We start from the raw sequence: 115,343 nt of genomic DNA, 5'->3' as shown, positions 1-115,343 counted from the left end.
TATCTGCTTGTTTCGGTGTTACTTTCGTATCAACTATGTTTTGGAAAAATTTCTTTAAATATCATAATTTTTCTTATCGGCTCCAAGGTTTAGATGCCGGCGTCCTTATCGGTCAATTACTAGAAGTTGCAAAACAATTTGGCTATACATCTAGTATATATTTTCAATTTCTTGATAGGGCCACGAATCACTTACTCGGACTATCCGAGCAAGAAGAAAGTGTATATGCAGTCGTTCCGTTATCTAAACAGCCGACAGAAGAATGGTTTCATGAACATCCGATGTTAGATCAAAATATCTCATCTCACGAACTATGTAAAGAGCTTCCACCTTTACACCATGAACATATTGTTCGCTCACAAAACGTAACAACGTATCCTATGTTAACAAAAATGAACGAAGCATCGATGTTAGAAGAAACTATCTCCTTTCAAACGCTCGCTACAAAAACGGGATCTTCACACAATACACAAACAGTAGCTTTACCACGTGCAGAGCGGTTATCGTATGATTTCGCATCTATTTGTCGAAAGCGCCATTCTCCTGATATGGACTTTTTCTTACAAAAAATAAGTACAACGCAACTCGCTACTTTGCTTCAAGAAACGAGTCTCTCTTTACCTTATCAAAATGATTTAGACGGACGACATATAAAGCCAAACCAGCGCCTCTCTTTATATGGCTGCTTTTACAATGTAGATGGTATACAAAACGGAGCATATTCTTATAACAGTCATACTCATGCATTAGAAATGATTCGTCTTGGAGACCTTCGTTATTCTTTACAATCCTCTATGACAATGGATAATGTAAATCTCTTTCAAGTCCCACTCTGTCTACATGTAATCGGAACTAACGATTATGCAACAAGCGATTTAGGATATAGGGGTTACCGCATTCAACAAATGGAAGCTGGGATACTCGTCCAAAAACTTCTTTTAGCTGCAGCTGCTATGAATATGGGGGGACATCCCCTCTTAGGATTTGACAGTAAGTTATGTGACAAATTGTACGAAATTGATACAACGAGAAAGACATCTCTTATTCAAATTCCAATTGGTCCGTATCGGCCGCGCACTTGGCTTAAAGGATCTTTGCATAGTTAAAAATCCGTCCTTCGCTCAGTACACAGTACTAGCAAAGGACGGATTTTTTTAAAGGGATACAGATTATCTAAAGCGAATATACAAATTTAACTACTTTATATAGGGAGAGATCACGTTGAGTATACTGCAAAAATTAATTGACCAAGCGAAAAATCCGAAAGGTTCTATCGGTTCTTCCATGCTTTGTATTATGAACACTGTACATACACGATTAACAAATTGGGCTTTAGAAAAAATACATATACAAGACGATGCAACAATTCTAGACATTGGTTGCGGAGGCGGCCGAACGATACATACCCTTTCTTCTATAAACCCTTCTGGAAAAATATACGGCATTGATTATTCCAAACAAGCAGTAGAAAATTCAATAAGATCAAACAAAGAAGATGTGGAAAACAGAAAAGTAATGATTCAGCAAGCAAGTGTATCTTCTATGCCATTTCATGATAACAATTTTGATCTCATTACAGCCTTTCAAACACATTACTTTTGGCCTGATTTACAACATGATATAAAAGAAGCTTTTCGCGTTTTAAAGCTACATGGTTCCTTTATGATTGTAGCCGAAATCTTTAAAATGAATTATCATATGAAACAATATAAAACAACCAAAGAGTTAGTAACGCTTTTCAAAGAAACTGGATTTCAACATATACGGCATTACGAAGAAAAAGGATGCCTTTGCATAATAGGGAATAAATAATAGAAAAAAGCAGACCTTCTAAAATCTGCTTTTTCTCAGTTTGTTGGGAAACAGGAGCTAGGGGGCTCCTGTTTTTTGTCGTTTTTTGTTGGTTAGTCAATATCCTTTGTCGAATCGCTGATATATTGTGAGAAATAGTCGATATATTTGAAAAATCGCTGATATATTGCGAGAAATAGTCGATATATTTGAAAAATCGCTGATAAAGTGAAACTTTAATCAGTGGGGGGCTTCATCCCCCACTGATTATTAGTTGAACCAATCGGGCATTTACAGGCAGTTGATCTCCCACCTATCTTCTCTGCATTTCTCTGAATCTTGAGGTGGGGATCTTACTGCCCGTTAATGCGGGGTAAAATTTCATTCATCACTTTATACGCCCCCACCGTGTCAAATCATCATGTTTCTTTTTATCATTTTGTAGCATGTCCCTTTTTCCATTAAATCAATTTAAAAATACTTTTAATCTGTCTTGCAAACAACCAATTCTTCGCTCCGCAATTATCATTTAAACTATCTAACACGATCGCTTTCCCATTCTTAAATGCGAGATGTAACGTTGTATTTTTATCATTTGTTTTCAAGTCTATCTGAGTAATATCTTGGTATTTTAACTTTTCAACTTCAATATAATCTTCTTTCATTTGTCCAACCATAGCATGATCTTGGAAAAAGAAGAAAACTTCTGCCTTTTTCCCAAAGCAAAATACATGTTTTGTATAAATTAATGTGGAGTGGTCAATAGAAATACATAATTCTTTCATTTCTTGCACAACTTGCCCAAGATCCTCTTCATTTCTTGCATTCGATTCAGCAATCCACTCTTCTACGGTTTTCATATTTAGTGCCAATTTACTTCCTCCTGCATCATTCAATACTAGCTTACTTATCAAAAGTAAATATTATATCATACATTTTTCAATCTAGAGTGTAATGCGTTGAAATATAGGGAGACTTTAATCAGTGTGGGCTCCATCCCCCACTGATTATTTCTCCTTAACAACTTACCTTCTATGAATCGCCTCATTTTTATTCCGCTCGCCTTGCCGCTTGTTGAATAGGATCCCAAACACTGTTATATGGCGGCGCATAACTTAAATCAATGTCTTCTAAATCATGAATACTCATTTTATGAAATAATGCCATCGCTAGCGTATCAATTCGTTTATCTACACCTTCTTCTCCGATCACTTGTCCACCTAGTAATTGTTTTGTATCCGAACGATACAATAATTTTAAGTAGAGTGGTTTTGTATTTGGATAATAACCAGCTATATTTGTTGCGTCTATTTTCACGATTTTGTATGGGAGTTGTAATCCCTTCGCTTCTTTTTCATTTAAACCTGTTCTCGCTAGCGTAAGATCCATAAATTTAATAATTCCTGTACCAAGCGTTCCTTTAAAGGCTCTCCGTTTATCAATCATGTTTAACCCAGCAAGGCGCCCTTGTTTATTCGCCGTTGTCCCGAGCGGAATATGATCTTGTATTTCTTTTATCATATGATAATGCGTCGCACAATCTCCCGCTGCATAAATGTCTTTTACATTCGTTTGCATATACGCATTTACTTCAATTGCTCCTTTATTATTCTTACGGATTTCGGTTCCATTCAAAAACTCCGTATTTGGCTGTACACCAACTGAAACTAAGACAAGATCTGTTTTATACGTCCCGTTATCTGTTTCAACAAATTCAACTTTCTTATCCCCCTTAAATGCTTTTACATTTTCATTTGTTAAAATTTCAATATGATGTTTTGCTGCCTCTTCCTGTATATACACTGCCATATCCGCATCATAAATCGTACCGATATGATCATTTCTTTCAATCATTCGTACTCTTTTCCCAAGTTCTACAAATGTTTCAGCCATTTCAAGACCGATCGCTCCTCCGCCAATAATCGTTACATGCTCAACACCCTGTTCTTGTAGCGTCTTTACTATTCTCTGTGCGTCCGGAATCGTTTTCAAAAGATGAATCCCTGCTAACTCCTTCCCTTCCCAATTTGGCATCACAGGTCTAACTCCTGTGGCAATGAGCAAACGATCATATTGATATTGAAATGCTTTTTGCCCCTTCGTATGTATACCGTGTACGATTTTGTTTTCCGTATCAATTTTCGTTACTTCATGACTGGTTTTCGCATGAATACCATACTTATCACGAAATGTTTTCACATCTCTAGCGATTAGCTTTTCTGCAGAAGAGATTGCACCGCTAATAACATACGGAAGGCCACACTGCGCATATGAGTATATTTCACCTTTTTCTAACGTAACGACGTTTGCTTCTTTATCATTTCTAACAATTTGCATCGCAGCACTCATGCCCGCTGCATCTCCACCAATAATTACATAGTTCACTATATCACTCCTTTATTGAATCTCTATTGTTTACGTTCTCCAAATTCTCGGTAAATAAATCTTTTTCTACATCAGCTCCTTATACAAATTTTACTTTTTCTATCATATCTTTCGAGAGGACTCCCACCTCTAAACATATGTACAGGTGGTGAGGTGAATCGAAAAAAATATTTTATGTTCAAGTAAAATGATAGGAATGTATGTTCTTGTTTTGGTATACTATCCGTAACAAGAAGGTGAAAAAATGACAACGGAAAAGAAAAAAAATTGTAAAACGCTTCAAATTTGGATTAAAAAGGACATCGTATGTATTCTTATTTTCAAGAATCTTGCCAACATGCGAAGAATATGTACAACACGACAAACTTTTATATACGACAAGTGTATACAGGTTTGACACAAAATAAGGAGTTGCAACCTTTACAAAAAGAAGTTTTAGATACAATTGCTAAAAACATGTGGAAGATGAATGATACACAAATTCTTGCCTATCAAAAGAATGTGGAAAAAGAGAAAACAAAACCAAAAGAAAAACAAAAAGAAGTGAAATGTAAATTGTTTTCAGCACCAACTACAGAAAAACCGTATGTAGATTACTACTTTCTGGATGCATTATTTAAAGCGATGATTCAGAGTGATTATCGTGCTTTGCCTACACAATCTAGTTAATCCATCATGAAAAACGTATTCCAAAATTGGAAGTCTTTTTTTGCTAGTTTAAAAGATTATAAAAAGAATCCCCACAAATACACTAAAAAACCTAGCATTCCAAAGTATATTCGTTCTTCTGAAAAGGAAATCTTGTATACAAACCAAGATTGTGTCATTAAAAATGATACGTTTTTAAAGTTTCCAAAGACAAAATTACAATTGAATATTGGGAAATTAGGGTTTACTGAAGAGAAACTGAAACAAGTTCGTGTCATTCCAAAATACAATGCGTATGTAGTGGAATTCGTGTTAGATGTTCCTTCAAAACAACAAATTGTTGAAGAGAATGGTCGTTATATGAGTATTGATTTAGGTATTGATAACCTTGCAACCATTATAACAAACACAGGTATAAAGCCTGTACTTGTTAAGGGCAAACATGTCAAAAGCATAAATCAATATTACAACAAAATGAAGAGTTACTTTACAAGTGTCCTCAGGCAAGGTAAACAAACAAGGAAAGGACCTTTTACTTCAAAAAGAATAGAAAAACTTCATCAAAAGCGTTACCTGAAAATAAAAGACATCTTTCATAAAGTGAGTCATCATATTGTAAAACTGGCTCAAGAAGAGAGAGTTTGCCAAATCATTATTGGTCAAAACAAAAGTTGGAAACAAGAAACTGATATGGGAAAGAAAAATAACCAAACATTTTGCCATATCTCGCATCGTGTATTGATTCAAATGATTACATCCAAAGCAAATGCAGTTGGCATTCAAGTTATTGTAACCGAGGAATCGTACACGTCAAAAGCAAGTTTTCTAGATCATGACTTCATTCCAACGTATGGAACAAATGACCAACATGCAACATTTTCAGGAAAACGAATAAAACGTGGTATGTATCGTTCTGCGAAAGGCATCGAAATCAATGCAGACGTAAATGCTGCGGCGAATATTTTACGAAAAGTAGTCCCGAATGCATGGAAAAACGGGATAGAGGGGTTAGGCGTGAAACAGCTCGCTAGTGTGTTAACCCCGCTGACGTTAATCGTCCGTTAGGTCGAAATGTTAGAAACCTCCACTTCAAGCTTTGCTAAGTGGGGGAGTATTCATATACAATATGTAAAAAATAATAGATTGGACGAAACCGATGGAGCTAGCATACTCTCTTTTTCATATATTCATAACAAGTTTAATACAATTATTCTCTTTAATCGGTATTATGATTGTGATTGGTTTTATATTAGGGTACTTAGAATCCCTTACCCGCACATACTGGATGAGAGCTTTTGGTAGAAAAGGTTTCCTTTTATCAGCTTGGATTGGCGTACCTATTCATGAACTTGGCCATGCTGTTATGTGCATTTTGTTCCGCCATCAAATCACTGGGGTTCAATTGTTCCCAACTCATACAACCGATGGTTATTTAGGTTATGTAAGACATCAATATAATCAAAGAAGCATCTATCAAAGGATCGGAAACTTTTTCATTGGGATTGCTCCTATTTTTTCTGGAATGGCTACTTTACTATTTTTGATGTATTATTTCGTACCGCAATCGTATTCAGTATTTATACATGCTCTCGAAACAAATACTCAAACTGCTTCTATTAATATTGATATGGTGCAAAATATTTTGTTATCATCACTTCTCATATTAAAAAGTCTTTTTACGATTAGTAACTTATCTACACCTTCCTTTTGGATTTTTCTTTTTATCGCAATTTGCATCTCTGCACACATTGCCTTAAGTAAACCAGATATAGAAGGTTCGGTAGACGGTATCATTACTATATTTATCTTTTTATTCCTCTTCAATATAGTAGCAAGGCTGTTTCATTATGATAGTAATGTTCTAATCGGAAATATGGTGAAATATAATATGTATGTACTTACTTTCTCTAGTATCGCTATACTATTTTCATGTATCGCTGTATGTATCAGCTTTATTTTCTACAAAATGAAAACAGCTAGTTCGAGATGAACTAGCTGCTTTCATTAATCTTCCCCTTTATAATTACACTGTTCCACTGGAACACGAGCATGCCCCTCTTCGTCTGTACACCAAGACTGCGACTGAAACGCAAGGAAAATCCCAATCCATTGCTGCTTTTTCTCAAAATGAATGAGTAGGCCACCATCTTGCCATGTCCCATCATCTCCCTGCCACTTCTCCACATTCCCTTGATTCATATGAATATCATGTATCCCATTACCAGGTTTAAAGTGAAAATATCGATCAGGCACATTGTATTCCGGACCCCATCGTTCTCCAAATGCATAAATAATTGCCTTTTCTTCTATTGCTCGTTTTATATAATGTTCTATTTTTTCATTTAAATCATTATTCTCTCCTGACTTTTCAGGTGGTAGAGGAATCATCTGCTTTGAATCAAATAGATTTCCTCTTACATAATCTAAAGCAATTTTCGGTTCATTATTTTTAATTTCTGTAAATCCAAATGGTAATGTCGGTAAAATCGTAATCGCTTCCGATTTCATATTTTCACTTGCATAATACAGTACTTCTGATGGATAGCTCTGTGATTTCACATTAATTGCAATACGATAGTCTACTCCTGATTCACCTTGCAAATGAACTTGATAATGAGGTGTTTTCCCTTTTCCAATCATAGATTGTATTGCTGTACCTTTTAAGACGCCATAGTTTTTTAAAGGCATGGAATCATCTCCTCTTCATGAAATAGAAACACTTGTTCTTTTATAAATTATCCACTAATAAAGAAAAATCCTCCTAAAAGCAGAGGATTTTTCTTTGTTAGTGTAATATATACCACCCAGCAACTTCCACTACTACAAGCAACACTGCTCCTAAAATCATAAGCGTTGTCTTTTTCAATAGTTCGTTTTCACGAAATGGAATATTACATAAATAAGCGCCCAGTGTAATCCGTGATGGACAAGCGATCGTCGCTACAGATGAGGCTGTATTTTGAAGAGTTGTCACGTATTGCCACGGAAGCCCTACGTTTTGCGCTGTTTGCATTTGTAGTTTTATAAACATCGCATTTGACCCTGCGTTACTTCCCGTTAAAAAACCACCAATTCCGCCAATGAAAGGTGCTACAAAGACAAATAACGTTCCAAATGTATTTCCTGCTGCTTCCGCTAATAATGTGTGCATACCCGCACTTCCCATTAATTCTGAAATGGCAATAAACATTGTCGTTGTAATCGCAAATGGTATCCATTGTTTTATCGTTTGCGACAAAGATTGTTTTATGATGGCAGACGGAATTCGGAAGAAAATAATTGTAAATAAACAAGTAATACCAAGCCAAAATCCAGGTGAGTACAATAGTTCTAGTTTATATGAATAAGATGGTAGATCAAGAACAGCATACGATTGTAACATAGTATGTAACGGCGAAATTAAACGAGAAAGCAAGATACAAACAGTTAAAAATAAATAAGGACTTATAATTTTTATAATAGAAACTTCTCTCTCTACAGTGGCAGCATGTTCTGATAACAATCCCTTTCCTTGCTTCGCCGTTATTTTAATGATAAGAAAGCCAAATGTAATTGTTACAATAGAACTTAAAATTCCAGCTAATTCTACACTCACATACGCATTAGAAAAATAGATTGATACAGAAAATAAAAGAAAAAAGCCAAATGCTTCTTTCCATTTTTGTTTCACCGCTCGCCAACCACCAACTACATATAAGGAGAGAATAATAAAGTATGCAAAGATTGGGACGCTTAATAACGCCGTGCTAGAACCAAAGTTTACTAATGGCATATTAATAAGCTGTGAGCCAATAATTGTACCGGTTGCCATCGCTCCCCATGAACTCGCCAATAAACCGATAAAGGATAATAGAACTGCTTGAAATGGTTTATAACCAAGTGAGAGAAAAATAGGAGCAGCCACCATAAAACCGATTCCAAATCCACTTACCGATTCAATAAGAGGACAAATTCCAAAACACATCAGGAGCATTTGTAGCAATCGATCGTGTGTAACCTGTTCCATAAACCGTGCAACTTGATTAATGTATCCCATTTTGTTCATCAAGTGAAATAAAAAAATACCAAAAAACAAAACATAACCAACAATAAAACAAATGAGTCCACCCTTAATCGTCGCATGAACCACTTCACCGATTTGCAAGCGAAACATCGGTGTTAGTAAAACGATTCCACCGCATACAACATAGGAAATTAGCGATGCTTTTAACGATGTTTGCTTACATATAAATAAACAAATAAAAATCATCATAATCGGAAGAAGGGCTAACAATACATCCATATCATCATCTCATTTCTTATAAAATACAATTGTATCTATTGTATAACAGATAACAAGAATTTCAATTCGTTTTGCAACAGTTTTTTTATTATCCTTTATGACGTTAATTACCAAAAATATGCTACACTACTATAAAACACCATTTCAAAAGGAGTGCTAACAATGAACAAAAAACAATTTTGGCAATTGATTTCCGAAATGAATCAACAAAACGAAACGAGAGATTGGTTCATTGAACAATTAGCTGCAAAGTCCACAAGCGAAATTACAGACTATGAAATTCATTTCCAAACAGCATTATCTGAATCTTATACTTCTTCTCTATGGGCAGCCGCTTACATTATTTTAGGTGGATGCTCCGATGATTCATTTGATTACTTCAGAGGCTGGCTCATCGCATGTGGACAAGAGGTATTTGAAGCCGCTTTAAAAGATCCTGAGCATCTAGCAACCTTAATTCCTACTTATTATGAAGAGGAAGAAATAATTCCAGAATTTGAAGAAATGTTAAGTACCGGACTTGAAGCTTTTACCCTAAAAGAAACAGGGGATACAGATTGGAATGAGAAAATATGGGAAAAATTTTCATTATTACTCGATGAAAAAGGATATGAACCACTTAAGCAAGAAATCGAATTTGATTGGGAAGAAGATGATGAAGAAGGGTTAGCAGAACGTTTCCCACAACTTTGGAAGCGTTTTGGTGAGAACCCGTTAGGTTAATTGAAAAAAGAAAGATTTTTAGTTAAATGATATTATAAGTTTCGCACCATTGATTAAACTAAGCTTATCCATTCTAATTCTCCTAATTTAATAGATATAGAAACGATTCAATGGGAAGTCTGTTCTTCTTATATTCAAAGTCTTTATATTCTAATTTGGCGTTTATAAAATCCTCGTCATCCCCCATCGTTGTCATTATAAAAATGATATAATTCACATATTATCATTCCATTTCATACAAGTTAGGAGGTTTACATATGGGAAGAGAAGTACATTTTGATCATGATAGTATGACGCTAAAATTAAATGGCATCACAGGATTCTTTGCTTTAAAATTACAATTAAAAATCCCTTATCATACAATTAAAAGTGTATATGTTGACTATTTTGATGCCCCGCAGTGGATGCTCCGGATGCCAGGAACTTCAATTTCAGCACTTAACATTTTTGAAGGGAGCTTTAAATACGCCGATGAATGGTATTTTCTCTCTTATGAAAACCGAGTACCTCTTATTATGATCGAACTAGAAGGTCATGAAAAATACAAATATGTCTTTTTTGAAATGGATAATCCAACTAGCATAACAGCCGATATTCGGAAACATATACGAGATTTATAAGTAAACAGCTTTTCAGCAAGAAGAGGTTCCTTTACAGAGAACCTCTTCTTGTCGTTATTTGTCTGCTAGTCGATATCCTTTGTCGAATCGCTGATATATTTCAATTTGCGTTGATATATTATGAGAAACGGTCGATATATTTGAAAAATCGCTGATAAAATTTCATTGACTATTAGCTTATCCCCATAATTTCTTATTTCACCGCAGCAATCAGCCCACAAATTTCCTCATGTGCTTCCGCCTCTAATAATTCAATTACTTTACTACCAACAACAACGCCATCACACGCTGAAATCATCTCTTCTATATGCTCGCTTGTTGCGATACCAAATCCCGCAACGACCGGAAGATGAACATGCTCTTTCACCTTTTCTAAATAGCTATGAAGCTCTTGTCTAAACCCCTGTCTAACTCCTGTAACCCCCGCTACTGTTACTGCATAAACAAATCCTTGTGCCTCGCTCGTAATTTTCTCAATTCGCTCAACCGGACTCGTTATTGTAACGAGCGGAATGAGAGCGATATTCGCATCACGAAGAAGTGGCGCCATAATCTCTTGTTCTTCATATGGCAAATCTGGAACGATGATTCCATCAATACCAGATTCAAGGCATCTTCCTATAAATCGTTCTTTTCCAAATGCTAAAACCGGATTTAAATAGGTCATAAGCACAAATGGGATATTCACTTCTTTCCTTACTTCCGCTAATGCTTCAAAAATGCCTTCAAGCGTCGTTCCATTGTCTAACGCTCGTTTGCCGGCTCTTTGAATGGTAGGACCGTCGGCAACTGGATCTGAAAAAGGAATGCCAATTTCAATTACGCTTGCTCCTGCTCTATCGAAAAAACAAATTTGTTCTTTTAACTTCTCAAGTCCTCCGTCTCCGCCCATTACATAAGGGATAAATGCTTTTTTTCCATTTCGAAATGCCGCCGTAATTCTTTCTACACCCATTTGTTACACCTCTTCCATATAACGTTTTATACTTTCAACATCTTTATCACCGCGGCCCGATAAGCAAATGATAAGTCCTTCACCTTGCTTTATTGTAGGAGCGAGTTTCAGTGCATATGCTACAGCATGCGAGCTTTCTAATGCCGGGATAATTCCTTCTTTTTTCGTTAGTAATTGAAAAGCATGCAGTGCTTCTTCATCTGTAATGGAGTTGTAAGAAACGCGGCCAATATCTTTTAGCAAGCTATGTTCTGGCCCAACGCCTGGATAGTCTAGTCCTGCTGAAATAGAATGTGCTTCTTGAATTTGTCCCTCTTCATTTTGAAGGAGATACATCATAGAACCATGTAAGACGCCTACACTTCCTTTCGTTAATGTTGCGGCATGCTCCTTTGTATGAACCCCTTTTCCCGCTGCTTCTACGCCGTAAAGAGCAACTTCTTCATCGTGTACAAACGGATAAAACATACCCATTGCATTACTTCCGCCGCCGATGCAAGCGACAACAGCTTCTGGCAATTTTCCTTCTAGCGCTTCATATTGCTTCTTCGTTTCTTTCCCAATTACACTCTGAAAATCACGTACCATTTGCGGGAATGGATGCGGTCCAAGAACCGATCCCATCACGTAATGTGTATCATGTACATGTGCAACCCAGTAGCGAAGCGCTTCGTTTACCGCATCTTTTAACGTTCCACTCCCTGCTGCAACACTTTCTACTTTCGCTCCTAACAACTCCATACGAAAAACGTTTAACTTTTGACGTTTTATATCCTCTTCTCCCATAAAAATGACGCACTCTAAACCGAGTAAAGCACAGACGGTCGCTGTTGCAACTCCGTGTTGTCCAGCTCCTGTTTCAGCGACAACCTTCTTCTTACCCATCCTAACTGCAAGAAGCGCTTGCCCAATTGTATTGTTAATTTTATGAGCTCCTGTATGATTTAAATCTTCACGCTTTAAATAAATCTTTGCTCCCCCGCAATACTTTGTCAGGTTCTCTGCAAAATAAAGTGGTGTTTCCCTTCCAACGTATGTTTGTAAATAATGCTCTAATTCCTTCTGAAAGGCTTCATCTTGCATCGCTTCTTTATACGATTCTTCTAATTCTAAAACGGACTGCATGAGCGTTTCGGGAACGAAACGTCCCCCGTATATACCGTAGTGACCTGTTTCATCTGGATATGCATACTTCATCTAGAACACTCCTTCACTTTTCTAATAAATTGTTTCATTTTCTCGCTATCTTTCTTACCATCTGTTTCTATACCGCTGCTCACATCTACCATGTAAGGCTTCACCACTCTAATCGCTTCTGTAATATTTCCAAGATGTAATCCGCCGGCTAAAATGCTCTTTTCTCGTATTTCTGCCTGCAAATGCTTAAGTAACTTCCACGAAAATGTTTTACCATTGCCGCCATGAAACTGTTCTTTCGGACTATCAAATAAAATAAACTGAGCTTCATAGTCTATTGACCGTTTTATATCTGCAATCGAATTGACACCAACCGCCTTTATAGACGGAATATTCAATCTTTTGATCGACTGGTTATTCTCATCCCCATGTAGTTGGACGTGTGTTAAACGACAATACCGGGCAATTTCTTGGATTGTCTCTACTGATTCATTTACAAAAACACCAATTTTCATAACGTCAGCTGGTAATTCTGTAATGATCTGTTTTGCTTTTTCAGGTGTAATTTCCCGTTTACTTTTCGCAAATACAAATCCAATTGCATCTGCTCCATATTCGCACGCTTTCTTTGCTGTTTCTACATCAGTAATTCCACAAATCTTTACTTTCATGTCGTCACCTTCAATAATTGAAAGAAGTCCTGTGCAGAAGGTGCAGTCATAAGCGCTTCCCCAACGAGAATTCCTTTTGCACCAGCCTCTCGCACGCGTATAATATCTTCTTTCGTTTGAATTCCACTTTCACTAATCCAAAGCATATTTTCTTCGTTTAATCGTTTTCCTAGCTTTTCAGTTGTACGAATGTTCACTTCAAATGTTTTCAAATTACGGTTATTTATTCCGATGACATGCGGCCTTAACTCCAGCGCTATTTCTAATTCAGCTTCATTATGAACTTCCACAATCGCTTCTAGACCAAGTTCCTTTACGTATGCAAATAGCTCTTGTAATTTTTGCTTAGATAAAGCTGCAACAATGAGTAAAATAAGGTCGGCACCTGCCTCATACGCCCGGTCAATTTGAATCGTATCGATAATAAACTCTTTACATAGGAGCGGAATATTACTATGTGCTCTAGCTGTTTCTAAATCGTGAAAGGATCCTTTAAAAAATTGACCATCCGTTAAAACAGAAACCGCTCCTGCGCCGCACTCTTCATACGTCTTTACTTGTTTTGCGACATCTACATGTAAATTGATATCGCCTTTAGACGGAGAGGCTCGCTTCATCTCAGCAATGACGGTGAAATTTTGCAGTGTTTCTACAAGAGAGTGTACCTTCCGTTTTTGTTTCACTGGCTTATATGTTTCACGCAACACGTCTACTTCTTTCTTTTTCTCTTTAACAATCTTGTCTAAAATAGTTTTCATTTTAGTTCACCTTCTCCAATTTGTTATGACTTGCATGAATGAGCCCATTCAATTTTGTTAGTGCCTTTCCAGAGTCAATACTATGCGCCGCTAACTCAACCCCTTCTGCAATCGTCTCCACTTTTCCACTGGAAAAAAGAGCAAGCCCCGCATTTAGTAAGACCGTATCGCGGTATACACTCTTTTCTCCCGCTAGCACCCCTAGTGTAATACGCGCATTTTCTTTTGCATTCCCGCCTCTAATTTCTTCATTGCTCGCGCGAGAAAATCCATATTCTTCTGGTTTAATATTTTCTTCGATAATTTTGTTATCTTTTACAATCACAACATGATTTTCTCCTTGCAGAGATGCCTCATCTAAAAATCCACTTCCGTTTACAACGAGCGCTTGTTTTCTACCAAGCTTTCGCAATACTTCTGCTACTGGGCGCAGCATATCTCGTTTGTATATACCAACAAACTGCGTTTCTAACTCAATCGGATTCGTAAGTGGCCCAATCAAATTAAAAATTGTTGGTACGTTTAACTCTTTTCTTATTTTCATAATGCGCTTCATGGCTGGGTGCATTGCTGGTGCGAATAAAAAGGCAATTCCTACTTTCTCTAATAAATAATCAATCTCTTTTGGTGTACACGTAAGCTTTACACCGAGTTCTTCTAATAAATCGGCACTCCCTGTTTTACTAGAAACAGCGCGATTCCCATGTTTCGCCACCTTTACTCCAGCTCCGGCAAGTACGAAAGCTGACGTTGTACTAATGTTGAATGTTTGTGCACCATCCCCGCCCGTTCCGCAATTATCCATCGCTCCTTTTATATTACTTGAAAATGGCTGTGCCTTTTCCCGAAGAGCACGAACAAGGCCATATATTTCATCTGCTGTTTCTTTCTTTGCTTTTAGTAATACTAAAAATGCTGCTATCTCACTTTCTAATGTATCTTCATGTAACAATACAAGCCCTGCTTTATACATCTCTTGTTCTGTTAAATTTTGTCCATCTACTAATTTACGAAGATAATGATTCATATCATGTTCCCTTCTTTCGCATTGGATAAAAATGCACGTATTAATTTCCCGCCCTCTTCTGTCGCAATTGATTCTGGATGAAACTGCAATCCGAAAAGTGGATAATAATTGTGACAAACTGCCATAACTTCCCCATCATCCATCGCTGTTGCTAATACTTCAAAACACTTTGGGATCGAGTGCACTGCTGCGACGAGTGAATGATAACGCATTGCAGTAAATGGCTGCCTGGCATATGAAAATATCGATGTGCCATTATGTTTTATCTGTGACGTTTTTCCGTGTTTAATCTGTTTTGCTCCTACAATTTCTCCGCCAAATGCTGAAACAATCGCTTGATGTCCAAGACAAATACCAAGGATCGGAATTTGTTTATAGAAATGCCGAATTACCTCAGTGCAAATCCCTGCATCCTCTGGTTTTCCCGGTCCTGGCGAAAGAATAATTGCTTTTGGTTTCATTTCTTCGAGTTCTTGAATCGTCACTTTATCATTTCGCAATACAACAATCTCTTCTCCATATGCTCCTAACAATTGATACAAGTTATAAGTGAACGAATCATAGTTATCAATGAGTACAATCATTTCATTACCTCCAAAAGCGCTTTCGCCTTATTTAATGTCTCCTCATATTCAGCGCTTGGATCTGAATCATAAACAATTCCGGCTCCCGCCTGCACATATGCTTTCTCGTCTTTTACAACCATTGTACGAATTGCAAGCGCCATATCGAGGTTTCCAGAAAACGCTATATAACCTACTGCTCCTGCATATACGTTTCTTTTTTCCGCTTCTAATCTATTTATAATTTCCATCGCTCTAATTTTCGGAGCTCCGGATACAGTGCCTGCTGGCAAACAATACGCTAACGCCTCAAAACAGTCTGTATTTTGTCTCAATATTCCGTTAACTTCAGATACAATATGCATAACATGTGAGTATTTTTCAACTTTCATATACTTATCTAGTTCAACAGAACCAACTTCGCTCACCCGTCCGATATCATTTCTCCCTAAATCTACAAGCATCATATGTTCTGCACGCTCTTTTTCACTTGCTAACAACTCTTTTTCTATCGCTTCATCCTCACGCTTTGTTTTTCCGCGTGGTCTTGTTCCTGCAATCGGATTTGTCATCACCTTATCCCCTCGCACAGACAGTAAACTTTCTGGTGAAGAACCAAGTACGACATAATCTTGAAAATCAATGTAAAACATATACGGTGATGGATTTGCTATGCGAAGTTTACGGTATAGCACAAATGAATCACCTCGAAATTCACTTTGCAATCGCTGCGATAACACAACTTGAAAAATATCCCCCGCCCGAATGTATTCTTTTGCCTTCGCTACCATTTCGCAAAACTTCTCTTCTGTTACAGAAGAAGTAAAAGATAAAGAAGATTGTATTTCTGTTACTAGTTTCTCTTCTCCATGTAACACATGCCCCTTATATACTTGCAGTCTCTCATACACTTCTTCAAACGAGTTCGTATCATCTTCTCTACATACATATACAAACGATAATTTTTGACGTAAATGATCATATACAATAAACTCTCGGTACAGTAATACATGAACTTCTGGAAGATTTACCGGATCAAACAACTCTTCACCAATATCCTCATATTGCCGAATGACATCGTAACCAATATATCCAACTGCTCCTCCGCAAAATGGAAATGGGCTTTCAATGTCCGTTGGCGCAAGCGTCTTTTTTAATATTTGTAATACATTTCCTTCTACTTGCTCCTCTTTCCCATCTATCGTAATTTCTACTTTTTCACCACTACTTTTTATTTCTCCGTATGGATTACATCCTAAATAAGAATAACGTCCTTTATCTTGATGAAGTTGTGAGCTTTCAAATAAAAATTTTTTCTCACCTTTCATCCTCAGATACAAAACAATCGGCGTCACACTATCTCCTTCTTCTTCATCAATTACTAAAAATGTTTTTCCCTGTCTCTTCTCTATCATAAATTGTTCTTCTGTTATCACGACTTTCACCTCACTCTGAAAAATAAAAAAGTCCTCTGCATATCGGAATATGCAGAGGACGATAAATTTACCGCGGTACCACCTCGTTTGGATGCAAAAGCACCCCTCTTTATTCAGGTACAAATATATACCTTATCCTTGTAACGGCGGAACCCGGGTTGCCTACTTCTTTCGGTTCAGCATACCTCTCGTAAGCCCATTCCGCATATGGCACCGCACCGGGCTCCCACCTATCCCCGGCTCTCTGAAACGTCTCCAATATGCGTACTCTTCTTACTTAAGCGATTTTACTTATTCATTTTTATATAGATAGTTCAACAAACATTTATACACAAAAAGGGAGTACTCATCCTATAGAAAGGACGGGTACTCCCGTGGTGCCACCTTAATTCGTTACAAATGTAACGCACTTTGCCGTATCAAAAGTTAATACGGGTCTCTTGTATCGATGAGATCATGTCGCCAAAGCCTACTTCTTTCGGTTCGGTTTGGAAGCTCCGAAGGCCATTCCGTATTAATTCCATACTGATTCGCACCAACCATCAGCTCTCTGACATGTTCATAATACGTACTCTTCTTCATCAACGCTTGCATTTTTTAAGTTGAAATCATTATATGTCTTAACTTTTCTATAAGTCAATACTTTTTCAAAAAAAAAATATTTATCTCTTCATTCAATATTATATTGACAAAATGACCTATTTCTATGTAAATATAATAAATACTCTATTTAAATTAAGGTTTTTTGCCAGAAGATTATATATTCTAAAAATAAAATCACGTCAAAAAACGCTTACATTTCAGAAAATTCGTATTTATATATGGATTTTCTGAAATAATCATGATAGATTATAAAGGTGCAAAGTTCATCAAAAGACATTACAAAAGGAAGGGGAACTACATGAGTACGCAGATGTTAATTTTAACTTCTATCTCTATTTACATGCTCGGGATGTTAGTCATTGGCTATTTTGCCTATAAACAAACATCCAACTTAACAGATTATATGCTTGGCGGGCGTACACTAGGCCCCGCAGTAACAGCATTAAGTGCCGGAGCAGCCGATATGAGTGGCTGGCTGTTAATGGGATTACCCGGTGCAATGTTTAGCGTTGGATTAAGTAGTAGCTGGATTGCGATTGGCCTAACACTTGGCGCATACGCAAACTGGATCTATGTCGCTCCTCGCTTACGTACCTACTCAGAAATTGCAAACAATTCTATTACTATCCCAGAATTTTTAGAGCATCGTTTCCATGATGCATCTCATATGCTACGCCTTGTTTCTGGACTTGTTATTATGACCTTTTTCACATTTTATGTAGCTTCAGGATTCGTCTCAGGTGCTGTATTATTCGAAAATTCATTTGGACTAAATTATCATGTTGGATTACTTATTGTTGGAGGTGTTGTTGTAGCTTACACATTATTCGGCGGTTTCTTAGCTGTAAGCTGGACAGACTTCGTGCAAGGAATCATCATGGTAATTGCTCTTGTGCTTGTTCCAATCGTAACAATTATGCATGTAAACGGCCTTGGACCAGCATTTGATACAATTAAATCTATTGACCCAGCCCTATTGGATATTTTTAAAGGAACATCCGTATTAGGTATTATTTCATTATTCGCCTGGGGGCTTGGTTATGCTGGACAACCTCATATTATCGTGCGCTTTATGGCTATCTCATCTGTAAAAGACATTAAAAGCGCACGCCGAATTGGTATGGGCTGGATGATTTTTTCTGTAGCAGGAGCTATGTTTACCGGTCTTATCGGTATCGCTTACTATTCAAAAGCCGGATTAAAGCTCTCTGACCCAGAGACAATTTTCGTTGAACTAGGTAACATTTTATTCCATCCATTAATTACTGGATTTTTATTAGCAGCGATTTTAGCGGCGATTATGAGTACAATCTCTTCTCAGCTTCTTGTTACATCAAGTGCAGTAACGGAAGACATATATCGAACATTCTTTAAACGTTCTGCATCTGATAAAGAGCTTGTATTTGTTGGGCGTATGGCCGTTCTTGTTATTGCACTTATTGGGTGCGGGTTAGCATTTAAACAAAACGACACGATCTTAGCGCTTGTTGGCTACGCTTGGGCGGGCTTCGGTTCTTCATTTGGTCCGGTTGTTTTACTAAGCTTATACTGGAAACGTATGACAAAATGGGGCGCGCTAGCTGGAATGATTGCTGGGGCTGTAACTGTTATTACGTGGACACAATTTAAGTTTTTAAAAGACTTTTTATACGAAATGATCCCAGGATTTGCTGCAAGCTTACTTGCAATTATTATCATTAGTTTATTAACAAAAACTTCAAAAGAAGTTGAAAAGCAGTTTGAGGAGTTTGAGAAAACTGCATAATATTTTTAAATAAGGAACTTCCGCTTGTGTCATCAAAGCAGGAGTTCCTTTCTTTTACCCACTCTTCGACAACATTCTCCCTGAAATTAACAATTTCTTTATGTTTCGTTAAATTTACCATAACACTACTTCGTTATAGTAATGGTATCAACGTTTATACAGAAAGGAGATTCTACAATGACAGCATCACTCAAGCGCCACAATTCAAACAAACTGTCACATATAACAAATACTTCTTGTCCAAATATACAATCAACACCTCAAATTTCACTCACTCCTTCTGGTTTATCTGTAATTGGTGTACATATGAAAAAAAATAAATTAAAAATAAAAGTCGGACAAAGCGCTGAATTATCCGCTTTCGTTCTCCCAGTTCAAGCAACAAATCAAGAGCTTATATGGACAAATATGAATCCTAGCATCGCAGTAATGATTTCAAACAAAGACAAAATAATCATCACAGGAAAAAGTCCGGGGCGCGCTATTATTATTGTCACAACGAACGAAGGGCGATTTCGGGATTTATGTATTGTTCATGTTCATCCGTTTCTAACAAACCCGAAATAAACCCTTTGTTTAATCAAACAAAGGATTTATTTCACCTTGTGATTGAAAATAATCATGTGCCTGCTTTGCTAACATTTCCCGTTCTTCTGGCTTTTGAAGATACTCTACAATTGTTTCAGCAATCTTCTCATGAGGAACAAAAACGATTCCTGGCCACTCTGCTTCATCGTTAGGATTACTAGATTCAGAAATAATGAACTTATGATTTGCGACAGCATGAGAAATTCTCGGTGCTTCAAGAATACCAGTTAAATAATAATGAATGTTTAAAACGATTTTTGCTCTCGCTATAAGCTCATTTCTGACAACTCCCCATACATTACTTTTGAATTCAACATTTAAATCGGGTGCTAGTTGTCGTAACTGATCCAAAATCGCTTGCCGACGTTCATTCATAAAACCAATAAATAATACGTCAATATCTTCAGAAACAGGTGTGCTAAAAGCATCTGTTTTAATCTTTAAAGTTGGAGCGTAATTCATTTTGACACGCGTTAATTCTTTTCCCAAACCTTTCTGGTTTAACCACTCAATATTTTGAGAACTATAATCCCACACAACCCTATTTCTTAATATATTATGATAAACAACATTGTCATAAGGACTGCCATCATATAGCTGCTCCAAATTATAAATAATTGCATCTTCTGGAATTTCAGCGGGAATATGAGCATATGAATGTGCGCCAAAAATGACTGTATCCTTCGCATTGCTTAATGGCTTTTCTGATATAACTACCGTTTTCCCTTGCTGTTCTAATTTCCACTTTAAAGCTCTAGCGACATCGATAAAATTCCCATACGTATATGGCCATATATAAAGACAATAATCATATGTTCGATTTAGCTGCGCTTCAAATGCTCTCACATTACTTTGGTAAAGAGCTGCCTCTGGACGTTCAGCTAACAACTTATCAGCATACTTTTTCCCAACCTCATATAAGCCCGCATAGAACGCTGATACACATCGCTTCAGTTCAACAGCCTCTCTTTGGTCCGGAGAGAGCTCCGTCTCAAGAAGAAGACCTGTAATCAAAAAGGCCTTCAAATGATCTCGATCATAATAATATTCGAGTACAGGAAATAATTCATGAGGGGTATTACCATGCACGGAATTACCTAGTTCCACAGCCCATCTAATTAGCTCCATTTCCTTTCTCCTCTCCCTTCTGAACATAAATATGATTCCTTTTACTATTTATGAAATTTTCATTTTCATTATTCGGTTTTTCATATAATTCCTAGTAATATTCACTTCGTATTCCACAGTTTCCACTTTACCTTGAGAAATAAAAATAAGAGCGGAGAAAGGGAAATGCTACGAAATGATCAAAAGAAACATGGTAATCTGATGAGGTTGGTTCATATAAAGTAGTAAATGAAATTTTACCCCGCATTAACGGGCAGTAAGATTCCCACCTCAAGATTCAGAGAAATGCAAGGAAGATAGGTGGGAGTCGGGCTGCTCGTAAATGCCCGATTGGTTCAACGATTTTTCAAATATATCGATCGTTTCTCATCATATATCGGCGCAAATTTGAATATATCAGCGATTCGACAAAGGATTTCGACTAACCAACAAAAAACGACAAAAAAACAGGAGGTCCTCTAACTCCTGTTTCCCAATACTCTGAAGAGCGGTCCCTTGAGACCACCCTTATCACTCATTATACATTTTCTACTTCCATTTGCGGATGGATGCTTTTTAACAAAGAAACAAATTGCTGCTTATCTTTCGGCGAAACAAGAGCTGTTTCAAATTGTGAACCATATAAGATTTCCAGTCTATCAAAAGACAATGCCGGGGCAGCTAACGGATTGTTTGTTTTTGTAATTTTTCTTATCTCTTTAATTGAAATTCTTTTTTTCACCGGTCCATATGTAATAATAATTTGTTCATTCTCTACCTTATATCCCGTTGTAAACCAGCTCCAAATGAGCAGTATTGCAAAAGGAATCGTGAAGAATAGAATAAAATAATCCTTACCTACCAAAAAAGGAGCAAAACAAGCAGCAATCACTGCCAAATAAATTGGATATAACCACGCATCTTTTTTCGATGGAAAATACATATACAACCACCCCTATATCCATTATATACCAATCTATATTAAAAGACTTTTCAAACTAAAAAAAGCTGTTGGTATTTTTCCAAACAGCTTTCTAACTATCTATAAATACACTACAGCTCTTGCGTAAATGCTGCACTTTGTACTGGCTCTTTCTGCCTGCGTTTTTGTTGTTGCACCAAGAAAATGAATACACCTAACAATACGAGAATGCTTCCGATAATCTGCATTACATTCAGCTTCTCACCAAGCAAGAAAAATGCAAGTATCGATGCCCCAACAGGCTCTCCTAAAATACTCATTGAAATCGTTGTCGCATTCACATAATTTAATAGCCAATTATTAATCATATGTGAGGCCGTTGGTACAATCGCTAGCAAAATAAAAATCCACCAGTCCCATGTAGAATATCCTGTGAATGGCACATGCATGACGACGTTATATATAGCAATAAATATCCCCGCAAATGCAAATACGGTAAAGCTATAAATCCAGTGCGAAACTTTTTTTACAGTTGTTTGCCCAATAAATAAATAACCAACTACTGCAATTACACTTAAAAAGGATAAGATATCTCCAATTATCGCCTGCTTGCTTAAGCCTAGATCTCCCCATCCAATACACATGACACCTAATATTGCAATCCCCATTGTAGCAATCGCTGAATAAGTTGTTCTTTCTTTAAATAGAAAAAAACCGCCAACTAACGATACAATTGGTTGAAGTGCTAAAATAATCGTTGAACTTGCTACAGTTGTATACTTTAAAGACGCAAACCATAACAGAAAATGAAGTGCTAAAAAGAACCCTGATCCTATTAAAAACCACCAATCTCGCTTTTGAATGCGACGAAATTCCTCACGTTTTTTCCAAACAATTGGAAGCATAAAGAGTACAATAATCCATAATCGATACATGCTTAAAATCGACGATGGTGCCGAAGACATCTTTACGAAAACAGCCGCAAATGAAATAGCTATAATCGAAATAGCTAGCGGCAGTGCAATTGCTTTTTCTTGTTTCAAAGTTGTTTTCCCCCTCTCCCTGTAAAAATCCCCACTTTATTATATATATACTAAATCTAATCTTTCAACATATAAATAACAGCTATGAAACAACAAGAGGACCTCCTCTCATTTCCTCCTTTTATTTTCACACAGCACGGGGCGAAAATAGGATTTGACCGCTTCTATGCGCCAGCGGATTCTCTCACTCATAAAAAAAGAACATTTTTCTTCCACATATAAATACTAATTTTTTAGATTCTTCATATCATTATGGTAAAATATAAAATGAGACGCACAGTACATATACACTTACCTTTCCACTATCTGTGCTACCCTCATAAAGCAACAACAGCATATTTTTATTTAGGGGGATTACACATGACTCAAGCAATCGGGAGAATAGAAGAACTTTCATTTTACAGCACATCGCTTCAAGAAGAGATGACACTTCTCATCTATTTACCAGCAAATTACACACCACTGCACAAACATACCGTTGTTATTGCACAAGACGGAAGAGATTATTTTCAGCTTGGTAAAGCCCACCGCGTAATTGAACGTCTTCGTGAAAATGAAGAAATTGACCGTACCATTATTGTCGGTGTTCCATATAAAAATGTTCACGATCGGAAAGAAAAATACTTTCCAAACGATGTGAAAAATGCCGCATACATTCGTTTTCTTGCTCATGAACTTGTGCCATACATTGATGAAAATTATCCAACCTATCAAATGGGCAAAGGGCGCGTGTTAATTGGCGATTCTCTTGGAGGTACCGTATCTTTTATGACAGCAATGATGTATCCGCATACATTCGGAAAAGTCGTTATGCAGTCTCCATTTGTTGATGAAACGGTGATGACTCTTGCAACAGATTTTAAAGACACACAAACATTAGAAATATATCATGTCATTGGGACAGAAGAGACCGCTGTAAAAAGAACGGATGGACAAGTTTCTGATTTTGTAGAGCCCAACCGTAAGCTCCACGCATTACTTACAGAAAGAAACTTCATCACACATTACGAAGAGTTTGAAGGAAACCATACATGGAAATATTGGCAAAATGATTTACCAAAAGCATTTTCTTACATTCTATCAATGAAATAATAGCAAGCAGTATTCAGAATTATTTGATATAATAAAGAGAGAGATTTGTTTTCTCAAAATCTAACTAGACTTACAAAGGGAGGAATATAAAGATGAAATTAGGCATTGTAATTTTTCCATCAAAAATGATTCAAGATAAAGCAAACGGATTACGTAAACGTTATGATCCGCATTATGCACTGGTTCCACCACATATTACATTAAAGACACCCTTTGAAACGCCAGATGAGCAATTAGAAGCGATTGTTAGTGAATTACATACAATCGCAAGCAAAACAAATCCCTTCACCCTTCACGTTGGAAAGGTGAACTCGTTCGCACCCGTTAATAATGTTATTTATTTTAAAGTAGAAAAAACACCTGAACTCACATTTTTGAATGAAGAAATGCATAAAGGATTTTTTACGCAAGAACGCGAGTACGCATTTGTACCACATGTAACAATTGGTCAAAGTTTATCAGATGCAGAGCATGCTGATGTACTAGGGCGATTACGTATGAAAGACTTTTACTATGAGCAACCAATCGATCGTTTCCACCTTCTATATCAATTAGAAAATGAAACGTGGACAGTATATGAAACATTCCATCTTGGAAAGGAGAACAATTAATTTGCAAGCACAAATCGTACAAACAGATGAACAACTACGAGATGCATTCTCTGTACGTAAACAAGTATTTGTTGAAGAACAACATGTATCTGCTGAAGAAGAATACGATCAATTTGAAGAAGTAGCCACACATGTTGTCATTTATGATGAAGATGTACCTATTGGAGCGGGGCGATTACGTATCGTTGATGAAATTGGGAAAATGGAACGTATTTGCGTCCTCGCTTCTCATCGTAAAAAAGGTGTTGGCAAAATCATTATGAATTCGCTCGAAGCATATGCAAAGGAAAAGTCCTTACCAAAATTGAAACTTCATGCCCAAACACATGCGGAAGTCTTCTATAAAATGCTTGGATATGAAACTGTTTCTGATGTGTTTATGGAAGCTGATATTCCACATGTTGTGATGATAAAAGAATTTTAAACCGAATAGAAAAGCCTTAGCCTATCAGAGTATAGAGCCAAGGCTTTTCTATTGTAAAATTTCGGCATATAAGTCACAGTCCTATAAACATTTTCACATGGCATAAAGAACGCCTCTACCTATGAGTGGATGCTCTCTTCCACATTTCAATTTGTATTTATCAAAATTCTACATAGCACTCTCCTAGCATCTCTACAAACAAACATGTTCTCATCTCTTTTTTAACATTGCCTTTTTGCCATTCTTCCGCTAAAGTTAAAAGTTGATGCTATAGTTTTGAAGGTGAATGTATGACTCAAGAAAAATTTTCGCAACAATTATTAACAAAAGCTAGCGTTCCTCGGGCAACTCACCATATTCCAAAAACCTCTGTCAATTTAATTGTGGAGCAGGATCATGATGCAGCTTATTTTCGTGCCCTAGAACAGCAAGGTGTTTACTTAAATGAAAAACAATTAGAAGCAGTGCGAACGACCGAAGGCCCTGTTCTTACATTAGCCGGGGCTGGTAGCGGGAAAACCTCTGTTTTGACAACGCGCGTTGGTTATTTAATTCATGTAAAAAATGTTCATCCACGTAACATTTTACTCCTTACATTTACACAAAAAGCTGCTGAAGAAATTCGAAGCCGAATGGCAAATTTGCCTGGAATGAATCGCGCTGCAAGCCAATATGTCGTTGCGGGTACATTCCATTCGATCTTTTTGAAATTACTTCGCAGCCAAGGGTATAACCAACAAATTTTAGCAAATGAAAAACATAAGCAAATCATGATTAAGAAAATTTTAAAAGAATTGCGTTTAAAAGATGATTACGACGCAGAAACAATGCTCGCTATGATTTCACTCGAAAAGAATAAATTAAATCGTCCAAAAGATGTACAAGCAAAAACACCTGTAGAGCAAGAATTTCGTGAAGTATATGAACGATATGAAGAAGTCAAACAAAGATATGGATATATAGATTTTGATGACATCTTACTAGAAACTTTCTACATGCTTGAAAATAATGCACCTTTATTAACGCAATTGCAAAATAGATTCCATTACATTGAAGTCGACGAATTTCAAGATACGTCTTATGCACAATATGAAATTGTAAAACTGTTAGCTTCGCCGCGAAATAATTTATTTATCGCAGGCGACGATGACCAAGCCATCTACGGCTGGCGTGGCGCAAGCCATCAAATTATCTTATCGTTCCCAAAGGAATTTGAAGATACGACTATTATTACTTTAAATACAAATTACCGTTCTAATCCTTTTATCGTTGGACTTGGAAACGAAGTCATTAAAAGCAATGAAGAACGCTTTCAAAAAGAATTATATTCCGTTCATGAAGAAGGCATCCAACCATTTTATGCCCGCCCTGCCACTACTCTTGATGAAGCGAATCAAATTTTACAGCTCATTCAAGATAAAGTCGCAAATGGTGAACGGTCGTATAAAGACTTTTGCTTACTGTATCGTACCCATGCTGTTAGTCGTTCTTTACTCGATCAACTGACGATTCATAAAGTTCCGTTCGTCAAACATGGCGCGAGCCAATCGTTCTATGAGCATTCTTTAATTAAACCGGTCTTAGATCATCTGCGCCTAGCGTATGAACCATTTCGGATCGAATCACTCTCGAATATATTGCCAACGATGTATATTGGCCGTGATGAATGCATCTCATTTATTGAACGAGAACAGTGGAAATACGGTGAAGGAAGATTCCCTTCCCTTCTTCATTTTCTATTGCTCAATCCGAATTTAAAACCCTTTCAGGTCAAAAAAATAAATGACCGGATTGACTTCATTAAATTCATAAAGGAATTGGAACCAAAAAAAGCGTTAAAAGAAATTATTAAAGGAAAAGGGAAATATTTAGAATACCTACAAAGCAATGAACGTTCTTCCTTTACAATGCATAAAGACATACAAGAAGAAATGCTCGAAGAATTGATGGAATCTGCTACTCGCTTTACGAATATTCCTGCTTATTTAGACTTTATAAGCACCGCTATTCAGAGCCAAAAAGAAATGGAAGTATTAAAAACAATGCCAGGGAAAGACGCAGTATCCCTCATGTCGATTCATAATGCGAAAGGACTAGAATTTCCATGTGTCTTTTTACTTGGAGCAAGCGATGGTATACTCCCTCATTCTTCTTCTTTAAAAGATGCAAATGATCGCATAACCGATACTTCCGGAGCATTAGAAGAAGAAAGAAGGCTTATTTACGTTGCGATCACTCGCGCGAAAGAAGAGCTTTACATTTCCTCCCCTACATTTTTCAGAGGAAAAAAATTAGATATTTCACGATTTTTATCTTTATCAAACAATCCAATAAATAAAATTAAAAGCTGACTCTTATGTCAGCTTTTAATACGCTTTTCCACGGTTTATTTTCTTCCCTCCGCAGTTACAGTTTTTTTTCTTCACATATCCTTGTTGTTGTAATTGTTGCTGTTGCTGCTGTTGTTGTTCTTGATTGTTGTTTGATTGCTGTTGATATTGATTTTGTAAATAATGCCATTGTTCTAAGCTATATGCATAGTGTGGTGGATACTGTTCCATTGCAAACATCTCCCCTAGAATACAAAATATACTCACTTTACTATATGAACAACCTATTTATTCTGTTCCATTGTTTTTATTATTCAATCATGCGCCCTACTATCGTTTCAATAATTGCAGCTATACCAGCAACTGCTAATATAAGTAAGATTGGTTCAACAACAATTGGAACAAAGCGATGCCCAGCTAGTAAGATGATACTCATCCATATTCCCGTACACCAATAGCAACTTAACAATTCACCAATCCATTTCTGTAGTCCCTTCCCTCTCACTTTCGTATATGTAGAAACAGTCCCATCTGGTTCAGTAATCTCTAATTCCTCAATAAAAGGAGCTCGTATAAATGACGTAATTTTATCGTACACAATAAGGCGAGTTAGACGAAAAGTAGCTAATGCGAAAATAAAGAAGACAAGCCAACTTGTAAATAACATTTCCCTCAATCCCCCTTGGTATTTCCTTATCAACAGCCCATTTGAAAAAAACAAGTCTAAGAGAGTAACCGATTCAATGACTTTTCAATATCTTATTAATGTAAAGAAAAACTTAATAATAAGGAGTGACACTAATGAGTTGCGATGAAAAAAAACATCACGGTGTTTCGAACTGTGTAAGCGATGTTGTAAATTTCATTAATGAGCTACAAGACTGCGCGACAGGCTCATGCCCAACAGGATGTGAAGTCCCATTTCTTGGTGCACATCATGGTGCAAAAGTAGCAAATACACGTCCATTTGTTTTATTCACAAAAAACGGGGATCCTTTTTCAGCATTTTTTACTGGCACTAGCACAACATTTTGCCGTTCTTCCATTTTCCGCGTAGAAAGTGTTGAAAATTCCTGTGCTGTATTACGTGTGTTAGAAGTATTCTCTGGAGGAAGTCCTCTTCCGCCAGATCAAGATCCAGTTTGTACGTTTCTAGCTATTCCACAAGCAGAATTACGTTCTACAAGTTCTTGTATTACGGTTGATTTAGATTGCTTCTGCGCAATCCAATGCTTACGCGATGTATTTGTTTCTAATTAATAACTTGTAAACTCAAAAACTATTAGGTGGTAGATTATAATCTACCACCTTTTTCATTTTATAAACCGAGCATATGAATAGACACAATATTTTTTAGCTCCAGTTTAACGGTTCCAAAACTATTCGTTAGTGCAAACAACAATGAATCATTTTGATAAGACGTAATCGTCCCAATATAAGAATTTGTTTCCGTTTTAATTATGCATTTAACTTTTGGGATGTAATGAGGTCGATGTAACAAAAAATATATTTTTTCCTCATTATTCATCTTATGAAACGACTTGGCGTTCCATTTATTACGAATTCGTCCTGTCTGGTCTTTTTGTTTCTCCTGTTTTTTCTCTTTCTGCTCTTCTCCTTCTTTCTGTTCTTCCTCTTCTTCCTCTTCTTCCTCTTCCTCCTGTTCTTCCTGTTCCTCCTGTTCTTCCTGCTCTTCCTGCTCTTCCTGCTCTTCCTGCTCTTCCTGCTCTTCCTCTTCTTCCTGCTCTTCCTGTTCCTCCTGTTCTTCCTGCTCTTCCTCTTCTTCCTCTTCTTTCTGCTCCTTCTGCTCCTTCTGCTCCTTCTGCTCTTTCCGCTCCTTCTGCTCTTTCTGCTCTTTCTGCTCTTTCCGCTCTTTCTGCTCTTTCTGCTCTTTCTGCTCCTTCTGCTCTTTCTGCTCTTTCTGCTCCTTCTGCTCTTTCTGCTCTTTCTGCTCTTTCTGCTCTTTCTGCTCTTTCTGCTCTTTCTGCTCTTTCTGCTCTTTCTGCTCTTTCTGCTCTTTCTGCTCCTTCTGCTTTTTCTGCTCTTTCTGCTTTTTCCGCTTTTTTTGTTCTTTCTGATCTTCCTGCTTCTCCTGCTTTTCCTGTTCTTCTACTTCCACTTTTTCTTCCTGTTCCATTACCTCTTCCACTTTTTCTTCATTCAACAACTCTACATTTTTATCATTCTCTTTTTGTTCTACTTGCCTCTTGTTTTCAGAATTAAAAGGTTTCACAATGACAACTTGTTGCATTTGACGAGGGGTATTCGTTAAATCTAACTGACTAGTATATAGTAACGGCTCAACTTCTTTTCGCTTTTTATACTTCTTTGCCACAATTTGTTCCCTCCTTACTTCCGTAAATCAGCTACTATTACAGTTATATTCATAACAGCTACAGAACTTTCGTAGAAAATCTAATCATTTCATACCACATAGACATTTTGCTTATTTTATTGAAAATAGGAACTTGTCTAGAGCGTGCGCCTTGTCCTTTTCATTAAATAGAAGTAGAAACAGTAAAGGAGTGAAAAAATATGTTTAATGTCTGTAATGTAAATAACTGTCCTCCGTTTCCGGCTCAAGCGGTAAAAGCTTTTGGTTTCGCCTTTAACGCTTCATTCCCTCAATTTGCTACTTTAAACACACCTCTTGTATTACCAAGTAATAACCCGAATCCAGATTTACCATTCGTTCCTGTCTTAAATAATGTGGTTAGCACTGGTACTGGGCTTCGTGTACAACAAACAGGTGTTTATCAAATTAGCTATACATTAACGGTAAGCTTAGATAATGCCCCTTTCCCTCCAGAAGCTGCGCGTTTCTTCTTAACACTAGACGATCCAACAAACTTAATCCCTGGATCAGGAACTGCTGTACGCGCTGATATTATCGGTACAGGGGAGGTTGACGTTTCTAGTGGTGTCATTCTCATCAACTTAGTTGCTGGGGACTTAATTGAGATTACCCCAATTGAAGTAATTGGTACTGTCGATGTTCGTGCTGCTGCGCTTACTGTTTTACAAATTGCTTAACAGGATGCAGCACGGAATGCACCTAATTTCAATTCATTTTCCGCATGAAAATGAACAACAAAAAACGATCTCATTATTTAAAATGAGATCGTTTTTTACCACTAAGTTTCAGTATTAAAAGAAACGATAATTATTTTTCAACCTTTTTTAAGGTAATGACATTTTTTGTATGACTCATATGTTCATAAAAAAGAAGTTTATCACGACTAAATAGATGCAATAAAACATGGATGACAAAAATAGCATTCATTATGAACGTAAATAATACTGTTACAATTAAAATTAATGGCTCCGTACTGTTCAGAATAGAACTACTGGAGAGAATATAATTCATTCCACCTAAACCAAAATAAAACAGTCCATAACGAATACACAATTCTTTAAATGTAATTCGATTATCCTTTCCTTTTATCCGAATGCGAAGTATTGCTTTTCCAAGTGTTTTCCCATTTGTGAAGTATGGAATAACAATGAAATAAATAAACACGGTACCTGCAGTAAAAAGAAGTTCATACGGATTTGTATAAGATTTAATACTAGAGAAGAAGCCAATACTTCCTTGTAGTTTAATAACTGGTACCACAATAGATAAGAAAATCCAATCAATTTGCATCGCGATAAAACGGCGAACAAATCCAACTGACTGCGCTGTTAAATCGATATGGGCATCTAATTCATTTGTTTTCGGAAGGAAGTACGTAAAAATTGGGGCAATGATATACCCAATTACACCACCTAATGTATTTAAAAATAAATCATCTACATCAAATAAACGATACGCACAATTATATATTCCGTATAATCCAGTTACTTGTGTCACTTCAAAAAATAACGATAAACAAAAAGAAAATAATATAGTTTGCATAAAGCTACGTCGGAAATAATAACGTAAATATATCCCAAAAGGGATCGTTAACAATGCATTAAATGCAACCTGTAAAAAAGCAGATTCTTTTAATACATACAAATATGTAGCCGGTTTCGTTAACGTTGCAGCTGTATGACTCATAATCTCATGAACGAAATAAAATGGCGTAAGCTGAACATGCTGTGTATTTGCTGGTTGCAAACTACATGTATCATACGTTTGAGGTAATGGTAAAATAACAAGAAAATAGGCACTTAATACATACAAAAATAAAGAATATAAAATAAATGAACGCCATTTATTTACGTAACCATATTTTCTATAATTAAAAACTAAAAAAGGCATGAGACATAATAGTGCTAAAAAAGGAAATAAAAAAAATGCCATTTTAATTGGAAATAAATAGGCAGACAAAAATCATGCTCCTTTCTAAAAATATTCATTTTTCCATTATAGCTTTTAACTTTCTTTAAACCAACCTCTATTTGCGATTACTACAATATTTTGTGAGATTGTGTATCCTATCAAAAAAAGACACAATGCATCGTGTCTTTTTCCTAACTATTATTTTTCGTTTTCACTTAATTTTTTCAATATATTTTTTGGAACATCTTCTTTTTTAATAACCGTTACATCATGCATTCTTGTATCGCTACCTTTTTTCACCGCTTTAATGTACGTTCCCACTGGAAATTTGTTACCAGAACCAAATCCTAGCTCAATTTTATTTAAATCTTTATCATATCCAATTAAGTTATAATCGTAAGCTTCTATATCTTTCGGTGCCTGAGAATCTCGTTTCGCCTCTTCTTTCACTACACCATACACATCTGTTTTACTTGCAAAAGGGCTATAACGATCCCATGTCTCACAACCCGCTAATCCAATACTAAATAACATCACTAACATCAATATAGAAAATCGTTTTTTCATACTGATTCACTCCTTCGTTGTCTCTTTTCTTGTGCTATACGAATATAACATCAATCTACAAAATCTACTCTTACAACAAATAGCGTCTAACCTTACAATTCCGTAAGATTCGTGACAGGTTTATGGATAGGTGCGAAAATGACCTTGCATGTGATACATCAAATTTAAAGTAATAGAAGCGCTCATACCATTTCTAATATAGCTATTACTTATATGCAGTGCATTGATTACTCTTATACACAGCCCCCCCTTTCAAAATCCTCAAGCAAAAGGAGCTATTTGTGGATGTTTATTTTACTGTCTATCATTTTAAAATAATGGCTGACTAAAACATTAAACTTATAATGAAGTAAAAATTCATATTCAACTAGCTTCCATTCAATCGTTTAAAAAACATTCGCTGCCAATTATATGAATGAACGTAAAGAAACTAGCTGTTTTTAGCATCTGTTTTCTTTACGTTCATTGAGAATATCATCGTTCCGTTTCCATACACACCTCTTCCTTTTATGTTATATAAAAATACTTTATTTCGTTAACTATATTCCCCTCGAAAATGCGTGTTCTATTCTACATATGTCGGATATTCTTTTATACCTACAAATACCCAATACCCTTTTTTATAACTAGAATTCTCATTTCTTTCACAAAAATCTGTATTTTAAAAAATAAAATCTTTCCACGTAACTAGGCGATACATGGAAAGATTTTATTTTAAACTTCTTATTTTTACGTTATACTAAAATAATACACAAAATAATTCGAGGAGACAGCATTATGAATATGAAAGAACAAGACAAAATAATTCAGAGTATTCCTCAAACGGGTTTTTTCGGTCACCCGAAAGGTTTATTCACTCTATTTTTCACCGAATTTTGGGAAAGATTTTCTCATTATGGAATGAGAGCCATTTTACTTTACTATATGTATTATTCCGTCGCAAAAGGTGGATTAGGACTTGATGTAGCTACTGCCACTTCGATTATGGCAATCTATGGGTCCCTATTATACATGTCCAGCGTTATCGGTGGCTGGATCTCTGACCGTTTACTCGGCTCAAGTAGAACGGTCTTTTGGGGCGGCGTTTTAATTACAATTGGTCACCTTATTCTCACGTTACCAAGCGGTACCGCTGCTTTATTTATTTCCATGGTATTTTTAGTACTTGGGACTGGTTTATTAAAACCAAATATCTCTAACATTGTCGGAAGCTTATATCATGAATCAGACTCACGCCGAGACTCTGGATTTAGTATTTTCTATATGGGTATTAATTTAGGTGCACTTGTAGCTCCTTTAGTTGTCGGCACATTAGGGCAGCAATATAACTTCCATCTTGGTTTTGGAATCGCAGCCATCGGTATGATAATCGGTTTAATAATATTTGTGTTTACAAAACAAAAAAACCTTGGTTTAGCTGGTACACAAGTACCTAATCCATTAACGGCTACTGAAAGAAAAAAAACCATTAAATACTTTAGCATCAGTATCATTGTAATTATATTATTATGTGCTATTACAATACCGACAGGTTTATTAACGATTAATCGTTTTACTTTTTTAATTAGTATTTTAGGAATTGTTATTCCGACTTGTTACTTTGTTTATATGTATCGCAGTCCAAAAACTACGAAAGTTGAACGGTCTCGTCTTTTAGCTTATATTCCACTGTTTATTGCAGCGGCAATCTTTTGGGCTATCCAAGAACAAGGGGCGATTATTTTGGCAACATATGCGGACCAACGAACTCAGTTACAATTCGCTGGATTTAAGATCCATTCTGCATGGTTCCAATCATTAAGTCCTATATTCATCGTAATACTAGCACCAATATTCGCATGGATTTGGGTGAAGCTGAATACAAAACAACCTTCTACTCCTAAGAAATTTGCTATTGGACTATTGTTTGCTGGATTTTCATTTTTAATTATGATTTTCCCAAGCTTTATTAACGGTACAGAATCTCTAGCAAGTCCGATTTGGTTAGTTCTTAGCTTTTTATTAATCGTAATTGGGGAAGTTTGCTTATCGCCTGCCGGATTATCAATCACAACAAAATTAGCTCCTGCTGCCTTTTCAGCACAAACAATCAGTTTATGGTTCCTATCCACAGCGTCAGCACAAGCTATTAACGCACAAGTGGTGAAATTATACGATCCTGCAACAGAAATCATTTACTTTGGAGTAATTGGGACTATATCTATTTTGGTAAGTATCGCCTTATTTATGTTATCAAAAAAAATTCAAGGTTTTATGAAAGGCCTTCAATAAAGAACTTACTAACCACAAATAGCAAGCTAAAATAAAAGATTATCAAAAGCAGCTGAATAAGCTACTTTTGATAATCTTTTTATTTAACCAGACTCTACCTTCACATACTTATCAAATTCCCCCAAAAAATATCCAGAAGTTACTTTCCCCTTATTACACAAAAATCCCCTATGAAATAGAGGGTTTTACCTATTATCCTAGCGGGGATGGGTATCTAGCTGCTTCAAACCTTGTAACACCATCTGATATAAAGATAACACCATCTTGATTACTTTGAGCAAAGATTTCGACCATATCTCCTGCTTGTAACTCTAAAATTGTAGTAACTGTTACATCATTTAGAAAAAACACTCCACCTCCAAAAAAAGTATTATGACTTACGATTATCTCGCCACCATTTACCCGTATTTCAATTGTCGTATTATAATCCTGAAATAAGTCATTCGGTCCAAATGCAACGGTGCCAATAATTGAATAAACTCCATCAGTTTTAGGAATAAACACAGATGTTGCAGGATTGTATTCATTCGCTAAATCAAATTGCTCATTTTGAAATAAAACTTTGACAAGTGTGTTAGCCGGCAAATTTTGGTCAACATTACTCACTGCCCGAAACGCCGAGGCTCTCACAAGATTCTTACCATGATCGTCGCAGCAACAATTTACCTTTACATCAATTTTTGATGAATCTTCGTCACACTTATGACGTTTCTTGCGTTTCTTATCACGTTTCTTATCACATTTTTTATCCCGTTTTTTACAACAATCATGATTTTCTTCTTGATACTCATTACACTCTTCACAGTAATGATACATATTTACTTCTCCTTTCCAACCATTTAGTACATGCTATGAAAAACGGTTGAAAATTGCTTGGATGTGTGATTTATTTTTGGTAAAAAAATCCCTAAATCGTTCGATTGGACTGACCTTTTTTCTTCAAATAAAAAACACCCCACCTAATTCGTATTTTTTCATATACGGATTAAGGAGGTGTTTTGTTCATACCCTACTAATTTGATTTACTTTTCATACAATCTAATTACATTTCATTGTAACAATGCTATGAAAATCGTAAACTTCAAAATTTTTCTCAAAACAAATTTTTTATTGCAGTTTAACAATACTAATTTGTACATCATCAAAAATTCTAGCTGCACCAGAAGTATTGACAAGAGTTAAAATATTAGCTCCTGCCTCTGTATTTACAATAGCTGTTCCAGACATTTCAGGACTAAATGTTTGCCCATTCGCACTACCCCCAACACTCGTTCCAGGTAGAAGTGTTCCATTTAAAGATAAACCTAAACTTTGATCTGCTCCCGCAGCATTTGTAACACCAACGGCTCTATATACAACTGAATACGTTTGATTCGGAGCTAAAGAAATATTTGCTGAACCTGGTGTATGCGTAATAGCTGTTCCATTAATCACTACATCTGTACTTAACGGAATTGCTGCACTATCCGCAACAGTCGTTTCAGCATCATTGACGATAAACGCATTGTTAGCCGTAGTTAAAGGACCGGTTATACCTGTTGATCCGGTTGTTCCTGTTACTCCCGTTGCTCCTGTTGGACCTGTTGGACCTGTCACTCCGGTTGAGCCCGTCGATCCCGTTGAACCCGTTGATCCCGTTGGACCTGTTGGACCTGTTGGACCTGTCACTCCGGTTGAGCCCGTCGATCCCGTCGATCCCGTTGAACCCGTCGATCCCGTTGGTCCTGTCGATCCTGTTGGACCTGTCACTCCGGTTGAGCCCGTCGATCCTGTTGGACCTGTTACTCCGGTTACTCCTGTTGGACCTGTCACTCCGGTTAATCCGGTTAATCCGGTTGATCCCGTTGATCCGGTTGATCCCGTTGATCCCGTTGAACCCGTTGATCCCGTTGCTCCGGTTGGACCGGTTGGACCTGTCACTCCGGTTGAGCCCGTTGGACCCGTTGCTCCTGTTGATCCCGTTAATCCGGTTGAGCCGGTTGAGCCGGTTGAACCCGTTGGACCCGCTGGACCGGTTACTCCCGTTGATCCCGTTGATCCCGTTGATCCTGTTGGACCGGTTACTCCGGTTACTCCCGTTGATCCCGTTTCTCCCGTTGTTCCCGTTGAACCCGTTGATCCGGTTGGACCGGTTGGACCTGTCACTCCGGTTAATCCGGTTGATCCCGTTGAACCCGTTAATCCGGTTGAGCCGGTTGAGCCGGTTGATCCCGTTGGACCGGTTACTCCCGTTGATCCCGTTGGACCCGTTTCTCCTGTTGGACCTGTTGAACCTGTCACTCCGGTTAATCCTGTTGATCCCGTTGAACCCGTTGCTCCCGTTGGACCGGTTGGACCTGTCACTCCGGTTAATCCTGTTGATCCCGTTGAACCCGTTGCTCCCGTTGGACCGGTTGGACCTGTCACTCCGGTTAATCCGGTTGATCCCATTGATCCTGTCGCTCCCGTTGGACCGGTTACTCCGGTTGTTCCCGTTTGACCCGTTAATCCGGTTGAGCCGGTTGGACCCGTTGGACCTGTCACTCCGGTTAATCCGGTTGATCCCGTTGAACCCGTTGGACCCGTTAATCCGGTTGGACCTGTTGGACCTGTTGAACCTGTCACTCCGGTTGATCCTGTTGATCCCGTTGAACCCGTTGCTCCAGTTGGACCTGTTGGACCTGTCACTCCGGTTGATCCCGTTGAACCCGTTGATCCGGTTGGACCTGTTGGACCTGTCACTCCGGTTAATCCGGTTGATCCCGTTGCTCCGGTTGGACCTGTTGGACCTGTCACTCCGGTTAATCCGGTTGATCCCGTTGCTCCGGTTGGACCTGTTGGACCTGTTGAACCTGTCACTCCGGTTAATCCGGTTGTTCCCGTTGAACCCGTTGATCCGGTTGATCCCGTCGGACCGGTTACTCCTGTTGCTCCCGTTGATCCCGTTGAACCCGTTGATCCCGTTAATCCGGTTGAGCCGGTTGAACCCGTTGGACCCGTTACTCCTGTTGATCCCGTTGAACCCGTTGATCCCGTTAATCCGGTTGGACCCGTTGGACCTGTCACTCCGGTTGAGCCCATTGATCCCGTTGATCCTGTCGCTCCCGTTGGACCGGTTACTCCGGTTGTTCCCGTTGAACCCTTTAATCCGGTTGGACCCGTTGGACCCGTTTCTCCTGTTGCTCCCGTTGATCCCGTTAATCCGGTTGAGCCGGTTGATCCCGTTGATCCTGTCGATCCCGTTGCACCGGTTACTCCGGTTGTGCCCGTTGATCCCGTTGGACCGGTTACTCCTGTTGCTCCCGTTGATCCAGTTGAACCTGTTGATCCCGTTGATCCGGTCGAGCCCGTTGATCCCGTTACTCCCGTTGCACCCGTTGAGCCCGTTGCTCCGGTTGATCCCGTTGGACCGGTTACTCCTGTTGCACCGGTTGAACCCGTTGGACCCGTTACTCCTGTTGCACCCGTCGAGCCCGTTGGACCGGTTACTCCTGTTGCTCCAGTTGAACCTGTTGATCCCGTCGAGCCCGTTGATCCCGTTGATCCCGTTGCACCAGTTGAGCCCGTTGCACCAGTTGAACCCGTTTCTCCGGTTGGGCCGGTTGAGCCCGTCGAGCCCGTCGGACCGGTTACTCCGGTTGTTCCCGTTGCTCCCGTTAATCCCGTTGATCCGGTTGAACCCGTTGGACCCGTTACTCCGGTTGTTCCCGTTGATCCGGTTGGACCCGTTTGACCCGTTAATCCGGTTGTTCCCGTTGAACCCGTTACTCCGGTTGCTCCCGTTGATCCGGTTGCACCGGTTGTTCCTGTTGCTCCTGTTGATCCCGTTGATCCCGTTGATCCCGTTGCTCCTGTTGCTCCTGTTGATCCCGTTGATCCGGTTGCACCGGTTGTTCCTGTTGTTCCTGTTGCTCCTGTTGATCCCGTTAATCCCGTTGATCCGGTTGCTCCTGTTGATCCCGTTGCTCCTGTTGATCCTGTTGATCCTGTTGGACCTTTTGGACCTGTTGGACCTTTTGGACCTCTTGCTCCTGTTGGACCTTTTGGACCTCTTGGACCTGGTGCTCCTGTTGGGCCTTTTGGACCTCTTGGACCTGTTGCTCCCGTTGGACCTGGTGGGCAGTCACAACAAACAGATTCAAATTTCAATAATAAACATTCTATCCTTCTAATAACTCTAATGAAGTCATCTAATATAAAACAATCAATGACTAAATGCTTTACAAGATACAACAAAAATCCTAATAATTTTTGCAATCCTATAAATACTAATCTACATGAAAAATCTTGTTCAGCTAACAAACATAATAATTCGTCTATAATTTCATCCGCTACTCTTTTTTGATCCTTCGATAAATTCAAACAATGTAAAAATCGTAATAAATCCTTTAATGTATCTTTAAGGTTCTTAATATGAATAACAGAGGGATCCATAAATACATTCCGTACATCTCTTTCTAGTCGTTTGAGAATCCTAAATAGTTCGTGTATTTCGCACTTCGAAACTCTAATGTGATGAACAGAAGAAATTTTAAAATACTCCTGTGAAAAAAATAAATTTCTTTTGTTATTATGATTAGGCATCTTCCTATTCCTTTCTGTATAAAATAAAGTCCCTATCATAATTAAATGTAAATACCTATTCATAAGTTCCACATAAGCGTTATATTTATAAAAAATTGGGAACTCCAAGTAAAAAACTTCACACAAACAAAAAGTCAAACAAAAGGGTGGAGTTAGTATAGTCATACAAACAAGAAATTAAATGAAGAATTGAAAAAATGGTGCTTGAATTATATCTTGGGACAACCTGTAAAACAATTAAGCAGCGAGTATGGTGTATCAGAAGTGACAGGTTATAAATGGGTTAAAACATATTTTCCTATCACATTAGTTGATGAAGACGAAATGACACTAGAAGCTCTAAAACAAACGAAAAAGAAAATGCTTCGTCTAAAAAAAGAATGAAATAAAAAGGCTATCCATACGTCAGTGCAACTGACTTATGGATAGCCCCTGTTTTATTTCATGCTCCTCACTTTTTGAGGAAATCCCCTCGCTATTTAACATACCGAAACGTTAAAATTTTTAACATATCACTTAGGGAAAATATAATAAGTGATTTAATTTCTTAATACTTACTTTTATCCATCTACTATGAACTAATACTTTATTATAATGAATTACTGAAGTTTGACTATATTAATATTTGTTCCAAGTATATCTCTAGCACTGCCCGCAGTATTAACTAATGTTAATATATTTGCGCCAGCACCTGTTGTTAATATTGCTCCTGATGCCAAAGATGTATCCGACCCAATAAGTTGGCCCGTTGCCCTTGTTTGTGTTCCAAGCACTATGCTTCCATTCAATTGAAATTCTAATTGTGCAGTACCAGTCCCTACACCTGACGATGCTTCATAAAAAATCCAATACGTTTGATTCGGAGCTAAAGAAATATCTGTTGATCCTGGCGTATGAGAAATTGCTGTGCCATTAATGACAACATTAGTAGGCAATGGAACAGCAGCATTGTTAGCAATAGTTACTGTTCCAGAATTAATTATTTGAGCATTATTAGCAGTGATAATAGGGGCTGTCGCTCCCGTTGATCCAGTTGGACCGGTTACTCCTGTTGCTCCTGTCGTTCCGATTGCTCCCGTTACTCCCGTTGGGCCGGTTACTCCTGTTGCTCCCGTTGCTCCGGTTGTTCCTGGCGTTCCGGTTGCTCCCGTTGCTCCCGTTGCTCCTGTCGCTCCGGTTACTCCTGTTTCTCCCGTTGCTCCTGTCGTTCCCGTTGCTCCTGTTTCTCCCGTTGCTCCCGTTGTTCCTGTTGAACCGGTCGCTCCGGTTGCTCCGGTCGTTCCCGTTGCTCCCGTTACTCCTGTTGCTCCCGTTACACCCGTTGCTCCGGTTGTTCCTGGCGTTCCCGTTGCTCCCGTTACTCCCGTTGGGCCGGTTACTCCTGTTGCTCCCGTTACACCCGTTGCTCCCGTTGTTCCTGGCGTTCCCGTTGCTCCCGTTGCTCCGGTCGTTCCCGTTGCTCCCGTTACTCCTGTTGCTCCCGTTGCTCCCGTTACTCCTGTTGCTCCTGTCGTTCCCGTTGCTCCCGTTACTCCTGTTGCTCCCGTTACACCCGTTGCTCCGGTTGTTCCTGGCGTTCCCGTTGCTCCCGTTGCTCCGGTCGCTCCGGTTACTCCCGTTGCTCCCGTTGCTCCGGTCGTTCCCGTTGCTCCGGTTGTTCCTGTTTCTCCCATTGCTCCTGTCGCTCCGGTTACTCCTGTTTCTCCCGTTGCTCCGGTTGCTCCTGTCACTCCCGTTGGGCCAGTTGAACCGGTTGCTCCGGTTGTTCCTGTTCCTCCCGTTGCTCCTGTCACTCCCGTTGCTCCCGTTGCCCCGGTTGCTCCGGTCGTTCCCGTTGCTCCCGTTGCTCCTGTTTCTCCCGTTGCTCCTGTTGCTCCCGTTGGGCCAGTTGAACCGGTTGCTCCCGTTGCTCCTGTTGCTCCTGTTGCTCCCGTTGCTCCCGTTGCTCCCGTTGCTCCTGTCACTCCCGTTGGGCCAGTTGAACCGGTTGCTCCCGTTGGGCCAGTTGAACCGGTTGCTCCCGTTGGGCCAGTTGAACCGGTTGCTCCGGTTGTTCCTGTTTCTCCCGTTGCTCCTGTCACTCCCGTTGCTCCTGTTTCTCCCGTTGCTCCGGTCGCTCCGGTTACTCCGGTTGGGCCAGTTGAACCGGTTGCTCCCGTTGGGCCAGTTGAACCGGTTGCTCCGGTTGTTCCTGTTGAACCGGTTGTTCCCGTTGCACCAGTTGAACCGGTTGGGCCGGTTGTTCCCGTTGCACCAGTTGAACCGGTTGGGCCGGTTGTTCCCGTTGCACCAGTTGAACCGGTTGGGCCGGTTGGGCCGGTTGTTCCCGTTACTCCTGTCGATCCTCTTGCCCCTGTTGGACCGGTTGGACCCGTTGCTCCTGTCGATCCTCTTGCTCCGGTCGGGCCGGTTGGACCCGTTGCTCCTGTCGATCCTCTCGCTCCGGTTGGACCCGTTGCTCCTGTCGATCCTGTCGCTCCTCTTGCTCCAGTCGGGCCGGTTGGACCCGTTGCTCCTGTCGATCCTGTCGCTCCTCTTGCTCCGGTCGGGCCGGTTGGGCCAGTTGCTCCTGTCGATCCTGTCGATCCTCTTGCTCCGGTCGGGCCGGTTGGACCCGTTGCTCCCGTTGTTCCTGTCGATCCTGTTGGAATCGTCGGAAATGTTGGGCCAGTTGGACCTATCGCTCCCGTTGGACCCATTGGACCCATCGGACCCATCGGACCCATCGGACCTGTTGGACCCGTTAAACATATCGGATACTCCCAACAAACAAAACTATACTTCATTAATACAGATTCTATATTTCTAATACATATAATCAATTCATCTAATGTACAGCAATCAATAACTAAATGCTTTACAAGATGCAACAAAAATCCCAATAGCTTTTGGAATCCTATAAATATTAATCTACAAGGAAAAGGATGTTCATCTAACAGACACAATAGTTTACTTATAATTGTTTTCACTCGTTTTGTTTGTTCTCTCGACAAATGTAAATCCTTTAATAATCCCAATAAATTTTTTAATGTATTTTTAATGCTCTTAATGTGATTTACAGAAGGATCCATAAACACATTACGTATGTCTTTTTCTATGCGCCCCAAAACACTAAACAATTCAGATAACTCACGTTTCGATATTCTAATATGATGAACAGAAGAAATTTTAAAATGCTCCTGCGAAAAAAACAAATTCCCCTCACTATTATGATTTGTCATTTCCTTACTCCTTTCTCTATAAAGTTCAGTGCCTATATAATTAAATGTAATTACCCGCCCAGAGGTTCCATATGGACGGGTAATTTTAAAAAAAAACAAAAAAATACCTCTTCACCTGAGCTACAAAATCTCGGTAAAAAGGTATTTTTATTTGTATCATATTTTATATTTTTCACACACTACAACTTCATTCTTAATTTTTCTATATGCTTATTATATGCTTCAACAGATAAATTACTGTTATGAATATTAGTACGATTTATTTAACCTAAAATGTGATATCCTGAATCAACATGAATATTTTCACCCGTCACACCGCGTGCTAAATCACTGAATAAAAACACCGCTGTATCCCCTACTTCTTCTGGTGTTGTTGTGCGGCGAAGCGGCGCGCGCTCTTCAATTTCTTTTAAAATAGAATTAAAGTCGCCTACACCTTTGGCAGATAATGTACGAATTGGTCCTGCAGAAATTGCGTTTACGCGAATACCATGTTGTCCTAAGTCATTCGCTAAATATTTTACACTCGCTTCAAGCGATGCTTTCGCTACACCCATAACATTGTAATTTTTCACAACACGCTCTCCACCAAGGTATGTTAATGTTAAAATATTTCCGCCTTCTGTCATCACTTTTTTAGCTTCTCTTGCCACAGCTGTTAAAGAGAATGAGCTAATATTTTGCGCAAGTAAAAATCCATCACGAGACGTATCAACAAATTCTCCTTTTAAATCATCACGGTTTGCAAAAGCAATACAATGTGCAACCCCATGGATCGCTCCAATTTCTTCTTTAATTGTTTGGAAACATGTTGCAATTTCTTCATCATTTGTCACGTCACATGGCAATACAAGCGATTCTTGTCCTTCTAGTGTCGCTGCTAAATCGCGAACATTTCTTTCTAAACGCTCTCCTGCATATGTGAATACTAGTTTTGCACCAGCTTTATGCAATGAACGTGCGATCCCCCATGCAATACTTCTTTGGTTCGCAACGCCCATAACAACAAATGTTTTCCCTTGTAATAATTCCATGATATATCCTCCCAAACACGATTATACTTGTTATTAGTACCTGATACTATATTCATAGTACCATAAATTTCTTTAAAGGCAAACAAAAAATCATTAGCTCACATTCGCTAATGATTTTTTGTTTCGATAAAGAAACGCTGTAATCCTTCTTTCCATGAGGGCATTTCAGAAAAACCATTTATCCGTAACATTCTATGCTGAAATATGGAATACTTTGGCCGAGGTGCTTTCGCTCCAAATTCCTTTGTAGAAACAGGGACTACTTTTATTTGCATGTTTGCATACGAAAAAATTTCTCTTGCAAATTCGTACCACGAACACGCACCACTATTTGACACATGATACGTACCATATGACGATGTTCTAATTAGTTCTTTTATGACATAAATTAAATCGGTTACATACGTTGGAGATCCTACTTGATCAACAACAACAGACACGCTCTCCTTTTCTTCTCCTAGCCGCAGCATCGTCTTCACAAAGTTATTTCCATATTTCCCGTAAAGCCATGACGTACGAATAATAAAATATTGATTATGGAATGCTGCGACAAACTGTTCTCCTGCATATTTCGATGCGCCATATACATTTACTGGTGATGGCATATGAAATTCATGATACCCATCCACCTTATCACCCGGAAATACATAATCCGTACTTATATATACAAACTTTGCACCAATGGCTTGTGAAGCAACCGCCATATTCCTCGCTCCAATTGCATTGACACAATATGCAGTCTCTTCTTCTTCCTCCGCTTGATCTACTTTTGTATAAGCCCCGCAGTGAATGATAATATGAGGACGTATTTCCTTCATAACCTGTTCTACTTGAAACACGTCCGTAATATTTAATGCTTTCTTATCAAACGGATAAATCTCATATTTATTACAATCTAGCTCTTCTGCCATTTGTCTGCCTAATTGACCATTCGCTCCCGTTATAACGATCCGCTCTTTCATCTACAGACCCCTTATCTTCCTTTTAATGGTCTCCACCACTGTTCATTGTTTTGATACCACTCTACTGTTTCTTTTAAACCTTGTTCAAACGTATACGTTGGTTGCCACCCTAGCTCTTCCTTCATTTTTTGTGCATCAATTGCATAACGGCGATCGTGTCCTAATCGATCTGTGACATACTCGATATCCTCTTCTGTTTTTCCAAGTAACCTTACAATCCCTTCCACTACATCTACATTTGTTTTCTCATTATTTCCACCAATATTGTACACTTCTCCACTTTTCCCCTTATGTAGTACAACATCAATTGCACTACAATGATCTTGAACATGAAGCCAATCTCGTACGTTCAGACCATCTCCATATAACGGAAGATTCTTACCCTCAATTGCATTGGTAATCATAAGAGGAATCAACTTTTCTGGATATTGATAAGGTCCATAATTATTCGAACAACGCGTCACAATAATTGGTAGCTGATACGTCTTGTAATAAGATAAGGCAATCATGTCTGCACTTGCTTTACTAGAAGAATAGGGACTACTCGGATCCAACGGTGTTTTCTCCGTAAATTTCCCACTCTTTCCTAAAGAACCGTACACCTCATCTGTTGACACTTGCACCAATTTAATATGAGGATATTTTTTTACTAACTCTAATAAAGTTACCGTACCGATTACATTTGTATCATAAAAAGGAAGAGGATCTTCAATACTACGATCCACATGGGATTCCGCAGCAAAATTAACAATGACTTGCACTTCATATTGCTGAATCACATTTTCTACAAGTTCCCGATCTTGAATATTTCCTTTAACAAACGAGTAGCGAACATCTTGTTCCACTAACTTTAAGTTTTCAAGATTTCCACTATATGTTAACGCATCAACATTTATAACGCGATACGTTTCATGTGTTCGTAACATATAGTGAATAAAATTACTACCAATAAAGCCTGCTCCCCCAGTTACTAATATATTCATAACCAACGCTCCCACTTAGAAACTGTCTTGATATTCCTTTAAATTTGGAAGTGATTGGTCTTTCGTTGACAAAATCGGTTCCTTTACCGGCCATAAAATTGCCAACTGCCTATCATCCCAACGCAAACCACTATCATGTACAGAGCTATAATACTCATCAACTTTATACATCACAACTGTATTTGGAACAAGCGTACAAAATCCGTGTGCAAAACCTTTTGGAACTAATAATTGCCGGTGGTTATCTGCACTTAAAATATACCCGTTCCACTGTTTAAATGTAGGTGAATCTTTACGTAAATCAACAATTACATCATAAATAGCACCTTGAATAACCTGAATGAGTTTTGTTTGCGCTTTTGGCTCTTTTTGAAAATGTAATCCACGGATCGTACCAGCTTGAGCAGAATAGGAAATATTATCTTGCACAAAAGCATGTGTAATCCCTAAGTTTTCTAATGTTTTCTTATTATAGCTCTCCGTAAAAAAACCCCGCCCGTCTCCGAACACATGTGGCTCTAATAACTTTACACCCGCATAATCATCCCGAATCACTTCCATATTTTCACCTATTCTCCATTAAACTGTTTTCCAAAATTTATAGCTGCCGCTAATGCATTCGCTCGTTGAAGAGAATCATGTGTACCAGCGTCCGTCCACCAACCATTCATTTCATTATAAGTCAGCACTTCTCTTTTTAAATACCAATTGTTTATATCCGTAATTTCAAGTTCTCCCCGCGCAGATGGCTTTAGTTGCTTTATATATGAAAATACATCTGCATCATACATATAAATTCCTGTCACAGCATAGGAGCTTTTTGGGTTAGTAGGTTTTTCTTCAATTTCAATTATTTTTCCGTTTTGAATATTCGGAACCCCAAATCGCCTTGGATCTTCCACAGCTTGAAGCAGCACTTTCGCGCCCTGTTTTTGACTCATAAATTCTTCTACATATGGCCGAAGATCATCTGAAAAAATGTTATCACCTAATATAACTACCATGCGATCATCGCCAACAAAGTCTTCACAAAGACCTAAAGCTTCAGCAATTCCTCCCGCCCTATCCTGCACGCGATACGTAAATGAAACCCCAAAGTCATGACCACTTCCTAGAAAACTAACGACATCCCCCATATGTTCTTTCCCTGTAATGACCATAATCTCTGTAATTTCACATTGCCGCAATTTATATACGGAATGATAAATCATTGGGTAACGCCCAACCGGAAGCAGATGCTTATTTGTTACTTTCGTAATTGGATATAACCTTGAACCCGTTCCACCCGCTAAAATAATTCCTTTCATTACAACCTCTCCTTTATGATGGAGATAAAGAATCCTTATACTGATTCACAAAAATTTGGCGGTACTTTTCATATGCTCCAGCATCAAATTCATCTCCATTATAATGAAGACACCACGGCCTCGTTTGATCTGAAACTCCAACTAAATAGCCCGCTTTTCGGAATTCTACTGATTGCGAGACATCATAAAAATGAAACCCATCAAATAAATCTTCGCGCCACGGAATATCATACTGCGTCGCCATGAATAGACCGTCAATCGCTTGAACAGATAGGAAAGATTTATTTTCATAGAAACCCTTCTCAAAACTAAGTAATTGGTAATTTTCTCTTCTATATTCCACAACTTGCCCGGTTAAATTTTTCCCTTCCCACCACACGCCGTTAGGAGGTAAATATTGACACCCAGCTACTCCAATTAATCCAAGTTTGTCATTAGCAGCAAACATGGAAATCAAATCCTGAAACACATTTTGATTGATAATGAACGTATCCTGATGAATATACACTTTATATTTTGCAGAATGTGAAATTGCTTGGTTATATGCACTTGTCATACTTTTCGCATTTCTAATCGGAAGTATTTGAACTTGATAGGAAGGTGGCACAATCACATTTCTAATTTGCCGCTCACATCGCTCAAATAGCGTCTCATTATTTACACAGACAACTACCAAAATTGTTTTTTCTTTCATATTTGCAATCCTTTCTCACCATTCAAAATTCTATTCAGGCATATAATGGTTCACAAAAATTTCTCTATATTTTTCATAGTTCTCCATGTTCACATCAATGTGATAATGGATACACCAAGCATCACGTTGAACAGGGACTCCCACTGTATAACCAAACTTCGCAAATTCAAAAGATTGCGACACATCATAGAAGTCAAAACCATCAAACAGATCTTCACGCCACGGAACGTCATACTGCGTCGCCATTAATAAACCGTCAATCATTTGAACAGGTATAAAACTTTTCGATTCGTGATGAGGTTTTTCTTGCGATGCCACATAAAATAAGTCATTCATATATCCAATTACTTTACCAACAACTGTTTTGCTCATATGCCATAAGCCATTAGGCGGAACATACTGCGTTCCCACCATCCCAATCATCCCTAAATGTTCATACGTTTGGAACAATTGGATGATTCCGTGTAAGAAATGAGGATTTATAATGAATACATCTTGATGTAAGTACACTTTATACTTTGCTGGATGAGAAAGGGCTTGATTGTACCCACTTGCCATACTTTTCGCATCTCTAATTTGAAGAAATTCCACCTTATAAGATTCAGGAACTGCTAAGGCTAAAATGTGCTTTACACATTTGGCATACATTTTCCTATCGTTTACACAAGTGACAAATAAGATTGTTTTATCAGGTGAACTCATCCTTACATTTTCCCAACTTCAAAGACATATTGATACACAATCGTCTCCGCCACAAAGCCACTTTTTATCCCATGCTTTTCACAAACTTCATATAAATCTTCAATAAATGGAACGTAGTTATCATGATCCACATATACACGGTCCACATTTTTAATTACAAAACCTGCTTTAAGAAACATTCGTATCATCTCATTAAACGTGAAGAACCGAATATGCGTTTTATCTAGTAATCCATGTTCTGTATAGGTCCAATTCCCTGCAAGCAAGGATGTTAATACTGAGATATGAGATATATTTGGGATACTTGCTAAGATGACACCGTCGCTTTTTAAATATGGTTTCACTTTCTCTAACACAGCCCACGGATCAAATAAATGTTCTAATACATCCCCAAAGATGATACAGTCAAATTGCTCTTCCTCATAGGGTAAATCCATCGTTTCTATATTCCCTTGAATCACATGATCCAATTTCCCCTTTGCTTTCTCTACCGCTTCTGCAAACAAATCAATCCCTGAAACACGGGCACCTTTTTCTTTAATAGCCGCTCCTAATCCCCCTCCAGAGCAGCCAATATCTAGAACTTCTTTCCACCCTTCTTTCACATGCTTTAATAAATTTGGATTCGCACCATCATAGTAAAAATTAGATTTTTCTTCATATAAAGTAGGCTCTTTTTTATTCATTCAGTTTCACTCCTTGTACATATTCAATTTGAAATACTATGATTTCGTTTTATGCTATAATTCCCCTCCGAAAAAACTTTCATTTGTGCGAAGACATCGCCTATAAACCTTCTAAAAAATGGTGATTATCTGCCTTTTTCTCAAACTCTATATTCCTACTTTGTTTCCAACATATAAATTGCTCACATGAAAACAAAAGGAGACCTGCACTCATTTTATTTTCACTTGGCATGGGATAAAAAAATCCCTGACCGCTTCTATGTCTATATACTCTCTCCCCTACAAAAGAAATGTGTTATGGCGCTTTATTTTGTATTTATATCATTGCTACTCAACATGCAATTTTCTACACTGATATAAGTATAGTTTGCTGCTCCATCTTCTATTACTTAAATCACAAATCTTTTATCCTCTTTTCTAAAAGAATCATCCACTATCCCGTATACTCTTTATCAAATACTCCTTTAAAATATTTACGATTGTATTCAACCGCAGCGTTATTTGGAACATATGAAGCTGCTAATTCATTGTAGTAATACGCTTTTTCATTGTCTCCCAATCTGCTATAACATACGCACATTTGCAAAAGGGGCACCCACGTATAACTAGCTGCGCTATGAAAGGGAGAATTCTGTGGTAACGGTACTTCTGTTGCTACTTTATACCAATATATTGCTTCATTATATTTTCCTTGTTCCATATACATATTTCCTAATCTCGTGCAATTTTCTCCTCTTGGAATATCGTACTTAAATGATTTTACACATGCTTCAATCGCTTTATCCCATTCGTTTAATTTCGCATAGCAATCTCCTAATTTACCAGAAGCATAAATATTATCTTCTACCCATCCTTTACCATCTGCTAAAAACTTCTCATATAGCGGAATCGCGTCACGATACTTTTGATGATCCGTACATTCGTTTGCATAATAAAAAATATCTCTCGGTGTTAATTCTTCCCCGCTTTCTACTGCCCTTTGAAAAATTTTTATATTTCGATCCGTCGCTTGTTTTTCCTTTCTATGTGTAATTGCCACATCACTTCTCAAAATCTCTCCATACACTTCCAAATATTCATGAACTTTACCATACCATTTGAAATTTTTTTCTCGTTTCACAAGTCGATTACGCCTTGAACTATATAATGGTTTTCCGTTCGAATCCATAACAAGATGATAAGACATAGATACAGCATCAACCTTCTCATCTAAACTCTGTTTTAACTCTTTAAGCGCCTCTTGTGCTTCTTCTGTCAAAATATCATCGGCATCCAGCCACAATATATATTTTTGTGTCGCCTTAGAAAACGCGAAATTTCTCGCTGCCGCAAAATCATCAATCCACTCAAAGTCATATATATGCGAGGTATACTCCGCCACAATTTCTTTCGTTCGATCTATAGAACCTGTATCAACGATAATAATTTCATCAACAAGCTGGTGAATGGAATCCAAACATCTTCCAATTGTCTGTTCCTCATCTCTCACAATCATACATAAACTAATTGTAAGTTTTTTTTCACTCAAAATATCACCCTCTTCCAACTCAATCATATGCTAATAAAGAGAAAAACTTTCCGAAAAATCAAATAAAGTACAAGCTTTACAATATTATTTTAAATAATTCATCTGTCCGTATCATTTTTTCTCGAGTTTGCATCTACTATATAATGAAAGCCTTATGGAGGTGAATTTATGTCAAATAAAGATCGTTCAAATGATTTGAATCCAGAGGAATTTTTATCAGCTAGCGCGTTAGACCCTAATCTCGTAGGACCAACATTACCGCCGATCCCGCCGTTTACTTTTCCAACTGCACCAACTGGGCCAACTGGACCAACTGGACCAACTGGACCAACCGGACCAACTTCAGGAACTGGCGGGACTGGGGAAACTGGACCAACTGGGCCGACTGGACCGACTGGACCGACTGGACCAACTGGACCAACTGGACCAACCGGACCAACCGGACCAACTTCAGGAACTGGTGCAACTGGCGTAACTGGACCGACTGGGCCAACTGGACCTAGTGGTTTAGGACTTCCAGCAGGACTATACGCGTTTAACTCTGGTAGTATCCTTAGCATTGGTATTAATCAGCCAGTTCCATTCAGTACAGTCGGCGCACAATTCGGTACTGCAATTACTCAATTTGATGCTGATACATTTATGCTTAACGAAACAGGATTTTATAAAGTTACCGTAATTGTATATACTGCAGCCGTAAGCTTATTAGGTTCCATTGAAATTCGGTTAGATGGGACGCCTATACCAGGAACTAGCATATCACCACTCTTGACCGCCGGGACACCTCTAGTCGTTCAAGCTATTACACCAGTTTTTTCCGTACCAGCTTTTCTTGAAGTTGTCGTGACTGGATTAGGTATATCACTTGCTTTAGGCGTCAATGCATCTATTATTATCGAAAAAGTTGCATAATTTTTGTTACAAGAAGCTGATTCTAGAAAATCGGACTATATCGATTTTCTAGAGTTAGCTCTTTTTTATTCCTTTTCCTTCAGATTCTTTCTTTGCTTGATTCAATCATGAATTTAACATCTCTCACATAACTATAAAATTGTATGACAATGTATAGGAGGAACAAATATGCAAAATGAAACAGCCGTTCACATGTATTTAGAACTATTAAAGAAAACAATCTTATTTGAAATTTGGTTAGAATACGAATCCTATTTACCAGCTTCTTTACATCTCCCAAAAGAACTTCATTACGAACCTATTACTGTTCCTGTTCCATTAATCATTAAACAATACGCTGAAGCACACCACTTAAAAATTGTAAAATCCGATGTATCTAGAGACGAGCGGGCCCTTGGAAGTGATTGGCCTCGAGCTGCACATAGCATGATTGGGCGAGCACGTATAAACCAACTTCAAGAAGCAATGGAAACTGTCGTTCGCGAAAACATACCAGGTGATTTTATTGAAACGGGCGTTTGGCGAGGCGGATCGTGTATTTTTATGAGTGGTTTCTTACAAGCAAACAATATTACTGACCGTAACATTTGGGTCGCTGATTCGTTTGAAGGTCTCCCTGCTCCAGACATAGAAAATTATCCTCAAGATTTCGGAGACTATCTCCACACGTTTGACTATTTACGCGTTTCCTTAGAACAAGTACAAGAAAACTTTAAAAAATACGATTTATTAAATGAACAAGTAAAATTTTTAAAAGGTTGGTTCAAAGATACGTTACCAACAGCACCGATTGAACAACTAGCAATCGCGCGACTAGATGGAGATATGTACGAATCAACAATGGATGGCTTAGTTAACTTATATGATAAAGTCTCTACAGGAGGGTTTATTATTATTGATGATTATGGGTTACCGATGTGTGCGGAAGCCGTGAAAGATTTTAGAAAACAACGAGGAATTGAAACACCAATAACACCGATTGATCAATTCGGTGCATACTGGCGTAAAGAAGAATGAGTACATCCCATCAACCTTATTTGAAATATAACAGGAGTGTGTTGATATGGCCGAAAATAGAAACAAGTACGACGAAGACTTACTCCCTCCTCCTGAACTGATCCATTATGTAGGAGGAAACTTCCAAGAAGTAGGCGAAGAATTCCTTCGCCATTTCATCGAAATTGGTCATTTAAAAAAGGATGATTGCGTATTAGATGTTGGATGTGGTGTTGGAAGGATGGCTGTTCCACTTGCAACATATTTAAATGAGCACGGCCGCTATTTCGGATTTGATATTTTCTCAACTGGCATCTCCTGGTGTCAAAATCATATTTCACCCAAATATAACAATTTTCATTTTCAACATGCAAATATAACCAATTCATTTTACAATCCACATGGGTCTATAGCTGCTTCGGAATATCGATTTCCATATGAAGACGAAACATTTGATTTTATTTTCTTAACTTCTGTATTTACACATTTACGCCCAGCTGAACTCGAACATTATTTCACAGAAATATTACGCGTTATGAAAAAAAATGGTCGCTGTTTTCTGACGATGTTTCTTATTAACCCAGAATCTAGTTATTACTTACATAACGGATTTAGTACACTTCTTTTTCAATATGATTTAGGTAATCATATTGTCGTAAATAAAGATATGCCAGAGTTTGCAGTTGCCTATCCAGAAAAATGGATTCGGAATTTATTTAAAAAATATGACACTAAAATTGTAGAACCCCTTCATTTCGGATCTTGGTGTGGTCGAACAAACTTCACAAGCTATCAAGATATTATACTCATTCAAAAAAGACAAACAAGTACGGAAGCTACAATATGATACAACAGAAAACACAAATTCCACTTGTATCTATTTTAATTCCGACTTTCAATCGTCCTAGTTTTTTTCAACTCGCCTTAGAAAGTGCTCTCGCACAAACATATTCAAACATAGAAATTATAATTGGTGATGATAGTACAAACGATGAAACAGAACATTTAATACGTACACAATACTTACCCCGTTATGATCATATAACTTACATTCGAAACCACCCTACATTAGGGCAGTTTCATAATGATCTAATGTTACTAGAGCGCGCAAATGGAGCCTATGTCAATTTTTTAATGGATGATGATCTTTTCCATCCAGAGAAAATAGAAAAAATGATGCATTACTTTCAACAAGATGTAAAAAATGAAATTTCTCTTGTTACCTCTTTACGTCAACGCATTGATGAAAAAGGGGCACTAATAGACGTAGAAGAAAACGATGAAGAAATTCCTGCACCACTCATTCCAATTTTTACAGAGAATATGATATTGAATGGGTTACAATTTGGAAATATGATGTTAGAAACGGGTAACAATATCATCGGCGAACCAACTACTGTATTATTTCGCAAATCATTCTTAACAGAGCCGTTCGGTGTCTTATCTGAAAGACGTTATAATTGCAGTATTGATATGGCTTCTTGGATTCATTTATTATCGAAAGGAAAAGCAGCGTATATTGCAGAATCCCTCAGCTACTTTCGTTACCATGATGGACAACAAATCCATCAAAAACTACTAGAAGGAACTGAAGATATTACACACCTCGTTATCACTTCACGCAATTATGGATTTTTACAAGACAGAAATCAATACACCCTAGGACTTCGTAATGCACTACATTGGATTTTAACTGTCCTTCGGTATTACAACCAGTATAGTCTCAATACCCAAGATTCAAAACCGAGATTACTCCATTGTCTTCGGTCTGTACAAAAAGAATTACAAATTCACTCTTCTTAAAAGTAGGGATCGAATGCTCGATCCCTATTTCTTTTTTCTAATCAAATCTTTCTATTTTCACAAGAAATCCTTTCATCAAAATCAAAACAACATATTTGCAAACAGTCCAAAATCCGCTAATATGGTAATAGCGGATTTTTTTATCCCGCTATTTGTGAGCAGTAAGGCCTCCTACCTCAAAATACATTGAAAACAACGAAATAAGGTAAGGAGCAGCCCAGTTTAGGAGGGCTAACAATCAGTTTTGGATGAAGAACTTCTACTGATTCAATTCATAAAGAGCATTCATAAAGAGCAATAGAAAGGATTACATGCAGTGAAAGATAAAAACTCTCAATATCGAATAGATTACATATTAATCCTAATTTTACTTGCAATTGCCATTGTAAGTTGTTTTGCCATCGCAAGTGCACAACCCTCTTTACCACCAGCTTTGCAAAAAGTAAACTTTGTAGCGAAGCAAATTCAATGGTACGTCATTGGAGCGATCGCAATTGTTGCGATTATGATTATTGATTTTGATCGTTATAAACAAATCGCTTGGTATTTGTATGGAGTTGCGATGATTTTACTCATTGGGCTTGAATTAAAAATCCCTGGAGCAGTAACGATTAAAGGAGCTACCGCTTGGTATAGCCTTCCGGGTATCGGTAACTTCCAGCCTTCTGAGATTATGAAATTATTTTTAATCATTGTTGTTGGCCGTATTATTGTCAACCATAATGAAAAATATCCATTTCGCTCACCGCGTGAAGATCTCATTTTACTTGGTAAAATATTCGGCGCAAGCTTACCACCATTACTTTTAATTGCGAAAGAGCCTGATTTAGGAAATACAATGGTTATTTCAGCGATGCTTGCAGCGATGATTTTAGTTTCTGGTATACGCTGGCGCTTTATTTTCGGCTTAACTGGGATTGTGGTAGCAGCAGCTTCTACATTAACGTACATTTACTTTGAACATACTGCTTTCTTTAAGGAACATATTTTAAAAGAATATCAATTAGACCGTTTCTACGGCTGGTTAGCGCCTTATGAATATGAAACGCAAGGATATCAGTTAAGACAAGCTGTTTTAGCAACCGGATCAGGTGAATTACACGGTAAAGGCTGGCAAGATGGGCAAGTATATTTCCCAGAACCGCATACCGACTTTATTTTCACAAACATTGCCGAGCAATTCGGATTTTTAGGAGCAAGTGTTGTCATTTCACTTTTCTTCCTTCTTATTTATCGCATGATTCATATCGCTTTAGAAAGTAATGATCCGTTCGGTAGCTATTTATGTGCAGGAACGATTGGAATGTTCACCTTCCAAGTATTCCAAAATATTGGGATGACGATTGGACTACTCCCAATTACAGGCATTACCCTTCCTCTTATGAGTTATGGCGGTAGTTCCTTACTAACATATATGATTGCAATTGGCTTTATACTAAACGTAAGATCACGAACGAAAACATTTATGTTCGATTAAACCATATCTACTAGATATGGTTTTTTTCTATATATACTTTAGGTATACTAAGAAAAAAATGAAATGAGGATTGTATAATGAGATACGACATTGTCGGGGATATTCACGGCTGTTTAGAAGAGTTTCAAACGTTAACAGCGCGTCTCGGTTATAACTGGGATAGTGGTCTTCCTATCCATAAAGAAAACAGACAACTTGCTTTTGTCGGAGATATTACTGATCGCGGCCCAGCATCACTCCGCATGATCGAAATTGTGTGGGAGCTTGTTATCAATAAAAAAGAAGCTTATTACGCTCCAGGAAATCATTGTAATAAGTTGTACCGTTTTTTCATCGGACGTAACGTTACAATTGCACACGGACTAGAAACAACTGTTGCTGAATATGAAGCATTATCTACTCGTGAGCAAAAAATAGTGCAAAAAAAGTTTATTGATCTATATGAACAGTCTCCTCTTTACCACATATTAGATAACGGTAACCTTATCGTCTGTCATGCTGGTATTCGCCAAGATTATATTGGAAGAACAGATAAAAAGGTGCAAACTTTCGTATTATATGGTGACATTACAGGTGAAAAACATCCGGATGGCTCTCCCGTTCGCCGTGATTGGGCGAAACATTATAAAGGGGAAGCTTGGATTGTGTACGGCCACACTCCTGTAGCAGAACCTCGTTTTGTCAATCATACGGTAAATATTGATACAGGATCGGTATTTGGAGGAAAGTTAACGGCACTTCGGTACCCTGAGATGGAAACTATTTCCGTTCCCTCTTCCATGCCATTTGTACCTGAAAAATTTCGAACCATTACATAATAAAGTGAAACTTTATTCAGTGGAGGTTTTCTTCAGCCCCACTGATTATCAGCCCTACCCAATCAAGCTTTTACGGGCAGCCCGCTCCTCACCTATCTCCCTTGCTTCTCTCTGAATCTTGAGGTAGGGGAATAGCGAGATAAAGTTAAAGCTGCCCTCATACACTGAGGACAGCTTTATTTTAATACTTCTTTCATATCTTCTGGCACATCTGCATGAAAGGTCATCTGTTTTTCTAACATTGGATGATAAAACGTTAGGCTCGTACTATGAAGCGCTTGTCGTTTTATTTGAATCGTACTCCCTCCATACAAGTCATCCCCTAATAAAGGGTGTCCCAAATATGCCATATGTACACGAATTTGATGCGTTCTTCCTGTTTCTAACTGTAGTGAAACGCGCGTCTTATTAGAAAATCTCTCCAGCACTTGAAAATGAGTAACGGCTTTTTGACCGTTTTCACATACCGTTCTTTCAATAATACTATCGCTCTTTCTTCCAATTGGCGCATCAATCGTTCCTAATTCTTCTAGCAATTCTCCATGAACAATTGCTTCGTATGTTCGTTTTACTTGCTTTTGCTGATGTTGTTTTGATAAAAGATGGTGAATGAAACGATTTTTTGCAATAAGCATAAGTCCCGACGTATCACGGTCGAGCCTTGTTACAACATGTACAGTACTCGCAAGATTCTGCCGATCGTAATGATAAAGAAGCGCATTTGCAACACTTCCATCTGGATGTTCTCTTGACGGAATGGTTGACATATATGGTTCTTTGTTTATCACTAGTACAGACTCATCTTCGTATACGACGTGCAAAGGAATATGTTCTGCGAGCATTCCTTCACTTCTCTCTTCGTGTGGAAAGAATACTTGTAGTTCTTCTCCAGCTTGTAATACGTGCCGTACCGTCGCATACTTACCGTCAACTTCAATTGTTCCACCTTGAAACTTTATATCTGTTAAAGCAGCTTTAGAAATCCCTTTCGCTTTTAGAAACTCTCGGATGAGTGTTCCCTGCTCCGCTTCTGTCATACACCACTTTAATGTAAATCTTCTCAAATGCATAATCCTCTCTATTCACCCGCCACAAACGAATCACGAACTCGTTTCCAAAATGGGAACGGACGAAAACGCACAAATCTCACCTTCTCGTTTGCAACGCGGTATTGGATTGACTTTACATCTTGATGAACCATTGTTAAATGATCCACTGTAATTTGTAAATTCATTCCTGCCGCTGGCTTTAACACACATGTATGATGCTTCGGTAAAACAAGCGGTGAACCAACTGTACGGAACACACGATTATTAATCGAAGCCATTTCTGCAATTTGAATCGCTTCAATAGAAGGGTGAATAATTGCTCCACCTAGCGCCTTATTGTAAGCTGTACTTCCAGAAGGAGTAGAAATACAAAGACCATCGCCTCGAAACGTTTCAAAATATTCTCCGCGAATTTCTACCTCTGTTACTAATGTTCCTTCTGCTCGTTTTACTGTCGCTTCATTCATTGCTAAATACTGCGATTCTTTACTTCCATTCACATAGCGAATAATAACTTCTAAAAGTGGATATTCCACCACTTGAAACGGTGTTTTCGCAATTGCGATAACAAGTTTTTCGACCTCTGTCGGTAACCAATCTGCATAAAACCCTAAATGTCCCGTATGTACACCAACAAATGCAGTATGCTCTAATCGATTATGGTAGCGATGAAACGCGTGTAAGAGCGTCCCATCTCCCCCAACAGAAATCACAATCTCTGGATTCGTTTCATCCATTGTAAAACCAAAATCCTGCAAGTAATCAGTCATTGTACTTGCAAGTGCGTTTGATGATTGATCTCCCTTTGACATAATTGCAAAATTCATCGCCCAACACCCTTTAGTTTATGATTCGGATTCTTTCGCTTCTTGTTTACGCGAAAAAATCTTTTGTGCTTCTTGAATTTCAAGGCGAATCGAAGACATTTCTTCATCTAATAAAAATGCTGCCTCTGCTGCACGTTGAAGACGCACTTTAATATCCTCTGGAAAACGCCCACTATATTTATAATTTAAAGAATGCTCAATTGTTGCCCAAAAATTCATTGCTAACGTTCGTATTTGAATTTCAACTAATACTTTCTTCTCTCCGCGGATCGTTTGAACCGGATAACTAATCACAACATGATACGAACGATAACCGCTTTCTTTCTTTTGCGTTACATAATCGCGTTCTTCCACAATTTCAAAGTCATTCCGTTTTCGCAAATATTCTACAACAGGCTTAATCTCATCAACAAATTGACACATCATACGAAGACCCGCGATGTCTTGCATATCTTCTGCGAGCCTATCAAGCGGTACATTTCGCTTCTCTGCCTTATCAATAATACTTGCAACCGACTTTACTCTGCCAGTTACAAATTCGATCGGAGAGTGCTCTGTTAACATTGTAAACTGAGAACGCATTCCTTTTAATTTCACTTTTAGCTCTGCCACCGCTTGGTCGTATGGCGCTAAAAATTCTTCCCAATTACGATTCATTTCAACCACCACCAAAGTCAATCCATTTACTTATAGAAATACTTTTTCTACAGCAGTTACAAGTTCTTCTCCATAATTTGCATTTCCTTCAATATTTTCAATTAAATATTCTACTTCTTCTTTCAATTGCTCTAGCTCAATTTCAGTATCGTTCACACGAACAAACATTGCTTTCTCTTGTTTCATAGCATCTTGCATTGCTGTCCAGCATGTATGTGGAATACTCACATATATAAAAGCCGATTCGTTTTCTAAAATATATAAAAATGATAAATGATCTGAGTCTACAAGTACGTGATTACGTGCTGTTAACTCCGCCACTTGTACTTCAGTATTTTCTGCACAAAAAATAAGAGCATTTTCTCTTTCTTCTACGCTCTTAACTTGAATTTTATTTTGCATGCTCTAACTCCTCCATATCAACTTCCTGTCTTACTTCACACTATTATTGTATCATAACATAGACGCAAACAAATAAAACATTGAACCAAATTTGTGAAAAAGCGATAATGTCTAAAAAATTACTTAAAAAGGAGCATAACCAATGACGCAAGAAATTGAAATTGAATTTAAAAATATAGTTACACAAGGAGAATTTCAAACATTATGTGATGCATTTTCTATCCACTCATTTACAAAACAAGTGAATCATTATTTTGAAACACCTACATTTTCTTTAAAAGAAGCCAGCTCTGCTCTTCGTATTCGCCATAAAGACGGAGCTTACACATTAACTTTAAAACAACCAGCTACAGTTGGGTTACTAGAAACCCATCAATCTGTAACAGAACAAGAAGCAATGCAAATGATGGAAACAAATCAGCTCATTACAGGCCCTGTGCTAGATCAATTACATACACTCGAAATTCCTGTTTCTACTTTAACTTATATGGGAAGCTTAACAACAGAGCGAGCGGAAACTCCATTCAAAGGTGGCACACTTGTATTTGATCATAGTTTTTATTACAATCACGATGATTATGAACTTGAATATGAAGTACAAGATGAACAAATAGGAAAAGCTGAGTTCCTCCGTTTATTAAACACATATCATATACCAGTTCGTCATACAAAAAATAAAGTGCAACGCTTTTTCCTTGCAAAACAGAACAAAGAGAGCTAAAGTGAAATTTCCATTAGTAGAAGTTTTTCTTACTGATGAGAAGCCATCACCAACCGGGCTTACAAACAGATTTCACTTCCTCTAAAAAAGGAATCTTTTATGAACAAAAAATGAGCAAAGGATTGTACAAAAGCTGTTTAGTTGCTCTTCGTTACAATCCATTGCTACAATATATATACATTTGATGGAAAAAGGAGTTTATACAGGATGAACAAGCAACCGATGACACCATTTGAAGCAATTGGCGGTGAACAAGTCATTGCAACATTAGTCGATACGTTTTATTCCTATGTCAGTAAACACCCTGACTTATCTCCCATCTTCCCAGACGATTTGACAGAAACAGCCAGGAAACAGAAGCAATTTCTAACCCAATATTTAGGTGGACCAAACTTGTATACAGAAGAACACGGTCACCCTATGCTAAGAGCACGCCATCTCCCTTTTGAGATTACACCAAAGCGAGCAAAAGCCTGGTTAGCATGTATGGAACAAGCGCTGGAAGATACAGGAGTACACGGGCAAATTCGTGAATTTGTTTTTGAACGTTTGACATTAACTGCTCAGCATATGGTCAACACTCCAAACGAAACAGGTGAAGCGTGATGGATAAACAGGAAGCAAAGCATATGCGCATTCCTTCGCTTTCCAAGTGCGAACATAAGTCTGTAGAAGTGTATTTGTTTATTGATCCACTTTGCAAAGATTGCTGGGAAATCGAACCGGTTATCATTAAATTATGGCTCGAATACGGAAAATATTTTTCGATTCGTCACATATTAACAGGCAAAGCGGAAGGAGGCATCGCCTCCCCGCACAAATGGAATAAACCTGCTAATATTCGATTTGTGTGGGAAAAAACAACGAGTTTGCATGGCTTTTCATGCGATGGAAAAGTACATATGCAACCCGCCTCATCTACACCATATTTAGTTTCTATTGCAATTAAAGCAGCTGAGTTACAAGGCCGAAAAGCAGGCTCTAAATTTTTGCGAAAACTCCAAGAATACATTTTTCTTGAGAATGTCTCAAAACCAGATTTAGAGTTACTACTTACATGTGCAGAGCAAAGCGGCATTGATATGGAGGAATTCAAAAAAGATTTGCATTCTATTAGTGCAAAAAAAGCATTTCAATGTGATTTAAAATTCACAAATGAAATGCACATTACCGAAATCCCTTCCCTCGTATTCTTTCATGCGAATTCAGATGAAGAAGGTATTAAGATTGCAGGAATTTATTCGTATGAAGTATACGTACAGCTTTTAAAAGAAATTGTAAAATGTGATATTGCTCCTGCCCCATTACCGCCACTAGAAGCATTACTAGAAATGGTACAGTTTATATCATCTAAAGAAATTGCTTTTATCTATAACTGCTCCGAGCAAGAAATAGAACGAGAGCTAAAAAAATTGTTATTAAAAAGAAAAGTACGAACGATGGAAGTAAAGTGTGAGCGTTATTGGAAATGGATTGTAACAGAAAAAGACCTGGTGTAAACACCAGGTCTTTTTCTTTACGGCTTATAAAAATATTAAAGGGGATGGGAGAAATTTTCACGTTCAAACAAAGGGGTATATGTTTGTATGTGAATTCGTTCACGTCTATTATATTACAAGATTCGACGTCAGATGACAAGCCTTTTTGTCGAATTTCACACTTTTGTCACATTCTAAACGTTTTCATTACTGAATAAGCTTTAAAAAGAAGCTTTTTAGGAGGGATTTTATGAAAAAAACGCATATCTTCTTTCTACTTTTTTGTATTTGCATTTCATTTTCCTTATACATTCTATCACTATTACAAGCATTTCCAAAAATGATTGCGTTGCCGCTTTTGTTTGCAATCATTGTCATTAGCCTCTCTTATTTCAATCATAGAAGGCGATTTAAGGGTTTTTAAACAAAAGAATGAAACAACTGAAACTCTTTCAAAAACCGTAATTAAGACGCGTTTCATAAATAAAGTTTAACCTATCCTTTGACCGGTTTTTCTAGGACTTAACGAAACAAGGGAACTCCATAAACAGGGGTTCCCTTACTTTTTACTGAAATCGACAATATTATTTAACATAGCTAAAAAGAAAGAAGGCGAGAATTTCCACTCTCGCCCGCCTTCTTCCACTATTATTTACCTTCAAATAATAGCGCTTCTAATTCGTTTAACTTTTCTTCGAATACTTGTAATGCTTCTTTAACAGGTTCTGGTGACGCCATGTCTACCCCTGCTTTTTTCAGCACTTCAATTGGATAATCAGAGCTTCCGGCTTTTAAGAATTCGTTAATATAACGCTCTACAGCTGGTTGTCCTTCTTCTAAGATCTGTTTGGATAAGGCTGTTGCTGCACTAAATCCTGTTGCGTATTGATATACATAATAGTTGTAATAGAAGTGTGGAATACGAGACCACTCTAAACCAATTTCTTTATCGATGACTAAAGCATCACCAAAGTATTTTTTATTTAAATCATAGTAAATTTCTGTTAACATATCTGGCGTTACTGCATGACCTTCTTGTACTTTTGTATGAATGATATGTTCAAATTCCGCAAACATCGTTTGACGGAATACAGTCCCGCGGAATCCTTCTAAATAATGGTTTAATAAATATAAACGTTCTTTCTTATCTTCTGTTGTTTTTAATAAGTAGTCATTTAAAATCGCTTCGTTACAAGTCGATGCGACTTCCGCAACAAAGATAGAATAATCACCATATACATGTGGTTGTGTTTTCCTTGTATAGTAGCTATGCACAGAATGACCAAACTCATGTGCAAGGGTAAATAAATTATTTACATTATCATGCCAGTTCATTAAAATATACGGATTTGTTCCATATGCACCAGATGAATAAGCTCCGCTTCGTTTTCCTTTATTTTCATACACATCGACCCAGCGATTTTCATATGCTTCTTTTAAAATCCCCACATACTCATCACCAAGAACGTTCAATGATTTAAGCAAAATGTCTTGCGCTTCTTCATATTTCACATTCATTTTCACTTCAGGTACAAGCGGTGTATATAAGTCATACATATGCAGTTCATCAAGTCCTAATGCACGCTTACGAATGTCAATATAACGGTGCAGTAAATGTAAGTTATCATTTACTGTCTCAACAAGTTGATCGTACACTGTTTCTGGAATGTTATTATTGCTTAACGCAGCTTGGCGTGCCGAATCATATTTACGAACACGTGCATTGAAATTATTTCGTTTTACTGCTCCACTAAGTGTGCTGGCAAATGTATTTTTATATTTCCCATATGTTTCAAACACAGCTTGGAATGCATCATGACGAACACGACGATCATCACTTTCTAAAAATTGAATGTAACGACCATGTGTTACTTCTACTTCTTCACCATCTTCATCTTTAATAGATGGAAACTTCAAGTCCGCATTATTCAACATACCAAATGTACTGCTGGATGCACTCATAACTTCAGCAGCTTCCGCTAACAATGCTTCTTCCGCTTCTGATAATACATGAGGACGCTGACGTGTAATTTCTTCTAGCGCATGTTCATATATACTTAATTCTTTATTTTCTTGTAAGAATGATTGTAATTTCTCTTCTGAAATTGTTAAAATTTCAGGAACGATATATGCCATACCGCTGGATGCTTGAGAATATAAATTTGTTGCTCGATCGTTCAGCGCCTGATAAGCAGAATTTGTTGTATCTTGATCGTAACGCATATGCGCATATGTATATAATTTTCCTAATCGCATAGAAACTTCATCTTCATATTGCAGAGCCTCTAATAATGAATCAGCAGAATCGCCAAGTTTCCCTTTAAATTCAGCTAACTTTGGTAGCAACTCTTTTACTGCTTGAAATTCTTTTTCCCACTGCTCATCCGTTTGAAATATATCTTCCAAACGCCATGTGTTCTTTTCTTCAATCTCACTGCGATCTGGCAATGTTTTGGCTGTATTTTGATTAGACATCAATAAAAACCTCCTTCAAATCTCTACTTAGGTACAATTCTATTCTTCTTATGTAATTCCTTCCATGTACTCTTTTATTATATCCGCTTTTCCTTTTCCCATGTTGTACTTTGTTTCAAACAACGTTAGCGCATGTGACAAACAAATCGCATCATATTCTTTTATTTCTCCTTCCGTTTTCAGCATCATAAATTGCCTTATTTTCCGGTACTTATGTACATCCATCTTTTCAATCATGCCCACTTTACATAAAAACGTTACATATTCTAAGATTGCCCGCTGCCATACGTTTTGCGAGAAATAAGGTAACGTACGCCGCTGAATATTACGCCTGTTATTTACATAGGAAAACACAGCATGTAATGAAAAATATTCTCCCGTTTTAAATTTGCCAATGAAGTCTATACAAAGAAGAGCTTGCCATATAAAAGTATGCGTTTGAAGTGCAAATGCAGAGGGAAGAGGAACACCAATTTCAGATGGAAAACAAGAAGGTGTAAGACGCTGTTGATATAAGAGGTGTAACAGTGATTTGTGACTATAATTCCAGACCGGAAGGACATTCGCTCGAAAGTAAGTCTTTTTATTTTGCCATTCCCGCTCCAATCGTTCTTTCGTAATGGGCGCTTGGCAAAAAAGCTCTTCAAAAGTAATACTGCGCAGTGGGTAATGAATCATATATGAAAAATAAACATTTGTAGAAAACGGCGTAAGAAGTTCGCATTTCGTAAATGATTTTTCGTTTGGACAAAAAAAGAAAAGCGACGGCTGAGGATAAGATTGTATGCAGAAAAGGTGAAACGAGGATAATGAAAGCCAATAAGCAGAGTGCCTTTTCATTTGATTTCCGCCCAATATCCAAATGATTTGTATCCCTTCTTCCCAATAGGAAGAAGTTCGCTTGAATAACTGTTCAGTAGATAAAGAAGCACATTGATATTCAATTGCTATTTGTCTCCCTTTCGTTTCAATAAAAAGATCGGGTCTTTGGCGAATCTCGGGAAGAAAATGTTCGACTTTCACCTGAAATCCTTGTGCCCTAAACCATCTATATAGTTGCTCCTTCCCGCGCATATGATAAGCGGATTCCGGTTCAGATGAAACGAGGCACTGCTCTACTTTTTTATGAGCGAAATGCCATCTCTTTTGTTTCCCTAACTTGAGCTGGACTTCCCTCCTACAACCTGGGCAAAAAAAGCGTTCTTTCTTTCGCATTGCAAGCAGTTCTTGTTCTTCTCTATTTTCAAGAAGGTGAACTTCTCCTCCATTCTCTCTCCTTGCAACAAACATAAAACCACATCCTTTCTATATGGTGTTGTATTCTACAATGTATTACAAATTCCTTTCTCACCAAAAAGAGGATATCCTTGTAAGAATATCCTCTCCCTCATAATAAAGGTGATAATAACCGATATGTCGATTCCACAATGCGCTTATGAAGACGGCGCTTATGAAAGTGATCCACATGAATTTCACTTGATACCTCTAGATCCTCTTCAAAATCCTTAACAAGCTTTCGGATACTGTCTGTATCATATAAAAAGGCGTTCACTTCAAAATTCAAATGGAAACTTCTCATATCCATATTTGCCGTCCCAATCGATGCCAAATCAGAATCCACAATGACAATCTTACTGTGTAAGAAACCTTTTTCATATTCATATATCTTTGCTCCTGCGTCTAATAATTCCGGAAAATAAGACCTTGATGCATAAAATACCGTTCGTTTATCTGGTTTACTCGGCATCAATAAACGTACATCAATGCCAGCAAGAGCGGCCACTTTTAATGCTGATAAAATATCATCATCTGGAATAAAATAAGGCGTAGCAATCCAAATAGACTTCCTTGCCGAAGCAATCATCGTAAAATAAAGATGCTTAATGGTCTCCCATTTATTATCCGGCCCACCTGCAACAAGTTGTACACCGCCCCAGTGCTCTCCATCTACCGCTTTTGCCTGTAAATATTCAGGTGCTAATACCGCTTCACCCGTCATATAAAACCAATCTTGCAGGAAAATAAGTTGCAAACTTTGAACCGCCTCACCGCGTAAATATAAATGAGTATCTCTCCAAAATCCAAAATATTTATTTTTCCCTAAGTATTCATCACCAATATTTAATCCACCTACAAAACCTTCATTTCCATCAATCACCACGATTTTCCGGTGATTTCGATAATTAATTTTATCGTTCAAAATCGGAAACCGGACCGGAAAGAAAGGAATCATCTCTACCCCCGCATTGTTTAGTTCATCAATATAAGCGTTTGACAGTTTAAAACTTCCAACCGCATCATATAGAAAACGGACAGTAACCCCTTCTTGCACCTTCTGAATTAAAATTTCTTTAATTTGTGTACCTAACTTATCGTCACGTACAATATAATATTCCATATGAATATGATGCTTTGCTTTTTGTAATCCCGTTACAATTGCTTGAAACGTTTCATCCCCATTCGTTAACACTTTTGTTTCTGTCTGAAATGAAATATTTAAGGCTCCAAGCCTGTCAGCTAAACGAAATAATAACTCTTGATGTTTATGTTTTTGCAAAATACGCTCTTTATAATCTTCATGACCTTTGTACTGTAAAAAAGCTTGTTCATCTAAAAGAGCTTTCTTTTGAAACATTCGTTTTCTGCGAAAATTTTGTCCAAATAATAAATAGGCAAAAAAACCAAACACTGGAAAAATGCCTAGTACAATTAGCCATGTCAGTGTTTTAGAAGGATGCCTATTTTCTAAGAAAATAACACACCCAATTAAAAATGCCGAAATCGTAAACAAAATACTTATAATTCCTATAAATGAAATGTTTTTCATGCCCATAACATCCGAATAAAATGCTACATCAATAAACATACGTAACGAAACGAACACAACAAACAAACCTAGAAAAAAGAAAAATAACTTTAGCGTATTTTTCATGTCTTCCCCCCCTTACTTACGAAGTATTTCTTTTCTTATCATACCCAACATATAAAAAGCCGATTTCATAATATTGAAATCGGCCTACGTTTTAGAAGGAAAATGACTGCGAATCGTCTCAAGTGCATGTTCTTTAACAACTTGTTTACCATACTCGCTTACACGGTGAACTGTTAAAGTCGATTCTTCCCCGTATTCTAAAATAATACTTAAAATACGATCAATTTCTTCTTCATCGTGTAGCACTTCATCGAATTCAACATATACATAATAGCGGTCTTCAAACGAATACAATTCATCTTTTATATCTTCAAATATAAGTCGATGACTTAAAGCGATGACATCTTCAAAATCATTAAATTTAATTAAAAATCCTAATGTTCCATCTTCGTTAAAGTTCGTTACCACTTCTATCTCTTCCTCTAATTCTTGTTGAAACAACGATTCAATCCGCTCATCTAAAGAGATATCAATTACCTTATCTAGACCTATTGGCAATTCTAACTTTTGTCCATCTTTTGAAAGCTGTGCTTTCGTTACAAGTACTTCAATGCCTTTATCAAGCGCCTGCACTTGAATCCAAAGTGGTCCATCAATAAAGAAATCATCGTAATCACGAGCTTCATCCATCATTTCCCAAAACAATTGTTCGCTTCGTTCACGATTGTACCAAATCTCTTCACGGTTAAACCCTCTATCCTCTATATCAATGTACGTAATAAAAAATTTCATCGTATGATCATTAATTCTTTCAATATCCAAAATACAACTCTCCCTTCCTATTTGGCATTGTTATGAAGGGATTCCCCACTCATATGACAAATCAATAAATTCTTGTACTTTCATTTTATGATAAGATTCTCCAGAATGGAAATAAAATTGTTTGATTTTATAAAAACAGTTATTCACCTAGATTATTCTGCGTCACTAGCTCCTTATCTCTTCCATCTATATACGATTACTCGAAAAATTGGACATACAATTACACTTCACACCGTACAATTGTATTAGAGTTGGTCAAGCTTTTTCATTTCATACATAGATCCAAACCTGTACGCTTTATTAAAACAGAATAAATTGGAGGCAAAATAATGGAGTTAGACTTTTTGACATCTATACTAATGATTGTCGGTATCGATGTTGTATTAGGCGGTGATAATGCAATTGTAATCGCGCTTGCAAGCCGCAACTTACCCGAATCAAAACGGAATAAAGCCATTTTTATTGGTACAGGTCTAGCAATTGTGCTGCGAATTCTCCTTACAATACTTGCTGTCTACTTACTCGACATTCCTTTCTTACAGCTTATCGGCGGCATCTTACTGACACTTATTGCCGTAAATTTACTTACCGATAATAGTAGTGATATTTCTTCTATACAAGGAAAAACGACAACATTTCAAGCGATTCGTACAATTGTATTTGCAGATCTCGTTATGGGATTTGACAATGTCCTTGCAATTGCTGGAGCAGCTCATGGGAACTTAGCACTCGTAATTATCGGATTGTTAATTTCCATTCCCATTATTATTTGGGGAAGCAAGCTCGTCTTACTATTTATGGAGCGGTTTCCTTTTCTCATTTATTGCGGAGGGGCAGTTCTTGCTTACACAGCCGGAAGAATGATTACTCATGAAACAAAACTTGTGAATTTTTTTCAAAATAACCCTTCATTTACAGCAAGTGTACCCTTCCTGTTTATTTTCACAGTATTAACTATTGGATTTATTGTTCAACATTTAAAATTAGCAAATGCGAAGTGAAAAGCTTCTTTTATTTTCAAAGTCGTGATTTGCATGATGAAAAATGACGTACAATCATACAAATAAATAATATATGTATGCGAAAACCTTCTACTGTACGGTAGAAGGTTTTCATATACATAACTTTTATTATTAATTTACAAGACGTTGTGCTTCACGTAACTGAAATGTTCTCACTGTACGTGGTAAGAAACGACGAATTTCATCTTCGTTATAACCTACTTGAAGACGTTTTTCATCAATCATAATAGGGCGACGTAAAATCCCTGGATAATTACGAATCATCTTATATAAATCTTGAAGTGGTAAAGACTCTAAATTAACATTTAACTCTTGGAAAACTTTCGAACGAGTTGAAATAATCTCATCCGTTCCGCTTTCTGTCATGCGTAAAATTTCTTTAATTTCCTCAATCGTTAATGGATCTGAGAAAATATTACGTTCTGTATAAGGAATATGGTTTTCCTCTAACCATAATTTCGCTTTTCTACAAGACGTACAACTTGGAGAACTATATAGTGTTACCATACAAGACTCACTCTCCTTAAAGAGTACAAATTCTGTACTAATTACAGTTTAAATTTCTATTTTCCAGCAATTCTTCACTATAACTTGTCTTACAACAAAATAAAAAATTGCTTTTCATGTAAACAACAACAACTGCTAAACAAGCAATTTTTATGAAACAACAATTACTTTAAATAAGTAACTTCTATAATCATTATACAATAGATTAAGAAAGAAATATACAGTAAATTTCCTTTCTAATGGAAAAAACGTGTACCTTTAACGATCACTTAAACCACGTACAACCATCATAAATTTCGCATGACACAAATCCTTTTATTCCATTCGTGTAGCGTTCCTTCTTAATGGATTTATAGAAATCTCCCCCTCTCCTATCCCGCAATCAACCACATGCTGAAAATAGCATTTTCTTACCTTTCATAAATAAAACAATGGCACAATGTAAGACATATCCATAGCTAGAACGCTCCCTCGATACAGAACACTTGTTCTCTTATTCTATCAAGTCTCCTCGTTATTGTCTAGCCTGTTTCAAAGCAAACTATTTATTTTCTAACTTTTCTTTCTTTTTATATTTTTTTCTCATACAATAAAGTTACAGACAGGCAAAAGGAGGAAGTCCATATGGGTGCTTTTTTTATTGATTTTGCTATTGTTGCTGTCCTCGTCATCGGAATTACAGCACTAATTGGCGTCATTACAAATGGTATTGGCGAAAAGCTATTTGGCGGGAAAGAAAAAATGAAATTTGTTGATAAAAGTACAGAGCTACAATCAGGCTGGAAACAAGTTGGAGGAAAAGGGATTTATAAAAAACGTACGTACTAAAAAGAAACATGGTAATCTGACGAGATCGTTTCGTATAAAGTGGTGAATGAAATTTTATCGACGATTTTTCAAATATATCGACCATTTCTCATCATATATCAGCGATTCGACAAAGGATATCGACTAACCAGCAAAAAACGACAAAAAAACAGGAGTCCCCTGGCCCCTGTTTCCCAACAAGCTGAAAAAGAAGCAGGAATTTCTCCTGCTTCTTTTTCAATTATTTCCCTACAGACGCCCATTTAAAACTTAAATCTCCGCCATAATTATGCTTATAAACATCCTTAACTGTTCCTCGCTGTAAGTAAGCCATACTCCGTTGATATACAGGAGCAATCGCCGCATCATCTATCAACATTTTTTCTGCTTCAAGTAAACTATTCCAGCGTGCCGTTACATCACTGCCATCTGTCTTTGCTTTCATAATAATTTCATCGTATTTCGGATTCGAATACTTCATTTTATTTTGCGTACCATCTGTTATGAACATATCAAGGTACGTTACTGGATCTGGGAAGTCTGGAGACCATCCAGCAAATGTCATATCATAATCTCCATTGTCTTCAAGTTTAAGCTTTTGCGCAAATGGCTGTTGCTTAATTTTCAGCGTGAAGCCTGGTAAGTTCTTTTCTAACTCACCTTTTACATATTCTCCTGTTTTCTTAGACAAATCTACATCTTCATTTAATAACTCCATTTCGATTGTATCTTTGCCTAATTCTTTTTTACCTGCTTCCCAATATTTCTTCGCTTCTTTTACATTTGTTTTTACTAACGCTCCATTTTCAGCTCGGAAATCTTTTTTATTTGGTCCGTTAATAAACTTACTTGGAATGAGTCCTGTTGCTTCAGTAGAACCATTATTTAAAATCGTATCAACAAGTGGTTTACGTTCAAAAGCAAGTGCAATTGCTTTACGTATATTTTTATTTGCTAAAACTTCATTTTTTTGATTGAAGCGAATGAAGAATACAGAAGCTTCACTTGCCGTTTTAAAATCCGGATCATTTTTATATTTGTCAACAAACTCAGATCTCAAATTCACACGATCCACCGTTTTTGTATCATATAAGTTAATTGCTGTTGCTAAGTCTTTTACAATGTTAAAATTCACTTCTTCTAACTTCACTTCTTTATTATCCCAGTACGAAGAATTTTTCTTTATTTGGAAACTTCTTTCGTGCTTCCACTCACTTAATACAAATGGTCCATTATACAGTGTCGTATTTGCCTCTAGACCAAACTTATCCCCTTGCTCTTTTGCATACTTTTCATTTACAGGATAAAACAATGGATAAATCATTAAGTTTTCAAAATAAGGAACAGGATGCTCTAATTCTACTTCTAATGTATAATCATCAACAGCTTTTACACCTAATTGATCTGGTGCCATTTCTTTCTTATTAATTTTTTGAGCATTCTTAACATCAAACATAATATATGCTGATACTGCTGCTTTATCTGGATTAATCGCTCGTTGCCAAGCATATACAAAGTCTTTCGCTGTTACAGGTTCCCCATTTGACCATTTTGCATCCTCACGTAATTTAAACGTATACTTTTTCCCATCAGCTGATTTTTCACTTGTTTTCGCTACACCTGGAACAAGCTTGTCCCCTTTATCCAGTCGGTATAGCCCTTCCATCGTATTATTCATCACTCGCGCTGATACTGCCTCAGCAGATAACGCTGGATCCATCGTTGGAATTTCCTGTGTTTCCGTTAAATGTATGACTTGCTTCGCATTACTATTTCCACTTTCCCCTTTGGCTCCCGCTGACGGTTCATCTTTTTGATAACTACATGCTCCTAACATCATGCTCATTGCAAATGTAGATGCTACGAAAACTGGTACTTTTCCCTTCATTCTGCTATCCCTCCTAAAAATGTTAGCCCTTTCATTTTCAAATAACAGAAAATATGCATATTCCAATAATTCACATTATACACATAGAACAATTGCTTGCATACCTATTTTTCTATCTTATTATAATTTTCTGTTAAGATTTTTTTCACTTCCGAACATAGACACTCTGCTTTCCAAACAAAATGTTCACGAAATAAATTAAAAACTTTTTATTTTGCTCCTTATATTAAACCGAAAAAATAATAAACAAGAGACCAGATAAACATTTGGTCTCTCTTTTTTATTACTCATCCCTTTAGCCACCAATTCTTATACATTACATTTTAACTTATAATCTTCCAGTACAGGCTTATCTGGCGGGCTTATATTTTTCGGCAAGTTATATAAAGAAAAAAATTGAAGGTCTGTTGCCTCAGCTTTATCATGACGTAAATGACCATTATATTCTTTACATTCAAAAGCCGTCACAACATTATACACTTCATCACCATGAGGATATCGATAATGAAAATCTTCCCCTGAATATGTATGAATGAGCTTAAGATTCTCAGCTGTTAGTCCTGTTTCCTCAAACAATTCTCTATGAGCTACTTGTTCAAGTGTTTCTCCTAACTCCATAGAACCACCAATGAGTCCCCAGCATCCATTATCTTTTCGAAGTTGTAATAAAACTCGTTGCTCATAATCTATAACAAGTACACACGCTCCGGCCATAAGTAAAGGTCTACTTCCAACCAACTTACGTAATTCCTTCATATACCCCATATATATGTCTCCTTTAAAATTTGTACTCTCTTATAATATTCATCTTACTTTACTAATATTTGTACATAAACGAGCTAAACTCCTCCTACCTTCACTTCGTTTAGAGGAGAAGAGCTTCTCGGTTACAATGATAAAAACCTCTTATTTTTAGTTACCACACCTAACAATACAAATCTTCATTTGTATATGAAGCGACCTCTACAAAGGGTACAGATTACACCTTCTCTCCAAAATTCAATTTGTACTTATACATGTCCTATTTTTCTTTGAAATATATATTTGCTAACAAAGTTCCAAAATGAATGCAAGTGTTGCTAAAGTGTGTTAAGATACATTTTGTTTAAAAAGATATCGGTAAAGTGAGGGATGATATGACAGAGGTTACGTCCAAAAAAGGGCAGGACGAGAAGTTAAATTTATTCTTCTTAACATGGCCCATTTTTTTAGAAGTGTTTCTTTTTATGTTAATGGGAATTGCTGATACTTTTATGCTAAGTGCATTATCAGATGACGCCGTATCAGGGGTTGGGGCTGCGAATCAATACCTTCATATCGCAATCTTAGTACTAGAAGTAATCGGAAATGGTGCTGCAATTGTTGTATCTCAATATCTTGGTTCTAAACGATATATGGAGGCATCAAAAATATCCGCATTAGCAGTCACTTTAAACTTAGGAGTCGGGCTCATTATAAGCGCTGGTTTTCTTTTGTTCTCAAAACATATGATGACTGCAATGAATTTACAAGGCGATGTATTAACTTACGCCCAAAATTATTTATCAATTGTGGGAGGAGCTATTTTTCTTCAAGCTATTATCAATTCACTGGCCGCAATTATTCGTGTTCATGGATTTACAAAACAAGCGATGTTCATTTCATTAGGGATGAATATTCTTCATATCGCTGGAAATTATATACTTATTTTCGGAAAATTTGGCATGCCTGAACTCGGTGTTCAAGGGGCCGCTATTTCCTCTGCTTTCAGCCGATTTATCGCACTCATCGTTTTCTTCTGGCTACTATATCGCATCATGGAATACCGCGTAAAATTAACATACTACTTCACTTTATCAAAAGAATATGTAGGAAAAATTTTAAAAATCGGTATCCCATCGGCTTTTGAGCAAGTGATGTACCAAGCATGTCAAATTGTATTTTTATACTATGCGACATACTTAGGAGCAGAATCCTTAGCCGCAAGGCAATACGCGACAAATATTTCAATGTTTACTTATTTGTTTGCTATCGCCATCGGAATGGGGACAGCGATCATCGTCGGACGTTTAGTTGGTGGAAATGCGAAAGACGAAGCATATATACGCGTATGGAAAAGTGTAAGGTGGGCCATCGGTGTTACGTTGTGTATGGTCATTCTCGTCATCACATTCCGTACACAGTTAATGGGGCTATTTACAAATAACCCTGATATTATCGCTTTAGGAGCAACCGTTCTTTTATTAAGTATTCTGTTAGAAACTGGACGGACAATGAATATCGTAATCATTAATTCTTTACGGGCTGCTGGTGATGCAAAATATCCCGTTTTAATTGGAGCATTTTCCATGGTCTTAATGAGTTTACCACTCGGTTACTTTTTTGTATTTTATTTAGACATGGGACTGCCTGGTATTTGGTTAGCTATTGCTATTGATGAATGGACGCGTGCCATCATCATGTTCTTCCGCTGGAGAAGTAGAGCTTGGGAAAATTATGCACTTGTTAAACCGGAGACTTCTGAAGAATCAGCTTAATGTTAATGAAAACAGATTGAAGAAAGCCTTCTCCAATCTGTTTTTTGTGTCGTCCTTTGTCGGAACGCCGATATATTTGAGTTTGCGCCGATAAAATTTCATTTCCTCTTTGAAATCCAAATTAGATTCCACCTATGCTCTCCTTTTGATTTCACACGGCATAGAGCTAAAAAGCTCTGACCGTTTCTACGCTTAGGCAGACCCTCTCCCCCATCTCAAAAAGGTTTTCAATTTGTATCAATAATAGAAAGAAGCGGCCATAGCGACCGCTTCTTTCTATTATTGATAGATTTCTTTATATTTCTTATATTCCGCTTCTGAACAAAGAACAAAATGTCCTGGACGAATTTCTCGCATAGTAGGTGTTTCATTTCCATATTGATGCTGAGATGGATCATAGACGATACGTTTACGATTGCGCTCATAGTCTGGATCTGGAAGCGGGATTGCTGATAATAATGATTTTGTATATGGATGAATCGGATTTTCGTATAACTCTTCACTGCTTGTTAATTCAACAATTTGACCACGATACATAACGCCAATACGATCACTAATGTATTTTACCATTGATAAATCATGGGCAATGAATAAGTATGTCAAACTTTTTTCTTTTTGCAGTTTTTTCAATAAGTTAACAACCTGCGCTTGGATCGATACGTCAAGTGCAGAAATTGGCTCATCGGCAATGATAAATTCTGGTTCTACCGCAAGTGCACGAGCAATTCCGATACGCTGACGTTGTCCACCAGAGAATTCATGTGGGAAGCGATTGGCATGTTCTTTATTTAAACCAACTGTGTTTAATAATTCATGCACACGATCCATACGTTCTTTTTTATTTTTTGCTAAACCGTGAATATCAATACCTTCTGCAATAATATCTCCAACTGTCATACGAGGATTTAATGACGCATATGGATCTTGGAAAATCATTTGCATTTTACGATTAAATTTCTTTAATTCCGCACGTGATTTTTTACCATGTACATTTTCACCGTCAAACAACACTTCTCCAGCAGTTGCATCATATAACCTGATAATTGTTCTTCCAGTTGTTGATTTTCCGCAACCAGATTCCCCTACCAGTCCAAATGTTTCACCGCGGTAAATATCAAATGAAATATCGTTGACCGCTTTTACAACACCACCACTTACGTTAAAGTGCTGCTTCACATTTTTTACTTCAATTAACTTTTCATGTTGCTTAGTCATGTTGTTCACCTGCTTTCATTTGAAGAATTCGTTTTTGAACGGTTTCTGGTGGTTTTACTTCTGGTGCTTGCTCATGAAGTAACCATGTTGCTGCGTAATGTGTATCACTTACTTTAAATAATGGTGGTTCCATTTCAAAGTCAATTTTTAGCGCCTGTGGGTTACGTGGTGCAAATGCATCCCCTTTTGGCGGTTTTAATAAATCTGGAGGTGTTCCAGGAATTGCATATAACTCTTCTTCTAAACCATCTAAACTTGGCATAGATGCGATCAAACCCCATGTATACGGGTGTTTTGGATTGTAGAAAATTTCGTCAACCGTACCAATTTCAACAATTTTACCCGCATACATAACCGCAACTCTGTCGGCAACGTTTGCTACTACGCCTAAATCATGCGTAATGAAAATAATCGCTGCTTCTGTTTTTTGTTGAATATCCTTCATAAGCTCTAAAATCTGCGCTTGAATTGTAACGTCAAGCGCTGTTGTCGGCTCATCGGCAATCAGTAATTTCGGATTACAAGCTAGTGCCATCGCAATAACAACACGCTGCCTCATACCACCCGAGAATTGGTGCGGATATTGTTTTAAACGCGCTTCTGGGTTTGGAATTCCTACAAGATCAAGAAGCTCTAAGGCAACTTTACGAGCATCCACTTTTTTCATTCCTTGGTGTTTAATAAGACCTTCCATAATTTGATTACCGATTGTCATCGTTGGGTTTAATGACGTCATCGGATCTTGGAAAATCATTGCAATCTCTTTCCCTCTCACTTGCTGCATTTCTTTTTCTGCTAATTTTGTTAAATCACGTCCATCAAATACGATTTCTCCATTTTTGATACGTCCTGGAGGGTTAGGGATTAATCCCATTAGCGCTTTCGAAGTAACTGATTTCCCAGAACCAGATTCTCCTACAATCGCTAATGTTTCTCCCTTTTTCAAATCAAACGTAACTCCGCGAACAGCCTGTACTTCACCAGCATGTGTATCAAAGGAGACTTGTAAATCTTTTACCTCTAACAATGTTTTCATTTTTACTGCTCCTTCCTCGTTTACTTACGCATTTTTGGATCTAACGCATCGCGTAATCCATCTGCCATTAAGTTAAATGCTAAAATTAACATACTGATGACAATCGCAGGGATAACCATCATATGCGGATATGTTTGAATTGATTTATATCCATCATTTACAAGAGACCCAAGTGATGCGAATGGTGGCTGAATACCAAGCCCAATAAAACTTAAGAATGCTTCACCAAACACCGCTGTTGGGATTGTAAACATTGTCATAACGATAATCGGTCCCATTACGTTCGGAATTAAATGCTTCACAATTAATTGCGTATTTGTTGCCCCTAATGTGCGAGATGCTAACACATATTCTTGATTTTTTAATTTTAATATTTGTCCACGTACAATCCGGGACATTCCAATCCAACCTGTAATTGCCATCGCCAATGTAATCGACCAAATACCTGAACCCATTATAATTACCATTAAAATAACGATAATTAAATACGGAATACCATTGATGATTTCCATAATACGCTGCATGATGTTATCCACTCGTCCACCATAGAACGCTGAAATCCCCCCGTATGCAACCCCGATTACTAGGTCAATTGCCGCTGCTAAAAGAGCAATATATAATGATACGCGTGTTCCGTCCCATGTTCTTGTCCAAAGGTCGCGTCCAAGATCATCTGTACCAAACCAGAAGTACTCTTTAACATCACGTTTCTCATATTGATCCACACCATATTGATCTGTACCATCGAATGGTAGCCAATGAATGTTCTCAAGTACTGGAATTTTCGGCGGCATTTTCGCACGCCCTAAATCTTGGTCTTTATAAGAATATTTACTCATCATTGGTCCAAAGATTGCCATAAGCGTAATCAAAACTAATAATACAAGTCCAAACATTGCTCCTTTATGTTGAAACAAACGTCGTCTTACATCTTGCCAAAATGTTAAGCTCGGACGGGCAATGACTTCATTATCAACATTATTTTGATTTGCTAGTTGAAATAAATCTGGAGATAATTTTTGTACATCTTTCATCATTTTTTCCCTCCCGCTAAACGAATACGAGGATCAATAATACCGTATAAAATATCAACAATAAAAATTACTAAAATAAAGATTGCACTATAGAAAATCGTTGTTCCCATAATAATTGTATAGTCATTTAATTGAATTGATTTAACGAATTGTTCCCCAAGTCCAGGTACGGCATAAATTTGTTCAATAACAAGTGTCCCTGTAATTAAAGCTGCAACCATTGGTCCTAAAATTGTAACAACTGGAATCAACGCATTACGAAGCGCATGCTTCACAATAATGACGCCTTGACTGATCCCTTTCGCTTTTGCTGTTAAAATATAATCTGCTTGCATAACTTCAATTAATTCTGCACGGGAAAAACGTGCGATTGTTGCGATAACTGCCATTGATAACGCGACAGTAGGTAAAACTGTATATTCAAAACCTTTCCAGAATGCAACCTGGAACCATCCAAGTTTTACAGCGATGAAATATTGTAGTAATGCTGCGAATACGAATGATGGTACCGACATTCCGAGTACAGAAATAATGGTCGCTCCGTAATCCACCCATGTATTATTACGAAGGGCTGCTACAATACCTAGTAATAAACCAATAAATGTTCCTAACACTATCGCCTGAAAACCAAGCTGTGCGGATGGACCAATACGCTCAACAATCATATCGGATACCGGACGGTTATCATATTGGAACGATACCCCTAAATCACCTTTTAACAAATTCCCCATATAACGAGCATATTGCACTGGTACTGGATCATTTAAACCATATTTTTCTAAAATGATTTCCTTTTGTGCCGGAGATAATTTCTCTTGGTTTTTAAGCGGTGAACCCGGCAGTAATTTCATTAAGAAAAATGTCAGCGTAGTAATTAAAAATAATGTCAAAGCCATGTACACGAAACGTTTTAATGCATAACGTCCCATAATTAAGCACCTCCCCATTTTTATCAAAAGCAATAAGATAGTTTGAAATATTCTTACTTTTATTTTTTTAAAATAAGAGCATACGCCCATCATAGGCATATACCCTTGTAAACGATGGAATAGAAATTATTTTTGCTCAACAGATGCCCATTTAAAGGAGTATTTCCCTCCATAATTATGTTTGACAATGTCTTTTACAGTTCCCTTTTGTAAATAAGATGCTCCTTTTTGGTAAATTGGTGCAATTACCGCATCTTCTGTAATTAACATTTTTTCAACTTGTAAAAGATTGTCCCAACGAGCTTGTAAATCTTTCGTATCTGTTTTTGCTTTTAAAATGAATTCATCATATTTTGGATTTGAATACCCTGTTTTATTTTGTGTACCACCTGTAACAAACATATCTAAGTATGACACTGGATCTGGGTAATCTGGACCCCAAATACCAAGAGAAACATCATATTGTTGTTTATCTTCTAATTTGTTTTTTTGAGCGAATGGTTGCTGTTTAATTTTGATTGTCACTCCTGGTAAATTCTTTTCAATCTCACCTTTTAAGAACTCACCAATTTTCTTAGAATCTTCGTTATCGAGGTTCAATAACTCTAATTCAATTTTATCTGTGCCAAGCTCTTTCTTCGCTGTTTCCCACAACTTTTTCGCTTCTTTTGCATTCGTGTCTACCAATTTTCCACTTTCATCTCGGAAGTCTTTCTTAGTAGGTCCTTCAGCAAAATCCTTTCCAACAAATCCATATGCCGGAATGGCTCCATTATTTAAGATGACTTTCGCAACATTTTCACGATCAAAGGAAAGCGAAATTGCCTTACGTAAATTTTTATTTGCTAAAAATTGATTCCCTTGGTTGAAACGTAAAAATGCAACTCCAGCTTCTTTTGTTGCCTTAAATTCCGAACTTGATTTATATTTGTCCACAAATTCAGATTTTAAATCTACTCGGTCAATTGCATTTGTATCATATAAATTAACTGCTGTTGCTGTATCTTTTACAATATTAAAGTTCACTTCTTCTAGTTTAACAGTTTGATTGTCCCAATAAGATGGGTTTTTCTTAAATTGAAAGCTTCTTTCATGTTTCCATTCACTCAGTACAAATGGCCCATTGTAAAGTGTTGTATTTGCCTCTAAGCCAAATTTATTCCCTTGTGATTGTATGTACTTTTCATTTAATGGATAGAAAACAGGATAAACTGTTAAATCCACAAAATAAGGAACAGGGTTGTCTAACTCTACTTCTAATGTATAATCATCAATTGCTTTTACACCTAATTCAGTAACTGGCAATTCTTTTTTATGAATTTTCTCTGCATTTTTAATATCAAACATGATATAAGAATATGTAGCACCTGTATCTGGGTTTACTGCACGTTTCCAAGAATAAACAAAATCATGTGCTGTTACAGGATCTCCGTTTGACCATTTCGCATCTTTTCGTAATTTAAAGATGTATTTCTTTCCATCTTCAAGTTTCTCATAGGATTCCGCTACGCCTGGTGCAGCCTTCTGGTCTTTTCCAACACGATATAATCCTTCCATCGTGTTATTCAATACCATTGAAGATGAGGCATCAGAAGTCATAGACGCATCCATTGTCGGAATTTCAGATAGTTCTGTCAAGTTAGCGATTTGTTTTCCATTACTACTGCTGTTCCCTTGTTCTTTCCCTTTTGCTTTGGCATCATCTTTTTGATACCCACAAGCCCCAAGTAACATACTTGCAGTCAATGTCGATGCAAGTAATAGCGACATCTTTTTCTTCATGCTGTATTGCCTCCCCTATTGCACTTCCTGGACCCTAAATTGTCACAAAGTAGAATTGAAAGAATAATCTCCAAGTTTCTACAATTTTCATTATACATATAATAAGACGATTGTGAATATAGTTTTTTTATTTTTTTGTTAAAATTTTTAACAAATTGTTTATTTTCTATATTTTCCGCAAAGAAATACTTTATCATTGTCCCTATCATATTGAAATAAAATAGGGAATTGAACATAATTTTCAAATAATTTATCCTAGTACTTATTATAACTTTTATAGTATAATAATTCCAGTAATATTTCGACGGAGGGGAATATTTTGAACAAACTTTATTTTCGTATTTTTGTATTGATACTATTAACAGTCCTCACTTCTAGCATTGGTGCTTTCCTATTTCCGGCTCAATTTTTGTTGAATTTTGTCAATCTCATCTTTTACATTGCATTATTTTTTATTATTTTAGGAGGATTTTTATTTCTATTTCAAAGCGGATTTTTCAATATAACGATGTATGCCTTTCAAAAAGTATTTGGAACAAACAAAAAAGTAGAATCTTTAATTGAAGAAGAAGAATCAGCACTAGATAAAAAGGAAAGAATATATAAAACATATTCTTTTACATGGACGTATCCAATCTGCATTACAGGTATTCTTTTAGGACTCATCTCAACAATCATTAGCTTTACTATTTTGATGTAGTTTGCAAACGATTTTTCATATGATATAATATTTTGTACTAAAAAGCGCAGGCGGCTCGTTCAACTGTTACAAGTTACGGATACGAGCTAAGCTATATTAATTTCATATGTATGCGATGAAAAAGAAGAGTACATACTTAAAACAATTTCAGAGAGCTTGTGGTCGGTGTGAACAAGTAATTGTCAGTATGGAATGGGCTTTTGAGCACCAAACCGAAACAACTGAGGAGTAGGCTTTGGCGTTACATCCAGGCGTTATAATGGATAAAAGAGATTTCACGATTTGTGAAATAATTAGGGTGGTACCGCGGTCCATTCGTCCCTATATCATTTGGGATGAATGGGCTTTTTTATGTTAAAAAGCGGAAGCGGCTCGTTCAGCTCTGACTGGCTAAGGTTCTTTCGCATAGAAGGCGCTCTTTGCCTTCTTATGCGGAAGGTTCTTAGACACGAAGAGCTTGCCGCTGGAGCTGGATTATAATATGAGGGGGATGGAGCTCCTGACGTAGAGGCGTTTTTTGCCTCGCAGGAAGGCGGCATTCTTGCCGCTGGAGCTAGGAAGAGGTCCATATAGACCTCTTCCCCCACCCTTCAACAATACATACCAAATTTAAGGAGGACTTTATTATGTCAGTTATTTTTTCTGGTATTCAGCCAAGCGGAACAATTACGCTTGGGAACTATTTAGGAGCAATGAAACAATTTACAGAGTTACAAAATGAGCATGATTGTTATTTCTGTATTGTAAACCAACATGCAATTACAGTCCCTCAAGATTCTGTGCAACTTCGTAAAAACATTCGTAGCCTTGCTGCACTATATGTAGCTTGTGGTATTGATCCTGAAAAATCTACTTTATTTGTACAATCCGAAGTGCCTGCGCACGCTCAACTTGGATGGATTATGCAATCTATCGCATACGTTGGCGAATTAGAACGTATGACGCAATATAAAGATAAATCATCTGGCAAAGAATCTGTTCCAGCTGGATTACTTACGTATCCACCATTAATGGCAGCTGACATCTTACTTTATAATACGGAAATTGTGCCAGTTGGTGATGACCAAAAACAACATATGGAATTAACTCGCGATTTAGCTGAGCGTTTCAATAAACGCTTCCGTGAAATTTTCACAATTCCAGAAATTCGCATTCCAAAAGTAGGCGCACGCGTTATGTCATTAACGGAACCTACGAAAAAAATGAGTAAATCAGACCCAAATCCAAAATCAATGATTAGCATGCTGGACGATCCGAAAACAATCGAAAAGAAAATTAAAAGTGCCGTAACTGATTCTGAAGGCATTGTAAAATACGACAAAGAAAACAAACCTGGTATTTCTAATCTGTTAACAATCTACTCTTCATTCGCAGGAAAAACAATTGAAGAATTAGAAGCGGCGTATGAAGGAAAAGGATACGGTGACTTTAAAGGCGACTTAGCTCAAGTAGTCGTAGAAGCAATTCGTCCAATTCAAGAAAAATATAACGAACTCATCAACTCTCCTGAATTAGATGAAATCTTAGACAAAGGTGCTGAAAAAGCAAACCATGTTGCCTTCAAACAACTACGCAAAGTCGAAAATGCAATGGGACTAAGCAGAAAACGAAGATAATATATAAATCCAAATTAAAAAACGAACATCAAACCATTCTTTTCAGATGGATGAGAGCATCCGGCCATGCATAGAAGCGGTCAGTGCCTTTTTTAGCCCCATTCCATGTGAAAACAGAAGGAGAAAACGAGTGAAGATCTCTGTTTGTTCTTCATAACCATAATGTATCTGTTAGAAAATTAAATTGGCTTTATATATATAAAGCGGCGGCGACTGCTTAGCCCTGGGTGGCTAAGGTTCTTTCCCACAGAAGATACTTCTTATCTTCTCGTGGGGAAGGTTCTTAGACGCAAAGGGCTAGGAGCCAGAGCTGGATTAGAATAAAAAGCGGAAGCGGCTCGTTCAGCTCTGACTGACTAAGGTTCCTAGACACGAAGAACTTGCCGCTTTAGCTAAATAAAAATTAAAACCCGCCAAATTTGGCGGGTTTTAATTTACTTTTTGCTCATTTTCCATTTCCCATAGCTTTTCAAAAAATGGTTGTCCTTTTACAAGACGTTCACATAACTGTTCATGCTTCTCTGACCAGCCATATTGCGCTTCCTCATAAAGTCGCTCCCAGACGTCTTCAAACTTCATATGTTGAACAGTTCCGTATGCAGATGGATCCCATTCTGTATACCAATAGCGAATTTCTGCTGGATTTTTCGTTGTATGTAATTGGTCTAGCGCCATAAAAAGCAATTGTTTTAACTGCCTTTCTTTTCGAGTCAAGCCCTTCATAATATATGGCGATGGTGATAAAATATGATGCTCTTTTTGTGATTCTTCCACTTGAAACTCATATTTCTCTGCATGAACATTTTCCACCATCTCATATACCATCTGCTCTTGACGAGGAATCAGTCTACTTTTTCGAATCGGTACGTTATAACCAATCGTATCTACTGCAATAATCCCTTTTCCATCTGTAACAACAAAACAATACTCTTGTTGCAAACGTTCGTGATTTTTACGAATATACGCCTTATGATGTACGTCTTCCAATAATTTTTGCGGAAGTTCCAATAATTCGTTCTCGATGTAATGATATAATGTAGAATCTACTTTTAATAATGGCACTTGATCTAATAATTCGATCGTATCATCCTTCCGCCATTCGTAAAAATGACAAACGTTATACCCATTTTCTTCACCTTCAAACCAATTTACCCATACATCATGTAGATATAACATTTTCTACCCCTCACTTCACTACTGTTTGTACATCTCATTATGTTCACTTTTTGTAAAATTTATTCCACTAAAGGAAATATATTCTATACATATATTCATTTTTGCTTTCATATGGCACTCTGACTACTTCTAGGCTTGATTGAATGGTTTCTGACGTTATATATTATTTCTCCATGACTCCTTTCTTCCATTTCCATTAAGCAAAAAGCTGGCCGCTGTTGAAAGAGTGGACTATGACCAAACGGACTTGTACAAGAACAGGTAAATGAAATTTCATCAGCGATTTTTCAAATATATCGATCGTTTCTCGCCATATATCAGCGCAAATTCAAATATATCAGCGGTTCGACAAAGGATATCGACAAGCCGACAAAAAGTGACATGAAATCGAGAAAAAAGACGTTCTCTACAACCTCAAAAAAACTTGGCAGCGCCAAGTTTTTTATATTTATCATCTATGAAGAAGTAAAAGCACCCGACTTATTTAAAATACGCACTGCATCCATAGACAATAGAGATAGCGTATTGTCTTTTTCCATTTCCACACAATCTTTTACAATATGAAATCCAATGCTATATCCAAGCATCTTCGGGTACATGTGCATTCCATTTAGTAAATCGTCATGTTCCCTTGTGCCCCTCTTCATATCTTTTTTCTTTTTTACAACCTTCTCCCAATAATGAATCGCTTCCTCTTTTGTAAAATATGATGTCCACGGTGCGTAGTTCTTTTCTGAATGCCTTTCATACACCGCTTGTTCAGCGAGTCCTTCCATTATCATTGTATCAAGCAATGTATAATCCTTTTCTTTCTTTTCACAACTGTGTAACCGGCAAATATGATGATATTCATGCGTAAGCAACGCTTTTAATTCCTTCACTGTATTTCGTCCACAGACAAACAAAAAAATTACATGGCGCATTGTTAAGCCGGCTTTCCCATTATATTCTGCTTGTACAGTACGGTTATACGCATCTGATAATAAAATAAAGACAGGGACATCTGGGCCTTGCAACCAGTTCTTAAGTTCTTCATACTCCTCAGCAAGCTCTTGCCAAATTTGCTTTTCCTCTAGTACTTCAATTTCCTTTCGCCCTTCCATCACCGGGCGATACATACCTTTAGAAATTAAAAAACGGTACAACCTTTCTTTTGGCAGCGGAATGTATTTTGTAAACTTCTCGCAAAGCTGCTCTGGACGTCCATAGTAAAGGTGCAACCAACCTGCCGTTTCAATAATCCCCATCTCCACCTCTCCTCTCTCTTTTATACATATGCAAGAAAAAGAGAAAACGCGAAGTACTAAAATGGAACTTTTACATGACGCTAAAAGGCTCTGACCACTTCTACCCTTGATTGGACGCTCTCTTCCATTAAAAAAAGGATGTTTTTAGAAATAGCTCCTTGGCTATTTCATAAAACATCCTCTTCACTACTATTATTTATATGCTTTAAACACTAACACTGCGTTATGACCACCAAAACCTAATGAATTACTTAAAACAGTACGCACTTCTTGATGTCTCGCTTTGTTTGGCACATAATCTAAATCACATTCTGGATCTGGTGTTTCATAGTTAATTGTTGGCGGAATTACTCCATCTGTAATTGATTTAACAGAGAAAATTGCCTCAACAGCTCCAGCTGCACCTAATAAATGACCTGTCATTGATTTTGTAGAGCTAATCGCAACTTTATATGCATGTTCACCAAATGTTTCTTTAATTGCCATCGTTTCATATTTCTCGTTCGCATCTGTACTTGTACCATGCGCGTTAATATAATCGATATCCTCTGGCTGAAGACCGGCATCTGCTAATGCTTGGCGCATTGCACGAACCCCGCCCTCACCACCAGGAGCAGGCATTGTAATATGGAACGCATCACCTGTTGCACCATATCCAGCAATTTCTGCATAAATATGCGCACCACGTGCTAATGCATGTTCTAATTCTTCTAGTATAAGAATACCTGCGCCCTCTCCCATTACAAATCCACTACGATTTTTATCAAATGGACGACAAGCAGTTGCTGGGTCTTCGTTAAATGTTAAAGCCTTCGCAGAACTAAAGCCTGCAAACGCCATATGTGTTAACGGTGCTTCTGCGCCGCCTGTAATCATCGCATCTGCATCACCACGCTGAATTACTTTAAACGCATCACCAATTGAATTTGCTCCAGATGCACAAGCTGTTACCGAACAAGTATTAATTCCTCTTGCACCCGTCGCAATCGATACTTGACCAGCTGCCATATCAGGAATCATCATTGGTACAAAAAACGGACTAACGCGGCGTGGTCCTTTTTCTGTAAATATTTTGAACTGTTCTTCGTATGTTTCCATACCACCAATACCAGAACCAATCCATACTCCGATACGCGGACCATTTTCTTCTGTAATTTCTAATTTCGCATCTTCAACTGCCATTTTCGCTGCCGCTACCGCATATTGTGTAAAACGATCCATACGGCGCGCTTCTTTTTTCTCAATATATTTCTCGACTTCAAAGTCGTTAATTTCTGCTGCTACTTTTGCAGGAAATAGTTCTGGATCTATACGCGTAATACGTCCAATTCCAGATACACCATTTTTAATGTTATTCCAAGCTGTTTCAACATCCGTACCAATCGGCGTGACAGCTCCTAATCCTGTAATTACGACACGCTTCTTTCTCATACAAAATACACTCCTTTTTTCTCTCAGTCCTTATTTTCCCCAACGAAGAGCCACCGCTCCCCATGTTAATCCGCCGCCAAAACCGACTAATATGATTGTATCCCCATCTTGAATACGCCCATTTTGCAATTCCTCTACCATCGCAATTGGAATTGAAGAAGCCGATGTATTCCCGAACTTCTCGATTGTTGTACTCATTTTTTCTTCTGGCAAGTTTAATCTTTCTCTTGCCGATTCCATAATGCGAATGTTTGCTTGATGAGGAACTAAAAAGTCCACGTCTTCTTTTGTGAGACCGGCTTTTTCAATAACGCGAAGACAGGAATCACCAAGTTGACGCACAGCGAATTTAAAGACCTCTCTGCCATTCATCATAACATATTCATCTTGATAAAGGTGCTTACCGCCACTTCCATCCGCTCCTAACTCAAATGAAAGAATACCTTTCCCTTCTGAAACAGCTCCCATTACAACAGCTCCAGCTCCGTCTCCAAATAGCACTGCTGTATTTCGGTCATTCCAATCGACAATTTTAGATAGCTTATCACTGCCAACTACTAATACATTTTTATAAGTTCCCGTTTGAATAAATTGCTGCGCTGTAATCATTCCGTACATAAATCCAGCACATGCTGCACTTACATCCATCGCCGCTGCATGCTTTGCACCAATTTGTTCTTGAATCACGCAAGCAACCGCTGGAAAAGAACGATCCGGCGTTACTGTCGCAACTAAAATAAGGTCAATTTGTTCTCCGCTGACCCCTGCATCTTCAAGTGCTTTCTTCGCAGCTTCTACTGCCATATATGAAGTATCTATTGTATCATCAGCAATGCGTCTTTCCGCAATTCCCGTTCTCGTACGAATCCATTCATCAGATGTATCTATGATTTTCTCTAAATCGTGATTTGTGACTACTTTTTCGGGCACATATCTTCCGATCCCTAAAATGCCTACGTTCACATCGCAGCCCTCCGTTTTATATCAATTATTATGACTTGGTACTAATATTAAAACATAACTGTTCATTTGTCTAGAATATATTTCTAAGCAAAAAAAAGAAAGGTCATATTCCTTATTTTATATTACATGAGGAATATAACCTTTCTCTATTTTGGGACTAATGTATTCATTTCCAAATAAAATGAGGGGATTTACAAATTCCGTCCCCACCCAAAAAGAAATGGTTTTATGCCTAATTCACTTTATTTTCCCGCTTTTCCAAGCTCATATGCTTCATTCATTACTTTCATTAATAACTCTAATACTGGCTGCGCTTTTTCCATATCAAGCGCAATCCCATTATCATCTAAGATTGCCTTCGCTTCTGGCAAGTGTTTCATCGCGATTTGTAAAAACTGCATATTTTTTTCGTTCATGCTTTCTCATCCTTTCCATATAACGGAGTTATATCCCCCTTACTCTATACTCACTTTACTTTTCCAACATATTAAGTCGCTACTCCGAAGAACAACACCTTTACGTTAACTTAACATAGGGTAGTAACAGCTTCTATGCCTCTACCATCTAAAAGAAATAAGTTTATCCCGCTCTTTGCGGACAAAATTCAGCGAAAGCAAAGAAGATTGGCGGGAGATCAAACTGTCCGTAACAGCCTGATTCGTGAGGGCTGTTAATCAGTAGGTGATGAAGCCTCCAACTGATTAAAGTTTCACTTTATGTCGGTCTTTCAATGTGTATTTGTATAGTTTAACATGTGTTTTGTTCTTCGTATAATTCTTTATACTGTTTTAAATGTGTCAATTGTTTATTTAAACCGAATTCTAGCGGTGTATTTTTCGCAATACAAATACTCTTTATCGATTTGCTTTTTACCTCTTCCATTATTTTTCCTGCTTTATCCTTAGCATGCAAAAGGGCCATTCCTTTTTCCCATAAATTCTTTTTACCACTAATTAAATTATATACACCTGTATTTCCAAGTCCATTACCATGTTCCCATAAATATTCGCACACATCTTCTACATAAAGAAGGTCCGCTCTATTTTCCTGCTGGACAAAGTGATAATCTGTTCCCATAATTTCAGAAAGAATAAGCCGATGGTACGCCATAAAAGAAGGTTGCCACGGGCCATATAAAGTTGGAACGCGAAGTATACTATAACAAATACTTGCCTTTTCCACCTCTTCCTCCATTTTCATAAATAGTCGTTTATTTTCAGACTCATCTTGTATATTCGCTACTTCAATAGAAGAAAGTACATTTAGCTTTACTTGTTTTCTGTCACACATATGAATAACACGCTTCAAATATTGTAAAATGATTCGTTCATTCCTAAATCCACTTTGCTGATTCGGTTCACATAAACAAAAATACGCGGCATCAAAATGGTCGGTTTCTACCACCTTCCATCCATTTTCATCCCTTATAGTTGAGTAAACAAACAAATCATTCCGTCCAATTAAAAATAGCTTTTCTTCACTTATTTTTGATATGCTTTCTAAATCTGCAAAATCAAGTCCATATACTTCCACTTCTTCCGCAAGCATTTTATTGACAAGATGATAACCTACAAATGATAGGGACCCTATAATAAGTACACGCTTCATGTCACCCATCCTTTCCCTCTCTAAACAAGTAGCTCCTCATTTATGTATATGGGAGCTTCATAAATCTTCTTCACACTTTTTAAAAAAACGGCATGTATGCTGAACCATTTTATATTTTACATCTTGTAAATGAAACGATAGTGATGTTTCACAATTTTCATTCATTCGCTTTTTTTCATATTCTCGCAACAACTGCTTACGTGCCTTCTTTTCTTGCGTTGGTACAAATATTTTTACAGGCACACAAGAAGGTAAATAAGAAAAGGACTTCTTGGCAATCTTCTCTTCAAATAGAGCTTCCTCCACATCATAAGCAAGGGATAACTCTCTAACTAGCCTTTTATAGAAAAATTTATGCTCCTTCTCAAATTCCACATGTGCAGGCAAATCAAGACAGGGAGTAAGCATCACCGCAGATCGAACACACTCAGGGTACCGATTCATTATTTCAAGAGCCACAAGTGCTCCCATTCCGTCTGCAATAATATGAATTTGTTCATTTAGTGTTTCTTTTTTCATCACAACATGATACAGCCGCTTCGCTAAACGAACCGATTGATCATTCCCCCAGTGTCTCCCGTATAAATTAGATGAAAAAACTGTATATCCATTCTCTATCAATCCATGTAAAAAATGAGCTCGCCCTGCATGCTGTGTCCATAAACTTGTACCATTCTCAATAAAATAATTGTAATCACCAAGAAGCATAACTCCAAATCCATTCGGTTTCTCTGGTAAATAAATGACACATGGCTCTTGTTCTAAATAAAAAAAACGTTCCGTAATACTCATTATTCTCCCGCCTTATTTTCTAAACATAAAAAACTACTCTTTTATAATGTATGAACAGAATACAAATTTGCGTTGAAAAATCCACAAATATTTTTCTATATTCTGTTTTCAATTGTGTTACAATAAGGACAGATTGAACGAATAGGGGTGTGAAAAGATGCGTGTAATTTGGGCCTTTATTTGGTCGTTTATGCTTGTGCATATGATGAGCTACGTAATTAGTTCTATGACCGGCGGTACATACGATTTCCAGCAAGCGTCTATTTTCTCAGTTGTTCTTGCTGTACTTGTTATGGCAATTGCAGCCGCAATTCCAAACGAACCAGTAGAACAGCACTAATAAAAAAGAGTCCGGATCCAATAATCCGGACTCTTTTTTATTCTACATGAACAACTAATTCATGATTCTCTACAGCAACAACGACATGACTATTATCAGTAATCGTTCCTGCAATCAACTCCCTCGCCAATTTCGTTTCAATTTGGCGCTGTATATATCTTTTTAATGGACGAGCTCCATACATCGGATCGAATCCAGATTCTATAACGAATTCTTTTGCGGATTCTGTCAATTCCAACGTGATATGACGCTCTGCTAAACGTCCTTGCAATTCCTTCACGATTTTATCGACGATTCCTTTCATTTCATTCGTTGTTAATGGTTTAAATAAAATAATTTCATCCACACGATTTAAAAATTCAGGGCGGAAATGTCCTCTTAGCTGTCCCATAACAAGTTCTCTTGCTTCTTCTTTAATCGTACCGTCTTCTTGTACACCTTCTAGTAAATACCCTGAACCAATATTCGATGTCATAATAATCACTGTATTTTTGAAATCTACTGTTCGACCTTGCGAATCTGTAATCCGCCCATCATCTAACATTTGTAATAAAATATTGAATACTTCTGGATGTGCCTTTTCAATTTCATCTAACAAAATTACAGAATATGGTTTACGACGTACCGCTTCTGTTAATTGTCCACCTTCTTCATATCCTACATACCCAGGGGGCGCCCCAATTAAACGTGACACAGCATGTTTCTCCATATACTCAGACATATCAATGCGAATCATTTGCTCTTCACTATCAAATAAAGATTGCGCTAATGTTTTTGCGAGCTCCGTTTTCCCAACGCCTGTCGGTCCTAAGAAAATGAACGAACCGATTGGACGATTCGGATCTTTAATACCCGCGCGCGCGCGAAGAACTGCATCTGATACAAGGCTTACCGCTTCTTCTTGTCCAATAACACGCTCTGATAAAATTTGTTCTAAACGGAGTAGTTTTTCACGTTCACCTTCGACAAGTTTTGCTACTGGTATACCAGTCCAACGCGAAACAATATTTGCAATCTCTTCTTCACTTACTTCTTCACGTAGCAAGCGATTCTCTTGTCCGTTATTAGTACCCATTTCTTCGGCTTCTTTTAATTCTTTTTCCATAGCTGGAATTTTACCGTGACGAAGTTCAGCAGCTTTATTTAAATCATAATTTCCTTCTGCTTCTTCTAACTCACGGCGCAGGCGTTCTAAATGTTCACGTAAATCACGAACTTTATAAATGTCTTCTTTCTCTTTTTCCCACTGCGCTCTCATTCCACTTGCAACTTCTTTTAAATCAGATAATTCCCGTTGCAACGTCTTTAAACGTTCTTGACTGCCGCGATCTGTTTCTTTTCCAAGGGCTGCTTCTTCAATTTCTAGCTGCATAATCCGGCGCGTTACTTCGTCTAATTCTGTCGGCATTGAATCAATTTCGGTTCGAATTGTTGCACACGCTTCATCGACAAGGTCAATCGCTTTATCTGGTAAAAAGCGATCGGATATATATCGATCAGATAATACAGACGCTGCGACAATCGCACGGTCATGAATATTGACACCGTGATAAATTTCAAAGCGCTCTTTTAAACCACGTAAAATAGAAATTGTATCTTCTACCGTTGGCTCTTCTGCTAATACTTGCTGAAAACGGCGTTCTAACGCTGGGTCTTTCTCAATATACTTTCGGTACTCATCTAAAGTTGTCGCTCCAATACAATGTAATTCACCACGCGCAAGCATCGGTTTCAACATATTACCAGCATCCATCGCTCCTTCTGTTTTACCAGCCCCAACAATCGTATGAAGTTCATCAATAAATAAAAGAATACGACCTTCACTTTTTTTAATTTCGTTTAATACAGCTTGCAAACGTTCTTCAAACTCACCACGGAATTTTGCTCCAGCTACGAGCGCACTCATATCTAATGCAAAGATTGTTCGATCCTTTAACCCTTCCGGTACGTCCTTTTTTACAATTCGCTGCGCTAACCCTTCAACAATTGCTGTTTTACCAACACCTGGTTCCCCAATTAAAACAGGGTTGTTTTTTGTTTTACGAGATAGAATACGAATAACCCGGCGAATTTCGCTGTCACGACCAATAACAGGATCAATTTTCCCTGTCTTTACTTCAGCCACTAAATCACGGCCATATTTTTCTAACGCTTCATACGTTACTTCTGGATTTTGGCTTGTCACTCTTTGATTCCCCCGAACTGTCGTTAAAGACTGTAATAAATTATCTTTTGTAATGTTAAATTTTGTGAATAATTGATTGATATCGCCTTTCTCTTCAGAAAAAGCAAGCAATACATGTTCTACCGAAATGTAGTCATCTTGCAATTTTTCCGCTTCAGCTCCCGCTCTTACAAGCAGTTGTTGCAAAGCACCTGTTACATACAATTTCCCAGCTTCTGCTCCACTTCCAGTTACAGAAGGTTTTTTCTTAATTAAGCTTTCTACACCTGCTTTTAACGCCTCTATATCAACATTCATTTTTTGAAAAATACGTACTGCCAATCCTTCTTGTTGCTGCAGCAATGCGAGCAATACATGAACAGTATCTACTTCTTGATGATGATGAGATACCGCTAAAGATTGAGCACTCATAATCGCTTCTTGTGTTTTCGTTGTCATTTGATTTAAGTCCATCTTTACAGTCCTCCAAACATTTGACCTTTTTTGATTTTTTGACTTTCTTTGACCTTTGAACTCATTATACTCCCATTCTTTTTTTTATACAATAAATTTAACTATATATTTTCGCTTTTTAAAATACACACAAAAAACCGCAGCTTAACGCTGCGGATCTCTTTACGGTTTTCTTTTATATGTCCACTGACGGTTATGATTCGAGTTCTCAGGAAACCTTTGACCAGCAGTTAATTTTACCATTTGTGGATCTTTCACCATACTTCCTGTTTCACCAATTTCCACGTAAATCCCATCATTTGGTGCTTTCTGTCCAGAACGAAACCTGCGATTTTGTCCCATCTTCATTCTCCTTCCATGACATCTTTACACCGTTAGTATGTCCAGTTTTGAAAAAGCATTTCTGTTATGTTTAGGAAACCTGTCATACTTTTGATTTTTGGTCACATATATGAATTTACATCATAAAGCAGGAAAAAAAGAAGGATTTGTTGAAAAAAAAGAAACCGACCTATTCTAAGGCCAGTTCCAAAGGAGAGTCAAACATATACGAGAAGATTACGTTTTCATTATACGTCTTACTAGGTAGACAATGTAACCCTTTTCACAAATTGTACAAAATGAAAGAAACATTATTTGAACTTTCCAAAAAAAGATTGACTTTTCTACTCCAAAGCAGGAAATAGTGGACTCTAACATGTTGTGCGACGTAAGATGAATATATAAATCCATTTTGATTTTAGGGCACATCCCCCGCTGCTAAGACGAACAAAAAGTGAACTACACTCATTTTCTCTCTTTGTTTTCACTTGGCATGGGGCAGGAAGAGGGGGCTGACCACTTCTATGCATGGCTGGATGCTCTCTCCCTCCTAAAAAGAATGGTTGTATGTCATTTTTTCAATTTGTATTTATATATAAAGAAACTTCCATCCATAGTTGTTTCTCTATCATATCTTTCGAGAGGACTCCCATCTCTAAACATATGTGAAGGTGGTGAGGTGAATCGAAAAAAATATTTGTTATTGTAACCGAGGAATCGTACACGTCAAAAGTAAGTTTTCTAGATCATGACTTCATTCCAACGTATGGAACAGATGACCAACATGCAACTTTTTCAGGAGAACGAATAAAACGTGGTATGTATCGTTCTGCGAAAGGCATCGAACTCAACGCAGACGTAAATGCTACGGCGAATATTTTACGAAAAGTAGTCCCGAATGCATGGAAAAACGGGATAGAGGGGTTAGGCGTGAAACAGCTCGCTAGTGTGTTATCTCCACTGACGTTAATCGTCCGTTAAGCCGAAACGTTAGAAACCCCCACTTCAAGCTTTGCTAAGTGGGGGAGTATTCATACACTTCCCAACCTCTTATTTCTGCATATAAACCGGAAATACAGATAGAAACAAAAAAATTTTCATAAGAGGTGAAAACATGAAAAAGCAACATTTAATCGCATTAGATTTAGACGGCACTTTACTTACAGACAATAAAATCATTTCCACACGAACAAAGAAAACAATTGAAAAAGCGAAAGAACAAGGGCATGTTGTTGTCATTTCAACAGGGCGTCCGTTCCGTGCTAGTCACACTTATTATAAAGAACTTAGCTTAAATACACCTATCGTTAACTTTAATGGTGCTTATGTTCATCACCCACTGGATGTAAATTGGGGAACGCATCACTCTCCTCTTGAACTTTCCACTGCACAAGAAATCGTTCGCGCTTGCTTTGACTTTGGCGTAAAAAACATTTATGCCGAAGTAATGGATGATGTATATGTTCGCGAAATTGATGAGGATAAAAAACATATCTTTGAATTTGGCTCTCCAAAGATTTTCACGGGAGATTTACTGAACACTTTACAAGATCATCCAACATGCTTATTAATCGATGCGCTCGATGAACAAGCAACTACTATTCGTCAGCATTTAACAGATATGCATGCGGAAGTGATTGATCACCGAAAATGGGGCGCTCCTTGGCCAATTATTGAAATTGTAAAAAGTGGTCTAAATAAAGCCATTGGCCTTCAAAAAATTTCTAGTTATTATAACATTCCAAAGGAACAAATTATCGCTTTTGGTGACGAAGATAATGATTTTGAGATGATTGAATATGCAGGTCACGGCATCGCGATGGGTAATGCGATTCCTGAATTAAAAACGTTAGCTAACCACACAACACTAACAAATGAAGAAGATGGGATTGCCCTTTATTTAGAAGAGGTCCTTGGATTGTAATCTAAAAATTCCCTACTTATAGTTTCAAAAGAAAACGCTCATACTACCACTAGACACAAAGATGTGTCAGTTGTTTTCTGCAAAAGAAGGGGGAATTACGAATGGGTAAAAAGAACAAATCAAAACGCTTCATTCAACAAGGGGCCGATGCTGTTATGAAGCATGCCGCAAGATTCCCGTACCGCGGTACATTAGCTGATGCAGAAAAAGAACGCAACAACTCTTCTCTCGGAGGGGTTTAAATGGGTAATTTATTATTCCAGCAAGCGCGAGATGCTGTTTCTGAAGCCGTTTCTTGCTCAAGTGCTACAGAGCAACAAGAGCTCGTGTATCGAGCAAAAAATGCTTTGCAATCCGCTTATGCCAATTCTTCAAATGCTGAAAGAGTACAGCTGCGTGATTTGCAACAACAACTCCAAAACATTACGAATGCGCATTAAAACAAGAGGACCGATTTTCGGTCCTCTTTAATCTTTCCGAAACAATCCAAATACCCCGACTGTTTGCACGACGTTTGTAAATGCACCAGGATCTACTTGTTTAATAATGCGCTCTAGTTCATATAGCTCATAGCGAGTAATGACAATCATTAACATTTCTTTATTTTCATTTGTATATGCCCCGGTAGCCGGTACAGTTGTAATACCCCTTACTAAACGAGCTTGAATTGCTTTTCGGACGTCTTTCCCATTTGTCGTTACGATAAATGCTGTAATTTTCACATGACGAGTATGAATCGCATCGATAATTCGTGATGATACATATAATGTAAGTAACGTATATAATGCCTTTTCCCAGCCGTACAAATAACCAGCTGCAATAATAATCACAGCATTAAACAAAAAGAAATAGGTTCCTACAGGCTTATCTTTAATTTTCGACAAAATCATTGCAATAATATCTAAACCGCCTGTAGACGCCCCCCATTTCAAGGCAATCCCGACGCCTATTGCTGAAATGAGACCACCGAAAATAGCATTTAATATAATGTCATTCGAAACTGCTCTCACTGGTACAATTTCTAAAAACAGTGTCATAAATACAACGCATAAAAAACTAAAGAACGTAAAAGCCTTCCCGACTTTTTTCCATGCTAAAATAACGACCGGAATATTAAATAAAGCGAACAGTACTCCTGTCGAGATGTGAACCGAAGCAAAATCGCCTAATACTTGCGAAATCAATTGAGATAATCCTGCGAAACCACTCGCATATACTTTTGCCGGTGTTAAGAATAAGTTCATTCCAATCGCATTTAATAAACCAGCAATGAGAACAGCAATGAGTTTTTTCGTTAGTTCCGCATAATTTAATTTTAAATCCATCTCCCAGCCCACCTTTATATACATAATAGGTTTACCAATACTCGTATACATAGTCTGTACGAAAACGGAAATGCTAAACATGCAACTGTTTAGAAATGGAGCTGATACGTATGCCTCATACGAGCGATAACGATAAAAAAGCACGCGATAATAACGCGAAACGTACAGAGAAAAATGAACACGAACAAAAGAACATCAAGCAAGGCAAACGTGCATATTCTAAAAAAACGGATCACTTGTAATAAACTCGTACATCAACACCATTGTTGATGTACGTTTTATATTTCCAAGGAAAAAACATGTCAAATTCACTTCATGTTCACTTCTCTATCCTACAATAACAATAACATAATTAGACGAGGTGTTAGCATGAAAAGAAAACAATTATGGATCGCAACCGCTGCGCTTGGGACGTTAATGCTATCTGCTTGTGATCCAAAAGATAGCTCAGAGGCGGTCGCAACATCAAACGTTTCCACCATTACAAAAAGCGACTTTGACAAACAGCTAAAAGAACGGTACGGAAAAGATACGTTATATGAAATGATGGCACAAGATATCATAACAACAAAATATAAAGTATCTGATGATGAAGTCGATAAAGAAGTGAAAAAAGCAAAAGAACAGTACGGTGATCAATTCAAAACAGTATTAGAAAGCAATCGCTTAAAAGATGAAGACGACTTTAAAAATCAAATTAGATTTAAATTAGCAATGGAAAAGGCCATTAAGAAAACCGTTACAGAAAAAGATGTAAAAGCGAATTATAAACCGGAAATTAAAGCGAGTCACATTTTAGTCAATGATGAAAAAACAGCAAATGACATTAAGAAAAAGCTAGATGAAGGTGCTTCTTTTGAAGAATTAGCAAAAGAACATTCTGAGGATCCTGGTTCAAAAGAAAATGGTGGTGACCTCGGTTACTTCGGTTCAGGTAAAATGGTCCCTGAATTTGAAGATGCTGCTTACAAATTAAATGTCGGTGAAATTAGCAAACCCGTTAAATCACCACATGGTTACCACATTATTAAACTTACCGATAAAAAAGAATTAAAACCATACGACGAAGTAAAAGATTCCATTCGTAAAACTTTGGAAGAACAACGAATAGCGGATCCAACTGCCGGTCAAGAAATATTGTTAGATGAATTCAAGAAAGCCAATATTAAAGTAAAAGATAGTGATTTGAAAGATACCTTCTCCCGTCTTTCAGGAAAATAATCAAAAATCTATCAAAAATCTATCAAAAATCAGCGAATGAAATTTTATCAGTAATGCACGAAAGGATAAAAAGAAACGTAGTAATCTGACTAGGGTTGTTCGTGTAAAATGGTGAATGAAATTTTATCAGCGATTTTTCAAATATATCAACCATTTCTCACAATATATCAGCGCAAATTGGAATATATCAGCGATTCGACAAAGAATATCGACTAACCAACAAAAAACGACAAAAAAACAGGAGCCCTCTAGCTCCTGTTTCCTAACACTCTGAAAAACGAACAAGCTACCTTGTTCGTTTTTTTATTTCTTAAAGTACGTCCATCCTTCTTCTTGATAAATCTTTTCCTCTTTCATCAACTTACCAAGCGCACGTTTAAATGCTGCTTTACTCATATTGAAACGCTCTTTAATGTCTTCCGGATGACTCTTATCCCAAAACGGCATTGCTCCGCCGCGACTTTCCATATACTCATAAATCACAGCAGCGTCATCTTCCATTCCCTCTTCTTTACGCGGAAGCAGGGAAATATTAATTGTACCATCATCTTTCACATCAATAATACGACCTGTTACACGCTCACCAATACGAACTTGTTCTTTTCTTTCTGTATGGTGTAAAAACGCACGGAAATGTTCATCCGTTAATACAAACGAACCAACTTGAAGCGAGCGATACACGCGTCCATTCACATTTTTGTTACGCATAGATGGCGTTGCATCAACGACAATTTCCTGCATATCTGAGTCTCTTGCTGGAAGAGCAATTAGACGGCCGCGATTTGTTAGTTTTAATGTGCAATACAATTCGTCGCCCTCTTCTGGCCAAACCGGTGTATAAATCGGAAACTCATCGGCTGGGATTAAGATATCTTTCGAAACACCAATATCAACGAATACACCTAGATCAGGTTTTACTTCTACAACTTTTACCCAGTTCCAGTCATGTACTGTAATTACCGGCGTCTTCATTGTGGCAGAAATTCGTTCTTTATGATCAAGGTATAAAAATACGTCAATCGTATCCCCTTCTTCAATCTCTCCTGCTACTTCATTTTTATGTAAAAATACTTCTTCATAACCTTCCTCATCGTCAAAGCCGACCATATATCCAATTTCTGTTTCTCGTAAAACAGTTACTTGCTCAATCGCTCCTGGTTGTAAATACATATATTGTAATTCCCTTCTATATATAAAGTTATATTTTTATCATTCCAAAGAAAGGTTCATTATAACACGATTTTTCCTTTATTTGTCCAACTCTCCAAAATTCACTATAATAGAAGATGGAATTTAATTTGGAGGTGCTAACCATGGCAAAAGATAGTTCTTTTGACATCGTTTCAAAAGTAGAATTACCAGAAGTAACAAATGCTATTAACATCGCATTAAAAGAAATTCAAAATCGTTACGACTTTAAAGGCAGCAAAAGCGATATTAAATTAGAAAAAGAAGTAATCGTCTTAACTTCTGATGATGAGTTTAAATTAGATCAAGTAAAAGACGTTCTTATTTCAAAACTAGTTAAGCGCGAAGTACCAATTAAAAACTTAGACTACGGAAAAGTAGAAAGTGCTGCTGGCAACACAGTACGTCAACGCGCAACATTGCAACAAGGTATCGATAAAGATAATGCGAAGAAAATTAACAACATTATTAAAGAGTTAAAATTAAAAGTGAAAACACAAGTACAAGATGATCAAGTTCGCGTTACTGGAAAAAGCCGTGATGACTTACAAGCAGTAATCACAGCCGTTCGCGGTGCTGATTTACCAATCGACGTACAATTCATTAACTACCGCTAAAAGAAAAAACTTTCTTTTTTAGGCAGAAGAGAATGAGAGCAGTTCAGCTTTTGTTTTCATAGCCGTAAATAGGCTATAGTATTAGTTGAGTAAGAGTATAAATAAGAGGGTATGCTGGGAAGTAGCAAAAAGATTACTTCTTAGCACACCCTCTTTTTAGATAGGAAAGAGCGTTCGGCCTTGCATATACGTGGTCAGTTTTTTTAGCCCCATGCCGTGTGAAAACAAAAGGAGAAAATGAGTGCAGATTTGCTTTCGTTTGAATCGAGCTATATACAATATGCGACGTCTTAAAACATGCCCACTCTTATTGTTTTTTCCTTTTCTTTACGACAATTAAAAAAGTAATAAATAACACATTTATACCAACTAATAAAGAGACAAAGAGCCAGTTAATACTTGTTTTTTCTCTAACTTGATATACATTTGCTTCTTCTCGCTTCAATACAAGATAGTAGTTCCCATCTTCTTCTCTAATAATTTCATCTTCCACTAATCCCTTTAGTTCTCGATTTTCTCCTATCTCATTTTCCGAAAGCGAAACTTTTTGCGTCTCTTGCGTGTTGTTAATTGCAACAAGTGTTACTTCATCTTTATACTTCCTTTTTAGTACACTCATTCCAGCCTTATCATATAACAACTCAAATGTACCATGACGGAGAGATGACAACTTCTCGCGTAACTCTCCCAATCTGGTTATATACTGTAAAAATTTTTCATCAGTTTTAAAGTCCATTAGCCTATGATTATCCGGTACATCCCCGCCATCAAGCGCGATTTCTGTTCCGTAGTAAACAATCGGTACCCCTGGTGATGTATATAAATAAGCAAGTGCGAGCTTTAAACGTGATGGCGGATAATATCCATTCTCTTTCGCACCCCTGACAAACCGCTTTGTATCCTGACGATCTAAAAAAGCGCCTATTTCTTTACCATTTTCTATTAAACTAGCGTCATACAGCGGTTTAATAGATGTATCTGATTTCGCAAAGACATCTGTTATGTGCTTATAGTACTCATTATGTACATTCTCTCCCCCATCATTCATAACGAGGAAATTTTTTTTCATCCCTTGAACACTTTGTTTTACTTCATCTAATACACGATGAGATATTTCTTTGCTATGTATAACATAACTTCCATCTATGTCCGCTTCTTTCACCCACCATTTTACCGAATCAGCGAGCGCTTCTTGCTCTTTTTCTACAACAAATTGAAAGACCACTTTCATATCTCGCTTATGCGCTTCTTGCGTAAGTTGTTTCACATCTTGCAGTGATCCAAAATGCTCATTCACTTTTCGAAAATCAACCGTACCACGTCCATCATACGTTTCACTTTGAAAAATCGGTGAAAGCATAACAGTCGTAAATCCCATCTCCTTTATATAATCGAGTCGCTTTATAACCCCTTGTATATCTCCCCCTTGATACCCTTCTAAATTCCCTACATTAAGCTGTTTATCATTTCCTGCATCCCCATTATTAAAACGATCAACCATAATAGAATAAATGACTTCATCTTGCCATACTCTTTTTTCTGCTGCTAACGCATGCGTAGGTGCTAAAAAAACAAATATCATACAAAAACAACTGAACACTCCTCTTTTCCACATAATATCCCCCAACTTTTTCTTAATTGCAAGAATAGTATATCAACTTTTCGGATAAACCGCACTTACACAAATGCCATGTTAACTTTTGTTACATTAAATTCTAAATTTTCTAAAAAACATATTGATTTTCTATTTATTTTTGCATATGATATGAAAAATAACATTAAATGTGATGTTTTATAACATTGTAGGAGGGAAAAAGAGTGAATATAGGAGATACTGTGTTTGTATTTTTAGCGACAGTAATGGTTATGATTATGACGCCAGGTTTGGCTCTTTTTTACGGCGGGATGGTCCGAAGTAAAAACGTACTGAGCACAACGATGCATAGCTATAGCGCGATGGCAATTGTTTCTATTCAATGGATTTTTCTCGGCTATTCTTTATCTTTCGGACCAGATTGGAACGGCATTATCGGTTCGCTTGATTGGCTCGGTTTACAAAACGTAACTTTCACACCAAATCCAGACTACTCCGCTACAATTCCACACAATTTATTTATGATGTTTCAACTTATGTTTGCAATTTTAACTCCTGCATTAATTTCAGGGGCATTTGCTGAACGAATGCGATTTTCTGCTTTTCTTATTTTTATTCTTCTTTGGACAACAATTGTTTATAACCCTGTCGCCCACTGGGTATGGGGCGTTGGCGGTTGGCTTCGCGAACTCGGAGCATTAGATTTCGCTGGCGGTAATGTTGTGCACATAACATCTGGCGTTGCCGGACTTGTACTAGCGATTTTTCTCGGCAAGCGAAAAGACGCAAACGGCTCTTCCCCTCATCATCTCCCCTTTACACTTTTAGGTGCAGGTTTATTATGGTTTGGATGGTTCGGCTTTAACGTTGGCAGTGCCCTTACATTAAACGACGTTGCAATGACCGCATTCATCAATACCAATACCGCAGCAGCAGCTTCTGCTTTAACTTGGATTTTAGCAGAATGGTTCTTCCAATCAAAACCGACTGTAATGGGAGCTGCTTGCGGTGCTATATCAGGTCTTGTCGCTATTACACCAGCTTGCGGATTTGTCACTCCACTTTCCGCTCTTTTAATCGGGGCAATCGGAGGGGTGCTTTGCTTCGGAGCCGTTTTCTTTTTAAAACATAAACTTGGATACGATGACGCACTTGATGCATTTGGATGTCACGGCATTGGTGGTACATGGGGCGGGATTGCAACCGGGCTATTTGCTACAACTTCTGTTAATAGCGGCGGCGCTGACGGATTATTTTACGGAAATGCCGCACTTCTCTTTAAACAACTAGCCGCAATTGGAGCAACATATGCTTTTACAACCGTGATGACGTACGCCATTATTAAAATAATTAACTTCTTCCTTCCAGTTCGCGTACATGAACACGAAGAACAAATGGGGCTTGATATTTCCATGCATGGGGAGAAGGCTTATGAATACAGCGAAACATCTATACGAGAGGGCTAAAAAATGATTTTTATATGATATAAGAAACAAAAGTTCTTCCTATAAAGTTAAAAAAAAACGGTCCAAACTTCTTCTTTTCCGATTATCCGTATCAAGACACCTTTGATACGGATGTTTTTTGCATAAAAGAACCCAGTTCAATAGTTGTTATCTAAAAATAGCGATAAGCATATAAACATTAAAAATTTGTTTTTTCTTATGTAATGACACGTCCCCCCTCCTAGCGATACAGTTTTTATTACTAATCTATGCTCAAATAAAATGAAGTTTTTCTCGATATACCAAAACAAAAAACGACTGAAAATCAGTCGTTTTTTGTTTTTTATATTATTAATAGACACATATAACAGTTTAAGTTTACAAATGGAGAATTTTACTACTTCGCAGAGTTTCCTACATACGCTGAAATATCAACATTTAACGCTTTCGCTAACCGCATACCATACTCCTGATCTGCACGGAAGAAGTTGCAAATCGCAAGTAATTTCGTTTGCTCATGCACACCTTTTAAATCATTTGTTAAGTTTGCAATTAAGTTGTCTCGTTCTTCTTTAGAGAATGAACGATAACGCTCACCCGCTTGCTTAAAGTCATTTGGTTTGTCGATTTTCTCACGAGATACATAGCCATCGAGTTTCATAGTGGAATCACGGTATGCTGAATCCTCCACTGGATTTCCTGCGTGACGACTTGGCTCGTAATTAATAGTTGATGATTGTTGATTCATTTGCATCACGCCATCACGTTGCTGATTGCGAACAGCTGCATATGGACAATTTACAGGGATTTGTAAGTAGTTCGCACCAAGACGGTAACGCTGCGTATCTGGATAAGAGAATAAACGCCCTTGTAATAATTTATCTTCAGACGGTTCAATGCCAGTTACAGTTGCACTTGGCGTAAACGCTACTTGCTCTACTTCTGCAAAGAAGTTTTGGGGATTACGATTTAATGTCATTGTCCCAACTTCCATTAATGGGAAGAGATCTTCCGGCCATACTTTCGTTGGATCTAACGGATCGAAATCTAAAGCATCCATTTCATCAAGTTGCATGACTTGCACGTGAAGATCCCATCTCGGATAATCTCCGCGCTCAATCGCATCAAATAAATCTCGAGTAGCGTGATTGAAATCTTTCCCTTGTACTTGTTCTACTTCTTTTGCACTTAAATTACGTACACCTTGCTGTGGTTTCCAGTGATATTTAACGTAAACGATTTTACCTTCTGCATTTATCCACTTAAATGCATGTACCCCGAAACCTTCCATTTGACGGTAGTTTGCCGGTGTACCGTAATCAGAGAACACCCAAGTCATCATATGCGTAGACTCCGGAGACAATGTCATGAAATCCCAGTAACGATCTGGTGTTTGAATGTTTGTATCTGGCGCTGGTTTTAAAGAATGTACCATGTCGGGGAATTTAATCGCATCACGAATGAAGAAAACAGGTAAATGGTTACCTACAAGATCATAGTTCCCTTCTTCTGTATAAAATTTCACCGCAAAACCACGTGGATCACGTGCCGTTTCTGGAGAACCTTGCCCATGAATCACCGTTGAAAAACGAACAAATACCGGTGTTTCTGTTCCCGCGTTTTGTAAAAATGCTGCTTTTGTATATTTTTTCATGCTATTTTTCGTTACAAAAACACCATGAGCACCTGCACCACGCGCATGTACAACACGCTCCGGAATACGTTCACGATCAAAATGAGCAAGCTTTTCTACTAAATGGTAATCTTCTAATAATACTGGTCCACGACGACCAGCCGTACGAGAATTTTGGTTATCTCCTACTGGAGCACCTTGGTTTGTTGTTAAGCGATCATTTGGATTCATTAAGGGGAACCTCCTATTTATCAATAGTTACTACTTAATTAAAATTATTATAATTTGATTATTATTCAAAATTACTTTTTTGTCAATTATTTTATTTGTTTTTTTGGAAAAAGGATCCTTTTCAAGAATGTTCGTCGCCTAACGAACCAAAACCAAAATTTGATTAGCACCTGTCCGTTTTAATACAAAATATCCTTTCTCCGATTTCGTTGCTATTCCATCATCATTTGACCAACAATAGCCATGAGTTTCACAAGTTCCATCGTCTCGAACCAATACTTGACCAATTAACCCAACGGCTATCCATTCTGGACGAGTTACACGAGAGATATACTCTTCATAAGGTTTCCATTCTGGGTTTAATATCGGCTGCATTATTTTTCTGTCTGGAGTGATTATTCTTCCTTCTCTATCTTTTTGCTCTGGAATGATAACTTCTTGGTATTTTCTTCGTCCCCATTCATCAGTAAGGTATTTTCCCTGCCAACGTAAGCAGCCACTATTCCCTAACAGACCTGGTGTCGCACTTGTTATTCCAAAAATAAATCGATCATTTGAAGTGGCCTTTCGAATTTTATCTTCTGTCGATACAGTAACGAAATAACCAACATCAATCGCGTTTCTATCGGCTGTTTCAAACATTTCTGCGTAATCACCCGCTGGAGTTGAATATGCGCCATCAATAAACATATTGCCGTTATTTAGAAGTTTTCCAACTAGACCTGCAGCATCATACGGTACTGCTCCGAAAGCTACATTCCATGAATAAGTTGGGTCTCCATCCACATTGTTAACAGCGCCGTTTAACCCCATAATATGGGCCCCTTCAAAACCATTTGTCGTTGTAGAGTTCCCTTCCGCATACGAGTTAATTCCATCGGCTATCGTACTAGCACCTTCTGCATGCGAGTTAATTCCACTTGCTGTTGTACTAGTACCTTCCGCATGCGAGTTAATTCCACTTGCTGTTGTACTAGTACCTTCTGCATGTGAGGAGGGGCCACTCGCTGTTGTTCCAGTACCTTCCGCATGTGAGGAGGGGCCACTCGCTATCGTATTCGAACCTTCCGCATGCGAGGAATTCCCACTTGCCGTTGTATTTTGACCTTCCGCATGAGCAAAAGAGTCACTGGCCGTTGTACCGCCACCTTCTGCATGGGAGGATCCTCCGCTAGCTACTGTTCTTGATCCCTCAGCATGGTCACTCCCATTACTCGCTGTTGTATTAAAACCTTCTGCATGGGATGCAGGTCCGCTAGCTGTTGTTCCTGATCCCTCAGCATGCGAAACAAGGCCGCTAGCTGTTGTTCCAAAACCTTCTGCATGAGCACCTGTTCCACCAGCTGTTGTATTTGTAGCAACTCCTTCTACATGAGAAAAATCTCCTAACGCCTGTGGAGCTGGAAATAAAGTATTATCCGGCGTTCCTCCCTCAGCATGAGAAGCAATTCCATTTGCAACAGTTTCCCTTCCTTCTGCATGGGAACACTCTCCGTTTGCTATGGTGTTACACCCTTCTGCATGGGAGGCAAATCCATTTGCAATCGTATTATTTCCTTCTGCTACAGAACAGCCATTATTCGGGTCAGTTCTAATACAGCTGATTCCTGCGGGACCTGTAGCTCCCGTTTCCCCTGCTTGGCCTGTTGGACCTGTTGAACCTGTAGCTCCTGTTTCTCCTGCTTGGCCTGTTGGACCTGTAGCTCCTGTTTCTCCTGCTTGGCCTGTTGAACCTGTAGCTCCTGTTTCTCCTGCTTGGCCTGTTGGACCTGTAGGGAATGTAAATGGTGGAATAGAAGATAAAGTAGGACCAACCGAATTTGGATCCAATGCAGCAGCACGTAACATTTCATTTTCTTCTGGCATACGCCACCTCCAAAAAGCACCTACCATATTAAATAAATGCATTATGGAAACATTTATGACAGATTCATCTCTTTTTCACATTCAATCTGATAAATGAAAGCTTAGGATGTTCCCCTTATAAAAAGTGAAAAATTCTTCTTGAACCTTCTTCATACAGTCTTAACCTGATAACACTTTGACAATAACAATATTTGAAATATTCCCCAACAAATATAGAGGTAACACCACATTGCTATCCCTATGACACAAAAGTACGCGTATCCCGGCAGAACACCACGCCCATCAAATTGAAACATTATATTAACTGAACAGGTGTACAATATTCATACTTATAAAGTGAAACTTTGATTACCCATCACCAATTGGGCTTTTACGGGCAGTAAGGCTTCCACCTAACTTCTTTGCATCCGCTAAACTTTGAGGCGGGAGTCTTACTGCCCGCAAATTATGTTCAATAAGCATGGACAAGCGCACAAGCTATTTCTATATTTCTTCGTAATATATATTGAATTTCATAGGAGAAAGTAGGGACTAGAATGGAAAGACACAGAAAAGATAGCAAAGAGAAAAAGTGTGAACATAAGAATTGTTCACATTGTGGAAAGAATCCATGTTGTTGTTCACACGAAAACAATTCCACGAATACATTTAATCCAGTCATTACCGTTAATCCAGTCTTCAATATTCCACCAACACAAGCGAGTGAAACTAGATATGTCTTAACAAAAAAAACTGAAGGGATACGCATACCAGAACAAAATGAATTTATTCCCATTATTAGTCTACCCATCACTGTAGAAGGAACAACAATCGTGAAATTAGAAAGCACAGTAGCATTGGATATTAGGGGTACTAGCCCATTTTCCTACCGAGCGCTTTTCCGATTAGAACGTGACTCCAATCTTGTAGTTAATTTCTCAGAGACGGATAATTCCATTTTGGAACAAAATGTTGGGGATTCTATTAACTTAACGCACAGTTTTAACTGGTTTGATATAGTAGGTCCTGGGGCACATACGTACACACTATTCATCTTTATTGTTAGCAATATTGAACTTGCCAGCATCACTACTGACGAACGTACGTTACAAGCGACTCTAATTCCTCCAAGCAGCGGAATTATTATCCCATAATTGTCTCTAGGCCTAGGTAAGTTAGACAAAGGTAAGTTCTGATACAAAGATAAAATAAAGTGAAACTTTATTCGCTGGGGGTTTTCTTCATCCCCCACTGATTATCAGCTCTCACCTATCTTCCTCGCTTCTCTCTGAATTTTGAGGTGAGGGCCTTATTGCCCGCAAATAGCGGGATAAAAGGGAATAAAGTGCGTATAATCCTAGCGGAATCGTAGCTTATGCTGTAAGCTCAAACAATTAACGAATAGGGTAGCGTCAGGAAAATGCGGATTTACAACGTTAAGCATATTTTTCTAACGATTACCCTATTTACTGTTACTTGCTCTCTTTGAATAACTCTTTGTAAATCTTTTTATTCGAATGTATAATTGTATTAAAAGTCTTAACTTTTAGAATTGAGGTGTCAATTATGAAAAGTTTTGGTATGTTAGCATGCTCTACTTTCTTTTCAGCGCTCCTTTTATTGTTTAATGTCCAATCCTTCTATAATAAATTTACAGAAGGAAATACATATTATTGGGTAAACGTTGTCTTAGCTGCTGTATTCCTAATATCCTTTACTATCAATATGAAAGATATCATTAAGAAAAACTACACAACTCCAACAAATCAGGAGTAGCTACATACATGTGTGGAATAGGCGGATTAAAATCACATCAATATAAAGTAAAAACATCCTCAAAAAGCGGCTCACAAATTGTAAGCCGCTTTTCACTATTCTTTTACATTCACCCCGTACTCCTTAAACCACACATGAATTTGCGCCAAATGCGCTAGTAACTGCGGTCCGCTCATCAACTGACCAAACCATGGCGTTTGAAACGCACTCCCTCCTGATTGAATCAATCCTTGTAGTTGCCCTCTATCAAACAACTCATGCAAAATGGAGTTTTTATCTGTTAATAGTTCTTGTAACCACGTTGTTACTGCTTTTGTGTAATGTGGATTATGTGTTTTCGGATACGGGCTTTTCTTTCTATATAAGATATCGTTTGGCAATACCCCTTCTAACGCTTTACGTAATAGACCTTTTTCGCGATTTTTATACATTTTCATTTCCCAAGGAATATTCCACGCATATTCGACAAGACGATGATCTGCAAATGGAACACGTACTTCTAGACTCGCTCCCATACTCATGCGATCTTTTCTGTCTAATAGTGTTGTCATAAACCAAACCATATTTAAATAAAATAGTTGCCGTCTTTTTGCTTCAAGTACACTTTCTCCTTCTAACACTGGCACTTCTTGTATGGATTCTTCATAACGCTGCTCTACATACTCTCCAAGTTTCAATTTATTACGCCAGTTTTTTTTCAGAAGTTGTTCACGCGCCTTTGTAGAACGCATCCACGGAAATGCACTGGATTGCAAATCATCTTCCCGGTAAAACCATGGATAACCACCAAAGATTTCATCGGCACATTCGCCCGACAAACCAACAACGAAATCTTGTTTAATTTCACGGCAAAACCATAATAACGAAGAGTCGATATCTGCCATACCAGGTAAGTCACGCACGAGCACTGCTTCTGTTAAATATTCCGCTAACTGTTCATTAGAAATCACGCAGCGTTGATGAATCGTACCAAACGTTTCTGTCATTAAATCAATAAACGGTGCATCCGAATTCGGCTGAAACGCATTCGCTTTAAAATATTTTTCGTTATCTTCGTAATCAATAGAATACGTGTACAGCTTTCCTTTCCCTTCTCTTTCATATGCCATTGCTGCAAATGCAGTAATGGCACTTGAATCCACTCCGCCTGACAAAAATGTACATAAGGGCACATCGGAAACTAATTGTCTTGTAATTGCATCTTTAAGCAGAAAGCGTACTTGTTCTACCGTCTCTTCAAATGAGTGTTCATGTTTTTTACTTTCCACATTCCAATATCGCCACATACATAAACCATCTTTTGAAAATGTCAGCGCATGCCCAGGACGAAGCTCCTGCATTCCTGCATAAATACCATGACCGGGCGTTCGAGACGGCCCGAGTCCAAGTACTTCTGAGAGCCCCTCTGTCGTCACTTCTGTCTTTACATCTGGATGGGCTAAAATAGCTTTTAATTCTGAAGCGAATAATAATCTCCCATTACTATATTTGTAAAATAATGGTTTAACCCCTAGCCGATCACGTGCGATAAATACTCGTTCTTTTTTCTCATCCCAAACCGCAAAAGCGTATATCCCATTTAAATGATCGACACATTCTTCTTTCCACTCTATATAAGACGCTAATAACACTTCCGTATCAGAATGCCCTTTAAATGTATAACCTCTTTGCTGTAATTCTTTACGAATATCTTCTGTATTATAAAGTTCTCCATTATAGCAAATGGTGTAATTCTCTTCTTCTTTCATACATCTACATGTCATCGGCTGTTTCCCACCCTCAGGATCAACTACAATTAACCGTTTATGTCCGAAAGCAACGTGCCTTTTCACCCATATATTCGTATCATCCGGCCCTCTCTTTGCGAGTGTTTCTGCCATCTTCTTCACCGTTTCTCTCTCATTTTCTAACGACCGCTTAAAGTCAATCCATCCTGTAATCCCGCACATATCAATCATCCTTCCTACCCTATATCCGTATAACTTTATGAACTGTGTTCTCATTGTATGCCCAACTTTCTCTAGGTGTTCCACAGTTATAAAGAACGCCTGAACTGTCCATAACAAGAATAACTACTTTAATAAAAGGAGAAATCACGAATGAAACAACGCAAACATATTTTGTATAATCAGCCACGTGCTCATACAATTGGGAATGTGGAATATATAAACAATGAGTGGATATTTTTTGATGATGAAAATGATGAAGCATTTTTACTTAATGATATTATTGAAGATGGATTTGAAGTTTTATATAACAACAATTGGTTACCAGCGAGATTCTATGAACAAAACATAGTGCAAATCGCAAATGAACATCATCCATTGCAAAACGGTGAGATGATACGAATTCGAAAAAAATTGCTGCTCAGTTATCATGAATGGTTAGAAGAACTTTCTGACTCTGCTTTTTCATTATTTACGGAAGCATTGCAGTCTTTCAATTATTCTTTATATGACTGTATGTATTGTCATAATTTCTTATCCTTTCAACCGAAAGATGGGCCTTGTGAAGGTGTAAACCTTCTATTATTTGATAACGAAGAAATGATTTGCTCATTGCACCATCATTATGTTCGTTTTTCTACTTGTAATAAAAATATATTTAAGTTTATAAAAACGACTGGTGAGGAATTACATATAGATGCTACGTAATTACAAAAGAAAAACCACCTTATTCTCTTTTTCACAAAAAATAAGGTGGTTTTTTCTTTTATTAAAATAGGTCAAATCCCATTGGCAATCGTAATCCAATATATAATACAACTACAAGTGCAATAATAAATTGCCCCCAAAACGCCCCTGCTGGTTTTTTCTTACTTGTTTTCACAAGAACCATTTCCATTGCAGCAATAACCCAAACACCAACTAACATTTTCAGGCCATACCACATGTGCATGTTACCTGTTGCTGTTTTCATAATGCTTTGGTATAACAAGAAACCCGTTACAATGATGATGATATACATAAGACGAAGCCCCATATGTACGCCTTTTCCTTTTCTTCCTGCCGTATACATTGAATACGCCACAAAGAATAAAATAAGCCCTAATGCCCACGCTGTAATATGCATGTGTGTTGTCATGATATCCCAACCTCCTCTTTTTCACACTTTTTCACTTTATATGATACCATGTCCATTTATTTTGAGGAAATGTTTCGCTTTTTTACATTTAAATGATATAATATTTAGAGTATTTACAAACTTCTTGTAATAACAAAAGGGGGAACAATCATGATTCAAACAAAAGATATTATCGAACTAACAGACACATACGGTGCAAATAACTATCATCCGCTTCCAATCGTTATTTCTAAAGCGGAAGGTGTTTGGGTAGAAGATCCTGAAGGAACTCGCTATATGGATTTACTAAGTGCATATTCTGCGGTAAACCAAGGACATCGCCATCCGAAAATTATTAATGCGTTAATTGAACAAGCAAACCGTGTTACGTTAACTTCTCGTGCTTTCCATAGCGATCAATTAGGTCCTTGGTACGAAAAAGTAGCGAAATTAACACATAAAGATATGGTACTTCCAATGAATACAGGCGCGGAAGCTGTTGAAACCGCAATCAAAACTGCACGCCGCTGGGCATATGACGTGAAGAACGTAGAAGAAAATAGAGCTGAAATTATCGTTTGTGAAGATAACTTCCATGGTCGTACAATGGGCGCTGTTTCTATGTCATCTAATGAAGAATACAAACGCGGCTTCGGACCAATGCTTCCTGGTATTATCGTGATTCCTTACGGTGATTTAGATGCGTTACAAGCTGCGATTACACCAAATACAGCCGCATTTATTTTAGAACCAATTCAAGGTGAAGCGGGGATTAATATTCCGCCAGCTGGATTCTTAAAAGCCGCTTATGATGTATGTAAAAAAGAAAACGTTTTATTTGTAGCAGATGAAATTCAAACTGGTTTAGGTCGTACGGGTAAACTATTTGCATGCGATTGGGATAACGTAATTCCTGACATGTACATACTTGGTAAAGCACTTGGCGGCGGCGTATTCCCAATTTCTTGTGTTGCTGCAAACCGCGACATTTTGGGCGTGTTTGAGCCAGGTTCTCACGGTTCAACGTTCGGTGGTAACCCACTTGCATGTGCTGTTTCTATCGCAGCTCTTGATGTATTACTAGATGAGAAATTAACAGAGCGTTCTCTTCAATTAGGAGAAAAATTAGTAGGACAATTAAAAGAAATTGATAATCCAATGATTACAGAAATCCGCGGCAGAGGTTTATTTATCGGAATCGAATTGAACGAGCCTGCTCGTCCATATTGCGAAAAATTAAAAGAAGCTGGCCTTTTATGTAAAGAAACACATGAAAATGTAATCCGCATTGCACCACCTCTTGTTATTTCTGAAGAAGATTTAGAGTGGGCATTCCAAAAAATTAAAGCGGTATTATCTTAATTGAAATAAGCTGCCTTTTACGGCAGCTTGTTTTTTATGAAACAATCATTTTTGAGAAAAGTAATATACCAGCAATAACCGGAAATAGAAGTACTGCGCCTACTATGCAGGAAATAACCACATGTTTCAACTTCCACCAATCATTTACTATCCCTTTCCGAAACCAAAATAATGAAAAAGGAATAACCAATACTATCGCTGTTATCAATCCTGGAACGTATCTTTCTGCAAAAATAGCACCGCCGATATGGAACCATCCATTCATAAAAATCATCGCTTGTGTAATGAGTAATATATAAAGCGTGACTTTCTTTTTTAATATAGAATGAACACATACAAATAGAAAAACAATCGTTGTCAATACACATAGCGCAATGAAAAAATATTGTTTGTATCCGATATTTTTTTCCATCTGAATCGGCGCAAAATATTTCATTTCAGAAAAAAAATAATATTCCTCAGCGTTATGACATGCAAATAATATCGGGATGAGCCACATATGTGGCGGACTATTTGACCAAGTTTTGAAGTATCCCAACATGCTCTACCGTGATTTCTACATCATCACCAGCTCTTAAAAATTTAGGTGGTGTAAACCCCTTCCCAACTCCCGCTGGTGTTCCAGTTGCAATTATATCTCCAGGCTCTAACGTCATCCCTTTACTTACGATAGAAAGAATATCTTCTACCGGAAACATCATATTTGCAGTATTTGAAATTTGACGAACTTCCCCGTTCACTTTTGTCTTAATGTTTAATTTGTTTGGATTTTCAATGGCCCCCTTATGAACTAAATACGGCCCCATTGGACAAAATGTATCAAAACTTTTTCCTAAAAAAAATTGTTTATGTTTTCTTTGAATATCTCGAGCCGTTACATCATTTACAATTGTATAACCGAAAACATATTCAAGGGCCTTCTCTTTCGCAATTTGCTTTCCGCGTTTTCCAATTACGATTGCGAGTTCACCCTCATAATCTAGCTCACTTGTTGCATGCGGATGACTGTGAATTTTCTCTCCATTCCCAATAACTGTTGTCGGGGCCTTTGTAAAAATTATAATATTCTTTGGAACAGATTCCTCTCCTCCCATCTCTATCACATGATCATGGTAGTTTTTCCCGACGCAAAGAATATTCTTTCTTGGCCTTGGAATAGGTGCTAGTAGCTTCACATCTTGCAGAGGATAATACGCTGGTGTTTCGTTTTCTTTAGCCCAATTTACAAGCTCTTTTGCTTTTCCAATAAAATCATTCCCCTTTTCGATACACTCTAACATTGTAATCGGGACTGTAATCTTTTCACCTTTTTGCCGCTGTGCTTCTCTAAGATGCAGCACTTTTTCTTCATATTCATCCACAACACCAACAAATACCTTTTCGTCCTTCTTTCCTGTCACAAACCGCATTATTTCCACTCTCCATCCTAAAACTCATACACTGTAATTGTATTCGCATTCCTACAAAAAAAACCTGCCAAACCATTTTATTCTTTACAATATTCTTTATTTTTCGCATCATTTGACACTATTTTGAAATAAAATGTAGAATTTTTACTTCTTTTATCGAAGGTATTTCTTTTTTATGGAATTTTTGTATAATATGTACTACATATATACTTAAATTTTATAAGGAGATGGAGCCGATTCTATGTTTGAGCAAGCGATTGAAAAAAAACGTGAAAAAATGATGTATTTTGCCGAGCGCTACGGAGTAACCTCTCAAAAAACAGTCAATTGTAGTCAAGAACTAGACAAGCTCTTAAATGTCGTTTGGCTTATGAAAACAAATTCTATCCAAACTCATACTATACATAGGCACACACATTGAACTCCCCTCACCCTCACCTTAACTTCACAGGTTTGGAGGAGGGGGGATTTCTCACTTTAAATGATAAAGTGGGGTCTTTTCATTGAAAAAAGTCACATTTTAATGAAAACGCCCATACAATAATAGAAAAGGTTATTTGTAATTCCTATAGCAGTCATAAAAAATTTTATTTATGAAAGGTGTTTTCTATGCCAGCGATGGTTGGACATATTCATATCGTAAATATTGGATCAAGTGGGATTTTTCATATTGGGGATGTATTTGCAATCAGACCAATTAGTTACTCTCGTACTTTTGCAGGAGCTGGTTCTTTTAATGTAGGAGAAAATGTCTCCGTGTACAATTATCAAAATACAACAACAGTCAATGATACTGACGAAATGGATCAAGTGATAATTGGCTCAGCGTAAAGGAGGAGCATGAAAATGAACTTCTATATACAGCAAAGTATTATCATTAACAAGATAAGAATAGATAGCATTACAACTTCATCTGTTTTTCAAATTGGTAGTGCCGGTAGCATTAAATCTTTATCTAAATTTTCTAATACTGGTGGGTTTACAGAGCCACTTCGCCCATTGAAATCAAAAGGACAAATTATTTCTATTAAACCGGCAGCAGGTTCTTCTTAAGTTAATTGTGTCATAAATATAAATAAAAATTAAAAAACTGATACAAAACCAGTCTTTTAGGTGGGAGAGAGCGCATCCACCCATGCATATTAGCGGGGCAAATCCTTTTGTTTTTCATAGAAACCTTACAAAATGGATTCCCCATAAACACACCTCCCGGTTCAAAAAGGAGGCTTCACACAGTGAATCAAGATATATATACTTACCTATACCAGTTTCAACAAGTTCTTCAAAAACAGCAAGAAACAATCCGCGCATTAGAAGAGCAAGTACGGATAATAACAGAAGAGCTTAATGAACTAAAAAATCGCTCCCCCTCTTCTATAGGCAAAGTAGAATATAAATTCGATCAATTAAAAGTAGAAAATTTAAATGGCACATTAAATATCGGCTTAAATCCATTCGCAAGCAAAGGGCAACAAATTGAAGATTTTGAGGTGGATACAGAAACTTTAAAAGTAAATCCTGAAACAGAAACAACTCCTGATTTTTATCAAGATATTATTCAAGAGAT

At 37.6% G+C, this 115,343-nt stretch carries 109 protein-coding genes, 3 pseudogenes and 3 other annotated features (2 of these 115 only partly in view); of the genes and pseudogenes, 47 read left to right on the top strand and 65 right to left on the bottom strand.

The window, feature by feature from the left end; translation table 11 throughout:
- Together ACX5JI_RS09375 and ACX5JI_RS09370 are read left to right on the top strand one after the other, a co-directional pair.
- On the top strand, window positions 1-1,106 hold the 3' portion of the coding sequence (locus tag ACX5JI_RS09375; RefSeq protein ID WP_459500804.1) for a SagB family peptide dehydrogenase. 463 nt of this gene lie to the left of the window's left edge; 1,106 of the gene's 1,569 nt are visible here — the last part of the coding sequence; its start codon lies off the left edge, out of view; it ends in the stop codon at window positions 1,104-1,106.
- A 115-nt stretch (window positions 1,107-1,221) separates the two neighbouring features.
- On the top strand, window positions 1,222-1,812 hold the full coding sequence (locus ACX5JI_RS09370; protein ID WP_459500803.1) for a class I SAM-dependent methyltransferase: 591 nt from the start codon (window positions 1,222-1,224) through the stop codon (window positions 1,810-1,812).
- Window positions 1,813-2,252: 440 nt separating this feature from the next.
- Here ACX5JI_RS09370 and ACX5JI_RS09365 read toward each other — a convergent pair whose 3' ends face one another.
- Window positions 2,253-2,663, bottom strand: coding sequence for a DUF3908 family protein (locus ACX5JI_RS09365; protein ID WP_459500802.1), 411 nt, complete (start codon window positions 2,661-2,663; stop codon window positions 2,253-2,255).
- Window positions 2,664-2,841: 178 nt separating this feature from the next.
- A complete protein-coding gene (locus ACX5JI_RS09360; protein ID WP_459500801.1) occupies window positions 2,842-4,176 on the bottom strand; it encodes an FAD-dependent oxidoreductase in 1,335 nt (444 codons plus the stop codon).
- A 244-nt stretch (window positions 4,177-4,420) separates the two neighbouring features.
- Between ACX5JI_RS09360 and ACX5JI_RS09355 the strand changes: the two are divergent.
- Both ACX5JI_RS09355 and ACX5JI_RS09350 read left to right on the top strand, forming a co-directional pair.
- A pseudogene (locus tag ACX5JI_RS09355) lies at window positions 4,421-5,889 on the top strand (RNA-guided endonuclease InsQ/TnpB family protein).
- Window positions 5,890-5,980: 91 nt separating this feature from the next.
- Entirely contained in the window at window positions 5,981-6,814 is an 834-nt protein-coding gene (locus ACX5JI_RS09350) for a hypothetical protein (protein WP_459500800.1), read from the top strand.
- Between the two features lie 14 nt (window positions 6,815-6,828).
- On the opposite strand, the gene ACX5JI_RS09345 is transcribed toward ACX5JI_RS09350, so the two are convergent.
- Both ACX5JI_RS09345 and ACX5JI_RS09340 read right to left on the bottom strand, forming a co-directional pair.
- A complete protein-coding gene (locus ACX5JI_RS09345; protein WP_459500799.1) occupies window positions 6,829-7,512 on the bottom strand; it encodes a DUF2278 family protein in 684 nt (227 codons plus the stop codon).
- Between the two features lie 97 nt (window positions 7,513-7,609).
- Complete coding sequence (locus ACX5JI_RS09340; RefSeq protein ID WP_459500798.1) at window positions 7,610-9,106, bottom strand: L-lactate permease; 1,497 nt, start codon at window positions 9,104-9,106, stop codon at window positions 7,610-7,612.
- A 162-nt stretch (window positions 9,107-9,268) separates the two neighbouring features.
- On the opposite strand from ACX5JI_RS09340, the gene ACX5JI_RS09335 reads away from it, so the two are divergent.
- Window positions 9,269-9,829 (top strand): DUF4240 domain-containing protein, encoded by a 561-nt coding sequence (locus ACX5JI_RS09335; RefSeq protein WP_459500797.1) that lies wholly within the window; start codon window positions 9,269-9,271, stop codon window positions 9,827-9,829.
- 257 nt (window positions 9,830-10,086) lie between these two features.
- Window positions 10,087-10,449 (top strand): hypothetical protein, encoded by a 363-nt coding sequence (locus ACX5JI_RS09330; protein WP_459500796.1) that lies wholly within the window; start codon window positions 10,087-10,089, stop codon window positions 10,447-10,449.
- Window positions 10,450-10,642: 193 nt separating this feature from the next.
- On the opposite strand, the gene trpA is transcribed toward ACX5JI_RS09330, so the two are convergent.
- From trpA to trpE, 7 genes are read right to left on the bottom strand one after another with little or no spacing between them, the layout of a single operon-like run.
- Window positions 10,643-11,404, bottom strand: a complete 762-nt coding sequence (gene trpA, locus ACX5JI_RS09325) for a tryptophan synthase subunit alpha (RefSeq protein WP_459500795.1) — start codon at window positions 11,402-11,404, stop codon at window positions 10,643-10,645.
- 3 nt (window positions 11,405-11,407) lie between these two features.
- Window positions 11,408-12,601, bottom strand: coding sequence for a tryptophan synthase subunit beta (gene trpB / locus ACX5JI_RS09320; RefSeq protein WP_459500794.1), 1,194 nt, complete (start codon window positions 12,599-12,601; stop codon window positions 11,408-11,410).
- Window positions 12,598-13,212, bottom strand: a complete 615-nt coding sequence (locus ACX5JI_RS09315; RefSeq protein ID WP_459500793.1) for a phosphoribosylanthranilate isomerase — start codon at window positions 13,210-13,212, stop codon at window positions 12,598-12,600. Before ACX5JI_RS09315 ends, trpB begins: the two co-directional genes overlap by 4 nt.
- Window positions 13,209-13,970, bottom strand: a complete 762-nt coding sequence (gene trpC, locus ACX5JI_RS09310; protein ID WP_459500792.1) for an indole-3-glycerol phosphate synthase TrpC — start codon at window positions 13,968-13,970, stop codon at window positions 13,209-13,211. The genes ACX5JI_RS09315 and trpC overlap by 4 nt, the downstream gene beginning before the upstream one ends.
- Before the next feature lies 1 nt (window position 13,971).
- Window positions 13,972-14,997 carry an anthranilate phosphoribosyltransferase gene (gene trpD / locus ACX5JI_RS09305; protein ID WP_459500791.1) on the bottom strand — a complete coding sequence of 342 codons (1,026 nt, stop codon included), beginning with the start codon at window positions 14,995-14,997 and terminating at the stop codon, window positions 13,972-13,974.
- The gene (locus ACX5JI_RS09300) at window positions 14,994-15,581 is read right to left on the bottom strand and encodes an anthranilate synthase component II (protein ID WP_459500790.1); all 588 of its coding nucleotides are present in this window, start codon (window positions 15,579-15,581) and stop codon (window positions 14,994-14,996) included. The genes trpD and ACX5JI_RS09300 overlap by 4 nt, the downstream gene beginning before the upstream one ends.
- Window positions 15,578-16,975 carry an anthranilate synthase component I gene (trpE, locus tag ACX5JI_RS09295; protein WP_459501063.1) on the bottom strand — a complete coding sequence of 466 codons (1,398 nt, stop codon included), beginning with the start codon at window positions 16,973-16,975 and terminating at the stop codon, window positions 15,578-15,580. The genes ACX5JI_RS09300 and trpE overlap by 4 nt, the downstream gene beginning before the upstream one ends.
- 72 nt (window positions 16,976-17,047) lie before the next feature.
- Window positions 17,048-17,287 (bottom strand) — a binding site (T-box leader).
- A 64-nt stretch (window positions 17,288-17,351) separates the two neighbouring features.
- Window positions 17,352-17,590, bottom strand: a binding site (T-box leader).
- A gap of 307 nt (window positions 17,591-17,897) precedes the next feature.
- On the opposite strand from trpE, the gene putP reads away from it, so the two are divergent.
- Both putP and ACX5JI_RS09285 read left to right on the top strand, forming a co-directional pair.
- The gene (gene putP / locus ACX5JI_RS09290; RefSeq protein ID WP_459500789.1) at window positions 17,898-19,364 is read left to right on the top strand and encodes a sodium/proline symporter PutP; all 1,467 of its coding nucleotides are present in this window, start codon (window positions 17,898-17,900) and stop codon (window positions 19,362-19,364) included.
- Window positions 19,365-19,541: 177 nt separating this feature from the next.
- A complete protein-coding gene (locus ACX5JI_RS09285) occupies window positions 19,542-19,931 on the top strand; it encodes an Ig-like domain-containing protein (RefSeq protein ID WP_459500788.1) in 390 nt (129 codons plus the stop codon).
- 9 nt (window positions 19,932-19,940) lie between these two features.
- Here ACX5JI_RS09285 and ACX5JI_RS09280 read toward each other — a convergent pair whose 3' ends face one another.
- The 3 genes from ACX5JI_RS09280 to ACX5JI_RS09270 all read right to left on the bottom strand — a co-directional run bounded on the left by ACX5JI_RS09280 (window position 19,941) and on the right by ACX5JI_RS09270 (window position 23,024).
- Complete coding sequence (locus ACX5JI_RS09280; protein ID WP_459500787.1) at window positions 19,941-21,080, bottom strand: glycosyltransferase; 1,140 nt, start codon at window positions 21,078-21,080, stop codon at window positions 19,941-19,943.
- Window positions 21,081-21,597: 517 nt separating this feature from the next.
- Window positions 21,598-22,002 (bottom strand): PH domain-containing protein, encoded by a 405-nt coding sequence (locus tag ACX5JI_RS09275; protein WP_459500786.1) that lies wholly within the window; start codon window positions 22,000-22,002, stop codon window positions 21,598-21,600.
- A gap of 110 nt (window positions 22,003-22,112) precedes the next feature.
- Window positions 22,113-23,024, bottom strand: coding sequence for a DMT family transporter (locus ACX5JI_RS09270; RefSeq protein WP_459500785.1), 912 nt, complete (start codon window positions 23,022-23,024; stop codon window positions 22,113-22,115).
- Between the two features lie 360 nt (window positions 23,025-23,384).
- Here ACX5JI_RS09270 and ACX5JI_RS09265 point away from each other — a divergent pair, with 360 nt between their 5' ends.
- The 4 genes from ACX5JI_RS09265 to ACX5JI_RS09250 all read left to right on the top strand — a co-directional run bounded on the left by ACX5JI_RS09265 (window position 23,385) and on the right by ACX5JI_RS09250 (window position 27,502).
- A complete protein-coding gene (locus ACX5JI_RS09265) occupies window positions 23,385-24,116 on the top strand; it encodes an alpha/beta hydrolase (protein WP_459500784.1) in 732 nt (243 codons plus the stop codon).
- 92 nt (window positions 24,117-24,208) lie between these two features.
- Complete coding sequence (locus ACX5JI_RS09260) at window positions 24,209-24,727, top strand: YjcG family protein (protein WP_459500783.1); 519 nt, start codon at window positions 24,209-24,211, stop codon at window positions 24,725-24,727.
- Between the two features lies 1 nt (window position 24,728).
- On the top strand, window positions 24,729-25,151 hold the full coding sequence (locus ACX5JI_RS09255; RefSeq protein ID WP_459500782.1) for a GNAT family N-acetyltransferase: 423 nt from the start codon (window positions 24,729-24,731) through the stop codon (window positions 25,149-25,151).
- A 290-nt stretch (window positions 25,152-25,441) separates the two neighbouring features.
- Window positions 25,442-27,502 (top strand): ATP-dependent helicase, encoded by a 2,061-nt coding sequence (locus ACX5JI_RS09250; RefSeq protein WP_459500781.1) that lies wholly within the window; start codon window positions 25,442-25,444, stop codon window positions 27,500-27,502.
- A gap of 15 nt (window positions 27,503-27,517) precedes the next feature.
- On the opposite strand, the gene ACX5JI_RS09245 is transcribed toward ACX5JI_RS09250, so the two are convergent.
- Together ACX5JI_RS09245 and ACX5JI_RS09240 are read right to left on the bottom strand one after the other, a co-directional pair.
- A complete protein-coding gene (locus ACX5JI_RS09245) occupies window positions 27,518-27,721 on the bottom strand; it encodes a cytochrome C oxidase subunit III (RefSeq protein WP_459500780.1) in 204 nt (67 codons plus the stop codon).
- Window positions 27,722-27,791: 70 nt separating this feature from the next.
- Complete coding sequence (locus ACX5JI_RS09240; protein WP_459500779.1) at window positions 27,792-28,148, bottom strand: DUF1360 domain-containing protein; 357 nt, start codon at window positions 28,146-28,148, stop codon at window positions 27,792-27,794.
- Window positions 28,149-28,282: 134 nt separating this feature from the next.
- Here ACX5JI_RS09240 and ACX5JI_RS09235 point away from each other — a divergent pair, with 134 nt between their 5' ends.
- Window positions 28,283-28,741 carry a CotY/CotZ family spore coat protein gene (locus tag ACX5JI_RS09235; protein WP_459500778.1) on the top strand — a complete coding sequence of 153 codons (459 nt, stop codon included), beginning with the start codon at window positions 28,283-28,285 and terminating at the stop codon, window positions 28,739-28,741.
- Between the two features lie 58 nt (window positions 28,742-28,799).
- Here ACX5JI_RS09235 and ACX5JI_RS09230 read toward each other — a convergent pair whose 3' ends face one another.
- On the bottom strand, window positions 28,800-29,816 hold the full coding sequence (locus ACX5JI_RS09230; RefSeq protein ID WP_459500777.1) for a CotO family spore coat protein: 1,017 nt from the start codon (window positions 29,814-29,816) through the stop codon (window positions 28,800-28,802).
- Between the two features lie 200 nt (window positions 29,817-30,016).
- Between ACX5JI_RS09230 and ACX5JI_RS09225 the strand changes: the two genes are divergently transcribed.
- Window positions 30,017-30,514: a hypothetical protein gene (locus tag ACX5JI_RS09225; RefSeq protein WP_459500776.1), complete on the top strand. Its 498-nt coding sequence runs from the start codon at window positions 30,017-30,019 to the stop codon at window positions 30,512-30,514.
- 130 nt (window positions 30,515-30,644) lie between these two features.
- Here the strand turns inward: ACX5JI_RS09225 and ACX5JI_RS09220 are convergent, their stop codons facing one another.
- Window positions 30,645-31,796, bottom strand: a complete 1,152-nt coding sequence (locus tag ACX5JI_RS09220; protein ID WP_459500775.1) for a VanZ family protein — start codon at window positions 31,794-31,796, stop codon at window positions 30,645-30,647.
- 150 nt (window positions 31,797-31,946) lie between these two features.
- Window positions 31,947-32,315 carry a YxeA family protein gene (locus ACX5JI_RS09215; RefSeq protein ID WP_459500774.1) on the bottom strand — a complete coding sequence of 123 codons (369 nt, stop codon included), beginning with the start codon at window positions 32,313-32,315 and terminating at the stop codon, window positions 31,947-31,949.
- A 783-nt stretch (window positions 32,316-33,098) separates the two neighbouring features.
- Here ACX5JI_RS09215 and ACX5JI_RS09210 point away from each other — a divergent pair.
- Entirely contained in the window at window positions 33,099-34,586 is a 1,488-nt protein-coding gene (locus ACX5JI_RS09210; protein ID WP_459501062.1) for a peptide MFS transporter, read from the top strand.
- Window positions 34,587-34,778: 192 nt separating this feature from the next.
- On the opposite strand, the gene ACX5JI_RS09205 is transcribed toward ACX5JI_RS09210, so the two are convergent.
- Window positions 34,779-35,402: an ABC transporter permease gene (locus ACX5JI_RS09205; protein WP_459500773.1), complete on the bottom strand. Its 624-nt coding sequence runs from the start codon at window positions 35,400-35,402 to the stop codon at window positions 34,779-34,781.
- Between the two features lie 291 nt (window positions 35,403-35,693).
- On the bottom strand, window positions 35,694-39,149 hold the full coding sequence (locus ACX5JI_RS09200) for a collagen-like repeat preface domain-containing protein (protein ID WP_459500772.1): 3,456 nt from the start codon (window positions 39,147-39,149) through the stop codon (window positions 35,694-35,696).
- Window positions 39,150-39,338: 189 nt separating this feature from the next.
- On the opposite strand from ACX5JI_RS09200, the pseudogene ACX5JI_RS09195 reads away from it, so the two are divergent.
- Window positions 39,339-39,530, top strand: a pseudogene (locus ACX5JI_RS09195) (hypothetical protein); the annotation flags it as partial.
- Between the two features lie 218 nt (window positions 39,531-39,748).
- On the opposite strand, the gene ACX5JI_RS09190 reads toward ACX5JI_RS09195, so the two are convergent.
- The 10 genes from ACX5JI_RS09190 to ACX5JI_RS09145 all read right to left on the bottom strand — a co-directional run bounded on the left by ACX5JI_RS09190 (window position 39,749) and on the right by ACX5JI_RS09145 (window position 50,233).
- Complete coding sequence (locus ACX5JI_RS09190) at window positions 39,749-42,370, bottom strand: collagen-like repeat preface domain-containing protein (RefSeq protein WP_459500771.1); 2,622 nt, start codon at window positions 42,368-42,370, stop codon at window positions 39,749-39,751.
- 263 nt (window positions 42,371-42,633) lie between these two features.
- On the bottom strand, window positions 42,634-43,404 hold the full coding sequence (fabI, locus tag ACX5JI_RS09185) for an enoyl-ACP reductase FabI (RefSeq protein WP_459500770.1): 771 nt from the start codon (window positions 43,402-43,404) through the stop codon (window positions 42,634-42,636).
- Window positions 43,405-43,511: 107 nt separating this feature from the next.
- Window positions 43,512-44,366 carry a dTDP-4-dehydrorhamnose reductase gene (gene rfbD, locus ACX5JI_RS09180; RefSeq protein WP_459500769.1) on the bottom strand — a complete coding sequence of 285 codons (855 nt, stop codon included), beginning with the start codon at window positions 44,364-44,366 and terminating at the stop codon, window positions 43,512-43,514.
- 11 nt (window positions 44,367-44,377) lie between these two features.
- Window positions 44,378-45,349 (bottom strand): dTDP-glucose 4,6-dehydratase, encoded by a 972-nt coding sequence (gene rfbB, locus ACX5JI_RS09175; protein ID WP_459500768.1) that lies wholly within the window; start codon window positions 45,347-45,349, stop codon window positions 44,378-44,380.
- A gap of 15 nt (window positions 45,350-45,364) precedes the next feature.
- Window positions 45,365-45,910 (bottom strand): dTDP-4-dehydrorhamnose 3,5-epimerase, encoded by a 546-nt coding sequence (gene rfbC / locus ACX5JI_RS09170; RefSeq protein WP_459500767.1) that lies wholly within the window; start codon window positions 45,908-45,910, stop codon window positions 45,365-45,367.
- A gap of 8 nt (window positions 45,911-45,918) precedes the next feature.
- On the bottom strand, window positions 45,919-46,656 hold the full coding sequence (locus ACX5JI_RS09165; RefSeq protein ID WP_459500766.1) for a sugar phosphate nucleotidyltransferase: 738 nt from the start codon (window positions 46,654-46,656) through the stop codon (window positions 45,919-45,921).
- A 13-nt stretch (window positions 46,657-46,669) separates the two neighbouring features.
- Window positions 46,670-47,350: a glycosyltransferase family protein gene (locus ACX5JI_RS09160; protein ID WP_459500765.1), complete on the bottom strand. Its 681-nt coding sequence runs from the start codon at window positions 47,348-47,350 to the stop codon at window positions 46,670-46,672.
- 30 nt (window positions 47,351-47,380) lie between these two features.
- Window positions 47,381-48,052, bottom strand: a complete 672-nt coding sequence (locus ACX5JI_RS09155; RefSeq protein WP_459500764.1) for a glycosyltransferase family protein — start codon at window positions 48,050-48,052, stop codon at window positions 47,381-47,383.
- A gap of 2 nt (window positions 48,053-48,054) precedes the next feature.
- On the bottom strand, window positions 48,055-48,738 hold the full coding sequence (locus ACX5JI_RS09150) for a class I SAM-dependent methyltransferase (protein WP_459500763.1): 684 nt from the start codon (window positions 48,736-48,738) through the stop codon (window positions 48,055-48,057).
- 433 nt (window positions 48,739-49,171) lie between these two features.
- Complete coding sequence (locus ACX5JI_RS09145; RefSeq protein WP_459501061.1) at window positions 49,172-50,233, bottom strand: glycosyltransferase; 1,062 nt, start codon at window positions 50,231-50,233, stop codon at window positions 49,172-49,174.
- Window positions 50,234-50,434: 201 nt separating this feature from the next.
- On the opposite strand from ACX5JI_RS09145, the gene ACX5JI_RS09140 reads away from it, so the two are divergent.
- The 6 genes from ACX5JI_RS09140 to prpE all read left to right on the top strand — a co-directional run bounded on the left by ACX5JI_RS09140 (window position 50,435) and on the right by prpE (window position 56,272).
- Window positions 50,435-51,178, top strand: coding sequence for a BclA C-terminal domain-containing protein (locus ACX5JI_RS09140; RefSeq protein ID WP_459500762.1), 744 nt, complete (start codon window positions 50,435-50,437; stop codon window positions 51,176-51,178).
- Window positions 51,179-51,346: 168 nt separating this feature from the next.
- Window positions 51,347-52,195: a TylF/MycF family methyltransferase gene (locus ACX5JI_RS09135; RefSeq protein WP_459500761.1), complete on the top strand. Its 849-nt coding sequence runs from the start codon at window positions 51,347-51,349 to the stop codon at window positions 52,193-52,195.
- Window positions 52,196-52,241: 46 nt separating this feature from the next.
- On the top strand, window positions 52,242-53,021 hold the full coding sequence (locus tag ACX5JI_RS09130; RefSeq protein WP_459500760.1) for a class I SAM-dependent methyltransferase: 780 nt from the start codon (window positions 52,242-52,244) through the stop codon (window positions 53,019-53,021).
- Complete coding sequence (locus ACX5JI_RS09125) at window positions 53,021-53,977, top strand: glycosyltransferase family 2 protein (protein WP_459501060.1); 957 nt, start codon at window positions 53,021-53,023, stop codon at window positions 53,975-53,977. The genes ACX5JI_RS09130 and ACX5JI_RS09125 overlap by 1 nt, the downstream gene beginning before the upstream one ends.
- Window positions 53,978-54,293: 316 nt before the next feature.
- Window positions 54,294-55,454, top strand: coding sequence for an FtsW/RodA/SpoVE family cell cycle protein (locus ACX5JI_RS09120; RefSeq protein WP_459500759.1), 1,161 nt, complete (start codon window positions 54,294-54,296; stop codon window positions 55,452-55,454).
- Window positions 55,455-55,531: 77 nt separating this feature from the next.
- Window positions 55,532-56,272, top strand: coding sequence for a bis(5'-nucleosyl)-tetraphosphatase PrpE (gene prpE, locus ACX5JI_RS09115; RefSeq protein WP_459500758.1), 741 nt, complete (start codon window positions 55,532-55,534; stop codon window positions 56,270-56,272).
- A 176-nt stretch (window positions 56,273-56,448) separates the two neighbouring features.
- On the opposite strand, the gene ACX5JI_RS09110 is transcribed toward prpE, so the two are convergent.
- From ACX5JI_RS09110 to ACX5JI_RS09095, 4 genes are read right to left on the bottom strand one after another with little or no spacing between them, the layout of a single operon-like run.
- The gene (locus ACX5JI_RS09110; RefSeq protein WP_459500757.1) at window positions 56,449-57,336 is read right to left on the bottom strand and encodes an RluA family pseudouridine synthase; all 888 of its coding nucleotides are present in this window, start codon (window positions 57,334-57,336) and stop codon (window positions 56,449-56,451) included.
- Between the two features lie 14 nt (window positions 57,337-57,350).
- The gene (locus ACX5JI_RS09105) at window positions 57,351-58,148 is read right to left on the bottom strand and encodes an NAD kinase (RefSeq protein WP_459500756.1); all 798 of its coding nucleotides are present in this window, start codon (window positions 58,146-58,148) and stop codon (window positions 57,351-57,353) included.
- Between the two features lie 18 nt (window positions 58,149-58,166).
- The gene (yjbM, locus tag ACX5JI_RS09100) at window positions 58,167-58,805 is read right to left on the bottom strand and encodes a GTP diphosphokinase (RefSeq protein WP_459500755.1); all 639 of its coding nucleotides are present in this window, start codon (window positions 58,803-58,805) and stop codon (window positions 58,167-58,169) included.
- Window positions 58,806-58,835: 30 nt separating this feature from the next.
- Window positions 58,836-59,207, bottom strand: a complete 372-nt coding sequence (locus tag ACX5JI_RS09095) for a UPF0738 family protein (RefSeq protein WP_459500754.1) — start codon at window positions 59,205-59,207, stop codon at window positions 58,836-58,838.
- A 142-nt stretch (window positions 59,208-59,349) separates the two neighbouring features.
- Here ACX5JI_RS09095 and ACX5JI_RS09090 point away from each other — a divergent pair, with 142 nt between their 5' ends.
- From ACX5JI_RS09090 to ACX5JI_RS09080, 3 genes are all read left to right on the top strand, one after another.
- Window positions 59,350-59,928 (top strand): CYTH domain-containing protein, encoded by a 579-nt coding sequence (locus ACX5JI_RS09090; RefSeq protein WP_459500753.1) that lies wholly within the window; start codon window positions 59,350-59,352, stop codon window positions 59,926-59,928.
- A gap of 207 nt (window positions 59,929-60,135) precedes the next feature.
- Window positions 60,136-60,534: a globin domain-containing protein gene (locus tag ACX5JI_RS09085; protein WP_459500752.1), complete on the top strand. Its 399-nt coding sequence runs from the start codon at window positions 60,136-60,138 to the stop codon at window positions 60,532-60,534.
- Complete coding sequence (locus ACX5JI_RS09080) at window positions 60,534-61,427, top strand: ClpXP adapter SpxH family protein (RefSeq protein WP_459500751.1); 894 nt, start codon at window positions 60,534-60,536, stop codon at window positions 61,425-61,427. Before ACX5JI_RS09085 ends, ACX5JI_RS09080 begins: the two co-directional genes overlap by 1 nt.
- 627 nt (window positions 61,428-62,054) lie before the next feature.
- Here the strand turns inward: ACX5JI_RS09080 and pepF are convergent.
- From pepF to mecA, 4 genes are all read right to left on the bottom strand, one after another.
- Window positions 62,055-63,881, bottom strand: a complete 1,827-nt coding sequence (gene pepF / locus ACX5JI_RS09075; protein ID WP_459500750.1) for an oligoendopeptidase F — start codon at window positions 63,879-63,881, stop codon at window positions 62,055-62,057.
- Window positions 63,882-63,929: 48 nt separating this feature from the next.
- Window positions 63,930-65,171, bottom strand: coding sequence for a competence protein CoiA (locus tag ACX5JI_RS09070; protein WP_459500749.1), 1,242 nt, complete (start codon window positions 65,169-65,171; stop codon window positions 63,930-63,932).
- Window positions 65,172-65,268: 97 nt separating this feature from the next.
- On the bottom strand, window positions 65,269-66,813 hold the full coding sequence (gene cls / locus ACX5JI_RS09065; RefSeq protein WP_459500748.1) for a cardiolipin synthase: 1,545 nt from the start codon (window positions 66,811-66,813) through the stop codon (window positions 65,269-65,271).
- Between the two features lie 84 nt (window positions 66,814-66,897).
- The gene (gene mecA, locus ACX5JI_RS09060; RefSeq protein ID WP_459500747.1) at window positions 66,898-67,575 is read right to left on the bottom strand and encodes an adaptor protein MecA; all 678 of its coding nucleotides are present in this window, start codon (window positions 67,573-67,575) and stop codon (window positions 66,898-66,900) included.
- 329 nt (window positions 67,576-67,904) lie between these two features.
- Between mecA and ACX5JI_RS09055 the strand changes: the two genes are divergently transcribed.
- Window positions 67,905-68,576 (top strand): TerC family protein, encoded by a 672-nt coding sequence (locus tag ACX5JI_RS09055; RefSeq protein ID WP_459500746.1) that lies wholly within the window; start codon window positions 67,905-67,907, stop codon window positions 68,574-68,576.
- 132 nt (window positions 68,577-68,708) lie between these two features.
- Here the strand turns inward: ACX5JI_RS09055 and spx are convergent, their stop codons facing one another.
- On the bottom strand, window positions 68,709-69,104 hold the full coding sequence (spx, locus tag ACX5JI_RS09050; RefSeq protein WP_459500745.1) for a transcriptional regulator Spx: 396 nt from the start codon (window positions 69,102-69,104) through the stop codon (window positions 68,709-68,711).
- 624 nt (window positions 69,105-69,728) lie between these two features.
- Here spx and ACX5JI_RS09045 point away from each other — a divergent pair.
- Window positions 69,729-69,932, top strand: a complete 204-nt coding sequence (locus ACX5JI_RS09045; RefSeq protein ID WP_459500744.1) for a hypothetical protein — start codon at window positions 69,729-69,731, stop codon at window positions 69,930-69,932.
- 220 nt (window positions 69,933-70,152) lie between these two features.
- On the opposite strand, the gene ACX5JI_RS09040 is transcribed toward ACX5JI_RS09045, so the two are convergent.
- The gene (locus ACX5JI_RS09040; protein ID WP_459500743.1) at window positions 70,153-71,799 is read right to left on the bottom strand and encodes a peptide ABC transporter substrate-binding protein; all 1,647 of its coding nucleotides are present in this window, start codon (window positions 71,797-71,799) and stop codon (window positions 70,153-70,155) included.
- A 309-nt stretch (window positions 71,800-72,108) separates the two neighbouring features.
- Window positions 72,109-72,564 (bottom strand): NUDIX hydrolase, encoded by a 456-nt coding sequence (locus tag ACX5JI_RS09035; protein WP_459500742.1) that lies wholly within the window; start codon window positions 72,562-72,564, stop codon window positions 72,109-72,111.
- Window positions 72,565-72,935: 371 nt separating this feature from the next.
- On the opposite strand from ACX5JI_RS09035, the gene ACX5JI_RS09030 reads away from it, so the two are divergent.
- On the top strand, window positions 72,936-74,315 hold the full coding sequence (locus tag ACX5JI_RS09030; protein ID WP_459500741.1) for an MATE family efflux transporter: 1,380 nt from the start codon (window positions 72,936-72,938) through the stop codon (window positions 74,313-74,315).
- 279 nt (window positions 74,316-74,594) lie between these two features.
- On the opposite strand, the gene ACX5JI_RS09025 is transcribed toward ACX5JI_RS09030, so the two are convergent.
- The 5 genes from ACX5JI_RS09025 to ACX5JI_RS09005 all read right to left on the bottom strand — a co-directional run bounded on the left by ACX5JI_RS09025 (window position 74,595) and on the right by ACX5JI_RS09005 (window position 80,311).
- Window positions 74,595-75,530 carry an ABC transporter ATP-binding protein gene (locus tag ACX5JI_RS09025; RefSeq protein WP_459500740.1) on the bottom strand — a complete coding sequence of 312 codons (936 nt, stop codon included), beginning with the start codon at window positions 75,528-75,530 and terminating at the stop codon, window positions 74,595-74,597.
- A complete protein-coding gene (locus tag ACX5JI_RS09020; RefSeq protein WP_459500739.1) occupies window positions 75,523-76,566 on the bottom strand; it encodes an ABC transporter ATP-binding protein in 1,044 nt (347 codons plus the stop codon). The genes ACX5JI_RS09025 and ACX5JI_RS09020 overlap by 8 nt, the downstream gene beginning before the upstream one ends.
- Window positions 76,567-76,586: 20 nt before the next feature.
- Entirely contained in the window at window positions 76,587-77,603 is a 1,017-nt protein-coding gene (gene opp3C, locus ACX5JI_RS09015; protein WP_459500738.1) for an oligopeptide ABC transporter permease, read from the bottom strand.
- On the bottom strand, window positions 77,600-78,529 hold the full coding sequence (gene opp3b, locus ACX5JI_RS09010; RefSeq protein WP_459500737.1) for an oligopeptide ABC transporter permease: 930 nt from the start codon (window positions 78,527-78,529) through the stop codon (window positions 77,600-77,602). Before opp3b ends, opp3C begins: the two co-directional genes overlap by 4 nt.
- A 126-nt stretch (window positions 78,530-78,655) precedes the next feature.
- Window positions 78,656-80,311 (bottom strand): peptide ABC transporter substrate-binding protein, encoded by a 1,656-nt coding sequence (locus ACX5JI_RS09005; protein WP_459500736.1) that lies wholly within the window; start codon window positions 80,309-80,311, stop codon window positions 78,656-78,658.
- A 319-nt stretch (window positions 80,312-80,630) separates the two neighbouring features.
- Between ACX5JI_RS09005 and ACX5JI_RS09000 the strand changes: the two genes are divergently transcribed.
- Together ACX5JI_RS09000 and trpS are read left to right on the top strand one after the other, a co-directional pair.
- Window positions 80,631-81,011: a DUF3899 domain-containing protein gene (locus ACX5JI_RS09000; RefSeq protein WP_459500735.1), complete on the top strand. Its 381-nt coding sequence runs from the start codon at window positions 80,631-80,633 to the stop codon at window positions 81,009-81,011.
- Window positions 81,012-81,117: 106 nt separating this feature from the next.
- Window positions 81,118-81,337, top strand: a binding site (T-box leader).
- A gap of 300 nt (window positions 81,338-81,637) precedes the next feature.
- On the top strand, window positions 81,638-82,627 hold the full coding sequence (gene trpS, locus ACX5JI_RS08995; protein WP_459500734.1) for a tryptophan--tRNA ligase: 990 nt from the start codon (window positions 81,638-81,640) through the stop codon (window positions 82,625-82,627).
- Between the two features lie 429 nt (window positions 82,628-83,056).
- Here trpS and ACX5JI_RS08990 read toward each other — a convergent pair whose 3' ends face one another.
- The 7 genes from ACX5JI_RS08990 to ACX5JI_RS08960 form a co-directional block, all read right to left on the bottom strand.
- Window positions 83,057-83,803 (bottom strand): YjbA family protein, encoded by a 747-nt coding sequence (locus ACX5JI_RS08990; protein ID WP_459500733.1) that lies wholly within the window; start codon window positions 83,801-83,803, stop codon window positions 83,057-83,059.
- A 455-nt stretch (window positions 83,804-84,258) separates the two neighbouring features.
- On the bottom strand, window positions 84,259-85,050 hold the full coding sequence (locus tag ACX5JI_RS08985; protein ID WP_459500732.1) for a DUF2268 domain-containing putative Zn-dependent protease: 792 nt from the start codon (window positions 85,048-85,050) through the stop codon (window positions 84,259-84,261).
- Between the two features lie 192 nt (window positions 85,051-85,242).
- Window positions 85,243-86,481 carry a beta-ketoacyl-ACP synthase II gene (fabF, locus tag ACX5JI_RS08980; protein WP_459500731.1) on the bottom strand — a complete coding sequence of 413 codons (1,239 nt, stop codon included), beginning with the start codon at window positions 86,479-86,481 and terminating at the stop codon, window positions 85,243-85,245.
- A 30-nt stretch (window positions 86,482-86,511) separates the two neighbouring features.
- Window positions 86,512-87,444, bottom strand: coding sequence for a beta-ketoacyl-ACP synthase III (fabH, locus tag ACX5JI_RS08975; RefSeq protein WP_459500730.1), 933 nt, complete (start codon window positions 87,442-87,444; stop codon window positions 86,512-86,514).
- A gap of 242 nt (window positions 87,445-87,686) precedes the next feature.
- Entirely contained in the window at window positions 87,687-87,860 is a 174-nt protein-coding gene (locus ACX5JI_RS08970; protein WP_003195910.1) for a ComZ family protein, read from the bottom strand.
- A gap of 331 nt (window positions 87,861-88,191) precedes the next feature.
- The gene (locus tag ACX5JI_RS08965) at window positions 88,192-89,052 is read right to left on the bottom strand and encodes an NAD-dependent epimerase/dehydratase family protein (RefSeq protein ID WP_459500729.1); all 861 of its coding nucleotides are present in this window, start codon (window positions 89,050-89,052) and stop codon (window positions 88,192-88,194) included.
- A gap of 57 nt (window positions 89,053-89,109) precedes the next feature.
- The gene (locus tag ACX5JI_RS08960; protein ID WP_459500728.1) at window positions 89,110-89,844 is read right to left on the bottom strand and encodes an alpha/beta fold hydrolase; all 735 of its coding nucleotides are present in this window, start codon (window positions 89,842-89,844) and stop codon (window positions 89,110-89,112) included.
- Between the two features lie 157 nt (window positions 89,845-90,001).
- On the opposite strand from ACX5JI_RS08960, the gene ACX5JI_RS08955 reads away from it, so the two are divergent.
- Window positions 90,002-90,184, top strand: a complete 183-nt coding sequence (locus ACX5JI_RS08955) for a YjzD family protein (protein ID WP_017152857.1) — start codon at window positions 90,002-90,004, stop codon at window positions 90,182-90,184.
- 37 nt (window positions 90,185-90,221) lie between these two features.
- On the opposite strand, the gene clpB is transcribed toward ACX5JI_RS08955, so the two are convergent.
- Window positions 90,222-92,822, bottom strand: a complete 2,601-nt coding sequence (clpB, locus tag ACX5JI_RS08950; protein WP_459500727.1) for an ATP-dependent chaperone ClpB — start codon at window positions 92,820-92,822, stop codon at window positions 90,222-90,224.
- 162 nt (window positions 92,823-92,984) lie between these two features.
- Window positions 92,985-93,164: a YjzC family protein gene (locus ACX5JI_RS08945; protein WP_459500726.1), complete on the bottom strand. Its 180-nt coding sequence runs from the start codon at window positions 93,162-93,164 to the stop codon at window positions 92,985-92,987.
- A gap of 672 nt (window positions 93,165-93,836) precedes the next feature.
- Here ACX5JI_RS08945 and ACX5JI_RS08940 point away from each other — a divergent pair.
- The 4 genes and pseudogenes from ACX5JI_RS08940 to ACX5JI_RS08925 form a co-directional block, all read left to right on the top strand.
- Window positions 93,837-94,124, top strand: a pseudogene (locus tag ACX5JI_RS08940) (RNA-guided endonuclease InsQ/TnpB family protein); the annotation flags it as partial.
- A gap of 133 nt (window positions 94,125-94,257) precedes the next feature.
- Window positions 94,258-95,067 (top strand): Cof-type HAD-IIB family hydrolase, encoded by an 810-nt coding sequence (locus tag ACX5JI_RS08935; protein ID WP_459500725.1) that lies wholly within the window; start codon window positions 94,258-94,260, stop codon window positions 95,065-95,067.
- 101 nt (window positions 95,068-95,168) lie between these two features.
- Complete coding sequence (locus ACX5JI_RS08930; RefSeq protein ID WP_459500724.1) at window positions 95,169-95,309, top strand: competence protein; 141 nt, start codon at window positions 95,169-95,171, stop codon at window positions 95,307-95,309.
- Window positions 95,310-95,507, top strand: a complete 198-nt coding sequence (locus ACX5JI_RS08925) for a DUF3813 domain-containing protein (protein ID WP_459500723.1) — start codon at window positions 95,310-95,312, stop codon at window positions 95,505-95,507.
- A 27-nt stretch (window positions 95,508-95,534) separates the two neighbouring features.
- On the opposite strand, the gene ACX5JI_RS08920 is transcribed toward ACX5JI_RS08925, so the two are convergent.
- Complete coding sequence (locus ACX5JI_RS08920) at window positions 95,535-96,392, bottom strand: YitT family protein (RefSeq protein ID WP_459500722.1); 858 nt, start codon at window positions 96,390-96,392, stop codon at window positions 95,535-95,537.
- A 110-nt stretch (window positions 96,393-96,502) separates the two neighbouring features.
- Here ACX5JI_RS08920 and ACX5JI_RS08915 point away from each other — a divergent pair, with 110 nt between their 5' ends.
- Window positions 96,503-96,634 (top strand): DUF3941 domain-containing protein, encoded by a 132-nt coding sequence (locus ACX5JI_RS08915; RefSeq protein ID WP_459500721.1) that lies wholly within the window; start codon window positions 96,503-96,505, stop codon window positions 96,632-96,634.
- Window positions 96,635-96,761: 127 nt separating this feature from the next.
- Window positions 96,762-97,613 (top strand): peptidylprolyl isomerase PrsA, encoded by an 852-nt coding sequence (gene prsA / locus ACX5JI_RS08910; RefSeq protein ID WP_459500720.1) that lies wholly within the window; start codon window positions 96,762-96,764, stop codon window positions 97,611-97,613.
- Window positions 97,614-97,916: 303 nt separating this feature from the next.
- Here the strand turns inward: prsA and ACX5JI_RS08905 are convergent, their stop codons facing one another.
- The gene (locus tag ACX5JI_RS08905) at window positions 97,917-98,783 is read right to left on the bottom strand and encodes a CvfB family protein (protein ID WP_459500719.1); all 867 of its coding nucleotides are present in this window, start codon (window positions 98,781-98,783) and stop codon (window positions 97,917-97,919) included.
- A gap of 143 nt (window positions 98,784-98,926) precedes the next feature.
- On the opposite strand from ACX5JI_RS08905, the gene ACX5JI_RS08900 reads away from it, so the two are divergent.
- Entirely contained in the window at window positions 98,927-99,418 is a 492-nt protein-coding gene (locus ACX5JI_RS08900; protein WP_459500718.1) for a YajQ family cyclic di-GMP-binding protein, read from the top strand.
- A gap of 307 nt (window positions 99,419-99,725) precedes the next feature.
- Here the strand turns inward: ACX5JI_RS08900 and ACX5JI_RS08895 are convergent, their stop codons facing one another.
- Entirely contained in the window at window positions 99,726-101,033 is a 1,308-nt protein-coding gene (locus ACX5JI_RS08895; protein WP_459500717.1) for an alpha-amylase family glycosyl hydrolase, read from the bottom strand.
- Window positions 101,034-101,236: 203 nt separating this feature from the next.
- On the opposite strand from ACX5JI_RS08895, the gene ACX5JI_RS08890 reads away from it, so the two are divergent.
- The gene (locus ACX5JI_RS08890; protein WP_459500716.1) at window positions 101,237-102,478 is read left to right on the top strand and encodes an ammonium transporter; all 1,242 of its coding nucleotides are present in this window, start codon (window positions 101,237-101,239) and stop codon (window positions 102,476-102,478) included.
- Window positions 102,479-102,854: 376 nt separating this feature from the next.
- Here the strand turns inward: ACX5JI_RS08890 and ACX5JI_RS08885 are convergent, their stop codons facing one another.
- Window positions 102,855-104,321: a catalase gene (locus tag ACX5JI_RS08885; RefSeq protein WP_459500715.1), complete on the bottom strand. Its 1,467-nt coding sequence runs from the start codon at window positions 104,319-104,321 to the stop codon at window positions 102,855-102,857.
- Between the two features lie 138 nt (window positions 104,322-104,459).
- Window positions 104,460-106,187, bottom strand: coding sequence for a peptidase G2 autoproteolytic cleavage domain-containing protein (locus tag ACX5JI_RS08880; protein WP_459500714.1), 1,728 nt, complete (start codon window positions 106,185-106,187; stop codon window positions 104,460-104,462).
- Between the two features lie 536 nt (window positions 106,188-106,723).
- Between ACX5JI_RS08880 and ACX5JI_RS08875 the strand changes: the two genes are divergently transcribed.
- Window positions 106,724-107,320 (top strand): FeoB-associated Cys-rich membrane protein, encoded by a 597-nt coding sequence (locus tag ACX5JI_RS08875; RefSeq protein WP_459500713.1) that lies wholly within the window; start codon window positions 106,724-106,726, stop codon window positions 107,318-107,320.
- 412 nt (window positions 107,321-107,732) lie between these two features.
- The gene (locus ACX5JI_RS08870) at window positions 107,733-107,942 is read left to right on the top strand and encodes a hypothetical protein (RefSeq protein ID WP_459500712.1); all 210 of its coding nucleotides are present in this window, start codon (window positions 107,733-107,735) and stop codon (window positions 107,940-107,942) included.
- A gap of 95 nt (window positions 107,943-108,037) precedes the next feature.
- Here ACX5JI_RS08870 and asnB read toward each other — a convergent pair whose 3' ends face one another.
- A complete protein-coding gene (gene asnB / locus ACX5JI_RS08865) occupies window positions 108,038-109,891 on the bottom strand; it encodes an asparagine synthase (glutamine-hydrolyzing) (RefSeq protein ID WP_459500711.1) in 1,854 nt (617 codons plus the stop codon).
- 150 nt (window positions 109,892-110,041) lie between these two features.
- Between asnB and ACX5JI_RS08860 the strand changes: the two genes are divergently transcribed.
- Window positions 110,042-110,596 (top strand): DUF2777 domain-containing protein, encoded by a 555-nt coding sequence (locus tag ACX5JI_RS08860; protein ID WP_459500710.1) that lies wholly within the window; start codon window positions 110,042-110,044, stop codon window positions 110,594-110,596.
- Between the two features lie 61 nt (window positions 110,597-110,657).
- Here ACX5JI_RS08860 and ACX5JI_RS08855 read toward each other — a convergent pair whose 3' ends face one another.
- A complete protein-coding gene (locus tag ACX5JI_RS08855) occupies window positions 110,658-111,026 on the bottom strand; it encodes a YisL family protein (RefSeq protein ID WP_459500709.1) in 369 nt (122 codons plus the stop codon).
- A 150-nt stretch (window positions 111,027-111,176) separates the two neighbouring features.
- Between ACX5JI_RS08855 and rocD the strand changes: the two genes are divergently transcribed.
- Complete coding sequence (gene rocD / locus ACX5JI_RS08850; protein WP_459500708.1) at window positions 111,177-112,367, top strand: ornithine aminotransferase; 1,191 nt, start codon at window positions 111,177-111,179, stop codon at window positions 112,365-112,367.
- A 34-nt stretch (window positions 112,368-112,401) separates the two neighbouring features.
- On the opposite strand, the gene ACX5JI_RS08845 is transcribed toward rocD, so the two are convergent.
- Window positions 112,402-112,908 (bottom strand): HXXEE domain-containing protein, encoded by a 507-nt coding sequence (locus tag ACX5JI_RS08845; RefSeq protein WP_459500707.1) that lies wholly within the window; start codon window positions 112,906-112,908, stop codon window positions 112,402-112,404.
- Entirely contained in the window at window positions 112,877-113,776 is a 900-nt protein-coding gene (locus tag ACX5JI_RS08840) for a fumarylacetoacetate hydrolase family protein (protein ID WP_459500706.1), read from the bottom strand. Before ACX5JI_RS08840 ends, ACX5JI_RS08845 begins: the two co-directional genes overlap by 32 nt.
- 241 nt (window positions 113,777-114,017) lie before the next feature.
- Between ACX5JI_RS08840 and ACX5JI_RS08835 the strand changes: the two genes are divergently transcribed.
- From ACX5JI_RS08835 to ACX5JI_RS08820, 4 genes are all read left to right on the top strand, one after another.
- On the top strand, window positions 114,018-114,197 hold the full coding sequence (locus tag ACX5JI_RS08835) for an aspartyl-phosphate phosphatase Spo0E family protein (RefSeq protein WP_459500705.1): 180 nt from the start codon (window positions 114,018-114,020) through the stop codon (window positions 114,195-114,197).
- Window positions 114,198-114,385: 188 nt separating this feature from the next.
- A complete protein-coding gene (locus ACX5JI_RS08830; protein ID WP_459500704.1) occupies window positions 114,386-114,607 on the top strand; it encodes a spore germination protein in 222 nt (73 codons plus the stop codon).
- 15 nt (window positions 114,608-114,622) lie between these two features.
- Window positions 114,623-114,829, top strand: coding sequence for a spore germination protein GerPB (locus tag ACX5JI_RS08825; protein WP_459500703.1), 207 nt, complete (start codon window positions 114,623-114,625; stop codon window positions 114,827-114,829).
- 182 nt (window positions 114,830-115,011) lie between these two features.
- Window positions 115,012-115,343: the 5' portion of a spore germination protein GerPC gene (locus tag ACX5JI_RS08820; RefSeq protein ID WP_459500702.1), read on the top strand. It continues 283 nt past the right edge of the window; the window shows 332 of its 615 coding nt (coding positions 1-332); it begins with the start codon at window positions 115,012-115,014; the stop codon falls past the right edge of the window.

The sequence above is a fragment of the Bacillus sp. C1 genome (genome assembly GCF_054570475.1).
Note: the sequence above shows the minus strand (reverse complement) of the source record. Positions and strands in the feature narration are given on the sequence as shown.

Excerpts from the sequence above, each read along its gene's own strand:
- ACX5JI_RS09350 (WP_459500800.1), top strand. The coding sequence starts at position 5,981 with ATGGAGCTAGCATACTCTCTTTTTCATATATTCATAACAAGTTTAATA.
- ACX5JI_RS09345 (WP_459500799.1), bottom strand. The coding sequence starts at position 7,512 with ATGCCTTTAAAAAACTATGGCGTCTTAAAAGGTACAGCAATACAATCT.
- ACX5JI_RS09340 (WP_459500798.1), bottom strand. The coding sequence starts at position 9,106 with ATGGATGTATTGTTAGCCCTTCTTCCGATTATGATGATTTTTATTTGT.
- ACX5JI_RS09335 (WP_459500797.1), top strand. The coding sequence starts at position 9,269 with ATGAACAAAAAACAATTTTGGCAATTGATTTCCGAAATGAATCAACAA.
- ACX5JI_RS09330 (WP_459500796.1), top strand. The coding sequence starts at position 10,087 with ATGGGAAGAGAAGTACATTTTGATCATGATAGTATGACGCTAAAATTA.
- trpA (WP_459500795.1), bottom strand. The coding sequence starts at position 11,404 with ATGGGTGTAGAAAGAATTACGGCGGCATTTCGAAATGGAAAAAAAGCA.
- trpB (WP_459500794.1), bottom strand. The coding sequence starts at position 12,601 with ATGAAGTATGCATATCCAGATGAAACAGGTCACTACGGTATATACGGG.
- ACX5JI_RS09315 (WP_459500793.1), bottom strand. The coding sequence starts at position 13,212 with ATGAAAGTAAAGATTTGTGGAATTACTGATGTAGAAACAGCAAAGAAA.
- trpC (WP_459500792.1), bottom strand. The coding sequence starts at position 13,970 with ATGAAAACTATTTTAGACAAGATTGTTAAAGAGAAAAAGAAAGAAGTA.
- trpD (WP_459500791.1), bottom strand. The coding sequence starts at position 14,997 with ATGAATCATTATCTTCGTAAATTAGTAGATGGACAAAATTTAACAGAA.
- ACX5JI_RS09300 (WP_459500790.1), bottom strand. The coding sequence starts at position 15,581 with ATGATTGTACTCATTGATAACTATGATTCGTTCACTTATAACTTGTAT.
- trpE (WP_459501063.1), bottom strand. The coding sequence starts at position 16,975 with ATGATAGAGAAGAGACAGGGAAAAACATTTTTAGTAATTGATGAAGAA.
- putP (WP_459500789.1), top strand. The coding sequence starts at position 17,898 with ATGAGTACGCAGATGTTAATTTTAACTTCTATCTCTATTTACATGCTC.
- ACX5JI_RS09285 (WP_459500788.1), top strand. The coding sequence starts at position 19,542 with ATGACAGCATCACTCAAGCGCCACAATTCAAACAAACTGTCACATATA.
- ACX5JI_RS09280 (WP_459500787.1), bottom strand. The coding sequence starts at position 21,080 with ATGGAGCTAATTAGATGGGCTGTGGAACTAGGTAATTCCGTGCATGGT.
- ACX5JI_RS09275 (WP_459500786.1), bottom strand. The coding sequence starts at position 22,002 with ATGTATTTTCCATCGAAAAAAGATGCGTGGTTATATCCAATTTATTTG.
- ACX5JI_RS09265 (WP_459500784.1), top strand. The coding sequence starts at position 23,385 with ATGACTCAAGCAATCGGGAGAATAGAAGAACTTTCATTTTACAGCACA.
- ACX5JI_RS09260 (WP_459500783.1), top strand. The coding sequence starts at position 24,209 with ATGAAATTAGGCATTGTAATTTTTCCATCAAAAATGATTCAAGATAAA.
- ACX5JI_RS09250 (WP_459500781.1), top strand. The coding sequence starts at position 25,442 with ATGACTCAAGAAAAATTTTCGCAACAATTATTAACAAAAGCTAGCGTT.
- ACX5JI_RS09245 (WP_459500780.1), bottom strand. The coding sequence starts at position 27,721 with ATGTTTGCAATGGAACAGTATCCACCACACTATGCATATAGCTTAGAA.
- ACX5JI_RS09240 (WP_459500779.1), bottom strand. The coding sequence starts at position 28,148 with ATGTTATTTACAAGTTGGCTTGTCTTCTTTATTTTCGCATTAGCTACT.
- ACX5JI_RS09235 (WP_459500778.1), top strand. The coding sequence starts at position 28,283 with ATGAGTTGCGATGAAAAAAAACATCACGGTGTTTCGAACTGTGTAAGC.
- ACX5JI_RS09225 (WP_459500776.1), top strand. The coding sequence starts at position 30,017 with ATGTTTAATGTCTGTAATGTAAATAACTGTCCTCCGTTTCCGGCTCAA.
- ACX5JI_RS09215 (WP_459500774.1), bottom strand. The coding sequence starts at position 32,315 with ATGAAAAAACGATTTTCTATATTGATGTTAGTGATGTTATTTAGTATT.
- ACX5JI_RS09210 (WP_459501062.1), top strand. The coding sequence starts at position 33,099 with ATGAAAGAACAAGACAAAATAATTCAGAGTATTCCTCAAACGGGTTTT.
- ACX5JI_RS09205 (WP_459500773.1), bottom strand. The coding sequence starts at position 35,402 with ATGTATCATTACTGTGAAGAGTGTAATGAGTATCAAGAAGAAAATCAT.
- ACX5JI_RS09200 (WP_459500772.1), bottom strand. The coding sequence starts at position 39,149 with ATGCCTAATCATAATAACAAAAGAAATTTATTTTTTTCACAGGAGTAT.
- ACX5JI_RS09190 (WP_459500771.1), bottom strand. The coding sequence starts at position 42,370 with ATGACAAATCATAATAGTGAGGGGAATTTGTTTTTTTCGCAGGAGCAT.
- fabI (WP_459500770.1), bottom strand. The coding sequence starts at position 43,404 with ATGGAATTATTACAAGGGAAAACATTTGTTGTTATGGGCGTTGCGAAC.
- rfbD (WP_459500769.1), bottom strand. The coding sequence starts at position 44,366 with ATGAAAGAGCGGATCGTTATAACGGGAGCGAATGGTCAATTAGGCAGA.
- rfbB (WP_459500768.1), bottom strand. The coding sequence starts at position 45,349 with ATGAATATATTAGTAACTGGGGGAGCAGGCTTTATTGGTAGTAATTTT.
- rfbC (WP_459500767.1), bottom strand. The coding sequence starts at position 45,910 with ATGGAAGTGATTCGGGATGATTATGCGGGTGTAAAGTTATTAGAGCCA.
- ACX5JI_RS09165 (WP_459500766.1), bottom strand. The coding sequence starts at position 46,656 with ATGAAAGGAATTATTTTAGCGGGTGGAACGGGTTCAAGGTTATATCCA.
- ACX5JI_RS09160 (WP_459500765.1), bottom strand. The coding sequence starts at position 47,350 with ATGAAAGAAAAAACAATTTTGGTAGTTGTCTGTGTAAATAATGAGACG.
- ACX5JI_RS09155 (WP_459500764.1), bottom strand. The coding sequence starts at position 48,052 with ATGAGTTCACCTGATAAAACAATCTTATTTGTCACTTGTGTAAACGAT.
- ACX5JI_RS09150 (WP_459500763.1), bottom strand. The coding sequence starts at position 48,738 with ATGAATAAAAAAGAGCCTACTTTATATGAAGAAAAATCTAATTTTTAC.
- ACX5JI_RS09145 (WP_459501061.1), bottom strand. The coding sequence starts at position 50,233 with ATGATTGTGAGAGATGAGGAACAGACAATTGGAAGATGTTTGGATTCC.
- ACX5JI_RS09140 (WP_459500762.1), top strand. The coding sequence starts at position 50,435 with ATGTCAAATAAAGATCGTTCAAATGATTTGAATCCAGAGGAATTTTTA.
- ACX5JI_RS09135 (WP_459500761.1), top strand. The coding sequence starts at position 51,347 with ATGCAAAATGAAACAGCCGTTCACATGTATTTAGAACTATTAAAGAAA.
- ACX5JI_RS09130 (WP_459500760.1), top strand. The coding sequence starts at position 52,242 with ATGGCCGAAAATAGAAACAAGTACGACGAAGACTTACTCCCTCCTCCT.
- prpE (WP_459500758.1), top strand. The coding sequence starts at position 55,532 with ATGAGATACGACATTGTCGGGGATATTCACGGCTGTTTAGAAGAGTTT.
- ACX5JI_RS09105 (WP_459500756.1), bottom strand. The coding sequence starts at position 58,148 with ATGAATTTTGCAATTATGTCAAAGGGAGATCAATCATCAAACGCACTT.
- yjbM (WP_459500755.1), bottom strand. The coding sequence starts at position 58,805 with ATGAATCGTAATTGGGAAGAATTTTTAGCGCCATACGACCAAGCGGTG.
- ACX5JI_RS09095 (WP_459500754.1), bottom strand. The coding sequence starts at position 59,207 with ATGCAAAATAAAATTCAAGTTAAGAGCGTAGAAGAAAGAGAAAATGCT.
- ACX5JI_RS09090 (WP_459500753.1), top strand. The coding sequence starts at position 59,350 with ATGACGCAAGAAATTGAAATTGAATTTAAAAATATAGTTACACAAGGA.
- ACX5JI_RS09085 (WP_459500752.1), top strand. The coding sequence starts at position 60,136 with ATGAACAAGCAACCGATGACACCATTTGAAGCAATTGGCGGTGAACAA.
- ACX5JI_RS09080 (WP_459500751.1), top strand. The coding sequence starts at position 60,534 with ATGGATAAACAGGAAGCAAAGCATATGCGCATTCCTTCGCTTTCCAAG.
- pepF (WP_459500750.1), bottom strand. The coding sequence starts at position 63,881 with ATGTCTAATCAAAATACAGCCAAAACATTGCCAGATCGCAGTGAGATT.
- ACX5JI_RS09070 (WP_459500749.1), bottom strand. The coding sequence starts at position 65,171 with ATGTTTGTTGCAAGGAGAGAGAATGGAGGAGAAGTTCACCTTCTTGAA.
- cls (WP_459500748.1), bottom strand. The coding sequence starts at position 66,813 with ATGAAAAATACGCTAAAGTTATTTTTCTTTTTTCTAGGTTTGTTTGTT.
- ACX5JI_RS09055 (WP_459500746.1), top strand. The coding sequence starts at position 67,905 with ATGGAGTTAGACTTTTTGACATCTATACTAATGATTGTCGGTATCGAT.
- spx (WP_459500745.1), bottom strand. The coding sequence starts at position 69,104 with ATGGTAACACTATATAGTTCTCCAAGTTGTACGTCTTGTAGAAAAGCG.
- ACX5JI_RS09045 (WP_459500744.1), top strand. The coding sequence starts at position 69,729 with ATGGGTGCTTTTTTTATTGATTTTGCTATTGTTGCTGTCCTCGTCATC.
- ACX5JI_RS09040 (WP_459500743.1), bottom strand. The coding sequence starts at position 71,799 with ATGAAGGGAAAAGTACCAGTTTTCGTAGCATCTACATTTGCAATGAGC.
- ACX5JI_RS09035 (WP_459500742.1), bottom strand. The coding sequence starts at position 72,564 with ATGGGGTATATGAAGGAATTACGTAAGTTGGTTGGAAGTAGACCTTTA.
- ACX5JI_RS09030 (WP_459500741.1), top strand. The coding sequence starts at position 72,936 with ATGACAGAGGTTACGTCCAAAAAAGGGCAGGACGAGAAGTTAAATTTA.
- ACX5JI_RS09025 (WP_459500740.1), bottom strand. The coding sequence starts at position 75,530 with ATGACTAAGCAACATGAAAAGTTAATTGAAGTAAAAAATGTGAAGCAG.
- ACX5JI_RS09020 (WP_459500739.1), bottom strand. The coding sequence starts at position 76,566 with ATGAAAACATTGTTAGAGGTAAAAGATTTACAAGTCTCCTTTGATACA.
- opp3C (WP_459500738.1), bottom strand. The coding sequence starts at position 77,603 with ATGATGAAAGATGTACAAAAATTATCTCCAGATTTATTTCAACTAGCA.
- opp3b (WP_459500737.1), bottom strand. The coding sequence starts at position 78,529 with ATGGGACGTTATGCATTAAAACGTTTCGTGTACATGGCTTTGACATTA.
- ACX5JI_RS09005 (WP_459500736.1), bottom strand. The coding sequence starts at position 80,311 with ATGAAGAAAAAGATGTCGCTATTACTTGCATCGACATTGACTGCAAGT.
- trpS (WP_459500734.1), top strand. The coding sequence starts at position 81,638 with ATGTCAGTTATTTTTTCTGGTATTCAGCCAAGCGGAACAATTACGCTT.
- ACX5JI_RS08990 (WP_459500733.1), bottom strand. The coding sequence starts at position 83,803 with ATGTTATATCTACATGATGTATGGGTAAATTGGTTTGAAGGTGAAGAA.
- ACX5JI_RS08985 (WP_459500732.1), bottom strand. The coding sequence starts at position 85,050 with ATGGGGATTATTGAAACGGCAGGTTGGTTGCACCTTTACTATGGACGT.
- fabF (WP_459500731.1), bottom strand. The coding sequence starts at position 86,481 with ATGAGAAAGAAGCGTGTCGTAATTACAGGATTAGGAGCTGTCACGCCG.
- ACX5JI_RS08970 (WP_003195910.1), bottom strand. The coding sequence starts at position 87,860 with ATGAACGAAAAAAATATGCAGTTTTTACAAATCGCGATGAAACACTTG.
- ACX5JI_RS08965 (WP_459500729.1), bottom strand. The coding sequence starts at position 89,052 with ATGAAGCGTGTACTTATTATAGGGTCCCTATCATTTGTAGGTTATCAT.
- ACX5JI_RS08960 (WP_459500728.1), bottom strand. The coding sequence starts at position 89,844 with ATGAGTATTACGGAACGTTTTTTTTATTTAGAACAAGAGCCATGTGTC.
- ACX5JI_RS08955 (WP_017152857.1), top strand. The coding sequence starts at position 90,002 with ATGCGTGTAATTTGGGCCTTTATTTGGTCGTTTATGCTTGTGCATATG.
- clpB (WP_459500727.1), bottom strand. The coding sequence starts at position 92,822 with ATGGACTTAAATCAAATGACAACGAAAACACAAGAAGCGATTATGAGT.
- ACX5JI_RS08945 (WP_459500726.1), bottom strand. The coding sequence starts at position 93,164 with ATGGGACAAAATCGCAGGTTTCGTTCTGGACAGAAAGCACCAAATGAT.
- ACX5JI_RS08935 (WP_459500725.1), top strand. The coding sequence starts at position 94,258 with ATGAAAAAGCAACATTTAATCGCATTAGATTTAGACGGCACTTTACTT.
- ACX5JI_RS08930 (WP_459500724.1), top strand. The coding sequence starts at position 95,169 with ATGGGTAAAAAGAACAAATCAAAACGCTTCATTCAACAAGGGGCCGAT.
- ACX5JI_RS08925 (WP_459500723.1), top strand. The coding sequence starts at position 95,310 with ATGGGTAATTTATTATTCCAGCAAGCGCGAGATGCTGTTTCTGAAGCC.
- ACX5JI_RS08920 (WP_459500722.1), bottom strand. The coding sequence starts at position 96,392 with ATGGATTTAAAATTAAATTATGCGGAACTAACGAAAAAACTCATTGCT.
- ACX5JI_RS08915 (WP_459500721.1), top strand. The coding sequence starts at position 96,503 with ATGCCTCATACGAGCGATAACGATAAAAAAGCACGCGATAATAACGCG.
- prsA (WP_459500720.1), top strand. The coding sequence starts at position 96,762 with ATGAAAAGAAAACAATTATGGATCGCAACCGCTGCGCTTGGGACGTTA.
- ACX5JI_RS08905 (WP_459500719.1), bottom strand. The coding sequence starts at position 98,783 with ATGTATTTACAACCAGGAGCGATTGAGCAAGTAACTGTTTTACGAGAA.
- ACX5JI_RS08900 (WP_459500718.1), top strand. The coding sequence starts at position 98,927 with ATGGCAAAAGATAGTTCTTTTGACATCGTTTCAAAAGTAGAATTACCA.
- ACX5JI_RS08895 (WP_459500717.1), bottom strand. The coding sequence starts at position 101,033 with ATGTGGAAAAGAGGAGTGTTCAGTTGTTTTTGTATGATATTTGTTTTT.
- ACX5JI_RS08885 (WP_459500715.1), bottom strand. The coding sequence starts at position 104,321 with ATGAATCCAAATGATCGCTTAACAACAAACCAAGGTGCTCCAGTAGGA.
- ACX5JI_RS08880 (WP_459500714.1), bottom strand. The coding sequence starts at position 106,187 with ATGCCAGAAGAAAATGAAATGTTACGTGCTGCTGCATTGGATCCAAAT.
- ACX5JI_RS08875 (WP_459500713.1), top strand. The coding sequence starts at position 106,724 with ATGGAAAGACACAGAAAAGATAGCAAAGAGAAAAAGTGTGAACATAAG.
- ACX5JI_RS08870 (WP_459500712.1), top strand. The coding sequence starts at position 107,733 with ATGAAAAGTTTTGGTATGTTAGCATGCTCTACTTTCTTTTCAGCGCTC.
- asnB (WP_459500711.1), bottom strand. The coding sequence starts at position 109,891 with ATGTGCGGGATTACAGGATGGATTGACTTTAAGCGGTCGTTAGAAAAT.
- ACX5JI_RS08860 (WP_459500710.1), top strand. The coding sequence starts at position 110,042 with ATGAAACAACGCAAACATATTTTGTATAATCAGCCACGTGCTCATACA.
- ACX5JI_RS08855 (WP_459500709.1), bottom strand. The coding sequence starts at position 111,026 with ATGACAACACACATGCATATTACAGCGTGGGCATTAGGGCTTATTTTA.
- rocD (WP_459500708.1), top strand. The coding sequence starts at position 111,177 with ATGATTCAAACAAAAGATATTATCGAACTAACAGACACATACGGTGCA.
- ACX5JI_RS08845 (WP_459500707.1), bottom strand. The coding sequence starts at position 112,908 with ATGTTGGGATACTTCAAAACTTGGTCAAATAGTCCGCCACATATGTGG.
- ACX5JI_RS08840 (WP_459500706.1), bottom strand. The coding sequence starts at position 113,776 with ATGCGGTTTGTGACAGGAAAGAAGGACGAAAAGGTATTTGTTGGTGTT.
- ACX5JI_RS08835 (WP_459500705.1), top strand. The coding sequence starts at position 114,018 with ATGTTTGAGCAAGCGATTGAAAAAAAACGTGAAAAAATGATGTATTTT.
- ACX5JI_RS08830 (WP_459500704.1), top strand. The coding sequence starts at position 114,386 with ATGCCAGCGATGGTTGGACATATTCATATCGTAAATATTGGATCAAGT.
- ACX5JI_RS08825 (WP_459500703.1), top strand. The coding sequence starts at position 114,623 with ATGAACTTCTATATACAGCAAAGTATTATCATTAACAAGATAAGAATA.